This window comes from Kitasatospora sp. NPDC015121, assembly GCF_055562955.1.
In genome coordinates this window covers 1-115,343 of record NZ_JBVHEH010000001.1, presented here as the reverse complement: position 1 = coordinate 115,343, position 115,343 = coordinate 1, and the positions used below count along the sequence as shown (strand labels likewise).

At 74.8% G+C, this 115,343-nt stretch carries 92 protein-coding genes and 1 pseudogene (1 of these 93 running past the window's edge); 57 read left to right on the top strand and 36 right to left on the bottom strand.

The annotated features are described in order from the left end of the window. Window positions 1-180, bottom strand: the start of a protein-coding gene (locus ACZ3J7_RS00465) for a lysophospholipid acyltransferase family protein (protein ID WP_465615289.1). The gene continues 492 nt to the left of window position 1, outside the view; only the first 180 of its 672 coding nucleotides appear in the window; its start codon is at window positions 178-180; the stop codon falls past the left edge of the window. Window positions 181-418: 238 nt separating this feature from the next. Further along, window positions 419-2,599, bottom strand: a complete 2,181-nt coding sequence (locus tag ACZ3J7_RS00460; protein WP_465615287.1) for a bifunctional glycosyltransferase/CDP-glycerol:glycerophosphate glycerophosphotransferase — start codon at window positions 2,597-2,599, stop codon at window positions 419-421. A 727-nt stretch (window positions 2,600-3,326) separates the two neighbouring features. Here ACZ3J7_RS00460 and ACZ3J7_RS00455 point away from each other — a divergent pair. The 4 genes from ACZ3J7_RS00455 to ACZ3J7_RS00440 all read left to right on the top strand — a co-directional run bounded on the left by ACZ3J7_RS00455 (window position 3,327) and on the right by ACZ3J7_RS00440 (window position 5,428). After that, window positions 3,327-3,602 (top strand): hypothetical protein, encoded by a 276-nt coding sequence (locus ACZ3J7_RS00455; RefSeq protein ID WP_465615285.1) that lies wholly within the window; start codon window positions 3,327-3,329, stop codon window positions 3,600-3,602. Window positions 3,603-3,825: 223 nt separating this feature from the next. Continuing rightward, window positions 3,826-4,248 (top strand): secondary thiamine-phosphate synthase enzyme YjbQ, encoded by a 423-nt coding sequence (locus ACZ3J7_RS00450; protein ID WP_465615283.1) that lies wholly within the window; start codon window positions 3,826-3,828, stop codon window positions 4,246-4,248. Window positions 4,249-4,369: 121 nt separating this feature from the next. After that, a complete protein-coding gene (locus ACZ3J7_RS00445) occupies window positions 4,370-4,597 on the top strand; it encodes a hypothetical protein (protein WP_465615281.1) in 228 nt (75 codons plus the stop codon). Window positions 4,598-4,600: 3 nt separating this feature from the next. Next, a complete protein-coding gene (locus ACZ3J7_RS00440; RefSeq protein ID WP_465615280.1) occupies window positions 4,601-5,428 on the top strand; it encodes an alpha/beta fold hydrolase in 828 nt (275 codons plus the stop codon). Window positions 5,429-5,468: 40 nt separating this feature from the next. Here ACZ3J7_RS00440 and ACZ3J7_RS00435 read toward each other — a convergent pair whose 3' ends face one another. Together ACZ3J7_RS00435 and ACZ3J7_RS00430 are read right to left on the bottom strand one after the other, a co-directional pair. Beyond that, window positions 5,469-8,507 (bottom strand): AAA family ATPase, encoded by a 3,039-nt coding sequence (locus ACZ3J7_RS00435; protein ID WP_465615278.1) that lies wholly within the window; start codon window positions 8,505-8,507, stop codon window positions 5,469-5,471. 25 nt (window positions 8,508-8,532) lie between these two features. After that, window positions 8,533-9,705, bottom strand: coding sequence for an exonuclease SbcCD subunit D (locus ACZ3J7_RS00430; RefSeq protein ID WP_465615276.1), 1,173 nt, complete (start codon window positions 9,703-9,705; stop codon window positions 8,533-8,535). A gap of 237 nt (window positions 9,706-9,942) precedes the next feature. On the opposite strand from ACZ3J7_RS00430, the gene ACZ3J7_RS00425 reads away from it, so the two are divergent. Beyond that, on the top strand, window positions 9,943-10,536 hold the full coding sequence (locus tag ACZ3J7_RS00425; RefSeq protein ID WP_465615274.1) for a hypothetical protein: 594 nt from the start codon (window positions 9,943-9,945) through the stop codon (window positions 10,534-10,536). 249 nt (window positions 10,537-10,785) lie between these two features. After that, entirely contained in the window at window positions 10,786-11,583 is a 798-nt protein-coding gene (locus tag ACZ3J7_RS00420) for an SGNH/GDSL hydrolase family protein (RefSeq protein WP_465615272.1), read from the top strand. Window positions 11,584-11,687: 104 nt separating this feature from the next. Here the strand turns inward: ACZ3J7_RS00420 and ACZ3J7_RS00415 are convergent, their stop codons facing one another. Together ACZ3J7_RS00415 and ACZ3J7_RS00410 are read right to left on the bottom strand one after the other, a co-directional pair. Then, window positions 11,688-12,821, bottom strand: coding sequence for a polysaccharide deacetylase family protein (locus tag ACZ3J7_RS00415; protein ID WP_465615270.1), 1,134 nt, complete (start codon window positions 12,819-12,821; stop codon window positions 11,688-11,690). Between the two features lie 151 nt (window positions 12,822-12,972). Further along, complete coding sequence (locus tag ACZ3J7_RS00410) at window positions 12,973-14,793, bottom strand: AMP-dependent synthetase/ligase (protein ID WP_465615268.1); 1,821 nt, start codon at window positions 14,791-14,793, stop codon at window positions 12,973-12,975. Between the two features lie 384 nt (window positions 14,794-15,177). Between ACZ3J7_RS00410 and ACZ3J7_RS00405 the strand changes: the two genes are divergently transcribed. The 5 genes from ACZ3J7_RS00405 to ACZ3J7_RS00385 all read left to right on the top strand — a co-directional run bounded on the left by ACZ3J7_RS00405 (window position 15,178) and on the right by ACZ3J7_RS00385 (window position 20,742). Next, window positions 15,178-17,883, top strand: a complete 2,706-nt coding sequence (locus ACZ3J7_RS00405) for a sensor histidine kinase (RefSeq protein WP_465615266.1) — start codon at window positions 15,178-15,180, stop codon at window positions 17,881-17,883. After that, complete coding sequence (locus ACZ3J7_RS00400; RefSeq protein ID WP_014139340.1) at window positions 17,880-18,278, top strand: roadblock/LC7 domain-containing protein; 399 nt, start codon at window positions 17,880-17,882, stop codon at window positions 18,276-18,278. Before ACZ3J7_RS00405 ends, ACZ3J7_RS00400 begins: the two co-directional genes overlap by 4 nt. A gap of 34 nt (window positions 18,279-18,312) precedes the next feature. Next, window positions 18,313-18,822: a DUF742 domain-containing protein gene (locus ACZ3J7_RS00395; protein ID WP_465615263.1), complete on the top strand. Its 510-nt coding sequence runs from the start codon at window positions 18,313-18,315 to the stop codon at window positions 18,820-18,822. Further along, window positions 18,803-19,411: a GTP-binding protein gene (locus ACZ3J7_RS00390; protein ID WP_465615261.1), complete on the top strand. Its 609-nt coding sequence runs from the start codon at window positions 18,803-18,805 to the stop codon at window positions 19,409-19,411. Before ACZ3J7_RS00395 ends, ACZ3J7_RS00390 begins: the two co-directional genes overlap by 20 nt. Before the next feature lie 653 nt (window positions 19,412-20,064). Further along, entirely contained in the window at window positions 20,065-20,742 is a 678-nt protein-coding gene (locus ACZ3J7_RS00385) for a winged helix-turn-helix domain-containing protein (protein ID WP_465615259.1), read from the top strand. Between the two features lie 116 nt (window positions 20,743-20,858). Here the strand turns inward: ACZ3J7_RS00385 and ACZ3J7_RS00380 are convergent, their stop codons facing one another. Then, the gene (locus tag ACZ3J7_RS00380) at window positions 20,859-21,629 is read right to left on the bottom strand and encodes an IclR family transcriptional regulator (RefSeq protein WP_465615257.1); all 771 of its coding nucleotides are present in this window, start codon (window positions 21,627-21,629) and stop codon (window positions 20,859-20,861) included. A gap of 355 nt (window positions 21,630-21,984) precedes the next feature. Between ACZ3J7_RS00380 and ACZ3J7_RS00375 the strand changes: the two genes are divergently transcribed. The 6 genes from ACZ3J7_RS00375 to ACZ3J7_RS00350 are packed head-to-tail and all read left to right on the top strand — an operon-like array spanning window position 21,985 to window position 27,686. Continuing rightward, complete coding sequence (locus tag ACZ3J7_RS00375; RefSeq protein WP_465615255.1) at window positions 21,985-22,995, top strand: ABC transporter substrate-binding protein; 1,011 nt, start codon at window positions 21,985-21,987, stop codon at window positions 22,993-22,995. Between the two features lie 60 nt (window positions 22,996-23,055). Continuing rightward, entirely contained in the window at window positions 23,056-24,090 is a 1,035-nt protein-coding gene (locus ACZ3J7_RS00370) for an NrtA/SsuA/CpmA family ABC transporter substrate-binding protein (RefSeq protein WP_465615253.1), read from the top strand. Beyond that, window positions 24,087-24,935 (top strand): ABC transporter permease, encoded by an 849-nt coding sequence (locus tag ACZ3J7_RS00365; RefSeq protein ID WP_465615250.1) that lies wholly within the window; start codon window positions 24,087-24,089, stop codon window positions 24,933-24,935. The genes ACZ3J7_RS00370 and ACZ3J7_RS00365 overlap by 4 nt, the downstream gene beginning before the upstream one ends. Beyond that, complete coding sequence (locus ACZ3J7_RS00360) at window positions 24,932-25,675, top strand: ABC transporter ATP-binding protein (protein ID WP_465615248.1); 744 nt, start codon at window positions 24,932-24,934, stop codon at window positions 25,673-25,675. Before ACZ3J7_RS00365 ends, ACZ3J7_RS00360 begins: the two co-directional genes overlap by 4 nt. A gap of 26 nt (window positions 25,676-25,701) precedes the next feature. Then, a complete protein-coding gene (locus tag ACZ3J7_RS00355; RefSeq protein ID WP_465615246.1) occupies window positions 25,702-26,610 on the top strand; it encodes an ABC transporter substrate-binding protein in 909 nt (302 codons plus the stop codon). Window positions 26,611-26,615: 5 nt separating this feature from the next. Beyond that, a complete protein-coding gene (locus ACZ3J7_RS00350) occupies window positions 26,616-27,686 on the top strand; it encodes an LLM class flavin-dependent oxidoreductase (protein WP_465615244.1) in 1,071 nt (356 codons plus the stop codon). A gap of 76 nt (window positions 27,687-27,762) precedes the next feature. Here ACZ3J7_RS00350 and ACZ3J7_RS00345 read toward each other — a convergent pair whose 3' ends face one another. Next, window positions 27,763-28,752: an aldo/keto reductase gene (locus ACZ3J7_RS00345; protein ID WP_465615242.1), complete on the bottom strand. Its 990-nt coding sequence runs from the start codon at window positions 28,750-28,752 to the stop codon at window positions 27,763-27,765. Between the two features lie 139 nt (window positions 28,753-28,891). Between ACZ3J7_RS00345 and ACZ3J7_RS00340 the strand changes: the two genes are divergently transcribed. Further along, window positions 28,892-29,356 (top strand): group III truncated hemoglobin, encoded by a 465-nt coding sequence (locus tag ACZ3J7_RS00340; protein ID WP_465615240.1) that lies wholly within the window; start codon window positions 28,892-28,894, stop codon window positions 29,354-29,356. A 178-nt stretch (window positions 29,357-29,534) separates the two neighbouring features. Here the strand turns inward: ACZ3J7_RS00340 and ACZ3J7_RS00335 are convergent, their stop codons facing one another. Further along, window positions 29,535-29,741: a hypothetical protein gene (locus tag ACZ3J7_RS00335; protein ID WP_465615238.1), complete on the bottom strand. Its 207-nt coding sequence runs from the start codon at window positions 29,739-29,741 to the stop codon at window positions 29,535-29,537. Between the two features lie 475 nt (window positions 29,742-30,216). Then, entirely contained in the window at window positions 30,217-30,966 is a 750-nt protein-coding gene (locus ACZ3J7_RS00330) for a DUF6159 family protein (protein ID WP_465615236.1), read from the bottom strand. Between the two features lie 217 nt (window positions 30,967-31,183). Here ACZ3J7_RS00330 and ACZ3J7_RS00325 point away from each other — a divergent pair, with 217 nt between their 5' ends. From ACZ3J7_RS00325 to ACZ3J7_RS00295, 7 genes are all read left to right on the top strand, one after another. After that, window positions 31,184-31,963 (top strand): class I SAM-dependent methyltransferase, encoded by a 780-nt coding sequence (locus ACZ3J7_RS00325; RefSeq protein WP_465615234.1) that lies wholly within the window; start codon window positions 31,184-31,186, stop codon window positions 31,961-31,963. A 169-nt stretch (window positions 31,964-32,132) separates the two neighbouring features. Then, window positions 32,133-35,585, top strand: coding sequence for a BTAD domain-containing putative transcriptional regulator (locus ACZ3J7_RS00320; RefSeq protein ID WP_465615232.1), 3,453 nt, complete (start codon window positions 32,133-32,135; stop codon window positions 35,583-35,585). Between the two features lie 142 nt (window positions 35,586-35,727). Further along, window positions 35,728-37,899: an MMPL family transporter gene (locus tag ACZ3J7_RS00315; protein WP_465615230.1), complete on the top strand. Its 2,172-nt coding sequence runs from the start codon at window positions 35,728-35,730 to the stop codon at window positions 37,897-37,899. 187 nt (window positions 37,900-38,086) lie between these two features. Further along, window positions 38,087-39,769, top strand: a complete 1,683-nt coding sequence (aspT, locus tag ACZ3J7_RS00310) for an aspartate-alanine antiporter (RefSeq protein WP_465615228.1) — start codon at window positions 38,087-38,089, stop codon at window positions 39,767-39,769. Between the two features lie 6 nt (window positions 39,770-39,775). Beyond that, on the top strand, window positions 39,776-41,473 hold the full coding sequence (aspT, locus tag ACZ3J7_RS00305; protein ID WP_465615226.1) for an aspartate-alanine antiporter: 1,698 nt from the start codon (window positions 39,776-39,778) through the stop codon (window positions 41,471-41,473). 52 nt (window positions 41,474-41,525) lie between these two features. Next, window positions 41,526-43,178 carry a bifunctional aspartate transaminase/aspartate 4-decarboxylase gene (locus tag ACZ3J7_RS00300; RefSeq protein WP_465615224.1) on the top strand — a complete coding sequence of 551 codons (1,653 nt, stop codon included), beginning with the start codon at window positions 41,526-41,528 and terminating at the stop codon, window positions 43,176-43,178. Window positions 43,179-43,331: 153 nt separating this feature from the next. Continuing rightward, a complete protein-coding gene (locus tag ACZ3J7_RS00295) occupies window positions 43,332-44,195 on the top strand; it encodes a universal stress protein (RefSeq protein ID WP_465615222.1) in 864 nt (287 codons plus the stop codon). Between the two features lie 73 nt (window positions 44,196-44,268). Here the strand turns inward: ACZ3J7_RS00295 and ACZ3J7_RS00290 are convergent, their stop codons facing one another. After that, window positions 44,269-44,904, bottom strand: a complete 636-nt coding sequence (locus tag ACZ3J7_RS00290) for a TetR/AcrR family transcriptional regulator (protein ID WP_465615220.1) — start codon at window positions 44,902-44,904, stop codon at window positions 44,269-44,271. 197 nt (window positions 44,905-45,101) lie between these two features. Here ACZ3J7_RS00290 and ACZ3J7_RS00285 point away from each other — a divergent pair, with 197 nt between their 5' ends. Beyond that, window positions 45,102-45,866 (top strand): SDR family NAD(P)-dependent oxidoreductase, encoded by a 765-nt coding sequence (locus ACZ3J7_RS00285; protein ID WP_465615218.1) that lies wholly within the window; start codon window positions 45,102-45,104, stop codon window positions 45,864-45,866. A 251-nt stretch (window positions 45,867-46,117) separates the two neighbouring features. Continuing rightward, complete coding sequence (locus ACZ3J7_RS00280; RefSeq protein WP_465615216.1) at window positions 46,118-47,299, top strand: alpha/beta hydrolase; 1,182 nt, start codon at window positions 46,118-46,120, stop codon at window positions 47,297-47,299. Between the two features lie 19 nt (window positions 47,300-47,318). Here the strand turns inward: ACZ3J7_RS00280 and ACZ3J7_RS00275 are convergent, their stop codons facing one another. Beyond that, entirely contained in the window at window positions 47,319-47,645 is a 327-nt protein-coding gene (locus ACZ3J7_RS00275; RefSeq protein ID WP_014139373.1) for a MoaF-related domain-containing protein, read from the bottom strand. A 716-nt stretch (window positions 47,646-48,361) separates the two neighbouring features. Between ACZ3J7_RS00275 and ACZ3J7_RS00270 the strand changes: the two genes are divergently transcribed. Then, window positions 48,362-49,522, top strand: coding sequence for a glycoside hydrolase family 16 protein (locus ACZ3J7_RS00270; protein WP_465615214.1), 1,161 nt, complete (start codon window positions 48,362-48,364; stop codon window positions 49,520-49,522). A gap of 160 nt (window positions 49,523-49,682) precedes the next feature. Here the strand turns inward: ACZ3J7_RS00270 and ACZ3J7_RS00265 are convergent, their stop codons facing one another. Then, on the bottom strand, window positions 49,683-50,150 hold the full coding sequence (locus tag ACZ3J7_RS00265) for a hypothetical protein (protein ID WP_465615213.1): 468 nt from the start codon (window positions 50,148-50,150) through the stop codon (window positions 49,683-49,685). Between the two features lie 266 nt (window positions 50,151-50,416). Further along, complete coding sequence (locus ACZ3J7_RS00260) at window positions 50,417-50,614, bottom strand: hypothetical protein (protein WP_465615211.1); 198 nt, start codon at window positions 50,612-50,614, stop codon at window positions 50,417-50,419. Between the two features lie 252 nt (window positions 50,615-50,866). On the opposite strand from ACZ3J7_RS00260, the gene ACZ3J7_RS00255 reads away from it, so the two are divergent. Beyond that, window positions 50,867-53,269 (top strand): tetratricopeptide repeat protein, encoded by a 2,403-nt coding sequence (locus tag ACZ3J7_RS00255; RefSeq protein ID WP_465615209.1) that lies wholly within the window; start codon window positions 50,867-50,869, stop codon window positions 53,267-53,269. 17 nt (window positions 53,270-53,286) lie between these two features. Next, on the top strand, window positions 53,287-54,525 hold the full coding sequence (locus ACZ3J7_RS00250; protein ID WP_465615207.1) for an SUKH-4 family immunity protein: 1,239 nt from the start codon (window positions 53,287-53,289) through the stop codon (window positions 54,523-54,525). 12 nt (window positions 54,526-54,537) lie between these two features. On the opposite strand, the gene ACZ3J7_RS00245 is transcribed toward ACZ3J7_RS00250, so the two are convergent. After that, window positions 54,538-55,308 (bottom strand): IclR family transcriptional regulator, encoded by a 771-nt coding sequence (locus ACZ3J7_RS00245; RefSeq protein ID WP_465615205.1) that lies wholly within the window; start codon window positions 55,306-55,308, stop codon window positions 54,538-54,540. A gap of 126 nt (window positions 55,309-55,434) precedes the next feature. On the opposite strand from ACZ3J7_RS00245, the gene aceB reads away from it, so the two are divergent. The 3 genes and pseudogenes from aceB to ACZ3J7_RS00230 all read left to right on the top strand — a co-directional run. Then, window positions 55,435-57,081 carry a malate synthase A gene (gene aceB / locus ACZ3J7_RS00240; RefSeq protein ID WP_465615203.1) on the top strand — a complete coding sequence of 549 codons (1,647 nt, stop codon included), beginning with the start codon at window positions 55,435-55,437 and terminating at the stop codon, window positions 57,079-57,081. Window positions 57,082-57,165: 84 nt separating this feature from the next. Then, on the top strand, window positions 57,166-57,552 hold the full coding sequence (locus tag ACZ3J7_RS00235) for an allophanate hydrolase-related protein (RefSeq protein WP_465615201.1): 387 nt from the start codon (window positions 57,166-57,168) through the stop codon (window positions 57,550-57,552). A 228-nt stretch (window positions 57,553-57,780) separates the two neighbouring features. After that, window positions 57,781-58,107: pseudogene (locus ACZ3J7_RS00230) on the top strand (TROVE domain-containing protein); the annotation flags it as partial. Between the two features lie 59 nt (window positions 58,108-58,166). On the opposite strand, the gene ACZ3J7_RS00225 reads toward ACZ3J7_RS00230, so the two are convergent. From ACZ3J7_RS00225 to ACZ3J7_RS00190, 8 genes are all read right to left on the bottom strand, one after another. Further along, entirely contained in the window at window positions 58,167-58,592 is a 426-nt protein-coding gene (locus tag ACZ3J7_RS00225) for a hypothetical protein (RefSeq protein WP_465615199.1), read from the bottom strand. Window positions 58,593-58,763: 171 nt separating this feature from the next. Then, entirely contained in the window at window positions 58,764-60,146 is a 1,383-nt protein-coding gene (locus ACZ3J7_RS00220) for an 8-oxoguanine deaminase (RefSeq protein ID WP_465615197.1), read from the bottom strand. Next, entirely contained in the window at window positions 60,107-61,510 is a 1,404-nt protein-coding gene (locus ACZ3J7_RS00215) for a nucleobase:cation symporter-2 family protein (RefSeq protein WP_465615195.1), read from the bottom strand. Before ACZ3J7_RS00215 ends, ACZ3J7_RS00220 begins: the two co-directional genes overlap by 40 nt. 257 nt (window positions 61,511-61,767) lie before the next feature. Then, window positions 61,768-62,688, bottom strand: a complete 921-nt coding sequence (gene pucL, locus ACZ3J7_RS00210; RefSeq protein ID WP_465615193.1) for a factor-independent urate hydroxylase — start codon at window positions 62,686-62,688, stop codon at window positions 61,768-61,770. 31 nt (window positions 62,689-62,719) lie between these two features. Further along, window positions 62,720-63,067, bottom strand: coding sequence for a hydroxyisourate hydrolase (gene uraH, locus ACZ3J7_RS00205; RefSeq protein WP_465615191.1), 348 nt, complete (start codon window positions 63,065-63,067; stop codon window positions 62,720-62,722). A 29-nt stretch (window positions 63,068-63,096) separates the two neighbouring features. After that, window positions 63,097-63,639, bottom strand: coding sequence for a 2-oxo-4-hydroxy-4-carboxy-5-ureidoimidazoline decarboxylase (gene uraD, locus ACZ3J7_RS00200; protein ID WP_465615189.1), 543 nt, complete (start codon window positions 63,637-63,639; stop codon window positions 63,097-63,099). Between the two features lie 153 nt (window positions 63,640-63,792). Next, the gene (locus ACZ3J7_RS00195; RefSeq protein ID WP_465615187.1) at window positions 63,793-64,164 is read right to left on the bottom strand and encodes a helix-turn-helix domain-containing protein; all 372 of its coding nucleotides are present in this window, start codon (window positions 64,162-64,164) and stop codon (window positions 63,793-63,795) included. Beyond that, the gene (locus ACZ3J7_RS00190; RefSeq protein ID WP_465615825.1) at window positions 64,161-64,430 is read right to left on the bottom strand and encodes a thiamine-binding protein; all 270 of its coding nucleotides are present in this window, start codon (window positions 64,428-64,430) and stop codon (window positions 64,161-64,163) included. The genes ACZ3J7_RS00195 and ACZ3J7_RS00190 overlap by 4 nt, the downstream gene beginning before the upstream one ends. Before the next feature lie 178 nt (window positions 64,431-64,608). On the opposite strand from ACZ3J7_RS00190, the gene ACZ3J7_RS00185 reads away from it, so the two are divergent. From ACZ3J7_RS00185 to ACZ3J7_RS00150, 8 genes are all read left to right on the top strand, one after another. Next, window positions 64,609-65,472 carry a hydroxypyruvate isomerase family protein gene (locus ACZ3J7_RS00185; RefSeq protein ID WP_465615185.1) on the top strand — a complete coding sequence of 288 codons (864 nt, stop codon included), beginning with the start codon at window positions 64,609-64,611 and terminating at the stop codon, window positions 65,470-65,472. Window positions 65,473-65,565: 93 nt separating this feature from the next. Next, the gene (locus ACZ3J7_RS00180; protein ID WP_465615183.1) at window positions 65,566-66,453 is read left to right on the top strand and encodes a 2-hydroxy-3-oxopropionate reductase; all 888 of its coding nucleotides are present in this window, start codon (window positions 65,566-65,568) and stop codon (window positions 66,451-66,453) included. Window positions 66,454-66,793: 340 nt separating this feature from the next. Beyond that, the gene (locus tag ACZ3J7_RS00175) at window positions 66,794-67,918 is read left to right on the top strand and encodes a glycerate kinase (protein WP_465615181.1); all 1,125 of its coding nucleotides are present in this window, start codon (window positions 66,794-66,796) and stop codon (window positions 67,916-67,918) included. Window positions 67,919-68,052: 134 nt separating this feature from the next. Further along, window positions 68,053-69,408: an allantoinase AllB gene (gene allB, locus ACZ3J7_RS00170; protein WP_465615179.1), complete on the top strand. Its 1,356-nt coding sequence runs from the start codon at window positions 68,053-68,055 to the stop codon at window positions 69,406-69,408. Window positions 69,409-69,437: 29 nt separating this feature from the next. Next, a complete protein-coding gene (gene alc / locus ACZ3J7_RS00165) occupies window positions 69,438-70,586 on the top strand; it encodes an allantoicase (RefSeq protein WP_465615177.1) in 1,149 nt (382 codons plus the stop codon). 71 nt (window positions 70,587-70,657) lie between these two features. Next, window positions 70,658-72,118: a catalase gene (locus ACZ3J7_RS00160; RefSeq protein WP_465615175.1), complete on the top strand. Its 1,461-nt coding sequence runs from the start codon at window positions 70,658-70,660 to the stop codon at window positions 72,116-72,118. Between the two features lie 201 nt (window positions 72,119-72,319). Next, a complete protein-coding gene (locus ACZ3J7_RS00155; RefSeq protein ID WP_465615173.1) occupies window positions 72,320-73,108 on the top strand; it encodes an IclR family transcriptional regulator in 789 nt (262 codons plus the stop codon). 71 nt (window positions 73,109-73,179) lie between these two features. After that, entirely contained in the window at window positions 73,180-73,809 is a 630-nt protein-coding gene (locus tag ACZ3J7_RS00150; RefSeq protein ID WP_465615171.1) for a GNAT family N-acetyltransferase, read from the top strand. Window positions 73,810-74,057: 248 nt separating this feature from the next. Here ACZ3J7_RS00150 and ACZ3J7_RS00145 read toward each other — a convergent pair whose 3' ends face one another. Continuing rightward, window positions 74,058-75,074, bottom strand: coding sequence for an AraC family transcriptional regulator (locus ACZ3J7_RS00145; protein WP_465615169.1), 1,017 nt, complete (start codon window positions 75,072-75,074; stop codon window positions 74,058-74,060). A gap of 238 nt (window positions 75,075-75,312) precedes the next feature. On the opposite strand from ACZ3J7_RS00145, the gene ACZ3J7_RS00140 reads away from it, so the two are divergent. Then, window positions 75,313-76,263 carry an urea transporter gene (locus ACZ3J7_RS00140; protein ID WP_465615167.1) on the top strand — a complete coding sequence of 317 codons (951 nt, stop codon included), beginning with the start codon at window positions 75,313-75,315 and terminating at the stop codon, window positions 76,261-76,263. Window positions 76,264-76,570: 307 nt separating this feature from the next. After that, entirely contained in the window at window positions 76,571-78,730 is a 2,160-nt protein-coding gene (gene helR / locus ACZ3J7_RS00135) for an RNA polymerase recycling motor ATPase HelR (RefSeq protein WP_465615165.1), read from the top strand. 47 nt (window positions 78,731-78,777) lie between these two features. On the opposite strand, the gene ACZ3J7_RS00130 is transcribed toward helR, so the two are convergent. After that, complete coding sequence (locus ACZ3J7_RS00130; protein ID WP_465615163.1) at window positions 78,778-79,590, bottom strand: SHOCT domain-containing protein; 813 nt, start codon at window positions 79,588-79,590, stop codon at window positions 78,778-78,780. Window positions 79,591-79,684: 94 nt separating this feature from the next. On the opposite strand from ACZ3J7_RS00130, the gene ACZ3J7_RS00125 reads away from it, so the two are divergent. The 4 genes from ACZ3J7_RS00125 to ACZ3J7_RS00110 all read left to right on the top strand — a co-directional run bounded on the left by ACZ3J7_RS00125 (window position 79,685) and on the right by ACZ3J7_RS00110 (window position 84,482). Further along, on the top strand, window positions 79,685-80,647 hold the full coding sequence (locus ACZ3J7_RS00125; RefSeq protein WP_465615161.1) for an alpha/beta hydrolase fold domain-containing protein: 963 nt from the start codon (window positions 79,685-79,687) through the stop codon (window positions 80,645-80,647). 275 nt (window positions 80,648-80,922) lie between these two features. Beyond that, a complete protein-coding gene (locus ACZ3J7_RS00120; RefSeq protein ID WP_465615159.1) occupies window positions 80,923-81,429 on the top strand; it encodes a hypothetical protein in 507 nt (168 codons plus the stop codon). Between the two features lie 163 nt (window positions 81,430-81,592). After that, window positions 81,593-82,876, top strand: a complete 1,284-nt coding sequence (locus ACZ3J7_RS00115) for a lycopene cyclase family protein (RefSeq protein WP_465615157.1) — start codon at window positions 81,593-81,595, stop codon at window positions 82,874-82,876. A gap of 49 nt (window positions 82,877-82,925) precedes the next feature. Then, window positions 82,926-84,482, top strand: a complete 1,557-nt coding sequence (locus ACZ3J7_RS00110) for an FAD-dependent oxidoreductase (protein ID WP_465615155.1) — start codon at window positions 82,926-82,928, stop codon at window positions 84,480-84,482. Between the two features lie 19 nt (window positions 84,483-84,501). Here ACZ3J7_RS00110 and ACZ3J7_RS00105 read toward each other — a convergent pair whose 3' ends face one another. Genes ACZ3J7_RS00105 through ACZ3J7_RS00090 form a run of 4 tightly spaced genes read right to left on the bottom strand, consistent with a single transcriptional unit; the run spans window position 84,502 to window position 89,303 of the window. Further along, window positions 84,502-85,500, bottom strand: coding sequence for a DUF5914 domain-containing protein (locus ACZ3J7_RS00105; protein WP_465615153.1), 999 nt, complete (start codon window positions 85,498-85,500; stop codon window positions 84,502-84,504). After that, the gene (locus ACZ3J7_RS00100; RefSeq protein WP_465615151.1) at window positions 85,497-86,480 is read right to left on the bottom strand and encodes a phytoene/squalene synthase family protein; all 984 of its coding nucleotides are present in this window, start codon (window positions 86,478-86,480) and stop codon (window positions 85,497-85,499) included. The genes ACZ3J7_RS00105 and ACZ3J7_RS00100 overlap by 4 nt, the downstream gene beginning before the upstream one ends. Continuing rightward, entirely contained in the window at window positions 86,467-88,038 is a 1,572-nt protein-coding gene (gene crtI / locus ACZ3J7_RS00095; RefSeq protein ID WP_465615149.1) for a phytoene desaturase family protein, read from the bottom strand. The genes ACZ3J7_RS00100 and crtI overlap by 14 nt, the downstream gene beginning before the upstream one ends. Then, complete coding sequence (locus ACZ3J7_RS00090; RefSeq protein WP_465615147.1) at window positions 88,035-89,303, bottom strand: polyprenyl synthetase family protein; 1,269 nt, start codon at window positions 89,301-89,303, stop codon at window positions 88,035-88,037. Before ACZ3J7_RS00090 ends, crtI begins: the two co-directional genes overlap by 4 nt. A gap of 276 nt (window positions 89,304-89,579) precedes the next feature. On the opposite strand from ACZ3J7_RS00090, the gene ACZ3J7_RS00085 reads away from it, so the two are divergent. Next, window positions 89,580-89,999, top strand: coding sequence for a hypothetical protein (locus ACZ3J7_RS00085; RefSeq protein WP_465615145.1), 420 nt, complete (start codon window positions 89,580-89,582; stop codon window positions 89,997-89,999). 39 nt (window positions 90,000-90,038) lie between these two features. On the opposite strand, the gene ACZ3J7_RS00080 is transcribed toward ACZ3J7_RS00085, so the two are convergent. Then, window positions 90,039-90,581 carry a pyridoxamine 5'-phosphate oxidase family protein gene (locus tag ACZ3J7_RS00080; RefSeq protein ID WP_465615143.1) on the bottom strand — a complete coding sequence of 181 codons (543 nt, stop codon included), beginning with the start codon at window positions 90,579-90,581 and terminating at the stop codon, window positions 90,039-90,041. After that, window positions 90,578-90,880 carry a hypothetical protein gene (locus ACZ3J7_RS00075; RefSeq protein WP_465615141.1) on the bottom strand — a complete coding sequence of 101 codons (303 nt, stop codon included), beginning with the start codon at window positions 90,878-90,880 and terminating at the stop codon, window positions 90,578-90,580. Before ACZ3J7_RS00075 ends, ACZ3J7_RS00080 begins: the two co-directional genes overlap by 4 nt. Before the next feature lie 214 nt (window positions 90,881-91,094). On the opposite strand from ACZ3J7_RS00075, the gene ACZ3J7_RS00070 reads away from it, so the two are divergent. The 5 genes from ACZ3J7_RS00070 (at window position 91,095) to ACZ3J7_RS00050 (ending at window position 96,824) form a co-directional block, all read left to right on the top strand. After that, a complete protein-coding gene (locus ACZ3J7_RS00070; RefSeq protein WP_465615139.1) occupies window positions 91,095-91,988 on the top strand; it encodes a metal-dependent hydrolase in 894 nt (297 codons plus the stop codon). A gap of 236 nt (window positions 91,989-92,224) precedes the next feature. Continuing rightward, window positions 92,225-93,304 carry a PDR/VanB family oxidoreductase gene (locus tag ACZ3J7_RS00065; RefSeq protein WP_465615137.1) on the top strand — a complete coding sequence of 360 codons (1,080 nt, stop codon included), beginning with the start codon at window positions 92,225-92,227 and terminating at the stop codon, window positions 93,302-93,304. A 1-nt stretch (window position 93,305) separates the two neighbouring features. Continuing rightward, a complete protein-coding gene (locus ACZ3J7_RS00060) occupies window positions 93,306-94,142 on the top strand; it encodes a M24 family metallopeptidase (RefSeq protein WP_465615135.1) in 837 nt (278 codons plus the stop codon). Further along, a complete protein-coding gene (locus ACZ3J7_RS00055) occupies window positions 94,139-95,872 on the top strand; it encodes an SDR family oxidoreductase (RefSeq protein WP_465615133.1) in 1,734 nt (577 codons plus the stop codon). The genes ACZ3J7_RS00060 and ACZ3J7_RS00055 overlap by 4 nt, the downstream gene beginning before the upstream one ends. 328 nt (window positions 95,873-96,200) lie before the next feature. Beyond that, entirely contained in the window at window positions 96,201-96,824 is a 624-nt protein-coding gene (locus ACZ3J7_RS00050) for a LysE family translocator (protein ID WP_465615823.1), read from the top strand. Window positions 96,825-96,961: 137 nt separating this feature from the next. Here ACZ3J7_RS00050 and ACZ3J7_RS00045 read toward each other — a convergent pair whose 3' ends face one another. Continuing rightward, window positions 96,962-97,255 (bottom strand): hypothetical protein, encoded by a 294-nt coding sequence (locus ACZ3J7_RS00045; protein ID WP_465615131.1) that lies wholly within the window; start codon window positions 97,253-97,255, stop codon window positions 96,962-96,964. Between the two features lie 348 nt (window positions 97,256-97,603). Between ACZ3J7_RS00045 and ACZ3J7_RS00040 the strand changes: the two genes are divergently transcribed. Beyond that, window positions 97,604-100,312 (top strand): SdrD B-like domain-containing protein, encoded by a 2,709-nt coding sequence (locus ACZ3J7_RS00040; protein ID WP_465615129.1) that lies wholly within the window; start codon window positions 97,604-97,606, stop codon window positions 100,310-100,312. A gap of 91 nt (window positions 100,313-100,403) precedes the next feature. After that, window positions 100,404-101,228: a LolA-like protein gene (locus ACZ3J7_RS00035; protein WP_465615127.1), complete on the top strand. Its 825-nt coding sequence runs from the start codon at window positions 100,404-100,406 to the stop codon at window positions 101,226-101,228. 9 nt (window positions 101,229-101,237) lie between these two features. Here ACZ3J7_RS00035 and ACZ3J7_RS00030 read toward each other — a convergent pair whose 3' ends face one another. Further along, window positions 101,238-102,542 carry a right-handed parallel beta-helix repeat-containing protein gene (locus tag ACZ3J7_RS00030; protein WP_465615125.1) on the bottom strand — a complete coding sequence of 435 codons (1,305 nt, stop codon included), beginning with the start codon at window positions 102,540-102,542 and terminating at the stop codon, window positions 101,238-101,240. Window positions 102,543-102,603: 61 nt separating this feature from the next. Between ACZ3J7_RS00030 and ACZ3J7_RS00025 the strand changes: the two genes are divergently transcribed. Together ACZ3J7_RS00025 and ACZ3J7_RS00020 are read left to right on the top strand one after the other, a co-directional pair. Further along, entirely contained in the window at window positions 102,604-103,758 is a 1,155-nt protein-coding gene (locus tag ACZ3J7_RS00025) for a Dyp-type peroxidase (RefSeq protein WP_465615123.1), read from the top strand. 51 nt (window positions 103,759-103,809) lie between these two features. Next, window positions 103,810-104,085 carry a hypothetical protein gene (locus ACZ3J7_RS00020; protein ID WP_465615121.1) on the top strand — a complete coding sequence of 92 codons (276 nt, stop codon included), beginning with the start codon at window positions 103,810-103,812 and terminating at the stop codon, window positions 104,083-104,085. A gap of 58 nt (window positions 104,086-104,143) precedes the next feature. Here the strand turns inward: ACZ3J7_RS00020 and ACZ3J7_RS00015 are convergent, their stop codons facing one another. The 3 genes from ACZ3J7_RS00015 to ACZ3J7_RS00005 form a co-directional block, all read right to left on the bottom strand. Further along, window positions 104,144-108,250 (bottom strand): LamG-like jellyroll fold domain-containing protein, encoded by a 4,107-nt coding sequence (locus tag ACZ3J7_RS00015; RefSeq protein WP_465615119.1) that lies wholly within the window; start codon window positions 108,248-108,250, stop codon window positions 104,144-104,146. A gap of 298 nt (window positions 108,251-108,548) precedes the next feature. Further along, window positions 108,549-112,580, bottom strand: coding sequence for a hypothetical protein (locus tag ACZ3J7_RS00010; protein WP_465615117.1), 4,032 nt, complete (start codon window positions 112,578-112,580; stop codon window positions 108,549-108,551). Between the two features lie 267 nt (window positions 112,581-112,847). Continuing rightward, on the bottom strand, window positions 112,848-115,343 hold a 2,496-nt coding region (locus tag ACZ3J7_RS00005), incomplete at its 5' end, for an FG-GAP-like repeat-containing protein (protein ID WP_465615115.1).

Below are 115,343 nucleotides of genomic sequence, written 5' to 3'. Positions count from 1 at the left end.
CAGGAAGAACACCTGGCGCGGCGCGGCCAGCGGGATGACCACGCTGTCGACGAACGACAGGTGGTTGCTCGCCAGGATCACCCCGCCCTTGCGCGGCACGTTCTCCAGGCCCTCGATCGTCGGCCGGTACAGGGCCTTCGCGAGCGGCTTGAGCACGAGCTTGGTGACGAGGTCGATCACGGTGTTGGCCCTCCCTGGCCGGACAGACGATCCGGCCGGGGAGCGTCCCCGGCCGGGGGCCCGCCGCGGGGGCGGGGCGCGCGGCACGGTACGGGGCCGGACCGCTGGGTAACGGATCGCAGACTACGACATGCACCCCGCGGTCCGTCCACACCCGGCGCCGCCGTGGCGCTGCGATCCTTGTCACGCCCGCCTCGTGGACGGCCGCCTGCTCACATGGTGAGACGGCGGGGTCGGGTCAGCCGCGGACCGGGAAGATCCGGCTGACCACCCGCTCGGCGGCCCGCCCGTCGTCCCAGGGGCAGAACCGCTCCCGGAAGCGCCGCCGGGCCTCCGGCTCCGGGTCGCCCGCGAGCAGCGCCGCGACCAGCGCGTCCTGCTCGGTGGTGACCGCGCCGGGCGGCTCCTTCATCAGGTCGAAGTACACGCCGCGGACCTCCTGGTACTCCTCCCAGTCGGGGGCGTACACGGCGATCGGCCGGTCCAGCACCGCGTAGTCGAACATCATCGAGGAGTAGTCGGTGACCAGTGCGTCCGCCGCCAGGTAGAGGTCCTCGACGACTGGGTGGTCGGAGACGTCCAGCAGGGTCGCCGCGCCCGGCCCGGCGGTCAGGTCGCCCGCGCCGCCGTCGTGGAAGTAGTGGGTGCGCACCAGCACCGTCCAGCCGGAGCCGAGCCGTTCGGCCAGCGCGGGCAGGTCCAGCAGCGGCAGGTAGCCGCCGCGGGACTCCCGGTGGGTCGGCGCGTACAGCACGGTGCGCTGCCCGTCGGCGATGCCCAGCGCGCGGCGGGCGTCGACGCACTGCCCGGGGGTGGCCAGCGCCAGGCGGTCGTTGCGCGGGTAGCCGGTGTCGAGGATCTGGTAGGTGCCGGGGAAGGCGCGGGCGAAGTGCCGGCTGGTGTGCGGGTTCGGCGAGACCAGGTAGTCCCAGCGCCCGACCACCTCGCGCAGCCGCTCGAAGTCCATCCCGTCCGCCGCGAGCGGCCGGTCCACCAGGTCCATGCCCATCGCCTTCAGCGGCGTGCCGTGCTGGGTCTGCACGTGCACGCTGCCGGTGCGCTTGGTCATCGCGTGCGGGAAGTTGACGTTGTTGACGAAGTACTTGGCGGTGGCCATCGCCTTCAGGTAGGCGGGCGTGTTGACGATCACGTACGGCACCCCGGCGGGCAGCGTGGCGGCCCGCTCGGCGTTCTCCACCACCCACACCCCGCGCACCTGCGGCGCCAGCTCCTTCGCCTTGGCGTAGATCGCCGCCGGGTTGCAGGCGTACCCGCGGTGCCAGTACGCCGCGTACACCGCCAGGTTCTCGTCGATCGGCAGCCGCTTGAAGGTGTTGTACGCGGTGAGCCGGGCCCCGCCGCGGACCACCTTCTTCACGCCGGGCGCCACCGCCCTGGTGCCGCGCTTGACCGCGCCCGGCAGCCGGCCGCCGCGCCGCAGCTCGGCGTAGGCGCGCCGGGAGCCGCGGGCGGCCAGCCGGTACTGGACGCCGCGCACGCCGGGCGGGTAGTGGTAGCCGGCCGGCCGGTGCTTGGCGAAGTGGCCGGTGATCCGGGCGAAGAACTCCGCGCGCAGCTCGGGCGGGACCAGTCCCGGGGTGTCGTAGACGGTGAGCGCCTGCTTGACGGTGCGGTCGAAGACCAGGGTGCGCAGGGCGTTCGCCCGGTCGTTCCGCTCCAGGAAGGCGAAGATCGCGTCGTACTGGGCGAAGGCGTCGGCGTGCTTGGCGGAGGCGGTGGCGGTGATCGCGCCCGGGCGGCCGCGCCGGTAGTTGTAGCAGGGCCGGTCGAGGTAGAGCAGCCGGTCGGCGGCCAGCAGCAGCGGGTAGGTGACCGAGATGTCCTCGTAGTGCCCGCGGCCGAAGTGCACGTCCAGGCCGAGCAGGTAGTCGCGGCGCATCACCTTGTTCCACACCGCGAGGACGGCGTTGAACAGCGCCGGGTGCTCGGCGGCGGTGCAGCCGGAGACCAGCGGGGAGCCGGCCAGCACCTTGCGCCACGGGTTCGGCTCGCGGCCGCCGTCGGGGTAGACGTGGGTGAAGTCGGTCAGCAGCACGTCGGCCGGCAGCTCGCGGGCGGTCTCGGCGCGCAGTTCGGCCAGGACGGCGTCGATGCTGCCCTCGGGCAGCCAGTCGTCGCTGTCGACGAACCAGACGTACGTGCCGGTGGCCTCGGCCAGCCCGGCCGTGCGGGCGCCGCCCAGGCCCTGGTTCTCGGTCAGGTGCAGTACCCGCGTCCGGGGGTCGCGGGCCGCGTGCGCGTCCAGCAGGGCGCCGCAGTTGTCGGGGGAGCGGTCGTCCACCGCGATCAGCTCGACCTCGCCGGGCGCGGCGCCCTCGGCCCGGAGCGAGTCCAGGCACTGCGGCAGGAAGCGCTCCACGCCGTGAACGGGCAGGACGATGCTGAGCAGGGGTGGCACGTGCGTTCACTCCGCGAAGGGACGAGGGTGGCGGCCGGCGGGGCGCCCGGTACGGACACTCTACCGAGCCGGGCTGGGGGCTCCCTGGGAGCGGACGGGGCCCGGGGCGGGCCGGCGGGCCCGGTGCCGGGGCCGCGGCACCCCGGGCGCAGGTGGTCGGGGTGACCGGGGTGCCGCGGACGGCGGGGAAACGCGACCGCCGGTGCCGCGCCGTAGGAGCGGCGGCACCGGCAGTCCGGTTGGCGGTCCGACCGACCCTCAACGATCGACCGCCGGTCCGTCCACCACGTCGGAGTCGGGCCGCCGCAGCGTCGAGACGGCCGGACAGTGACTCACCGTGGTGTCGGAAGGGTAACGGGATGGTCGGGTGGTTCGTTCATACTCGAAATCACCCGACCGGGGATGGGTGGGTGTTCCCGGCGATCCCGTGTCGATACAGATATTGCTTGGAGGTTTCAGCCACGTCAATCCCTCGTATGTGTTCAATTTCTGAACTCGGGATGTCGTGGCCGCGACGGTCTCGCGCCGGGGTGCGCCGAGCGCGCGGTGCTTGGATGGTGCACCATCAACCGATGCGCAGTCGTGACCGAGACCGGCGGGCCCTGGTGGGGCGTCAGTTCCGTTCGCACGATACGGTGGCAGAACACCAGGACGGTTGTGTGAAGGCCGTCGTAGCCGGATAGTCTTCGCCTCACGGCCCTGGCGCCTCGTAGGGGTGGGAATACAGATGGAACAGATGCAAGTGCGACCGCGGCCCCGGGTGCCCGCGATCCAGTGCGGCGTCGGCACGACCGGCCGCCGGATCGACCGGCACCTGGCCGTCCTCGGCGCGCCCGCGCTCGCCGCGGTGGACACGGCGGAGGCCCTCGGCCTGATAAGGGAGCTGACCCCGCGCGGGCCCAGCGCCCCCGCGGCCGCCGCCTCGCCGCGCCGCAGCGCCCGGGTCTCCCTGATGGCCCCGCTGCGCCGCCTGAAGCGCAGCCTCTTCGGCAGCCGCCGCTGACCCGGCGGGCCTCCGGACGCGCGAGCGCACCCGGTGGCCCGCCGAGGTCGGCTGCCGGCACCCGACGGACCGGGAGAAGTCCGTCGGGCCTTCGTCGTACCCTCCCGCCGCCGTGGCGCACGGTGGCGGCCCGCTGGCGCGCCCTGGCGGGACCCTGGCGGTCGGGTGGCGTTCGGCCGTCACCCCTAGCGGGAGGCGCACCAAGATCGGCCAGGATGGTTCCATGTCCGACACCTTCCACACCCAGACGCTCGACATCACCACCGGCCGCGACGAAGTCGCCCTGGACGTCACCGACCGCTGCCACGCCTTCCTCCGGGAAGTCGCGGACGGCCGCGACGGACTGCTCAACGTCTTCGTCCCGCACGCCACCGCGGGCATCGCCGTGATCGAGACCGGCGCCGGCAGCGACGACGACCTGCTCGCCACCCTGCGCGAACTGCTCCCCGCCGACGACCGCTGGAACCACCGGCACGGCAGCCGCGGCCACGGCCGCGACCACGTGCTGCCCGGCCTGGTCGCCCCGCACGCCACCCTGCCCGTGATCGGCGGCCGGATCGCCCTCGGCACCTGGCAGTCCGTCGTCCTGATCGACACCAACGGCGACAACCCGCGGCGCAGCCTCCGGCTCTCCTTCCTCGGCTGACGTCCCGCAGGCGCCCCGCAGGCGTCCCGTGGCCGCCCCGTGGAACGCCCCACCGCCGGGGGCCCGTCCGACCCGTGGAAGGGCCCCGCCCGCGGGCGGGGCCCGGCGTACCCTGGACGGCATGGGAGAACAGCAGTCGACGGCGGCCGGGAACGGACCCGAACAGGTCTGCGAGGTGTCCGCCGACCCCGAGCAGGCCCTGCGCGGACTGCGGCCCGGCGGGCCGGGCGAACGGGCCGCGTGCGTGCTGTGCGGCGAGCCGACCGAGCACCCGGCCGACGCCCCCGGCAGCCCGCTGTGCCCCGTCTGCACCTGGCAGCAGGCCCAGCGCGCCGCCTGCTCCGGCTGACGGATGAGGCCCGCCGAGGCCCTCCGCGGCCGGATCGAGCGGCCGCACGCCACCCTCGCCTACACCGTCACCGGCGGGCCCGGCCCGCTGGCCGTGCACGCCCACGGGGCGCTCTCCAGCCGGGCGCACGAACGCCGGGCCGGCCTGTTCGACTGGACCGGCCTGGACCGGACCCGCCGACTGGCCCGGTACGACGCGCGCGGCCACGGGGACTCCACCGGGCGGGCCGTGCCCGACGACTACCGCTACCCCTCGCTCGCCGAGGACCTGCTCGCCCTCTGCGACCACCTCTCGCCCGACGCGCCCGTCACCGCGCTCGGCGCCTCCATGGGCGCCGCCACCGTGCTGTGGGCCGCGCTGGCCCGCCCCGAACGCTTCGACCGCCTGGTGCTGGCCGTCCCCGCCGTCGCCTGGGCCGCCCGGGCTCCGCGCCGCAGCGCCCTGCGGGCCGCCGCCACCCTGGTCGAACGGCGCGGCGCCGGCGCCCTGACCACCGCCGCCCGGCTCGCCGGCCCGCCCGCCGTCCTCGCCGAAGTCCCCCAGTACACCAGCGAGTTCGACCTCCCCGAAGCCCTCCTCCCGGCCGCCATGCGCGCCGCCGCCGACTCCGACCTCCCCGCCCCCGAAGCCCTCCGCGACCTCCCCCACCCCACCCTCCTGCTCGCCTGGGACACCGACCCCCTGCACCCCCTCGGCACCGCCCGCACCCTCGCCGCCCACCTCCCCGGCGCCCGCCTGCACGTCTCGCGCACCCTCGCCGACGTCCGGAGCTGGGGCCGCCTGGCGACCGACTTCCTGGCCGAGGGGGAGCGGCGCGCGGTCGGCGGCTGAGCGCGGGGGCGCCGCCCCGGGGCGGCGCCGGGGCCCGCCGTCAGGCGTCCTCGCGGGTGGTGTGGTGGACGGTGGAGCCGGTGCGGTGCTTGCGGACCAGGAGTTGGGCGGGGACGCGGGTGCGGAGGTCGGCGACGTGGCTGACGATGCCGACGGCGCGGTCGCGTTCGCGCAGCGAGTCGAGGACGTCCATGACCTCTTCGAGGGCGTTCTCGTCGAGGGTGCCGAAGCCCTCGTCGATGAAGAGGGTGTCCAGGGGCATCCCGCCGGCCTCGTCGGTGACGACGTCCGCGAGGCCGAGGGCGAGGGCGAGGGAGGCGAAGAAGGACTCGCCGCCGGAGAGCGTGGCGGTGTCGCGTTCGCGGCCGGTCCAGGCGTCGACGACGTGCAGGGAGAGGCCGGAGCGCTTGGTGCCGGAGACCAGGCCGTCGCTGTGGACGAGGGTGTAGCGGCCGCCGGACATCTTCAGCAGGCGCTGACTGGCGGCGGCGGCGACCTGCTCCAGGCGGGCGGCCAGCACGTAGGACTCCAGGCGCATCCGCAGCGCGTTCTCGGCGGGGGCGCCGGCCAGCAGCGCGGCCAGCCGGCTGGTGCGGGCGAACGCGTCGAGGACCGGGGCGAGTTCGGCGGCCAGCGCGGCCAGGTCGCGGCCGATCCGGGCCAGGTCGGCGACCCGGCGGCGGGCCGAGTCGTGCGCCGAGTGCGCCCGGGCCAGCACCTCGTCGGCCCGGGCGGCCGCCGCGCGGGCCGGCTCGGCGGCGGCCGGCGGGAGCTCGGCGGCGGCCCGCAGCACGGGATCGGCGAGCCGGCCCGAGGCGAGTTCCAGGTCGGCGTCGAGCTGCTTGAACTGCCGCTTCAACGCGTCGAGTTCGTACGGGGGCAGGACGGCCGCGTCGAGATCCGGCAGACCGGCGAAGCCCGCGGCGAGGGCGGCCCGGCGCAGCGCCTCGGCGGTCTCGGTGCGGCGGTCGGCGGCGTGCCCGGTGGCCCGGGCGGCGGTCAGCGCGGCGGTCGCGGCGGCGGCCAGCGCGGTGACGGCGGCGGTGCGGGCGGCGACCGAGGGGGCGTCGCCCCGGGCAGCGGCGATCCGCCCGTCCAGGGCGGCGAGTTCGGTGGTCAGGGCGTTCAGCTGGCCGGTCAGCTGGGCGGTCAACTCGCCCGCCTGGCGGAGCTGTTCGCGGCGGGCGCGGCCGTCGCGCTCCAGCTGTTCGAGCTGCTGGCCGAGCGGCAGCCAGCGCTCCGCCGCCTGCAGCACCGAGCGCCGCCGCTGCGCCAACTCATCCGCCTCGGCGGCGAGTTCGTCCACGCTGCGGCCTCCCGCAGCGGCCTCGGCAGCCGCCGCCCGCGCCGCGATGGTACCCACCCGGACGGTGGCGGCGGCGAGTTCGTCCTCGGCGCGGTGCTGGTCGGCCCGGGCGCGGCGCTCGTCCTCGGCGGTGACCTGCCCGGCCGAGGGCGCGGCGGGGGCCGGGTGCTCGGGCGAGCCGCACACCCGGCAGGGGTCGCCGGGAGTCAGGGCGGCGGCCAACTCGGCGGCCATGCCCGCGAGTCGGCGCTCCTGGAGGTCCAGGGCGCGCTGGCGGGCGTCCTGCGCGGCGCCGGTCAGGGCGCGGACCAGGTCCTCGGCCCCGGCGTGCTCGCGGAGCAGGGCCAGGTGCTGGGCCGCCGCCTGCCGGCGCCGGGTCAGCTCGCCCTGCCGGGCGTCGAGCAGGTCGAGTTCGGCGCGGGCCTCGCGGGCCGCCTCGCGTTCCCGCTGGAGCCGGCCGAGCCGCTCCTCGAAGGCCTCCAGCCAGCGCCGGGCCTCGTCGGCGAGGTCGTCCGCGTCGCCGCGCCGGCGCTCCAACCGGGCCCGCTCGGCCAGCAGTTCGCCGTGCCGGGCCTCGTCCGCGCCGGCCGCCTCCAGCCGGCCCGCCTCGGCGCGGGCCGCGCCCTCGACGGCGAGCAGGTCGTCGGCGGTGTCGAGCGGCCCGGACCAGCCGGCGGCCGCCGCGCGGGCGGCCAGTTCGGCCCGGCGGGCCTGCTCGGCCTGCCGGGCGGCGGCGTGCGCCTCCTCGGCCTGCCGGTGCGGGGCGCGCAGCAGGGCCGGGGCCTCGGCGGCGAGCGCCGCCGTCAGCCGGGCCCGGGCCGGGGCCGAACCGGCGGCGGCGTCGGTGAGCCGCAGCAGCTCCTGCCGGGCCCGGTGGTAGCGGTCCTGCCGCTCGGCCAGCGCCTGCTGCTCCGCGAGCCGGTCGCGGGCGGCGGCCCGGGCGTCCGCCGCGGCGGCCAGCCACAGCCCGGCGGACTCGGCCCGCTCGGCGGCGGCGACCCGCAGCAGCGCCCCCCAGGCCAGCACCTCGGCCGGCGCCGCGTCCGGCTCGGGGCGGTGCGCGGCGGCCTCGGACCCGGCGGCGGCCAGCGGGCCGGCGGCCTCCTCGGCGCGGGCCAGCAGGGCGTGCACCCGCTGCCGGGCGCCCTGCACCTCGCGCTCGTGGCGCAGCCGCAGCTCGGCCGTCCAGCGCTCCAAGCGCTCGAACCGGCCGGTGTCGAAGAGCCGGCCGAGGAGTTCGGCGCGCTGCCGGGAGTCGGCCCGCAGGAACCGGGCGAAGTCGCCCTGCGGCAGCAGCACCACCTGGCAGAACTGCTCGCGGTTCATGCCGAGCAGCCGGGTCAGCTCCTCGCCGACCTCCTGGTGCGACCTGCTGACCGCGACCCAGCCCGGCCCGCCCGTCCCGGCGTCCTCGGCCCACTCGCGCAGCAGGGTCTGCGCCTTGTCCGCGGTCAGGCCGGTGCCGCGCTTCTTCGGCCGCCACTGCTCCGGGCTGCGGGTCACCTCCAGCCGCCGCCCGCCCAGCGTCGCCTCCAGCACCACCTCGGTGCGCAGCCCCGGGGCGGCGTGGTCGCTGCGCACCCCGTTGCTGCGCCGGGTGCCGGGCAGCTCGCCGTACAGCGCGTAGCAGACCGCGTCCAGCACGCTGCTCTTGCCCGCGCCGGTCGCGCCGCGCAGCAGGAACAGGCCGGCCGCGGAGAGCAGGTCGAAGTCGATCCGCTCGGTGCCCGCGAACGGGCCGAAGGCGGTGACGGTGAGCCGGTGCAGCCTCATCGGGCGCCCTTCGCGGTGGTGGGGGTCATCGGGCGCTCTCCTCGGCCCGGTCGGCCGCCGTGCGGCGCACCGACTCCAGGCCCTCCAGCAGCCAGGCCCGCTCGTCCCCGGCCAGCTCCCGGCCGGGGCGGACGTGCGCGACGAAGCCCTCCACCACCTCCCGGTCGCTGCGCCCGCGTACCCGCCGGGCGTACGAGGCGCCGTCGGCGCGCTCGCCGCCCTCCGGCTCGAACAGCAGCTGCAGGGTGTGCGGGAAGCGGGCCCGCAGCCGCTCCATCGCGTCGGCCGGGCGGACCGGGTCGGTCAGGGTGGCCTGCACCCAGCGGTCCACGGCGTACTCGTACTCCTCGCGGGCCAGCAGGTCGTCGATCCGGCCCCGGAGCCGGGCCAGCCGGCGCGGCACCGGGCACGGGATCCGGCGGGCCTCCACGGCGCCCGCCGCGTCCAGCTCGACCAGCCACGTCGACTTCTCGTGGTCCGCCTCGGAGAAGGAGTACGCCAGCGGGGAGCCCGAGTAGCGCAGGTGCGGGGCCAGCGTCTGGCAGCCGTGCAGGTGGCCCAGGGCCGCGTAGTGCACGCCGTCGAACACCTCGGCGGGCACCGACTGCACGCCGCCGACCGCGATGTCCCGCTCGCTGTCGCTGGCGGCGCCCCCGGTCACGAAGGCGTGCGCCAGCACCACGGCGCGGGTCCCGGCCGGGCGGGTCGCCAGGTCGGCGCGGACCGCGTCCATCGCGGCGGCCAGCACCTGCTCGTGGCCGCCCCGCGCCACGCCCAGGCGCTCGCGCACCAGGGCCGGCTCCAGGTAGGGCAGCCCGTACACGGCCACCGGGCCGTGCTCGTCCGCCAGCAGCACCGGCTCGGCCAGCGCGCCCGGATCGGTGCGCAGGTGGATGCCGGACCGGTCGATCAGCCGGGCGGCGGTGCCCAGCCGGCGCGCCGAGTCGTGGTTGCCGGAGATGAACACGGCGGGCACGCCCAGCTCGGCCAACCGCCACAGCGCCTCGTCGAACAGCTCGACGGCCTCCAGCCCGGGCAGCGCCCGGTCGTAGACGTCGCCCGCGACCAGGACGGCCCCCACCCCCTCGGCGGTGACGGTCGCCACCAGGTGGTCCAGGAACGCCCGCTGCGCCCCGTGCAGGTTCTCCCGGTGGAAGGACCGCCCCAGGTGCCAGTCCGAGGTGTGCAGCAGCTTCACTCGGACGCTCCCCGCGGCATGTCCCGTCACTCCTCGTCGTTCCGGTGGCTCCGGCTTACGAGTATCACAGGTGCCGGACACCGCCCCGGGGGAGCCGGGTCGCCCTCCGGGCGGAGGGGGCCGGGGCCCGTAGCAGACGCGGTGACCCGGGTGGCGGTCGGGGCTGTTCATCGGTCGGGTGTTCGGGGAAGATCATCAGATGGTGCGGCGGGCGGCCGGGAGAGCGGAGGGAGCGGGATGGGCATCGAGTACAGCCCGGAGATCTCCGACCTGCTCGGGCGGGTGCGCCGGCGGCCGAACGCGGGGTGGCCGTGGCGGCCGGGGGAGCCGGTGCCGGCCGGGTTGACGGTGAAGCAGTCCTGGGGGTGGCTGTTCGCGCCGGACGGGCGGGTGCTGACGCTGGTCAACCCGCGGGACGGCGTGGTCAGCCTGCCGGGCGGCTCGCTGGAGCCGGAGGACGCCGGGGACCCGGGGCGGGCGCTGGCCCGGGAGGCGGGGGAGGAGGCGCAGGCGGTGATCGGCGGGCCGGTCTACCTCGGGTACCTGTACGACCGGGTGGGGTCGGCGAACGGCGGGCACGAGTGCGCCCGGGTGCGGATGGCGGCGGCGCTGCGCGGGGCGGGCCCGTCGGCGCCGGACCCGGCCTCGGGGCGGCACTACCGGCGGCTGCTGGTGGCGCCGGGCCTCGCGGTGGAGCTGCTCGGCTGGGGTCCGGCGGGCCTGCGGCAGGCGCGGGCGGCGGTCGCGGCGGCGGTCGCGCGCTGGGGCGTACCGGCGCGGGCGGACGAGACGATCGAGGAACTGCCGCCCGGGGGCTGCCGGTTCTGCTGAGCGCGCGCGGGGCGCGGGCCGGGGGACGTGCCGGGGGGTGGTGCGCCGGAGGCGGCTACCCGGGGGTAGGGGTGGTGGAGGGGTCGGCGGGTGGATTCCCGCAGCCCAGGTCAGGGATGGGTCTGCGCGCGTAGCGCGCGTTCGGGTCGTGTTCGGTGAGCGTTCGTCAATTTCTTTGGCATGACCGCTTCCCCACGAGGCTACCGGCTGGTATCCAATGTGTGGCCTGCGTCACTCACTGGAGGTTCGATGCCCAGAATCCGTGCCGTCGCGGTCGCGTTCACCGCGGCCGCGCTGTCCGTCACCACCCTCGCCGCCGCCACCCAGGCGAGCGCCGCCGGCGTCAACTACGCCGCGCTGGGCGACTCGTACTCGGCGGGCGTCGGCTCCGGCAGCTACACCGGCGACAGCGGCAGCTGCAGCCGCAGCACCAAGGCGTACCCGTACCTGTGGAAGGCCGCGCACGCGCCGACCTCGTTCGCGTTCGTGGCCTGTTCGGGGGCGAGGACCGGGGACGTGGCGGCCAACCAGCTGGGGGTGCTCAACTCCTCGACCACGCTGGTGTCGATCACCGTCGGCGGCAACGACGCCGGGTTCGCCTCGACCATGCAGACCTGCGTGCTGGACAGCGAGAGCGCCTGCCTGAGCGCCGTGAACACGGCCAAGAGCTACGCCACCAACACGCTGCCGGGCAAGCTGGCGGGCCTGTACGGGCAGATCCGGGCGAAGGCCCCGAACGCCAAGGTGGTCGTGCTCGGCTACCCGCACCTCTACCAGGTGCCCGGCACCTGCATCTTCGGGATCTCGAACACCAAGCGGACCGCGATCAACGGCGCCGCGGACACCCTGGACACGGTGATCGCCAAGCAGGCGGCGGACGCCGGGTTCACCTTCAAGGACGTCCGCTCGGCGTTCGCCGGGCACGAGATCTGCGGGTCCTCCACCCAGTGGCTGAACAGCACCTCGCTGCCGATCAGCGACAGCTACCACCCCAACGCGAGCGGCCAGGCCGGCGGCTACCTGCCGCTGTTCAGCGCCGCCGCGTGACCCGCCGGCGGTAGCGCGGGACGTCCGTGGGGACGGACGGGATGACCGGTGGCCGGACTCGTGCGAGGAGCCCGGCCACCGGCGTCCTTCCCGGGTACCCGCGGTCAGCGCAGGTACGCGGCGAGCGGCGCGGGCTTCAGGCCGGCCCGGTCGGCCGCGTCCAGCGCGCGCTGCAGGTCGGCGGCCAGGGTGTCGGTGAAGTGCAGGATGACGATGTCGCCGGCCTGCAGCGCCCCGCCCGGGTGGGAGGTGTTCGAGGCGCCCCAGCCGAAGTCGGCGTTGGCGGTGACCAGGTACCTCATGCCGCAGTTCGCGGCGGCCTGCCGGGTGTCGTCGTTCGCCGCGAAGTACGGCGGGCGCAGCAGCGTCGGGACGGTGCCGTAGCGGGCGGTCACGGCGTCCCGGGCGTCGCAGATCTCGGCCTGCTGCTCGGCCAGGGAGAGGCCGGTCAGGTCGCGGTGCGAGACGCTGTGGTCCTCGATCGACGAACCCGGCACGGCGGTGGCCCGGCTGAAGTACTCCGGTTCGAAGCCCTCCGGCATCGGCAGCGGGAACGCGGTCACCGGCACCTTCCGGTCGGCGATCAGCCGCAGGGCCTCCGGGGTGCGGGCCCAGCCGTCGTCGACGGTGATGAAGACGACCGGGTCGGCGGTCGGCGCGCTGCTGGTCAGCGGCACCGGCGCCGGGCTGTCGCCGGTCACCGAGACGTCGTCCACCGCGATCGGCCCCTGCCCGTACCAGCCGTGCACGTACAGCTGCACCGAGGTGGTGCCCGCCCCGGTGGTGAACGAGGTGCTCAGCCGCTGCCAGCCGTCCCCGGTGGACGCCGTCCAGGCCGGCGGGACGTCGTGGCCGGTGCCGGTGGCGCCGAGGAAGGCGTACGAGCCGCGCACCCAGGCGCTGTACGTGTAGCTGGTGTTCGGGCGCACCGCGAGGGTCTGCGCGCACCGGGCGGTGGAGTCGGCCGAGGCGGGGGTGGCCGTCAGCGCGGCGGAGCCGGTGCGGGCCGCGGCGGTGACCGCGCCCTCGCCGGGCGCGCAGTGCCAGCCGGGGATCGAACCCCAGTCGGCCAGCGGCAGGGTGGGGATCTCGAAGCCCGGGTTGGTGACCAGGTTCGGCGCGACCGGGGCGGCCGGCGCGGTCGGCACGTCCGCGCGGGCGGCCGGCGCGATGGCCGGCGAGGCCAGCGCGGCGGTGACGGCGAGGGCCGCGAGACGGCGGCGGGCGGAACTGAGCACGGGTCAACTCCAGTGTGGGGGACGGGCGGAGGAGCGACTCCCGGAGGGGCGGGGGTCGGGTGGGGGCCCTGCCGCACCAGGCCGGAGCACACAATGGACTGGACCAATCCCGGTGGTCAAGCGGAATCGCCCAACCGGCGCGGGAGATCGGTCAACCGGCGTAGAGCTCCTCGATGTCCTCCGCGTAGCGCTCCGCCACCGCCGCCCGCCGGATCTTCAACGACGGCGTCAGCAGCCCGTCCTCCATCGAGAACTCGCGCGGCAGCAGGCGGAACGCCCGGATCGACTCCGCCCGCGACACCGAGGTGTTCGCCGCCCCCACCGCCCGCTGCACCTCCTGGTGCAGCTCCGGGTCGACCAGCGCCTCCCACACGTCCATCGGCGGCCGCCCGCGGGCCCGCAGCCAGTGCGCCAGCGCCACCGCGTCCAGCGTGATCAGCGCCGCCAGGTACGGCCGGTTGTCGCCCACCACCAGGCACTGGGCGATCAGCGGGTGCGCCCGCACCCGCTCCTCCAGCACCGCGGGCGCCATGTTCTTGCCGCTGGAGGTCACGATCACCTCCTTCTTCCGGCCGGTCAGCGTCAGGTAGCCGTCCTCGTCCAGCACCCCCAGGTCACCCGTCGCCAACCAGCCCCGGCACAGCGCCTCGTCCGAGCAGCGCGGGTGGTTCAGGTAGCCCGAGAACACCCCCGGGCCCTTCACCCACACCTCGCCGTCCTCCGCGATCGCCACCGTCGACCCCGGCACCGGGCGGCCCACCGTGCCGAACTTCGGCCGCCTCGGCGGGTTCGCGGTCACCGCCGCCGCCGACTCGGTCAACCCGTAGCCCTCGTACACCGTCATGCCCGCGCCCGCGAAGAACAGCCCCAACTCCCGCCCCAGCGTCGCCCCGCCCGACATCACCGCCCGCACCCGGCCGCCCAGCACCGCCCGCACCCGCTGGTACACCATCCGCTCGTACGCCGCATGCCGCAGCCGCAGCGCCGGCGACGGGCCCGGACCCCGCCGGTGCGCCCGGCGCTCCCAGGCCGCCGCCCACTCGACCGCCACCCGCTCGGCCTGGACGAACAGCTCCAGCCGCCCGGCCTCCTCGGCCGCCTCCCGGGCCCGGCGGTGGATCTTCTCGAACACGTACGGCACCGCGTGCAGGAAGGTCGGCCCGAACGCCGCCAGGGCCGGCAGCAGGCTGTCCGAGGACAGCTTCGCGTGGTGGCCGATCCGGATCCCGCCGCGCACCGCCGCGACCTGGGTGAGCCGCCCGTACACGTGCGCCAGCGGCAGGAACAGCAGCGTGGCCGGCTGCTCGCCCCGGGTGTCGTGGAACACCTCCGCCCAGCCCTCCAGCATGCTGTCCGCCACCGACGCCAGGTTGCCGTGGGTCAGCAGGCAGCCCTTGGGACGGCCGGTGGTGCCCGAGGTGTAGACGATCGTCGCCATCGAGTCCGGCGTCACCCCCAGCCGCTGACGGTGCACCAGCGCGTCCGGCACGCCCGCGCCGTCCGCCGACAGCTGCGCCACGCAGTCCCGGTCCAGCTGCCAGATGCCGGTCAGCTCCGGCAGCGCGTCGCACACCGCGCCGACCGTCATCGCCTGGTCCTCGTCCTCCACCACGCAGGCCACCGCCGAGGTCTCCGCCAGGATCCAGCGCACCTGGTCCGGCGCCGCCGTCGGGTACACCGGCACCGGGATCGCCCCCACCGACCAGAGCGCGTAGTCGAACAGCGTCCACTCCCAGCGGGTCGACGACATCACCGCGACCCGGTCGCCGTAGCGCACCCCCCGGGTCAACAGGCCCTTCGCCAGGGCCAGCACCTCGTCCCGGAAGCGCGCCGCCGTCACCGGCACCCACGCCCCGTCCACCCACCGCGAGGAGTGCACCAGCCGCGGCTCCCGCTCCGCCCGGTCGAACACCGAGTCCGCCAACCCGCCGGTCGGCCCGCCCCCGAGCGCGGGACTGCTGAACTCTCGCACCGTCCCCCCGATCCCGCCGTCCCCCCGCCCGCGGCCCGCACAGCCGAGGCGGCACTCGCGAAGCTACCGGATCGGCGCGGCGCTGCCCAGAGTCACCGACCGACGACACCCCGCATCGGCCGCAGCGCCGCAGGTGGGGGCCGTCCCGCGGGCCGGTGGGGAAATTCGAGGACGATCCGGACAACAGCCGATCACGATGCACTTCCACCCTACGAACGGGTGGTCAGGAAGTAGTAGGCTCGCGGCTCTCGAATCCGCCCGTACCCACCCCTGTCCGCCCGCGCCCCACCCCGCGCCCGACCACCCTCCACCCCCGGCGCACCCACCCGCGCCCGCCCACCCGCGTCCGGCGGCCTTCCCGCCCGAGGACCACTAAGGACCCGTATGCGCCTGCGCCGCAGCTCGATCCGCGCGAGGATCGTCGCGCTGCTCCTGGTGCCCATCGCGGCGCTCAGCGGCCTGTGGGTGTACGCCACGCTGGTCACCACCGGCGACGTGTGGAACCAGCTCGACCTCAGCTCCACGTACACCGCCTTCGGCGACCCCGCCGACCAGTACGCCTACGACCTCCAGCAGGAACGTTCCGCCGCCGTCCTGCGGCTGGCCGCCCCCGGCAACGCCGACTACGCCGCCGCCTACACCAAGGCCCGCACCGCCACCGACCGCGACCTGCAACTGCTGCGCTACCAGGGCGGCAGCCACGACGCCGGCAAGCTCGACGCCGACCAGCGCGCCCGCTACCAGGACGTGCTCGCCGTCGCCGACCAACTCGGCGCCATCCGCAGCCAGATCGGCCAGCAGCGGCAGAGCTGGGACGGCGCCCTCAAGGACTACAGCGACCTGATCACCCCGGTGTTCGCGTTCCGCTCCTCCTTCATCGCCAAGCAGAGCGGCGCGCTGCCCCGCCGGGGCACCATCCTGGTCGAGCTCTCCCGGGCCGGCGAGTACCTCTCCCAGGAGACCGCCGCGATGCGCGCCCTGCGGGCCGGCAGCGAGGCGAGCGCCCAGGACCCGCGCAAGCAGCAGGTCGCGCTCGACGCCATGAACGCCCAGCAGGCGCTGTTCCGCATCTACGTCGCCGAACTCGACGCCCCGGACCGGCAGGCCTACAACGCGCTGCGGATGGGCCAGGACTGGAGCTGGCTCACCGCCGCCGAGAACGGCTTCGACAAGGCCGCCGACCGCGCGGTGGAAGTGCGCGGCGGCCCCGTCGACTCCTGGGGCGAGACCGCCGACAAGGTCCTCGCCGACATCGACGCGATCAACTCCCGGCTCGCCGGGGACATCGGCGACCAGGCCCGCGACAACGCCGTCAACGCGCTGGTGCGCGGCGGCACGGCCGGCCTGATCGGCCTCGCCGCCGTCGTCCTCTCCGTCGTCATCTCCTACCGCACCGGCCGCCGCCTGGTGCGCGAACTCGTCGGCCTGCGCAACGCCGCCGCCGACCTGTCCGCCACCCGGCTGCCCTCCGTGATGCTCCGGCTGCGCCGGGGCGAGGCCGTCGACGTCGTCGCCGAAGTGCCCCAACTCGAGTTCGGCACCGGCGAGATCGGCCAGGTCGGCCGGGCCTTCAACGAGGTCCAGCGGGTCGCCGTCGAGGCCGCCGTCGAACAGGCCGAACTGCGCCGCGGCGTCTCCGCCGTCTTCGTCAACCTGGCCCGCCGCTCCCAGGTGCTGCTGCACCGCCAGCTCACCCTGCTCGACACCATGGAGCGCCGCACCGAGGACCCGCGCGAGCTGGAGGACCTCTTCCGGCTCGACCACCTCACCACCCGCATGCGCCGCCACGCCGAGGGCCTGATCATCCTCTCCGGCGGCTCGCCCGGCCGCGCCTGGCGCAAGCCGGTCCGGATGGTCGACGTGGTGCGCGCCGCCGTCGGCGAGGTCGAGGACTACGCCCGGGTGCACGTGCGGCCCTTCCCCGGCACCGGCCTGCTCGGCGCCGCCGTCGCCGACGTCACCCACCTGGTCGCCGAACTCGTCGAGAACGCCACCGTGTTCTCCCCGCCCCAGACCCAGGTCACCGTCCAGGGCGAGGTCGTCGCGCACGGCTTCTGCCTGGAGATCGACGACCGCGGCCTCGGCCTGAGCGAGCAGCACCTCGCCGACATCAACCAGCGCCTCGCCGTGGAGCAGGAGTTCGACCTCGCCGACACCGACCGGCTCGGCCTGTTCGTGGTCTCCCGGCTCGCCCGCCGGCACGGCATCCGGGTGCACCTGCGGCCCAGCCCGTACGGCGGCACCTCCGCCGTCGTGCTGATCCCGCGCGAGCTGCTCGCCGAGACCGTCGAGACCGCGCCCGACGCCCCCCGGCAGAGCGGCGAGGACACCGGCACCCACCGGCGGCCCCCGGCCCCGGGCGGCACCACCGGCCGCGGCGCCCACGCCGCCCCGGCCCCCGCCGCGCTCGGCGGCCCCCGGCCGTCCACCGCCGAACCCGCCGGCACGCCCGGCGGGCTGCCCCGGCGGCGCACCGGCGGCACCGCGCAGGCCGCCGAGGCCGAGGCCGCCACCGCCGGGGGCACCGGGCGCCACCGCCGCCCGGAGGAGGACGCCGGACGGCCCGCGCTGCCCGCCGGCCCCTCGGCCGTCCCCTCCGCCGCGCCGGCCGCCGGGCCCGCGCTCACCCCCGTCGCGGGCGGACTGCTGCCCAAGCGGGTCCGGCAGGCCAACCTGGCGCCGCAACTGCGGCCCGGCGCCGAGCCGGAGGCCGCCGAGGCCGCCGGACCGGCCCGCGAGCGCGACCCCGAGGAGGCCCGCTCCGCGTTCGCCTCCTTCCAGCGCGGCTTCGCCCGGGGCCGCGGCGACCGGCTGCAGCCCGCCTCGCTCACCGTGGTGCGCTCCGAGCCCGACCCGGACGACGCCGGGCGCGCCCCCGAACGGCCCTCGCCCGTCCGGCCGCCGCTCCCCGGGCAGCCGCCCAGGCTGCGGGTCGCGCTGCCCTCCGCGCCGGTGCCGCCCGCGCTGCCCGCCGCCCCCATCCGCTCCGCGCCCACCCGTTCCGCGCCCACCCGCTCCGTCCCGCCGGCGCACCAGACGCCGACCGCACCGCCCGCACCGCCCGCACCAGCAGAAGGAACCGAATCATGACCGCAACAACACCGCCGTCCGGGGACCTCGACTGGCTCCTCAACGACCTGGTCGGCCGGGTGGCGACCCTTCGGCATGCGGTGATCCTGTCCAGCGACGGCCTGGCCACCGGCGTCTCCAGCGGCCTGGGCCGGGAGGACGCCGAACACCTCGCCGCGGTCGCCGCCGGCTTCCACAGCCTCGCCAAGGGCGCCGGACGGCACTTCCAGGTCGGCGGCGTCCGGCAGACCATGGTCGAACTGGACGAGGCCTTCCTGTTCATCACCGCCGCGGGCGACGGCAGCTGTCTGGCCGTACTCAGCGACGCCGAATCCGATGTGGGCCAAATAGCCTACGAAATGGCACTGTTGGTCAAGCGCGTCGGCGAGCACCTGGCCGCCGAACCGAGGACCTGACCACGCTGCCACTGCCCGGGAGATGACCGATCCGATGAGCGAGCCCGAGCCGACCGAGCCGACCGAGGCCCCCGCCCCGGCCGACCTGAGCGGTGCGACCGCGGCCGACGAGCCGGCCGGCCCCGAGCCGGTCGACCTGTTCGCCCCCCGCACCCCGGTGGACGACCGCTGGTTCGACGACGAGGCCGGACCGATGGTCCGGCTCTTCTCGATGACCAGGGGTCGCGCCCGCCCGGTCGACGACGGCCTGTTCGACCTGATCTCCCTGGTCACCGCCGCCGGGCCGGCCCCCGGCCCCGGCGGCGCCCGACCCGACCTCGCGCTCGACCCGGAACACCACGCGATCCTCGAACTCTGCCGCGACGAGCCGCTCAGCGTCGCCGAGTTGGGGTCCTACACCGACCTCCCGGTGAGCGTGGTCCGGGTCCTGCTCGGCGACCTCCACGACGCCGAGCTGATCAGCGTCACCCGACCCGTCCAGCTCGCCCACCAACCGGACGAGCGCCTGCTGCGAGACGTGATCAATGGCCTCCGTGCACTCTGACGCACCGTCAACTTCCAATGCCCGCAAGGATCCCTGGGGATCCAACGCGGTCAAGATCCTGATCGCCGGCGGCTTCGGCGCGGGCAAGACCACGCTGGTCGGCGCGGTCAGCGAGATCCGCCCGCTGCGCACCGAGGAGTCGCTCAGCGAGATCGGCCGACCGGTCGACGACACCGTCGGCGTGGAGGCCAAGCGCACCACCACCGTCGCGATGGACTTCGGCCGGATCGACCTCAGGCCGGGCCTCGCCCTGTACCTGTTCGGCACCCCCGGGCAGGACCGGTTCTGGTTCGTCTGGGACGAGCTCGCCCGCGGCACGCTCGGCGCGGTCGTCCTCGCCGACACCCGGCGACTCGCCGACTCCTTCCCCTCGGTCGACTACTTCGAGCAGCGCGGCATCCCGTTCATCGTCGCCGTCAACTGCTTCGAGGGCACCGAGGTGTACGCCCCCGACGACGTCCGCGCCGCGCTCGACCTGCCGGCCTCGGTGCCGGTGCTGCTGTGCGACGCGCGGCGGCGCGAGGACGGCAAGGAGCTGCTGATCCGACTGGTCGAGCACGCGGCGGACCGGGCCGGGATCCGGCTGTAGCGGTGCGCGGGAGCGGGTCGCCGTCCGGTGGGGCGGCGGCCCGTTCGTGTTCCCGGTACGCAGTTCGGCCCAGAAGTCAAGGTAGTTCTGCCACCGATATTTCTGGCGTTCCCGGAGGTCACAGCGGTGCTGTCCGCATGGCGGATGTTTTCTGTCTCGTCCTGCGGATAGGGCCCTCCGGTGGGTTGCCTTCCGGGTGTCGGGCGTGGAAGTCTCGTACCCGTGCCCGCCGCCGTCGCGGCCGGGCCGGGACACTCAGGGGGAGGAGCCGCACCATGACCGCGACGGTCCGCATCGCCGCGCTCCCCGTCCTCACCGTCCGCCGGTACCTGGACCACGGCCGGATCTACAGCACCTGCTGTCGCTGACGCGACGCCACCTCCCGCCGCCCGAACCGGGAAGCCGTGGCCCACGCGTCCCCGTCGACCGCACCCGAAGCCGTCGACCCCCTGCCGCGCTCCGGAGAACAGCCGTGCACGCTCGCACCCTTCTCGAACCCTTCTGGCCCTCACGGCGGAACCACCACTTCGACCAGACCTGTCGGCGCGCGACCCGCGCCTCCCGGCCCCGGACCTGACCCACCGTCAACTCCCGTGCGCCGGAAGCGCAGACGACGACCACCCACCGACCGTCACGCGCGAAAGAGCCCTCACATGTCGTACGCCGCCACCGTCACCGCCGCCACCACCACCTCCACCCCGCACCTGCGCGCCGTCCGGGCGCTGCCGGGCCTCGCCCCGGCCGCCCCCGAGCACCGGCGCCCCGCGCCGGCCCGCCAGGCCGCGCCGGCCGTCCCGACCGTCGCCCCGGCTCCCGAGAGCCTGCTGGCCGGTCTCCAGGACGGCGCCGCCGTGGTCGCCGCCCTCCCGCAGTCCGTCCTCCCGCAGGGCCTGCTCGCGCAGCTCGGCGCGGCCAACTCCCCGCTGGTCGGCTACCTGGTGCTGGTCCCCGCGGAGGCCCCGGCCCCCGCCGCGCCGGCCCCCGCGGCCGCCCCGGCCGCCCCGGCCGCGCCCGCCGCCGCCCGGCCGTTCACCCGCCCCGCCGACCACGGCATCTCCGTCGACCTCGACCGCCGCAACGCGTACGTCGACGGCGTGCTGCTCGACCTGACCTACCTCGAGTTCGAGCTGCTCGCCCACCTCACCGAGCACCCGCACCGCGTCCACACCCGCGACCAGCTGGTCCACACCGTCTGGGGCTACGGACACGTCGGCGACGGCCGCACCGTCGACGTGCACGTCGCCCGCCTGCGCCGCAAGCTCGGCGCGGCCTACCGCGACACCATCGTCACCGTCCGCCGGGTCGGCTACAAGTACGCGCCGACCGCGTAGGGACACCCCGCAGCACCCCGCGACGCACCGCAAGGCCGCGACGAAGGCAGTCAGTTGACGCCCCGTCGCGGCCTTGCGGTGCGTTCGCCGCGCCGCCCGGCCCGGTGCCGACCCGCCTAGCGCTGGTCCGGCGGCAGCAGGAGGACGGTCAGGGCCGCCGCGCAGGCCCGGGCGTGGGCCAGGACGCGCGGCAGGGCCTCGTCGGTGAGGTGGGCCGGGGTGGAGCGGACGGCGAGGGCGAAGCGGGCGGTGGCGGTGTGGTCGAGGACGGGGACGGCCAGGGTGCGGACGCCCGTCGCGGACTCGCCGTCGTTGCGGGCGTGGCCGCGTTCGCGGGTCAGCGCGAGTTCGGCGTCCAGCGCGGCCGGGTCGGTGAGGGTGCGGTCGGTGTAGGCGGGCAGCGGCCCGCTCAGCGGCGGCTCGGCGGGGGAGGGCCAGGCCAGCAGCACCTTGCCGAGCGCGGTGGAGTGCAGCGGGCGGCGCAGGCCGAGGCCGGTGGAGGGCCGGACGGAGCCGCCGACCAGGATGACGGCGTGCGGCCCGGAGCGGATCGCCAGGTCGGCGGTGGCGCCGGTGCGCCGGGCCAGCCGGTCGAGTTCGGGGCCGGCCAGGTGCAGGCCGCGCTGGTGGAAGGTGAGTTGGCCGAGTTCGGCGACGGCCGGGCCGAGCCGGTAGCGGGCGGTGCGCTCGTCCTGGTCGAGGAAGCCGGTGGCGACCAGGGTGCGGGCCAGCCGGTGCGCGGTGGAGACGGACAGGCCCATCCGGCGGGCGAGTTCGGAGGCGCTGAGGTCGGGTCCGTTGTCGTGGAAGCAGTGCAGCAGGCCGAGCGCCCGGTGGACCGCCTGCGCGCCGCTCGGCGGGGCGGGGAGGGTTCCAGGGCCTGACATCGCACCTCTTCGGGGTCGGGCCGCGGGCCGGGGTACGGCCCGCGAAGGGTCAACTTCCGTGGTTTTTCCAGGATATGGGAGTGATCACTGCGGCAGTGTGTCCGCAGTGTTGCGGCTGCCCGGCCTTCCGTGAACAGGTGATCCCATCATCTGGCAAGGCTTGATTCCACCCCCGGCCGGATGGAACGCTCAGTGCATCAGCCGGTTCGAGCAGGAGGGAGTCCACCGTGAAGACGCACCGGTGCCACTCCTCCTGTTGTCGCTGACCACCTCGCGAACCCCCTTCTCCCGCGCGGCCGTTCCCATGATGCGGAACGACGCCCGCGCGCCTCCTGCCGAACTCCGGAGCCCCGCCATGAGCACGCCCCCCGCCGCGCCGCCGTACCCCGACACCCTCTGGTTCACCCGCTGCCCGGTGCCGACCGCGACCGGCATCGCCGCCGACCGGGGCTGGCTGGCCGAGGAGTTCGCCGCCGAGGGCATCGCGGTGCGCTCGCTGCAGGACGTCCCGCCGGAGGTCGCCGCCGACCACCACTACACCCACGCACTGACCGGGCTCTTCCGCGAGGGCGGCAACGTCCCGGCGCTGTGGGCCCGTTCGCGCGGCGAGCGGACCAGGCTGATCGGCCTGACCTGGATCGAGGAGCGCCAGGCGGTCCTGGTCCGGGCCGGCAGCGGCATCACCTCCGCCGGACAGCTGCGCGGCCTACGGCTCGCGGTGCCCCGGCACCCGATCGCGATCGACTTCTGGCGGGCGATGGCGCTGGCCGGCCACCACGGCGCCCTGGCTTCGGCCGGACTCACCCCGGGCGACGCCCGGTTGGTCGACGTCGAGGCCGCGCCCGGCGGCGGCCAGTGGGAGGCCGAACTGGCCGCCCTGGCCGAGGGCCGGGTGGACGCCGTGTACGTCAAGGGGGCGCTCGCCGTGGAGGCCGCGCGCCGCCACGGGGCGGTACCCGCCGTGGAGTTGGACGCGCTGGCGGACCGCCGCCACCGGGTGAACAACGGCACCCCCCGCCCGATCACCGTGCACCAGCAACTGCTCGACGAACAGCCCGAGTTGGTGGCCCGCTTCCTGGCGGTGCTGCTGCGGGCCGCCGACTGGGCGGCCGACCGGCCGGCGGACGTCGCCCGGATCCTCGGCGCCGAGACCGGAGCCGGCCCGGAGGGCGTCGCGGGCGCCTACGCCGCCGGCAGCCACCGGACCCTGCACCCCGACCTCTCGGCGGAGCGCCTCGACCTGCTCGCCCAGCAGGAGGAGTTCCTGCACGCCCACGGCTTCCTCGCCGACCGGGTCGACGTCCGGGCCTGGGCCGACCCCGCCCCGCTGGCCGCCGCCCGCGCCCTGCTCGCCGCCCGCTCCTGACACCTTTCCGACGCCCCCTCCTGACAACCCCCTCCTGACGCCCCCTTGTTGGAGAACCCCATGCGCACCACCGTCCGCCGCCCGCTGCTCGCCGCCACCGCGCTGACCGCCGTCGCCGCGCTCGCCCTGACCGCCTGCGGCTCCTCCGCGAAGGACGCCGCGGCCTCCGCCGACGGCAAGGGCGGCGCCGAGGTGGTGCTGCGGGTGCCCGACCCCGGCAACTCCGGCTTCCTCGCCAAGGGCAAGAAGGACGGCTCGCTGGACAAGGCGCTGGCCGCCGCCCACGCCAAGGTGGTGTGGACCGGCAGCGCCGGCCCGTTCGCCCCGGCCGCGCAGGCCCTGAACGCCGACCAGCTGGACGTCGCCCAGGGCTCGATCACCTCGGCCGTCGCCGCGCTCGCCCAGAAGCCCGGCTTCAAGCTGTTCGCGCAGACCGAGCCGGACGCGGCCGGCGAGGGCATCCTGGTGAAGAACGGCTCGCCGATCAAGGAGGTCAAGGACCTGGTCGGGAAGAAGGTCGCCGTCTCGCAGGGCGGCACCTCCGAGTACCTGCTGCTCAAGGCACTGGAGAAGAACGGCATCCCGGCCGACAAGGTCGAGCGGGTCTACCTGCGGGCCGACCAGACCTCCGGGGTGTTCAACTCCGGCCAGGTCGACGCCTGGGCGACCTGGGGCACCTTCTCGATCCCCACCATCGCCAACGCGAACGCGCACTTCCTGGCCGACGGCAAGGCCGTCGGCAGCGACAACTACGCGGTGTGGGCCGTGCGTTCGGCCTTCGCCGAGAAGCACCCCGAGGTGGTCGGGGCGTTCTACGGCTACCTGCACGAGAACGGCGCCAAGGAGAAGGCCGACCCGGCCGCCTACCTCAACGTGTTCACCGACGCCGGCCCGACCGCCGTCACCCCCGCCGAGAAGGAGATCGCCGTCGACTTCGGCAAGCAGCGCGCCGTCGAATCGCCGATCACCGAGGCCGACGCCGCCCGGTTCGCCGTGGTCGCCAAGTTCTACGCCGACCAGGGCGTCACCAAGTCCCTGGTCGACGTCAAGCCCTACCTGATCGACGTCAACTCCCTCGCCGGGAGCGGAAAGTGACCGCCAGTACCGAACAGGCCCGGGCCGCGGGGCTGGTCGCCCCGCGGGCCCGCGCCACCGCCACCCGGCCGCGCGGCGTCTCGGCGGCCCTGCGCACCCTGGGCCCGCTCGCCCTGATCGCCGCCTGGCAGATCTCCTCCGCGACCGGCGCGCTCACCCCCGACGTGCTCGCCTCGCCCGGCCAGGTCCTGGAGGCCGTCCAGGAGCTGTGGGGCAACGGGCAGCTGTCCGACGCGCTCGCCACCTCGCTGACCCGGGCCGCCCTCGGCCTGCTGTTCGGCGCCGGCACCGGCCTGGTGCTCGGCGTGGTCACCGGCTTCTTCCGGCTCGGCGAGGAACTGCTCGACTCGGCGATCCAAGTCCTGCGCACCGTCCCCTTCCTGGCGCTGGTGCCGCTGTTCATGGTCTGGTTCGGCATCACCGAGACCGCGAAGATCGCGCTGATCGGCGTCGCCACCTCCTTCCCGATGTACGTCTCCGCGTCCGGCGGCGTCCGCAACACCGACCGCAAACTCGTCGAGGCGATGCGCAGCTTCGGCCTCTCCCGCTGGGCGATCGTCCGCGAGGTGGTGCTCCCCGGCGCGCTGCCCGCGCTGCTGTCCGGGCTGCGGCTGTCGATGACGCTCAGCGTGATCGCGCTGATCGCCGCCGAGGAGATCAACTCCACCGAGGGGATCGGCTACCTGATGGCCCAGGCACAGAACTTCTCGCGCACCGACGTGCTCGCCGTCTGCATCCTGATCTACGGCCTGCTCGGCCTCGCCGCCGACGGCGCGGTCCGGGTCCTGGAGCGCGTCCTGATGCCCTGGCGGCCCGCCGGCGGACGACCGGGGGCCGGACGATGAGCGCCACCACCGCCACGGCCACCCCCGCCGTCCACCTCCGGGGCCTGCGGCGGGTGTTCGGCACCCGCGCCGTCCTGGACGGCGTCGACCTGGACATCGCCCGCGGCGAGTTCCTCGCCCTGCTCGGCGCCTCCGGCACCGGCAAGACCACCCTGCTGCGGATCCTCGGCGCGCTCGACCGCGCCGACGAGGGCACCGTGCTCGTCCCGCCCTCGCGCACCGTGGTCTTCCAGGAACCCCGGCTGATCCCGTCCAAGCGCGTCCTCGGCAACGTCACCGTCGGCCTGCCGCGCGGCGCCGCCACCAAGGAGACCGGCCGCCGCGCCCTCGCCGAGGTCGGCCTCGCCGACCACGCCGACGCCTGGCCCGGCACCCTCTCCGGCGGCGAGGCCCAGCGCGCCGCCCTCGCCCGGGCCCTCGTCCGGGAACCCGAACTGCTCCTGCTCGACGAGCCGTTCGCCGCCCTGGACGCCCTCACCCGGCTGCGCATGCAGGACCTGGTCGGCGAACTGTGCCGCAAGCACCGGCCCGCCGTCCTGCTGGTCACCCACGACGTGGACGAGGCGATCCGGCTCGCCGACCGGGTGGCCGTACTGCGCGACGGCGCGCTCGTCCGCGACGAGACCGTCACCGTCGAACGCCCCAGGGACGCCGCCGACCCCGACTTCGCGGCGCTGCGCCGCCGCCTGCTCGCCGACCTCGGCGTGCACCAGGACACCGCACCACAGCACGTCAACTAGCCAGCCCCGCAAGAGAAGAGACCGCCATGACCATCACCGTCGGTGTGCACCGCTCCAACCCCTCGCTCTACCACCTGGCCCGACTCGACTACCTCCAGGAGGAGTTGGCCCCGCTCGGCGAGAGCGCCGAGTTCCACCACTACACGGACGGCACCAAGACCGGCCCCTACCTGGCCGACGGCACCATCGACTTCGGCGGCACCGGCTCCACCCCGCCGATCACCGCGCAGGCCGCCGGACACGACATCGTCTACACCGCCGTCTCCGCGCCCCGCCCCGACCACGGCGCGCTGCTGGTCGCCGCCGACGGCCCGGTGCGCTCGGTCGCCGACCTCAAGGGCGCCACCGTGGTGCTCGGCATCGGCTCCTGGCAGACCCACCTGCTCGCCAAGGCCCTGGACCAGCACGGACTCTCCTACCGCGACGACATCACCGCCGAGCGCCCGGCCGGCGACGAGGCCGAGCGGCTGGCCGACGGCCGGATCGCCGGCTGGATCGCCCAGGGCGCCGAACTCGCCGCCGCCCGCCGCACCGGGGCGTTCCGCGAACTGATCCGCACCGGCGACGTCATCACCGACCGCTCGGTGTTCTTCGCCCGCCGCGAACTCGCCGTCCAGCGGCCCGAGGTGGTCGCCGCCATCGTCACCGCCCTCCAGCGTGCCGACCACTGGGCCGCCGCCCACCCCGCCGAGGCCGCCGCGATCGCCGCCGAGGACCAGGGCGGCGAGGCCGCCGACTGGCAGGCCGCGCTCACCGCCCTGCCCTGGCGGCTGGAGCCCGCCACCGCCGCGTTCGTCGCCGAGCAGCAGGAGGCCGCCGACATCTTCCACCGGGTCGGCTTCATCGACCGCGCCGTCACCGTCGCCGACATCCACCTGCCCGAGCTGGAGCAGCCCGTCGCCGACGCCGTCTCCCGCGCCGCCAAGGGAGCCTGAGCAGCATGGCCACCGAAGTCCTCTGGTACCTGATCCCCCGCGAGGGCCACTACCCGTGGGAGCCCGAAGGCCGCCGCCCGGTCGACCTCGGCTACCTCCAGCACCTCGCCGCCACCGTCGAACGCCTCGGCTACACCGGTGCGCTGCTCGCCACCGACCAGTACGACGTGTGGACGCTCGGCTCCGCCCTGGCCGCCGCCACCGGCCCCGGCTTCCAGCCGCTGCTCGCCGTCCACCCCGGCCTGGTCTCGCCCACCCTGCTGGCCAAGATGGCGCTCTCCTTCGAGCACCTGCACGGCCCCGGCCGGCTCCGCTTCAACGTGGTCAACGGCTCCACCAACCAGCTGCGCGAGTACGGCCTGCACGTCGAGCACGACGACCGCTACCGGCTCTCCGCCGAGTACTGGAGCCTGGTCAAGCGCCTCACCAGCGGCGAAGTCTTCGACCACGAAGGCGAGTTCTACCAGCTGAAGAACGCCGGCGGCTCGCTCCGCGACCTCCCGCCGCTGCGCGAGGGACACATCCCGCTCTGGTTCGGCGGCTCCTCCCCGGCCGGCATCGAGGTCGCCGCCGAACACGTCGACGTCTACCTCACCTGGGGCGAGCCCCCGCACCTGCTCAAGGAGAAGCTGGAACGGGTCCGCGAACGCGCCGCCGCCCACGGCCGCACCCTGCGGCTCGGCCTGCGCCTGCACCTGATCGTCCGCGACACCGAGGAACAGGCCTGGGCCGCCGCCGACCGCCTGCTCGACGTCACCAGTCAGGACACCTACGCCCGCCAGCTCGGCGGCCGGGCCGAGGAGGACGGCGTCGGCTGGCAGCGCCAGTTCCGCCAGCACGGCGGCCGGGTCCCGGCCCACGCCCGCGAGCTGGAGACCCACCCCAACCTGTGGCCCGGCATGAGCCTGTTCCGCCCCGGCCCCGGCACCGCCGTGGTCGGCTCCACCGACCAGGTCGTCGAACGGCTGCGCGAGTACCAGGAGTTGGGCGTCGACACCTTCATCCTCTCCGGCAACCCGCTGCTGGAGGAGGCCTACCGGGTCGCCGAGACCGTCCTGCCCAAGCTGCACCCCTGAGCCCCGGCGCTCTCCGAAGCGAACGGGCGGGCGGCCGAACTCTCCCCGGCCGCCCGCCCGTTCAGCACCGCACGGGCTACCTGCTGATCCGGTCGATCTCCGCCAGCTCCTCGGCGGTCAGCGGACCGGCCGCCAGCGCGTCCAGGTTCTGGTCCAGCTGCTTCACGCTCGACGCGCCGATGATCACCGACACCACCCGCTCGTCCCGCAGCACCCAGGACAGCGCCAGCTGCGCCAGGCTCTGCCCGCGGCCCTCCGCGACCTTCGCCAGCGCCCGCAGCTGCTCCAGCTTCGCCCCGGTCAGCGACTCCTCCTTCAGGAAGTGGCCCACCGACATCCGCGACCCGGCCGGCACGTCACCCGACAGGTAGCGGTCGGTCAACAGCCCCTGCGCCAGCGGCGAGTAGGCGATCAGCGCGGTCTGCGTCTCGCCCACCGCGTCCAGCAGCCCCTGCTCCGGCTCCCGGTTCAGGATCGAGTAGCTCGCCTGGTTCAGCAGGCACGGCGTGCCCAGCTCGCGCAGGATCGCCACCGCCTCCCGGTGCTGCTCCGCCGGGTAGTTGGAGATCGCCGCGTACAGCGCCCGACCCGAGCGCACCGCCGTGTCCAGCGCCCCCATCGTCTCCTCCAGCGGGGTGGTCGGGTCCCACCGGTGCGAGTAGAAGACGTCGACGTAGTCCAGGTCCATCCGCTCCAGCGACTGGTCCAGGCTCGCCAGCAGGTACTTGCGGCTGCCGCCGTCCCCGTACGGGCCCGGCCACATGTCCCAGCCCGCCTTCGAGGCGATGAACAGCTCGTCCCGGAACGGACGGAAGTCCTGCGCGAACAGGTAACCGAAGTTGCGCTCCGCACTGCCGTACGGCGGACCGTAGTTGTTCGCCAGGTCGAAGTGCGTCACCCCCCGGTCGAAGGCCCGGCGCAGCACCGCGCGCTGCACGTCCAGCGGCTGGGTGTCGCCGAAGTTGTGCCACAGGCCGAGCGAGACGGCGGGCAGCTGCACACCGCTGCGCCCGGCGCGGCGGAAGGTCATCGAGGCGTAGCGGTCGTCCGCGGGGAGGAAGCTCATGGTCAGCATCCTGCCAGGTGAGGGCCCCCGACGGGACCAACGTCCCTGCCCGTGGACACCCGCCCCGACGTACCCTGGCCGAGCGGAGCAACGCGCCACCGACCGTGACGGCGCGTGACAGCACGAGGAGGGCGGCGCCGTGGCACAGCCGGACACCACCGGACCGGACATCACCAGCCGGGCCGACCTCGAACACGTCCTCCGGCTCTTCTACCGCGCCGCCTTCGCCGACCCGCTGATCGGCCCGCACTTCACCGAGATCGCCCGCCTCGACCTGGAGGCCCACCTCCCCCGGATCACCGACTTCTGGGAGAGCGCCCTGCTGCGCACCGCCTCCTACCGCGGCAACGCGCTCGCCCCGCACGCCGCGCTGCACGCCACCGCCCCGCTCACCGCCGCCCACTTCGGCCGCTGGGTCCAGCTCTGGCGCGCCACCCTCGACGGCCGCCACAGCGGCCCCGTCACCGAACGCGCCAAGGCCCAGGCGCAGCGCATCGCCGTCGCCATGCTGCGCCGCCTCGGCGGGCCCGACACCGGCGGCGGCAGCGGCGGCTTCGTCCCGCTCGCCGCCGTCCGCCTGGCCTCCGGCAGCGCCGCGGGCTGAGCGCCGCCCGGCGCGGTTCACGCGATCCGCGCGATTCACGCGATCAGCCGAACCTGTTTCCCGGGAATGCACGGCGGCGGGAATTCCCTCGCCCCTTCCCGGCCGAAGGCCGTCGGCGGCGGAGTCCGGTGCGGCCGCCGACGGTTCGCGCACGGGGCCGGGTGGGGGCACGGGTGGGTCACTGGCCCCAGGTCACGTCGTCCACGTGGACCGACGGCGGGGTGGTGTGCAGCGGGGGCACGGTGACGGACGCCTGCGGGCCGTCGGCCCGGACGGTGGCGCCGAGCGGGGAGGAGTGCGCCGGTGCGGCCAGGCCGACGAGGGCCGAGAGGCCGGCGACGAGCAGCGCGACGGACGTGGTTCGGGACATACGGGTGGCGTTCACGGAATTCTCTCCCCCGAGAAATGGATTCTGCTGCGGCACTTTCCGGGTTGTCCCGGCGTTTCCAGTGCGGTCGGCTTTCGTTTTCCCCGGCGTGTTCCCCGGTGTTCTCTCCCTGCCGACACCTCTACTCTGGCGCGTCCGGCGGGGGCACGGAAGTCCGACGGGGTGGACGGAAGTGGTCCTGGCACAAGCCGTCCACTCGTCCCACCCGTCATACGAGTCCCAGCAGTCACATCTGTCACATCAGGCTCACCGGCCCCAGCAGGGCACCGGGTCAGGAGGCGCGAGTGGGCGGACGGGCTCCCCGCCGGGGTCGTCACGACCCGCCGGGCGGTCGCGGCCGCCCTCGAACGTCACGACCAGGCCCCGTCGAGGACGGAGCCAGCCCGAACGGGCTGATCCCGCTCACCGGCAACGAGATCCGGCGGCTGTCCACGGCCGTGACGGCAGAAGATCCCCAGCAACCGCTGGAGCGTTAGGCGGCAGCCGAGGCGTCACGGTAGAGCACGGTGCGGAAGATCCCGGAGAGGGTGGCACCCACCAGCAGCGCGCAGATCAGCAGCAGGGCGGCGACCAGTCCGCCCGCGAGGGCGGGCCCCACGTCGTTCGACTCCACCCCGAGCATGAAGGCCACGAATCCGATGACCACCGAGAGGACCACGGGCAGCGCGATCCACAGCGAGCCGTACACCTGCCGGGAGAAGGTCTCGCGCAACATCCGCGCCGACCGGCGGGTGCCCTCCACCACCCCGAGGCCATCGATCATCATGGCCGGCAGCGCCAGGTAGGTGGCAACGGTCCATCCGGCGCTGAACAGTTCGTCCATGATCCAGCCGGCGACCGGGATCCGCTCCAACTGCCGGACGAGCAGCAGAACCGTCGTGTTGAGCAGGCTCCACACCAGCAGCCGTCGCCAGTGCCGCACGGCCCGCCGACAGCTCGCGCCGATCCGGGCGGGCTCTCCCCGCAGCACGTCATCGACCGCGCAGATCATGGCCGCACTGCAGAGGGTGAGGACGAACCCCAGCAGGAGATAGCCGACGACCAGGAGGAGCACGTCCAAGGCGGACGGCGACGGCTCCGCCCAGGCCCGAAGAAACGCCGGCACCATCACGCCACCGGATATGAGCGCCAGCGCGGCACCGCTCAGCAGGGGGAACACCAGCAGACGGCGGTTGTTCCGGAGCAGCCCGAAGGACACGCGAACAGGCTGCACGGTACTCACGACAACTTCCCCCAGGGACGGTCACGCCACGCCGACCCGCCACAGGCTACGGCAGGCGGCATGACCGCTCACCACCGAGTCGTCGCCGCCACTGGTCACGGGAGTACCGGTGCTCCGACCGGGATGACTGCCCGGGGCGTCAGTCGGGCGGTCGGAAACCGGCCACCGCAGCCCGAAATGGCACGCCCGCCCGACGGCCACGCACTAGGGTGCGCACATGTCCGAATCCTCGACCAAGGACTTCTACGACGAACTGGCCCGCGACTACCACCTGATCTTCCGGGACTGGGACGCGAGCATGGCCCATCAGGCCCAGGTACTGGACGGGCTCCTGCACGCGCGTCTGGGGCCGGGACCGCACAGGATCCTGGACTGCTCGTGCGGGATCGGGACCCAGGCGATCGGACTGGCCTCGGGACGGCACGAGGTCATCGGCAGCGACCTGAGCCCCCTCGCGGCCGCCCGAGCCGCAGCCGAGGCGGCGGCCCGTGGCGTCCGCCTGCCGACAACCGCCGCGGACATGCGCCGACTGCCCTTCAGGTCGTCGGTCTTCGACGTCGTCCTGTGCGCCGACAATTCACTCCCGCACCTGCTGTCCGCGCAGGACCTCCGGGCGGCGCTCATCGGCATGCGCCGCGTGCTCCGGGACGACGGACTGCTGGTGGTCACCCTCCGGGACTACGACGAGGCCCGCCTGGCCAAGCCCGAAGCGACACCACCCCAGGTCTCCGAGACCCCCGACGGCCCGGTGATCAACTTCCAGCTCTGGCACTGGCACGAGGACGGCGAACGCTACGACCTCGAACACTTCCAACTCACCCCGGCACAGGACACCTGGAATGTGCGAGTCCGCCGCACCACCTACTGGGCACTGACCCGCCGGCAGCTGACGGAGTCCGTCACCGAAGCCGGCTTCACCGGCCTCACCTGGCACACCCCGGCCTCCAGCGGGTACTACCAGCCCGTACTCACCGCCCGGCGCGCTTCGTCCCCGTAGGGGACCGGGCACGCACCCGGCGCACCCGGTCCGGTTCGCGGCGGCCGCCCCGGCCGGTCACCCTGGGGAGCGGATCCCGTGCGGGGAGTGAACACCCCGCGCTTGGAAGCCACTTGGAACGCAGGTCGGCGACGCCTGCCGGACGGCATCGCATAGGCTCGGCCCCACGATGGTGCGGATCACTGTGCTCGGGACGCTGACGGCGCACGTGGCGGGGGCCGCCACCCGGTTGGGAGGCCCGCGCCAGCGCGGCGTGCTCGCCCAACTCCTGGTCGCGCGCGGGACGGCCGTCCCCGCCGACCGGCTGATCGACGACCTCTGGGACGGCCGCCCGCCCGCCAAGGCCGCCACCTCCCTCCAGGCGTACGTCTCCAACCTGCGCCGCCTGCTCGAACCCGCCCGCGGCCCCCGGCAGGAGGCCCGCCTGCTGGTCAGCGAGGCCGGCGGCTACGCGCTGCGCGGCGTCCGCACCGACGCGCAGGACTTCGAGGAGCTGCTCGACGGCCCCGCCCCGGACGCCGACGACGCCGAGCGGCTGCGCCGGGCGCTCGCGCTCTGGCAGGGCCCGGCCTACCACGAGTTCGCCGACCGCCCCTGGGCCGTCCCCGAGATCACCCGGCTGGAGGAGCTGCGCACCACCGCCCGCGAATCCGCCGTCGAAGCCGACCTCGTCGCCGGCCGCACCCGCCCCGCCGCGCAGGCCGCCGCCGCCCTCGTCGACGACCACCCCCTGCGCGAAGAGGCCTGGCGCCTGCTCGCCCTCACCCTCTGGCACGCCGGCCGCCAGGCCGAGGCGCTCGCCGCGATCCGCCGCGCCCGCGACTACTTCGCCACCGAACTCGGCCTCGACCCGGGCCCCCTGCTCACCGCCGTCGAATCCGCGATCCTGCACCAGCGCACCGAAGACCTGGCCCCCGGGCCCCGGCCCGCCGGGCCTGCGGCGGAAGACGCCGGAGCGGACCGGCCCGGTGCGCCCAGCAGCCCGTCCGCCCCCGCACCCGCACCCGTCCCCGCACCCGCACCCGTCCCCGCCCCCGCGCCCGCGCCCGACGCCGCGCGGGCCCTCGCGCCGTCCGGTGCCCTCGCCGTGCGCGGCGGGGCCGGTGGCGGGCGCGCGCAGGTGTTCGTCGGGCGGGAGGGGGAGGTGGCGGCGCTGCTGGGGGCGGCCGGGCGGGCCCGGGGCGGGGTGGGGTTCGCGCTGGTGGGCGGGGAGGCCGGGGCCGGGAAGTCGACCCTGCTGGGACGGGTGCGGGAGCGCCTGGAGGCGGACGGCTGGCGGGTGGTGACCGGCCGGTGTCCGGAGAGCGCGGGCGCCCCCGCCGCCTGGGCGTGGACGGAGGTGCTGCGCGAACTCGCCTGGCACGAGCCGGCCACCGCGTCCGACCCGCTGCTCGCCCCGCTGCTCGCCGACCCGAACCCGAGCGGACGGCAGGACGCCCGCTCGGGCCGGTTCCGCCTGCACCGGGCCGTCGTCGCCAGGCTGCACGACGCGGCCCGCACCGCACCGCTCGCCGTGCTGCTGGACGACCTGCACGCCGCTGATCCGGAAACCCGGGAAATCCTGGGCGAGTTGGCCGCAGACCAACCCCTGGAGGGCCCGGGCGGCGGCCTGCTGGTGGTGGCCGCGCTGCGTCCCGGCGAGGGCGAACTCGCCGACGTCCTGGCCAGGTTGGCCCGGCGATCGCCGGTCCGGGTGCCGCTCGGCGGCCTCGCCGAGCCGGACGCGGGCCGGCTGATCGAGGCGGTGTGCGCGGCGCCGGTCCGCCCGGAGACCGTCCGGGCGCTGGCCGAACGCACCGGCGGCAACCCGTTCTACCTCGCCGAGAGTGCCCAACTCCTGGCCCTGGAAGGCGACTCCACCGCGCTGCGGCAAGTCCCGCAGGGCGTCCGGGACGTGCTGCGCCGCCGCTTCGAGCGGCTGCCCGCGCCCGCCGTCGACCTGCTGCGGCTGGCCGCCGTCGCGGGCCGGGAGAGCGACGTCGACCTGCTGCTGCGGGCCGGCGAGCAGGACGAGGAGGCCGCGACCGAGGCGGTCGAGGCGGCCGTCGCGGGCGGCCTGCTGCTCGAACCCCGGCCCGGCACCGTCCGGTTCGCCCACGTGCTGGTCCGCGACACCCTGTACGCCGACCTCGGCGGCCTGCGCCGGGCCCGCCTGCACGGCCGGATCGGACACGCCCTGCACGACCTGCGTCCCGGTGAACTCGCCGCGCTGGCCCACCACTTCACCGAGGCCGCGACCGCCGGGACGGCCGCCCTCGCGGTCGACCACTGCGTCCGCGCCGCCGAGGCCGCCGAACGGCGCTACGCCCACCCCAGCGCCGTCAACCTGTTCCGGCAGGCCGTCGACAACCTGGAGCGCGCCGCCGAACGGCCCGGCGAGGACCGGGCCGCCCGCCGGATCGAGCTGCTCGGCGCGCTGCTGCGGGCCCAGGTCCGGGCCGGGCAGGTCACCGCCGCGACCGAGACCAAGGCGCGCGCGCTCCGACTCGCCCGGGAGAGCGGCCGGGAGGACCTGCTGATCGCCGCCTGGACGGCCTGGACCGAACCCACCCCGTGGGTCACCCACCCGTACGGCGCCTTCGACCGGGAGGCCGTCGAGCAGCTCGACCGGCTGCTGCGCCGCACCGACCTGCCGCCCGCCACCCGCTGCCGGCTGCTCGACGCGCTCACCCAGGAACTCGACTGCGCGGGCTCCCCGGAGGCGATCACCGCCGGCCGGGAGGCCGTCGCGATCGCCCGCGGCGAAGGCGACCCGCGGCTGCTCTGCCTCGCCCTCGCCGCCCAGGCCCGCGCCTGCGACCACGAGTTGGCCCCCGAGGAGCGGGCCGGACTCGCCGCCGAACTCGCCGCGCTGGCCACCGAGCACGACCTGCCCGCCTACCGCTGGCACGCCGAGCACCTCGCCGCCACCGCCGCCGCCGTGCACGGCGACCTGCCCGCGCTGCGCCGCCACATGGCCGCCGCCGAGGAGATCGCGCACCGCTACGGGCTGGTCGAGTTCGTCGACGTGGTGCTGTTCCAGCGCGGCATGCTGGAACTCGCCGCCGACCGGGTCGAGGACGCCGTCGCCCTCTACGAGCGGGCCCTGACCGGCCTGCGCGAGCGCGGCTCGCTGCACGCGGGCGGCCTGGGCGCGCTGATCCGGATCGTGATCGCGCACCGGCAGGGCCGGCTCGCCGACACCCTGCCGCTGATCGAGGAGCACCGCGACCAGTACGGTCCGCTGGTCGCCGACGTCACCGCGCTCGCCCTGCTCGCCGCCGGCCACGGCCCCGAGGCGGCCCGCCGGGCCCGCGGCACGGGCGGCGCCGTCCAGGCCGACTACTTCCGCTCGCTGTTCCTGCAACTGCGCGCCGACCTGGTCATCGCCCTGGACGAACGCGCGGAGGCCGCCGAACTCCTCGACGAGATGCGCCCGTTGGCCCACCTGGTGGCGGGCGCCGCCTCCACCTCGATCGCGATCCGCCCGATCGCCCTCACCCTCGCCGAACTCGCCGTCCACCTGGGCCGCACCGCCGAGGCCGCCGAGCACTACCGCCGGGCCGCCGAGGTCGCCCACCGCTGGGAGGCCCCCGGCTGGGCCGCCGAGGCCGCCGCCGGCCTCCGGGCCCTGGAACGCTAGCCGACTCCGGAACCAGGCCCCGGAACCAGGCTCCGGAACCAGGCCCCGAAGGGCTGCCGAGAGTCCGCCAAGTGGCCTCCAAGCGGCGTCTCCCACACTGGGGTTCGACACCGCATCGACCGCTGCACGGAAGGCTCCTGCAATGTCCACACTCCTCGGCCGCCTCGGCGGGGCCGCGGCGGCCCGGCCCTGGCGCACCGTCGCGGCCTGGGCGCTGCTGATCGTCGCGGTCCTGGGCCTGGCCCAGGCGTTCGGCGGCGAACCGCACGACGACTACCGCGTTCCCGGCACCCGTTCCACCGCGGGCATGGACCTGCTGAACGCGCGCTTCCCGGACAGTTCCGGCACCAGCGCCCGGGTGGTGGTCCACGACCGGGGCGGCCGCGCGCTGCCCGCCGAGCCGCTGGAGGCGCTGCGCGGGCGGCTCGCCGCGCTGCCGCACGCGCTGTCGGTCAGCGAGCCGATACCGTCCCGGGCCGGTGACACCGCGCTGCTGACGGTCGGCTACGACGCGAAGATCACCGACTTCAAGGGCTCGGCCGGCCTGGACGCGCTGCGCGGGGCGGCCCGGGCCACCACCGACGCCGGGTACCAGGTCGAGTTCGGCGGCGAGCTGCCGGAGAACTTCAGCGCCCCGAACGGGACGGCCGAGGCGATCGGCATGGCCGCCGCCCTGGTGATCCTGGTGGTCGCGCTCGGCACGGTGACCGCGGCGGGCCTGCCGCTGCTGGTCGCACTGGCCGGCCTGGGCACCGGCATCGGGCTGATCACCCTGCTGTCGGCGCTGACCGACATCAGCGACGTCGCGCCCACCGTGGCGTCCATGGTCGGCCTCGGCGTCGGCATCGACTACGCGCTGCTGCTGGTCTCCCGGCACGTCGAGGGGCTGCGCCGGGGCCTGGACGCCCGCTCCGCCGCCGCCGAGGCGAACGCCACCGCGGGCTCCTCCGTGGTGGTGGCCGGATCGACGGTGCTGGTCTCGCTGTTCGGCCTCAAGCTGGCCGGCCTGTCGGTCTACGCCTCCTTCGGCTACGCGACCTTCGCCACCGTCGGCGCGGTCATGGCGGCCTCGCTGACCCTGGTGCCCGCGCTCGCCGCGCTGGCCGGCCCGCGCCTGCTGCGCCGCGCCGAACGCCGGGGGCCCGCCGCCGGGGCCGCCCCGGCGGTGACGGCCCCGGCCGGCGGCCCGACCCGGACCGAGCGCTGGGCCGGCATGATCGGCCGCCGCCCGGTCGCGGCCGCCGTCCTCTCGCTGGCGGTGCTGCTCGGCCTGGCCGCCCCGGTGCTCGGCATGCGGACCTGGCCGCAGGACGCCGGCAGCCAGGCGTCCGGCAACACCACCCGCAAGGCGTACGACCTGGTCGCCGACGCGTACGGCCCCGGCGCGAACGGGCCGCTGCTGCTCGCGGTCGACCTCGGCCGGCTGCCGGAGGGCGAACTGCCCGCGCTGGCGGCTAGGTTGGCGGCCGATCCGGAGGTGGCCGCGGTCCAGCCGGCCCGGGTCAACGCGGCCCGGGACGCCGCCGTGATCAGCGTCCAGCCCAAGACCGGCCCGCAGGACGAGGCCACCGCGAAGCTGCTGGAGCGGCTGCGCGACCACGAGCTCCCGGCGGGCGTCGAGGTGACCGGCCAGGTCGCGGCGTTCGCCGACATCTCCGACCGGCTCGCGCAGCGGCTGTGGGTGGTGGTCCCGTTCGTGGTCGCGCTGTCGCTGATCCTGCTGACCGTGCTGTTCCGGGCGCCGGTGATCGCGGTCAAGGCCGCCGCGATGAACCTGCTCTCGGTGGCCGCCGCGTACGGCGTGATGACGGCGGTCTTCCAGCACGACGCCGGGGCGAGGCTGCTCGGCCTGCCGCACGCGGTGCCGGTCTCCAGCTGGGTGCCGATCCTGATGTTCACCGTCCTGTTCGGCCTGTCGATGGACTACGAGGTGTTCCTGCTGGCCCGGGTCCGCGAGGACTGGCTGGCCACCGGCGACGCGCGCGGCAGCGTGGTGCGCGGCCTGTCCGCCACCGGACGGGTGATCAGCAGCGCCGCCGCGATCATGGTGGCGGTCTTCACCGGCTTCGCGATCGACCCCGACATCACCGTCAAGATGATCGGCGTCGGCATGGCCGCGGCCGTCCTGGTCGACGCCACCGTGGTCCGGATGGTCCTCGTCCCCGCCACCATGACCCTGCTCGGCCGCCTCAACTGGTGGCTGCCCCGCTGGCTCGACCGCCTGCTGCCCGAGCTGGCCGTCGAACCCGCCGCGCCCGCCGGGCCCCCGTCCCGCACCCCCGCCGAGCGGTCGGAGCCGGCGATCGGGGTCTGACCCGCGCCGCCCCCGCCCCGCGGGCCCCGCCGTACGCACGGCGGGGCCCGCGGGCGTACGGGTGGAACGGGTGGGCGAGCCGCCGGACGGGCTGGTCGCGGCGGCGCGGGAGCGGCTCGCCGAAGCAGGATGATCATGACGGCGTGTTAAATCGGACATAACGTAACAGTTCGGATCTAATACGCTTATGAGTCTCCTGCGTGAGAACGCCGTTCTCGCCCTCTTCTTCTGCCTGGGTCTGGGCTACCTGGTCGGAAAACTACGCGTCGGACCGATCCAACTGGGCGGCATCTGCGGCGTCCTGATCGTCTCCATGCTGGTCGGAGCCCAGAACGTCTCGGTCAACGCCGACGTCAAGAACGTGGCGTTCGCCCTGTTCATCTTCTCGCTCGGCTACATCGCCGGCCCGCAGTTCTTCGCCAACATGAACGCCAAGGGCCTGCGCTTCGGCGTGCTCTCCGTGATGGAGGCCGTCGTCGTCGTGCTGATGGCGCTCGGCATCGCCGAGGCCTTCGACCTGGACGTCGGCACCGCCGCCGGCATCCTGGCCGGCGCCGCCACCGAGTCCGCCGCCGTCGGCACCGCGCAGGACGCGATCGCCAAACTCCCCGGCATCACCGCCGACCAGACCACCCAGCTGCAGGCGCACGTCGCCACCGCCTACTCGGTCTGCTACCTGTTCGGCCTGATCAGCATCGTCCTGCTGACCAGCCAGCTCTTCCCGATGCTGATGCGGATCAACCTGGCCGACGCCTCCCGCAAGGTCTGGGAGAAGATGCGCGGCGAAGGCGGCGAACTGGAACCCGGCGAGGCCCCCTCGCTGCCCGCCCTGGTCGGCCGCACCTACCTGGTCTCGCAGGGCGAGGGCACCCGGATCAGCCAGCTCCAGGAACGCTCCGGACAGCTCGTCACCGTCGAGGCGGTCAGCCGCGGCGGCAAGAAGCTCACCGTCGACGACGACCCCGTGCTGCGCCGCGGCGACCAGGTGCTGGTGGTCGGCCGGCGCGCCGCCGTGCTCGACGCCGGACACGAACTCGGCCCCGAGACCAGCGGCGTCCCCGGCCTGGACAGCCCGATGGCGGTCCGCGAGATCGTGGTCACCAACAAGGCGGTCGCCGGGCACACCCTCAACGCCATCCGCGACCAGGACCACGACGCCACCGGCGGCGTCTTCCTCACCGACATCCAGCGCGTCGACCACCACCTGCCCGCCGTCGGCGAGACCGAGGTCCACCGCGGCGACACCCTCACCGTGGTCGGCGCCCGCTCCCGGGTCGAGAAGTTCGCCGCCAAGGTCGGCGCCACCGTCCGCTCGGACACCGTCGACTACGTCTACATGTCGCTCGGCATCTGCCTCGGCGTCCTGCTCGGCAAGGTCAACGTCCACTTCGGCGAGATCAACCTGACCCTCGGCACCGGCGGCGGCTGCCTGATCGCCGGCCTGGTCTTCGGCTGGTTCCGCTCGCTGCGCCCCACCTTCGGCGCCTACCCGCCGGTCGCCGCGCAGACCATGAAGGACCTCGGCCTGGCCATGTTCATCGCCGTCACCGGCATGGCCGCCGGCCCCGACGCCGGGCCGCTGCTCAAGCAGTACCCCGTCCTGCTGCCGGTCTCCGGCATCCTGATGGTGGTCGTCCCCGCCTTCCTCGGCCTGTTCATCGGACGCCGCCTCCTCAAGATCGAACCGCCGATCCTGGTCGGCGCGATCGCCGGGCAGCAGTGCTCCACCCCCGCGATCACCGCCGTCGGCAACGTCGCGCAGAGCAGCGTCCCGATGCTCGGCTACACCATCACCTACACCATCTCCAACTTCCTGCTGCCGCTGACCGGACCGCTACTGGTCGGCCTGGTCGGCCTGAACGGAGGGTGACACCGGATGGACTGGATCACCGACCACGTCTTCAAGCCCTATCCCGAACTGCTGATCTTCCTGACCATCGCGATCGGCTTCCTCGTCGGCCGCCTGCACTGGAAGGCCATCGGCCTGGGCGCCGTCACCGGCTGCCTGATCGCCGGCCTGTTCACCGGCTGGGTGACCGAGGTCGAGGTCAACGGCACCGTCAAGTCGGTGTTCTTCATCATGTTCCTGTTCGCCCTCGGCTACAAGGTCGGCCCGCAGTTCTTCCGCGGCCTCAAGAAGGACGGGCTGCCGCAGGTCGCGGTCACCGCCGCGGTCTGCGTCAGCGGCCTGGCCATCTGCTGGGGCTTCGCCGAAATGCTCGGCTACGGACCGGGGCTGGGCGCCGGACTGCTCGGCGGCGCGCTCACCCAGTCCGCCGTCATCGGCGTCGCCCAGGACGCCATCGCCGGCCTGCCCGGCCTCAGCGCCGACCAGATCACCGCCCAGCAGAACCTCGTCCCGATCGGGTACGCCGTCACCTACCCGCTCGGCACCATCCTGTGCGCGATCCTGCTGGCCAACATCGCCCCCCGCTTCCTGCACAGCGACCTCGCCGCCGACTCCCGCGAGCTCGCCGCCGAACTCGACGCCCCCGCCGACGACCCCGACCTCGCCGAGGGCTACTACGAGGTCGTGCTGCGCGCCTACACCGCCGTCAACGGCCCGATCGGCTCCACCATCGAGCAGTTCGAACAGCGCGAGCAGGCCGCCGGCCGCCGGATCTACCTCACCCGGGTCCGCCGCGACGGGACGATCCTCGACCACGACCAGCAGACCGTCATCGAACGCGGCGACGTGCTCGCCGTCAGCGCGCTCCGCCACGACCTGGTCGAACTCGACCCGGTCAGCGCCATCGGCCCGGAGAGCGACGACGTCGAACTGCTCGGCTACCAGACCGAGCACCTGCACGTCGTCGCCTCCGAGAAGGCCCAGCTCGGCAAGACCATCGCCGACCTGCGGCGCGAGCCGTTCATGGTCGGCGTGTTCGTCGACAAGGTCTACCGCTCCGGCGCCGAGTTCCCCTACCGGCTCACCACCCAGGTCGAACGCGGCGACACCCTGCTGCTCTCCGGCCCGCAGCGGCTGGTCGAACCGGCCGCCAGGGCGATCGGCAAACCCGTGCCGACCAGCTTCGCCACCGACATGACCTGGGTCGGCCTCGGCATCTTCCTCGGCGGCTGCATCGGCATCCCCGCGCTCACCCTGGGCGGCGTGCCGATCAGCCTCTCCACCTCCGGCGGCGCGCTCATCATGGGCCTGGTCTTCGGCTGGATCCGCGGCAAGTACCCCACCTACGGCAACGTGCCGCCCGGCGCCCAGTGGTTCATGGACACCCTCGGCCTGTGCGCGTTCGTCGCCATCGTCGGCATCAACGCCGGACCGAGCTTCACCAGCGGCCTCTCCCAAGCCGGTTGGGGCCTCCTGCTGTGGGGCGCCGTCGCCACCGTCGCCCCGCTGGTGGTCGGCCTGCTGATCGGCCACTTCGTGTTCAGGATGCGCCCGCCGATCCTGATGGGCGTGGTCGCCGGCGCGCAGACCACCACCGCCGCGATCGGCGCGATCAACGAAGCCTCCCGCAGCCAGATCCCCACCCTCGGCTACACCATCCCGTACGCCGCGGGCAACGTCCTGCTGACCATCTGGGGCGCCATCATCGTCGCCCTGCTCGGATGACCTCCCGCCGTCCCCCGTCTTCCCCGTCGTCCCCGTCGAAGGAACACGCACCATGAGCAAGCCGTCGATCAGCCGCGAGGAGATCCAGCGCCTCTCCCGGCTCAGCCCGTTCGAACTCAAGGGCGAGTTCATCAGGCTCGCCGAGCAGTACCAGGCCGACCAGCCCGGGCAGAAGGGCAAGACCACCGCCCACATGCTCAACGCCGGCCGCGGCAACCCCAACTGGGTGTGCACCGGCCCGCGCGAGGCGATGCTCGCCCTCGGCCACTTCGCGCTCGGCGAGTCCCGCCGGGTCTGGACCGCCGACAACCTCGGCGGCATGCCCGAGCAGGACGGCATCGCCGGACGCTACGACCACTTCGCCCGCTCCCACCCCGAACTGCCCGGCATCGACCTGCTCTCCGCCTGCGTCAGCCTCGCCGTCGACCGCTTCGACCTCGACCGTGACGCCTTCCTGCACGAACTCGCGGACGCCGCGATCGGCGACAACTACCCCGTCCCCGACCGGATGCTGCCCGGCGCCGAACAGGTCGTCATCGGCTACCTGCACGACGAACTGATGGACCGCCGGCCCCCCGAGGGCGACCTCGACCTGTTCGCCACCGAAGGCGGCACCGCCGCCATGTGCTACATCTTCGACTCCCTGATGAAGAACGGGATCCTGCACAAGGGCGACAAGATCGCCCTGATGGTGCCGGTCTTCACCCCCTACATCGAGATCCCCGAACTCGACACCTACGAGTTCGACGTCGTCACGGTCGAAGCCTCCTCCTTCGCCGAGGCCGGCGTCCGCGAATGGCGCTACCCCACCGAGGAGGTCGCCAAGCTCGCCGACCCCGCCGTCAAACTCGTCTGCCTGGTCAACCCCAGCAACCCGCCCTCGCTCGCGCTCTCCCAGCGGGTCACCGACCAGATCAAGTCCATCGTCGCCACCGACAACCCGGGCCTGATCATCGTCACCGACGACGTCTACGGCACCTTCGTCGACCACTTCCGCAGCATCGCCGCCGAGCTGCCCCGCAACACCCTGCTCGTCTACTCCTACTCCAAGCACTACGGCTGCACCGGCCACCGCCTCGGCGTCATCGGCCTCCAGCGCGACAACGTCATCGACGACGCCCTCGCCGCCCTCCCGCAGGCCGACAAGGACCGCCTCGCCAAGCGCTACGGCAGCCTCAGCCTCGACCCCGGCAGCATCCGCTTCATCGACCGCCTGGTCGCCGACTCCCGCCAGGTCGCCCTCAACCACACCGCCGGACTCTCCCTCCCGCAGCAGGCCCAGCTCACCCTGTTCTCGCTCTTCGCGCTGCTCCCCGAGGGCAAGGCCTACAAGGCCAAGGTGCAGGCCATCGTCCAGCAGCGCCTCGGCCTGCTGCTCGAAGGCTCCGGCATGAAGATCTCCGAGGACCCGCAGCGGGCCGGCTACTACATCGAACTCGACCTGCTCGCCGAGGCCGAACGCACCTCCGGGCCCGGGTTCGCCGCCTTCCTGCAGAAGAACTACGAACCCACCGAACCGCTCTTCCGCCTCGCCGAACAGACCGGCGTCGTCCTGCTCAACGGCGGCGGCTTCGACGGCCCGCAGTGGTCGGTCCGGGTCTCGCTCGCCAACCTCGACGACCTCGACTACCTCAAGATCGGCCACCACCTGAAGGCCATCCTCGACGACTACCGCACCGAGTGGCGCGCCGCCGGCGGCAACTGACCGCCGCCCCCCCGCCTGTCGGTGCCCGTCCGGGAACGCCCCGGGCGGGCACCGGCGCGTCCGGGCGGGGGCCGCCCCTGGTTGTCCGGGCCGGGATGGGCGGCGCATGCTGGAGGGGAGCGGCCGGGGCGACCCGGGGCCGAGGAGTGTGCCATGGAGATCAGGGCGGCCAACGGAGTGGTGGCGGGGGTCGACGGGTCGGAGCCCGCCGCCGAGGCGGCGGAGTGGGCCGCCCGGGAGGCGGAGTGGCGGGGGACGGGGCTGCACCTGGTGCACGCCGTCAACACCGGGACGGTGACGCTCTCGCCGCGCACCGGGGCCGGCGTCACCGACCTGATCCTGCGGGAGGCCGCGGAGCTGCTGGAGGGCGTCCAGTCGAGACTCGCGGCCGCCCACCCGGGACTGCGGATCACCGGCGACGTCGTCCCGCGCGACGCCGGGGAGGCCGTGCTGACCGCCGCCGAACACGCCTCGCTCGCCGTCCTCGGGACGCGCGGCCACGGCGGGTTCGCCTCGCTGCTGCTCGGCTCGGTCAGCCTGCGGGTCGCCGCGCACGCCGACTGCCCGGTGGTGGTGGTCCGCGCCGCCGGTCACCCGGACGGGCCGGTGCTGGTCGCCGTCCACGACGAACGGGACGCCGCCGCGCTGCGGTTCGGCTGCGCGACCGCCGCCCGCCGGGGCCTGCCGGTGCGGGCCGTGCACACCTGGTCGCCGGTGGTGGCCGACGTCGGGCGGATGGCGCCGATGGTCGACGAACTCGGCGAGGAGTCCCGGCTGCACGAGCAGCTGCTGCGCCGCACCTGCGACCCGGTGCGCGAGGACTACCCGGACGTCGAGGTGGAGAGCCACCAGCTGACCGGGGGCACCGCCGCGACCCTGGTCGAGGAGTCCCGCACCGCCGCCCTGCTGGTGGCCTCCCGGCACGAGCCCGCGCCGCGCTTCGGCCTGCGGCTGTCGACGCCCGTGCACGCCGTCCTGCACCACGCGCACTGCCCGGTGGCCGTCGTCCCGGTGTGACCGTCGGGCCGGGCTGTCGGGCAGGACCGTCAGGCAGGGCAGGGCCGTCGGGCAGGGCCGTCGGGCAGGACCGTCAGGCAGAGCCGTCGGGCAGCGGGAGCAGCAGGGGGCCGACCAGGCGGCGGAAGGCGGTGTCGGCGAGGTCGGCCGCGGCGGTCGGGGGCGTGTCGGCGGCCGCCCAGGACTCGACGGCGACCCGCATCGCGGTGTTCGCGGCGGCGGCCAGCAGGCGGGCGTCCGGGCCCTCGGCGGCCAGCCCGGTGAGCCCGGCCAGGACGGGGCGCAGCGCCGCCTCGGCGTCGTGGTGGACCCGGTGCCACACGTCGCGCAGCGCCGGGTCGTCCGGCATCGCGCGGAGCAGGCCGCGGGTCCAGGCCAGCGACTCGGCGGCGCGGCCCGGGGCGGGGGTGAGGGAGGCGCGGGCGGAGTCCAGCAGGGCGGTGAGCGGCGGGGTGCCGGGGGCGGTGGCGGCGAGCAGCGCGACCCACTGGCGGGAGCCCTCGGCGAGCAGCGGGGCGACCGCGTCCTCCTTGGTGCGGAAGTAGCGGTAGAAGGTGCGCAGCGAGACGCCGGAGGTGCGGGCGATGTCCTCGGCGGTGGTGCCCTCGGCGCCGTGCTCGGCGAACAGGCGGGCCGCGGCGAGCGCGATCTCCTGCTGGGTGGCGGCCTTGCGGCGCTCGGTGAGCGAGGGCGGGGCGTGTTCGGACATGGCGGTTCCCCCGGTGCGTGCGTGCGGGCCCGCGGGTGGGTGTGCGGGCCCGCGGGTGCGGTTCGGCGGCCTCCAGCGTAGCCGGGGAGCGTCACGGAATGCGGAAGTGGCACAACGTGCCATCCAGGCGTACCGTGCACATCGAGGGGCGGGGCCGACCGCCCGGCCCCCGTCCGCACCACAGGGAGACCCCCGTCATGAAGCGTTTCGAAGGCCGCCGCGTCCTGATCACCGGCGCCGGCTCCGGCATCGGCCGGGCCACCGTCCACCGGATCCTGGCCGAGGGCGGCACCGTGGTCGCCGTCGACGTGTCCGAGGCCGGCCTCGCCGCGACCCGGGAGCAGGCCGAGGCCGACGGCACCGCCGGGCGGCTGAGCACCGCGGTCGTCGACATCTCCGACGAGGCGTCCGTCCGGGCCGGCGTCGGCGGCGCGATCACCGGCCTCGGCGGCCTGGACGTGCTGGTCAACGCGGCCGGCATCCTGCGCTCGGCGCACACCGAGCGGACCACGCTGGAGTTCTGGAACCGGATGCTGGCGGTCAACCTGACCGGCACCTTCCTGGTCACCCGCGAGGCGCTGCCCGCGCTGCTCGCCACCGGCCGCGGCGTGGTGGTCAACTTCTCCTCCACCTCCGCCTCCTTCGCCCACCCCTACATGGCCGCGTACGCCGCGACCAAGGGCGGCATCCAGTCCTTCACGCACGCCATCGCCGCCGAGTACGCCAAGCAGGGCCTGCGCGCGGTCAGCGTCGCGCCCGGCTCGATCGCCTCCGGCATGACCGCCGACCCCGGCCTGCCCGCGGACGCCGACATGTCGTGGTTCGGCAAGCTGCAGCCCGCCCTCGGCCAGGGCTTCGCGGGCCCCGAGACGGTCGCCGGCGTGATCGCCATGCTGGCCTCCGACGACGGCGCGTTCGTCACCGGCACCGAGATCCGGATCGACGGCGGCACCCACGCCTGATCCGCCGCCCGGCCCCGGTCCCTGATCCGCCGCCCGGCCCCGGTCCCTGACCCGCCGCCCGGTCCCCTCCCCGCTTCCGGGAACCGAGGGGCCGGGTCGGGGCGTCACCCCGGCGGCGGGCATACTGCTTGCCGCACGTGCCCGCGGCACGTCGCGAGCCCCGTCCCGGCCGCCGACCGTCGACCGTCGACCGCGCGGGGGAGGGCGGGGCCGGGAGCGGAAGACGACGGAAGGCACGGGGACCACGGGGCATGGGGCTCACCAGCACGACACTGCTGCTGTTCACGATCGAGGTCGCGCTGGTCGTCCTCGGCGCGACCGTCTGGTGGTGGCCCGCCCTCGCCGGGAAGCACTGGCGGGCGATGCTCGGACGGATCGGCGCGCTGCTCGGCAGCCAGCTCGCGCTGCTCGCCGTGCTCGGTCTGCTCGCGAACAACTACTTCTCGTTCTACAGCAGTTGGAACGACCTGCTGGGCACCGGACCGGACGCCCCGGTCTCCGTCCAGGCCGCCGTCGCGCCCGCCCCCGCCGCTTCCGCCCCGTCCGCCTCGCCCGCCTCCTCGGCCGAGGCCGACCCGCCGGACCTGCCGGTGCTGCCCGCCGAGGAGACCGGCAGCGAGCCCGTCAACACCAGCGGGCGCGACCCGCAGCAGGTCGGCGCGATCCGCGCCGTCCGGATCCCCGGCGCCCGCACCGGACTCAGCACCGACGGGTACGTCTACCTGCCGCCGCAGTACTTCCAACCCGGCAACGAGCAGCGGAAGTTCCCCGCGGTGATCGCGATGACCGGCTTCCCCGGCGACGCCAAGGCACTGATCACCCGCTTCAACTACCCCGGCGTCGCCCTGGACGAGATCCGGGCCGGCCGGATGCGGCCCACCGTCCTGGTGCTGATGCGGCCCTCGCCCGCGATGCCCACCGACCCCGAGTGCGAGGACGTCCCCGGCGGCCCGCAGTCCGAGACGTACTTCGCCAAGGACGTCCCGCGCGCGATCGGCGCCACCTACCGGGTCGCCACCGGCCCCGGCGCCTGGGGCGTGATGGGCAACTCCACCGGCGGCTACTGCGCCGCGAAACTCGCCATGCGCCACCCCGACGTGTTCGCGGGCGGCGTCTCCATCTCCGGGTACCTCAAGGCCGCCGAGGACGTCACCACCGGCGACCTGTTCAAGGGCAGCCAGCGCCGCCGCGACGAGGCCGACCTGCTGTGGCGGCTGCGCAACCTGCCGATGCCCGCCACCGGGATCATGCTCAGCGGCGCGGAGAAGGGCGACGGCGACTTCCGCGCCGAGGCCGACGCGTTCACCGCCGCCGCGAAGCCGCCGCTGACCACCGGCGTCGCGTCCGTCCCCGAGGGCGGCCACAACTACACGACGTGGATCAAGCTGCTGCCGTCCGGGTTCCAGTTCCTGTCGGCGCGGCTGAGGGCCTGAGCGCCCTCCGGGGCGGGACTCAGGCCGGGGTGAGGGTGCCGGTGTGCAGCTCGCCGACCCGGCCGGTCTCGCCCTCCCACGTCCAGAACACCTTCACCGTCAGGGCGTTGAGGTCCATCACGTGGCTGACGGTGATGCCGCTGCGCTCCGTCCAGGAGACGAACCAGACGTTCGGGGCGACGGCCGCGACGTGCAGCGGGACGTCCTCGTACTGGCCGGCCGACTCGCCGAGGCCCTCCCAGCGCAGCCGGGTGCCGTCCGCGGAGTAGGAGTTGCGGAAGGAGGCGCCGTTGTCGACCTCGAAGAGGTAGGTGCGGCCGGCGAAGCCCGGCAGGGGGGCGTTCATGGGGTGGTCCTCGGTCCTCGGTACGGGCGGGCGGTCGGTGTGGTGGTGCGGGCGCGGCCGGGACGGCCGCACCCGCCCAACCTATCGGACCGGGGGGTCGCTCAGGGGGTGGGTCGGCGGACGAAGTCCGCTGTGCCGCACCGCCGCCGGCGGTGCCCCGGCGGTCGGCCGCACCGCGCCGCCCGACCGCCCCGACCACCCGGAACCCGGTCGGGCGTCCGCCGTGACCGGCCGGGCCCCGGCCCGGCCGGGGTGACGGAGCGTGGTGTGAGAGTGCTCTCAGCAGGGCCTCGACTATTGGAGACAAAGCGACAATCCGCCTAGCCTGCGAGTGCGTCCCGAACCGGGCGCACCCGCCGCCGGGACGCCGAATCCCGCCCGCCCGACGGCGTTCCCACAGCACACCACGGGCGGGAGCGGGGGACCCACGACAGTACGCCGCGCCTGCCCCAGCCCCCCGCCCCTGCCCGGCGGCGGGCACCGGCGCGGCTCGGGGTGAAGCCGCGCGCAGGTACGCGTCCCACGCGTACGCGCAGTCCGACGCGTACGCGTCCGGTGTCCGGCGTCCGGTCTCCTCACGTCCGGCGTCCGGCACCCGACGGGTACGTGCGGGAGCGGCCGGGTGCGCGCGGGGACCGGTGCGGGGAGACCGTCCGGGAGCCGCGGCGTCCGAACCCGACAGCTCACCTCGCAGGCGTCGCGGAGGACCACACCCCATGCGACCCACCACCCTTGCCACCACCTCCCGCCCGCTCCGCCTCGGCGTGCTGGCGGGCGCCGCCGCACTGGTCGGCGTACCGATCGCCGCCGCCCCGGCGCAGGCCCTCACCACCCTCGGCACCGCCACCACCGTCGTCCAGGACCGGCTCGCCCCCACCGGGATGACCGCCGGCGGCGCGAGCACCGCCTCGGTCACCCTGCACGCCAACCGCTGCTTCACCGCGAAGACCGTCGGCGTCGGCATCCGCGACGCGGCCGGGACCAACCTGGACTTCCCCGGCAGCGCGAGCAACGTCCGGATCTGCTCGGGCGGCACCACCGTCACCACCGGCGCGCGCACCCTCCCGGCCGGCACCTACACCCAGTTCGGCTTCTGGCAGGACACCGCGGGCGGCTGGCACAACCTGCCCAGCCGCACCCTGACCGTCGCGGACACCGCCCCCACCGCCCCCGACACCCCCGCGGGCCCCGCCCAGGGCAAGGCGCTGACCTGGGGGGAGGAGTTCTCCGGGTCGATCGCCTGGGGCAGCAAGTGGACCGGCGACCGCAGCAGCGCCTACCGCTACGGCGACCACAACCCCGACGACAACAAGCTGGACTGGCTCACCCCGTCCGCCGTCACCGTCTCCGGCGGCGTCGCCACCTTCACCGCCACGCCCTCCGCGCACACCCTGGAGAACGGGAAGCAGGCCTGGGACACCGGGCTGCTCACCACCGAGTACAGCAAGGACGGCTTCCAGGTCCGCACCGGCGACTACGTCGAGGCCCGGGTGAAGCTCCCGGCCGGCGACGGCGCCTGGCCCGCGCTGTGGACCTGGAAGGACGGCAACAACGAGATCGACAGCTTCGAGTACCACCCCGACAACCCGAACCTGCTGGAACTCTCCAACCGGATCCGCCCCGCCCTGAAGTACCACACCGACGCCACCGCGATCGCCCCCGACCGCTGGGTCACCATCGGCACCTACTACGGCGCCGACTCGGTCGACTGGTACGTCAACGGCGCCAAGGTCTACTCGGACGGGACGGGCGTCGGCGCGAACTGGTCCGCCTACCCCATCCTCAACCTGTCGCTCAGCGCCGGGCAGTACCACCCGGCGGCGAGCGGGGGCGCGGCGATCGCGTTCAGCGCGGACTACCTGCGGGTGTACCGGTGACGAGACACCGATGACGTGTCATGCGTGAGGTGGCACCGGTGTCGTGTCATGCGTGAGGCGGCATCGGTGACGTGACATCGGTGTTCGCGCACGGATGTCGTGACATCAAATGTCGCGTCATCGATGACGTTTCATCGATGACGCGACATTTGATGTCCGGTCACGAAACGGTGAGCGTGAACGGCGTCAGGTTGTTCGTCGGGTTGTGGTCGTCCGCGCTCACCACCCGCACCTGCCCCACGGTCTTCAGGCCGTGGGGCAGCGAGGCGTCCGCCCGCACCGGCACCAGCGCCGTCGCGGAGCGCAGCGGGGGGAGGCCGGCGGGGAAGGTGCAGCTGACGGTCCGTCCGGAGGCCGTGCAGGAGGACGGGAAGTAGGGGCCGGTCGGGGTGAAGCCCGGGGGGAGGTCGATCACCACGGTGAAGGGTGAAGCGGCCGTCTGCGGGCCGCCGTTGGCGACGAAGCCGTGCACCGTGGTGGTGCCGCCCGGGGCCACCGGGTCGGGGTCGAGGCGGACCACGCGCAGGTCCGAGTCGGAAGGGGCGGCGGCTGCGCCCGGTGCCGCCAGGGTGCCGAGGGCGCCCAGGGCGAGGGCGGGGGCGGCGAGCAGGGAGAGGAGACGGTGCACGGGTGTCCTCCGTCGGAACGTGATGGGTCGGGGACTCAGCGTAGTCACGGCGCCCCGACGGTCGCGTCGGACCACGCCGCTGCCGTGCGGCGCGTGACCCCTCCGCCTCCGCTGCTGGCCGTCGGGCTGCCGGAGCTGTTGCGGCTGCTGCTGGTGGCGCCCTGGTGGTGCCCTGGTCGTGCCTTGGTGGCGGGACTGCCGGGAGTTCACCCGGGCGGAGGGCGACCCGCCTCGCCGAGGGCACCTGCCCGGAGCGGAGGGCCGGTTCAGCCGGCGGTGAAGTGGGCGCGGACCAGCTCGATCAGCCAGTCCACCAGCGACCGGGTCGCTCCGGCGGCGGCGCCGCGCGCCACCTGGTCGGTGAGCGGGCGGTCGGTGCGGGCTGCGCGGGCGGGGCGCTTCGTGGTGCGGTCGGCGCCATCGGCGCGGTCGGTGCGGGTGGTGGGGCGGTGTGCGCGGGACATGGGTCCTCCCCTGACGGGTCGCGGTGGTGGTGGGTTCGGCCGGCCGGCGTGGGCACCACGATCCTTGGGCGGAGCGGTGGTCGGCGGATCCGCGGACGGACCCGGACGAACGCGGAAGCGGCCCGGGTCACCGCAGGTGAACGCTAGGGTGGGAGGCCGGTCGGCGGACACCGGCGGACACCGGCGGACAGCGGCGGACGGTGGCGGACGGTGGCGGACGTCGGCGGACGTTCGGGTGGTGGAGGAGGTCCGGTGGGGCGGGGACGCGGGCAGGGCGCGGCGGCGCAGGCGGAGATCGGCGAGTTCGCCCGGGAGCTGGCGGAGTTGCGGGCCGACGCCGGGAGCCCCACCGGCACGCAGCTGTGCCGCGCGGCCGGGGGAGGACTGAGCACCAGCGGCGTCAGCGAACTGCTGGGCGGGAAGCGGGGCGCCTACGGGATCCCGCGCTGGGAGACCGTCCGGGCGTTCGTCGAGGGTTGCCGCAAGCACGCCGGGACGGTGGGCGCCGTGCTGGGCGGCGAGCGCGGAGAGGTCGCGTACTGGCGGGGACGGCACGGCGAACTGGTCAAGGCCTTGGACCGGCTGGAGCAGGACGGGTCGGTGCTCTCCTCGTTCGACCCACTGCCCGCCGTCCCGCGCGGGTTCACCGGACGCGACGCCGACCTCGACGGGCTGCTGGCCCTCCTCGACCCGGCCGCGGGTGCGGAGCAGGCCGTGCTGGTGGCGTCCGTGCACGGGATGGGCGGCATGGGCAAGACGACGCTGGGCCTGGCCGTCGGCCACGAGGCGGTGCGGCGCGGGCTGTTCACCGGCGTGCTCTTCCTCGACCTGCACGGCTACGACGACAGCGTCCTCGACGCCGGCCAGGCGCTGGACGCCGTGCTGCGCGCCCTGGGCACCGCGCCCGAGCAGATCCCGCCCGGCACCGACCGGCGCGCCGCCCTCTACCGCGCCCGGCTCGACGCCCGCGGCAGGGCGGGCGAGCGCGTCCTCGTGCTGGCCGACAACGCCTCCGCCGTCGAGCAGGTCGCGCACCTGGTGCCCCCGCCCGGGCCGCACCGGCTGCTGGTCACCTCCCGCGACGACTTCGCCGCCGCGCTGGACGCCCACCTGGTCGACCTCGACGTCCTCACACCGGAGCGGGCCGTCGAACTCCTGGACGCCGTCCTGCGGTTGGTCCTGCCGAAGGACGCCCGGATCGCCCAGGACCCCGAAGGCGCGGCCCGGATCGCGGCGCTGTGCGGCTACCTGCCGCTGGCGTTGCGGATCGCGGTCGGGCAACTGGTCGGCGACCGGGGACTGAGGCCGACCCGACTCGCCGACGAGCTGGAGGACGTGAAGGACCGGCTGGACCTGCTGGAGGACGGCTCGCGGGCGGTGCGCGGCGTGCTGGAGCGCTCGTACCGGCGGCTCGCGCCCACCCACGCCGAGGTGTTCCGGCTGCTGGCGGTCAACCCCGGCCCGGACCTGGCGCTGGAGGCCGCCGCGGCCGCGACCGGCATCGCCAAGCTCAAGGACGTCCGGCTGCGCCTGGTCGCGCTCTCCCGGGCCAGCCTGATCCGACAGGACCCGGAGACCGGCCGGTGGCGGATGCACGACCTGGTGCGCGCCTACGCCGACGAGCTGGCGCGCGCGGAAGCCGGGAGCACGACCGTGGCGCTTCGGCGGTTGCTCCAGCACTACAAGCGGGTGGTCGAGGCCGAGAAGGAGTGGCTGTTCGAAGAGACCCGGCAGGGCCTCGGGCGCTCGGCCAGTGGCCTGGCCGCCCTGGACGCCGAGCGACCCAACCTCGTCGCCGCCGTTCAGGTCGCCTACGAGACGGGGCACCACGGCATCGTCGCGGACCTGGCGTTCCACCTCTCGAACTACCTCCGCGCGCGCCGACGCCTGGAGGAGGACCTGGCCGTGGCGGAGATCTTCCTGGCCTCGGCGCGGGATTCCGGTGATCCGAAGCGGGAGGCCGCGAGCCTGCTCCAGCTGGGGGGCGCGCTGAACAACTCCGAGCGGTTCGAGGAGTCCGAGCGGGTCTTCCGATCCGCGTTGGTGTTGACCCGGGAGCTCGGGATGCGGCAGCTCGAAGCGGCCGTCTGGAATTTCCTGGGGTACGCGCTGATGCGATTGGGGCGGCTGGAGGAGGCGGAGGAGGTCCACCGCACCGCCATCGCCATGTGCGCGGAGGAGGAGGTGCGGGCGACCGCGGAGAGCTGGGCCGGCCTGGGCCTCGTGTTGCAGGAGTCCGGGCGACTCGAAGAGGCCGAGCAGGCCCACCGCATCGCACTGCTGGAGGACCAGAAGTTCGGCAGGCCGCGGAGCGAAGCCGTCGCGTGGAACAACCTCGGTGTCACGCTGAGGAGTTCGGGAAAGTTCGAGCAGGCCGTGGAGGCCGGGCGGCGGTCCACCGCCCTGTTCCGCGCGCTGGACTACCAGTACAACCTCGGCTGGGCCGCCGACGAGCTCGCCGACACCCTGCTCGCCGCCGGTCGCCCCGCCGCCGAGGTCCGGGCAGTCCGGGAGGAGGCGGCCGCCGCGTACCGCAGGACCGGGGACGAGGCGAAGGCCCTCGCCGCCCTGGCCAAGCCGGACGGGCCGGACGAGCCGGACGGGTCCGACGGGTCTGACGGGTCCGACGGGTCCGAGGGGCCGGGCGTCGCGTGACGGGTAGCGTGGGCCGCATGGGAACCGAGGTGTGGACGGCTGAACTGCCGGGGGAGGCGCGGGCGTTCCTCGACGGGGCCGGGGTGGTGTGGGAGCGGTCCAACGACGGGGCGGTGCGGCGGTTCGGGCGGTACGTGGGGGAGCTGGCCGACGCGATGGAGGAGAACCTGGAGGAGGGGCTGCGGGTGCTGACCGGCCTGGGGGCGCACTACCGGGGGCCGGTGTACGAGGCGTTGCAGGCCGAGTACCGGGAGGCGGCGCAGGGGCGGATGGCCCGGATGGTGGACGCGGCGCGGACGTGCGCGGCGCGGCTCGGGGCGGCGGCGGACGTGATCGCGACCATGCAGAACGAGGTGGTCGAGGAGATGGTGGCGCTGGCGGCGGACGGAGGCCGGCCGGTGGCGGAGCGGGCCGACCGGGCCGAGCGGCAGATCGACCACCTGCAGGGGGAGTTGGAGCACTACGCGCTGGACCAGATCGGCGAGGTCGCGGGGGACCGGCTGGAGGCGATCGTCGAGGAGGCGTCGAGCGGGCCCGGCCGGTCGCGTTCCGCCGAGCTGTTCGCGGCGCTGGACCGGGGGGAGGACGTCGGCCCGGAGCACGCGTTCGACCCGGTGGAGGTGGAGCGCTGCGCGGTGGCGCTGGAGCGGCAGCAGGAGCGGCTGCTGCTGGCGGCCGAGCGCTTCCGGTTCTGCCTGTCGGACATCGACTTCGGGGCGCCGGCCGGACCCGACGACGCGCTGCTGCACGGCTTCCTGCTCGACCGGGCGACGGCCGAGGCGGTGTTCGGCGAGGGCGGGACGGTCACCCTGGACGAGCGGTCGGCGGCCGCGGTCGCGCACCGGCCGAGCCGGGTGTTCCTGCGGGAGGTCGGGCTGCCGCGGCACGCCGCGTTCCTGGAGCCGCACCCCGGACTCGCGCGGGGTGCGGGGGAGCGGGGGGCGGACCGGCTGGTGCTCGGCCGGTCCGGCGGGGGCGGCTTCCACCTGGACACCGGCACCGGCCGGGTCCACCACGTCCCGGACGGCGGGGCCCCGCAGGTGGTCGCGACCCGGATCGACGCGTTCGTCCTCGCGCTGCACGTCCTGGAGGCGGAGCGCCCGTTCCACGAGCCGGGCTTCCGGCACGACGACCACCTCGACCCGGCGGGGGTCGGGCGGCGCTTCACGGCGCTGCTGCGGCGGGTCGACCCGGAGGCGGTCGCCGACCCGGACGGGTACTGGCACCGGCTCCTGCGGCACCTGAGCGAGGGCTGAGGCGGGGGCGGGTCAGAGGACTTCGCCGAGGCGGGCGGCGATGGACTGCATGCGCGGGACGAGGCCGGCCGCGCCCGACTGGGCTTCGAGGGCCTGGACGCGGGCCTCGGGGCCGGAGACGGAGAGCGCGGTGGGGGTGGGGGCGCCGGGGACGGCGACGGCGATGCAGCGGACGCCGATCTCCTGCTCCTGGTCGTCGACCACGTAGCCGAGGTCGCGGGCGGTGGCGAGCTGGGCGAGCAGCGCGCCGGGCTCGGTGACGGTGTGCGGGGTGTGGGCCTGGAGCGGGCCGGGTCCGAGCAGGGCGCGGGCCTCGTCCTCGGGGAGCTGGGCGAGCAGCGCCTTGCCGACGCCGGTGCAGTGGGGCTGGACGCGGCGGCCGACCTCGGTGAACATGCGCATCGAGCGGCGGGACTGCACCTGCCCGACGTAGACCACCTCGCCGCCCTCCAGGACGGCCAGGTTGGCGGTCTCGCCGGTGGCCTCCATGAGTTCGGCCAGGTACGGGCGGGCCCAGGAGCCGAGCAGGCGGCCGGCGGTCTCGCCGAGGCGGATCAGGCGCGGGCCGAGGGTGTAGCGGCGGGCGGTGTCCTGCCGGACGTACCCCTGGGCGACCAGGGTGCGGACCAGGCGGTGGATGGTCGGCATCGGCAGGCCGGAGGTGGCGGACAGTTCGCTGAGGGTGGCGATGCCGCCGGAGTCGGCGAGCGCTTCGAGGAGCTGGAAGGCGCGCTCGACGGACTGCACCGATCCGGTGGTGCGTTCGGGGGAGGTGCTGGCCACGAGCGTTCCCTTCCATGTCCGGGGAGGAGTAGAGTCCACGCGATCATCAACAAACCGTTGAAATTCTGTATCGCGGAAACTAGTCTCCACTGTACAGAACGGAACAGCCCGAGGAGAGTCCTGCCCATGGCCGCCGCAGATCAGGGTCCGTCCCCCGCCGTCCCCGGTGTCACGGTCGTCGGTCCGCCGGTGCCGCGTGCCGAGGAGGTGCTGACCGCGGCGGCGCTCGAGTTCGTCGCCGACCTGCACCGCAGGTTCGACGGCCGCCGCCGGGAGCTGCTGGCCGCCCGTCGCGAGCGCCGCGCCGAGATCGCCCGCACCGGGACGCTGGACTTCCTGCCGCACACCGCCGACGTCCGCTCCGGCGACTGGAGGGTCGCCCCCGCCCCGCGCGCGCTCACCGACCGCCGGGTCGAGATCACCGGCCCCACCGACCGCAAGATGGTCGTCAACGCGCTCAACTCCGGTGCGAAGGTCTGGCTCGCCGACTTCGAGGACGCCACCGCCCCCACCTGGGAGAACGTCATCTCCGGCCAGGTCAACCTGATCGACGCCTTCGAGGGCCGGATCGACTTCACCAGCGCGCAGGGCAAGGCCTACACCCTCAAGCCCGCCGCCGAACTCGCCACCGTCGTGGTCCGCCCGCGCGGCTGGCACCTCGACGAGCGGCACCTCACCGTCGACGGCGCCCCGGTGGCCGGCGCGTTCGTCGACTTCGGCCTGTACTTCTTCCACAACGCCGCCCGGCTGCTCGCCAAGGGCGAGCAGGACCCCAACTCCGGCCCGTACTTCTACCTCCCCAAGACCGAGAGCCACCTGGAGGCCCGGCTCTGGAACGAGGTCTTCACCCACGCCCAGGCCGCCCTCGGCGTCCCGCACGGCACGATCCGCGCCACCGTGCTGATCGAGACCATCACCGCCGCCTTCGAGATGGACGAGATCCTCTACGAACTGCGCGACCACGCCGCCGGGTTGAACGCCGGCCGGTGGGACTACCTGTTCTCCATCGTGAAGAACTTCCGGGACGCCGGCGCGCGGTACGTCCTGCCCGACCGCAACACCGTCACCATGGCCTCCCCGTTCATGGCCGCCTACACCCGCCTGCTCGTGCGGACCTGCCACAGGCGCGGTGCGCACGCCATCGGCGGCATGGCCGCGTTCATCCCCTCCCGCAAGGACCCCGAGGTCAACGCCGCCGCGCTGGTCAAGGTCCGGGCCGACAAGGAGCGGGAGGCCGCCGGCGGCTTCGACGGCTCCTGGGTCGCCCACCCCGACCTGGTGCCGGTCGCCCGCGCCTGCTTCGACGCCGTGCTCGGCGAGCGCCCCCACCAGAAGGACGCCCCCGGCTCGCCCGAGCCGGTCACCCCCGCCGACCTCCTCGACGTGGCCGGCGCCGGCGGCAGCTGCACGCGCGCCGGACTGCACAACGCCGTCCAGGTCGGCCTCCGCTACATCGAGGCCTGGCTGCGCGGACTCGGCGCCGTCGGCATCTTCCACATGATGGAGGACGCCGCCACCGCCGAGATCTCCCGCTCGCAGATCTGGCAGTGGATCCACAACGGCGTCCTGCTCGCCGACACCGGCGAGAAGGCCACCGCCGAACTCGTCCGCCGCCTGGTCGCCGAGGAACTGACCGCCCTGCAGGGCGAACTGGGCGAGCAGGGGTACGCCGCCGGACGCTGGACGGAAGCCGCCGCGCTGTTCGAGCAGGTCGCCCTCGCCGAGGACTTCCCCGACTTCCTCACCCTCCCCGCGCTCGCCCTCATCGACTGAGCGCACCTTCCCCCGCACCCCGCCCCGCACCGCAGGCACCCTCACGTCGGCCGCGGTGCGGGGCGGCCCGACGAAAGGAGCACCATGGCACGCGTCTTCTTCAACGGCCAGGCGATGACCGGCGGCCCGTTCCACGCCAAGGTCCACGGCCACCTGGTCGGCCCGGCCCGCACCGCCCCCGGCTACCGCTTCTTCTCCATCCGCGACGAGTGCCCCGCGCTGCTCGCCGACCCGACCGTCGACACCGCCGTCGAGGGCGAGCTGTACGACCTCCCGCTGGAGCACCTGCGGGACGCCGTCCTCCCCGGCGAGCCCCTCGAACTGGAGCTGGGAGTCATCGAGTTGGCCGACGGCACCGCTTCGCTGTCGATGGTGCTGGCCCGCGGCCAGCTCGAACGCGGCGTGCACCGCGAGATCACCGAACACGGCGGCTGGCGCGCCTACCTGGCCACCCTGGGCCGCGAGGCCTGAGCGGCACCGGACGCCCGCGGCGCGGGAGAAAAGCAGGTGCGGACGGGGGGCACCCCCGGGCTAGGGTGGTGCACGTCCGGGTGCGCAGGCGGGGGTTGCTTCCGGAATCGGCGGTTGCAGGTTCGCATCCTGGTCGTCCCTGCCCGCGCGGGCGGTAGCTCAACGGGACAGACCACCGAACTGTTCGCCTCCGCCGCAGCGGGCCGCCAGGGCCCCACCGGCTCGACCTTGCCCGGCACCGACACCGCGGCGGCCGTCCGCGACCACTACCGCGGCCACGACCGGGTGGTGATCGTCACCGACGAACAGACCCGCGGCGGCCCCGCCCGCGACCCGCTGGAACCCGTCCCCGCCCACGTCCCCTGCTACACCTGGAACCTGGCCGGCTACCGCCCCGGCCACGCCCCCTCCGGCACCGGCCACCGCCACACCTTCGGCGGCCTGACCGACGCCGCGTTCCGGCTCATCCCGCTGCTGGAAGCCGGGCGGAACGCGGGATGGCCGTGGGAGCGGGACCAGGAGAGCTCCAAGAAGCACCCGAAAGTGCGGCCCTAGCGGCGGAGTCGGTCGCCTCCGGCGGGGGAGGTCCCGGCCGGGCCGGAGGGTCGGGGTTGTCAGTCGCCGGAGAAGCCGAACACGCCCCAGTGGGTCGGTTCGCCGTCGGTGTAGAGCAGCACGTACCGGCCGTTCCCGCGCAGGTCCGCCTCCAGCCGCAGCGCGTCGCCCTCCATCGCCCGCAGGTACTGCGCGACGGTCGGCCGCTCCGTCCCGAAGTGGTGCGACAGGCGTGCGGCGGGCAGCGGTTGGACGAACCCGTCCCGCGCGGGCTCGGCGGCCAGCGCGCTGCGGGGGACGTCCAGGATCGAGTGGGTGCCCTCCGTCCCCATGAACTCCCCGTCCTCCCACAGCTCCTCCAGCGACTCGTACTCGCCGGCCCCGTTCCACCGCGCCCCGGCGAACACCTCCCGGTGCAGGGCGTCGAGCGTGCCCTGCGGGGTGCCCCGGTAGGGGGTCAGGTACTCCCAGCCGCTCGCGCCCATGTCCGTTCTCCTCGCACTCGGCTGACGTCGCGTCAGGTCGGATGACCGGAGGGTACACGGCGGAGCGGACGGGCGTGGGTCGGCCCCGGACCCTTCGCCGTGGGTCCGGGGCCGGGGGCCGGGGGCTCGCCGTCGTCCCTGGCGGCGGGCCCCCGGGGCTCTGGGCGGGCGTCAGCCGCGGGCGGCGAGGTCGCGGGCGGCGCGGGCGGCGGCGAGGGCGACGCGGTCCTCGTCGACGGTGGTGAGGCGGCCGTGCTCGACCACCGCGTTGCCGTTCACGAAGAGGGCGGCCAGCGGGGGGAGCGCGCCCAGGACGAGGGCGGCGACCGGGTCGGCGATCGAGGAGTGCAGGACGCCGTCGACCTTCCACAGGGCGAGGTCGGCGAGCTTGCCGGCCTCGATCGAGCCGATCTCGGCCTGCCGGCCCAGGACGCGGGCGCCGCCCATGGTGCCCAGGCGCAGCGCCTGGCGGACGGTCAGCGCGTCGGGGCGGCCGTGCAGGCGGTTGATCAGCAGGGCGTTGCGCAGTTCGGTGCCCAGTTCGCCGGACTCGTTGGAGGCGGTGCCGTCCACGCCGAGGCCGACCGGGACGCCGGCCCTCAGCATGTCGGGGACGCGGGCGATGCCGGCCGCCAGGCGGGCGTTGGAGGACGGGCAGTGCGCGACGCCGGTGCCGGTCTCGGCGAACTTCGCGATGTCGGAGTCGTTCATGTGGACGCAGTGCGCCATCCACACGTCCTCGCCGAGCCAGCCCGTCGACTCGAAGTAGTCGGTGGGGCCCATCCCGAACAGCTGCTTGCAGAACTCCTCCTCCTCGGCGGTCTCCGAGCCGTGGGTGTGCAGCCGCACGCCCTTGCGGCGGGCCAACTCGGCCGACTGCCGCATCAGTTCGGTCGAGACCGAGAACGGGGAGCAGGGCGCGATGGCGACCTGCAGCATCGAGCCGAACGAGGCGTCGTGCCACTTGTCGACGGCGCTCTCGGACGCCGCGAGGATCTCGTCGGTCCCCTCGACCGCGTGGTCCGGCGGCAGGCCGCCGTCCTTCTCGCCGCGGTCCATCGAGCCGCGCAGCGCGGTGAACCGCAGGCCGAGCTCCTGGACGCCGGCCACCGAGGCGCCGAGCACGTCGCCGCCGCCGCGCGGGAACACGTAGTGGTGGTCGGAGGCGGTGGTGCAGCCCGACTTGAGCAGCGCCGCGGCGGAGCCCTGGGTGGCGGCGTGCACCAGGTCCTCGTCGATCCGCGCCCAGGTGGGGTACAGCGCCACCAGCCAGTCGAACAGGATGTCGTCCTGGGCCAGGCCGCGGGTGATCCACTGGTAGAAGTGGTGGTGCGTGTTGACCAGCCCGGGGGTGAGCAGGTGCCCCTCGCCGTTGATCCGTCGCGCCACGTTCTCCAGCCAGGCGGGCGCGGGACCGTCGCCGACCGACTCGATGGTGTTGCCGAGCAGCACCACGTGGCCGCGGGCGTACTCGGTGTCGTGGGCGTCGACGGTGGCGATCGCGACGTTCTCGATCACGATCCGCCGGTCGGCGGCTGGGGGCTGGACTGCCATGGGGGTACTCCTTGGAGGGAACGGCCGGCGGAGCCGACGTGGTGGAACAGCAGGTTGAGCAGCACCGCGGCCAGGCAGCCGGCCGAGATGCCGGAGTGCATCAGGGTGCGGACGGCCTCCGGGAACCCGTCGTAGAAGGTCGGTGCGGCGATCGGGATGATTCCTACCCCGAGCGCGACCGACACCAGGATGGTGTGCGAGGTGGACTCCATCCCGGCCTCCGCGAGGGTGCGGATGCCGGACGCCGCGACCGTGCCGAACAGGACGATCCCCGCGCCGCCCAGCACCGGCTGCGGCACCAGCGACACCAGCGCGCCGAGCACCGGGAACAGGCCCAGCAGGACCAGGATGCCGCCGCCGGTCGCGACCACGAAGCGGCTGCGCACCTTGGTGAGCGCCACCAGGCCGATGTTCTGGGCGAACGCGCTGCACGCGAAGCCGTTGAACACCGGGCTGACCGCGGTGGCCAGGCCGTCCGCGCGCAGCCCCGCCGCCAGGGTCGACTCGTCGGCCTCGCGGTCGACGATCCGGCCCAGCGCCAGCATGTCCGCGGTGGACTCGGTCATCGAGACCACCATGACGATGCACATCGACGCGATGGCCGCGGCGTCGAACCGCGGCCCGCCGAAGTGGAACGGCGAGGGCAGCGCGAACACCTGCGCGTCGCCGATCCCCGAGAAGTCGGCCAGGCCGAGCGGGAAGGCGGCCAGGGTGCCCAGCGCCAGCCCGATCAGCAGGGACATCTGCTGCCAGAAGCCCCGCAGCAGCCGGTTGCCCAGCACTACGGCGGCCAGTGTGAACGCGGCCAGGCCGACCGCCTTCGCCGAGCCGTAGCCGGGCGCGCCCGGTGATCCGCCGCGCGCCCAGTTCACCGCGACCGGCAGCAGGGACACCCCGATGAGGGTGATCACGGTGCCCTGCACGACCGGCGGGAAGAACCGGACCAGCCGGCAGAAGTACGGTGCCGCGAGGAGGCACAGGACCCCCGCGACGATCACCGCCCCGAAGACCACCGGGAGGGCGTCCCGCGGGCCGTGCTCCTTGGCTATCGCCAGCATCGGCGCGACGCCGGCGAACGAGACGCCGTTGACGAACGGGAGCCGGGCCCCGATCCGCCAGACGCCGAGGGTCTGCAGGAGGGTGGCCAGCCCGGCGGTGAACAGGCTGGCCGAGATCAGCAGGGCGAGTTCGCCGGGGGTCAGCCCGACGCCCGCGCCCACGATCAGGGGTGGAGCGACCACGCCGGCGTACATCGCGGCGACGTGCTGCAGCCCGGTGCCGAACAGCTTCGGCGGGGAGAGCACCTCGTCGACCGGGTGGGTGGGGGTGGAACCGTCGTCAGTGGGGGTGGTGCGGAGTGCCATGGAAGTAGCCCCTTTGCTGCCCCAGGCTCTCGGCGCAACCCGGGCGCTGGAGAGTGGTGTGGATCGGCCGGAGGGCGGGACGACGGTGGAGAGTCCCCCCGGACTGCTCTCCGGCCCCCGGGACTGCCGCCGTGAGGGCGGGCACGGTCTCCGAACGGTGTGGGGGAGGGAGAGTCGAGCGCGGTGCGGTCGGCGAAGTTCGGCGGTGCGGGTGCGGGTGCGGGTGCGGGGCCGGCGGTGCGGGAGCCGGCGGTGCGTCAGGCGACCGGGATGACCGGGGTGACGCCCTCGCGGTGCACGGTGCCCTCGATCAGGCCGTACATCCGGTCGGCGGCGAAGTAGACCTCGTTGTCGTTCTTCAGTCCGAACGGCTCCAGGTCGACCAGGAAGTGGTGCTTGTTCGGCAGCTCCAGGCGGACCTCGTCCACCTCGGCGCGGTTGTTCAGCACCCGGGTGCCCATCGCGTGCAGGGTCTGCTGCAGCGAGTAGGAGTAGGTCTCGGCGAAGGCCTCCAGCAGGTGGCGGCGCACCTGCTGGTACGAGCGGTTCCAGTTCGGCTCCGGCTCGCCGTCGCGGCCGTGGAAGCCGAACGCCCAGCGGGCGGTCACCTGGGTGGCCAGGATGCGGTCGTACGCCTCCTGGAGGGTGGTGTACCTGTCCTTGATGTAGCCCCAGAACTCGGAGTTGGTGGTGTTCATCACCACCAGGTCCTTGAGGCCGGAGACGACCCGGAACCGGTCCCCGTCGTACACCACCTCGGTGGTGCGCACCTCCTGGCCCTTGCGGACGAAGGAGTGGCCGACCTCCTCGGAGCCGATGAACCGGGAGGACGAGTCGGGGGTCCTGATCCGCTCCCAGCCGTACTCCTCGATCCGGATCCGGGCGGAGTGCACCACGCCGCGCTCGGTGGAGTCGACGAAGTGCCGGGCCAGCAGGACGCCGAAGCCCTCGGCGGAGTCGATGCCGTGCTCCTTGGCGAAGGCGTACACGGTGTTCTTGGTGGTGTCGGTGGGCAGGCAGTTGGCGTTCGAGCCGGTGAGGTGGACGTCCTCGAACTCGCCGCGCAGCGAGACCGAGACGTTCAGGTCCTTGATCTCGTGGCGGGTCGAGTCGCGGTAGACCCGGACGATGCGGTTCTCCGCCTTGCCGTACTGGTTCTGACCGAGCACGTGGGCCATGGGGTGGCTCCTAGGGGTCCAGACGGTCTACCTAGCTTCCGCGGTAGACCGAGTAGCCGAACGGGTTGAGCAGCAACGGCACGTGGTAGTGGTGCTGCGCGGGCGCGACCGTGAAGACGATCGAGACCTCGGGGAAGAACGGCTGCCCGGCCGACCCCGCGTAGTACGCCGCGGTGTCGAAGAGCAGCCGGACGACCGAGCCCGCCTCCGCGGCCGGCAGGTCCTGGACCCGGCCGTCGGAGTCCGTGGCGGAGGTGCCGAGCACCTTCCAACCACCCTCGGTGTGCAGTGCCAGCTCGACCGGAACGCCCTCGGCCGGGCGGCCGAGGCTGGTGTCGAGCACATGCGTGGAGATGCCGGTCACGAGTGGGAACCTCACTGAATGGCAGGAAGTGACTGTCCGTCAGTTCACGGGGTGGCGTCAAGCAGTCGGTCGATGCGAATGTCGTTGATCTTCCGCAGCTCGCCCCGGACGGTCTCCGCCTCGGTGGCGGCGTCGTTCGGGTACCGCTCGCGCAGCGCGGCGAGCATGCCGGCCGCGGTGCGGCCGGTCGCGCAGATCAGGAACACGTGGCCGAACTTGGCCTCGTAGGCGGCGTTGGCCGTGCGCAACTCGTCCAGTACGGACGGGTCGACGCCCCGGACGCCGGCCTGTTCGCGCTCGGAGGCGGCGTCCCCCGCCTTGGGGGTGCCGATCCGGGCGTGGCCGGCCATCGCGTCGCGCAGGTCGGCCCCGGTGAGCTCCGCCGTCGCCTTAGCGTTGGCGGCGAGCAGCTCCTCGCGGTCGTGCCAGGGGCGGGACGCCGCGACGGCGTCGGCCCAGGCGGGGCTGGAGCAGACCTCCAGCAGGACCTCCCGCAGCGCGGCCGGGTCGGCGGCCGACAGGTCGGCCAGGGCGCGGGGCGCGGGTGACGCGGGCGGCGCGGGGAGGGCGGGGGGTGGCTTGGTCACGGAGGGACCTCCTGAGGGTTGGTGCCACCCGCACAAGCTAGATCGGCCGCAACAGGCCGTCAACACTTTGTTGAACTGTTTGTGGTGACAGCGCACGGCGCCGGGTACGCGACCCGGCGCCGTGTGCGATCCGCCAAGAGCGGCCGCGGCGGGTCAGGCCTTCTCCTGCCGGTTCAGGTAGTTGTACACCGTGAACCGGCTGACCCCGAGCGCCGACGCGACCGTCTCCACGCCGTGGCGGACGGTGAACGCGCCGCGTTCCTCCAGCAGGGCGACCACCCGCTGCTTCTCGGCGCGGTCCAGCTCGGCCAGCGGCCGGCCGTCGAACTGCCGGGTCATCTCCGCCAGCAGCCGGTCCAGCGCGCTGCTCAGGTGCGGCAGGCGCACCGCGACGGCCGGCGCGCCGTCCCACTCCAGCACGACGTCCTCCGCGCGGGCCTCGGCCGGCTCGATCGCGGTCGCGCCGACCGCGGCCAGCAGGGGCTCCAGGGCGGCGGTGAGCGGGTGGTTCAGGGCCTCGCTCACTGCTTATCCCCTCCTTCGGGTCCTTCGGTCCCGGGCTCCCCGTCCAGCACGCTGACCTGGACCGAGATCCGGCTCGCCCCCGCCGCCAGGGTCTCCCGCAGCAGGCGGGTGACGGCGGCCAGGGCCTGCTCGGCGTCGCCCTCGGCGCTGGTGCCGAACGGCCCGACCGAGACGGCGAGCCCGGCCTCGTCCACCGCGCGGCGCGCGGCCTTGGCGTGCTCGGGGAACCCGTCCAGTTCGAACGGCTCTGTCGTGAACTCCACCATCAATCGCACCCGCCCAGCTTATCGACCCGGCGGTCCTGGGTGATCGGACAGGGCGGCCGGGGCGGGCGGCGGCGGCTTCAGCTGCTTCAACAAATTGTTGCGGCGTCCTTGACAGTCCGGCCGGGCGACGGAGAAGCTTCCGTCAAGCAGAATCCAGCTTCCGGATCGTGGAAGTTGCATGGCGAGAGAGCGAGAGGTGAACGACGTGACCGCTGCCGCCCAGCACCGCTTCACGGTCAACCTGTCCATCCTGTTCGGCGAACTGCCCCTGCTGGAGCGGCCCGCGGCCGCCGCGGCGGCCGGCTTCGACGCGGCCGAACTCTGGTGGCCCTTCGGCACCGAGCACGCCCCCGGCGACGACGAGACCGACGCGCTGGTCGAGGCGTTCGAGACCGCCGGGGTCCGGCTGACCGGCCTGAACTTCCTGGACGACCTGGCCCGCGGCGCCCGCGGCACGCTGTCCGTCCCCGCCGAGAGCGAGCGCTTCCGGGAGAACATCCCGGTCGCCGTCTCCCTCGCCGAACGCCTCGGCACCGGCGCGCTGAACGCCCTCTACGGCAACCGCGTCCCCGGCGCCGACCCGGCCGAGCAGGACGCCCTCGCCCTGGAGAACCTCACCCTGGCCGCCCGGGCCGCGCACTCCGTCGGCGCCGTCCTGCTGGTCGAGACCCTCAACGCGGCCGAGTCCCCGGACTACCCGCTGGTGACCGCCGCCGCCGCGGTCGACGTCGTCGACAAGGTCAACGCCGCCACCGGCCTCGGCAACGCCAGGTTCCTCTGCGACCTCTACCACCTCGCCCGCAACGGCGAGGACCCGGCCGCCGTGATCGACGCGTACGCCGACCGGATCGGCCACGTGCAGATCGCCGACACCCCCGGCCGCAACGAACCCGGCACCGGCGACCTCGACTTCGAGGACCTGTTCGCCCGCCTCACCGCCGCCGGCTACCGGGGCCTGGTCGGCCTCGAGTACCGCCCGGCCGGCGGCGTCAGCGCCGAGAGCTTCGACTGGCTGCCGCGCGAGCTGCGCGCCGCGCGCTGAACGCCGGGCCCGCCGCACGCCGAGCGCCGAGCGCCGGGCCCGCTGAGCCAGCCCTCCCCGTACCGAGACCCTCACACCTAAGGACCGCACGCGATGAGCCGCAAGATCGCCTTCATCGGCCTCGGCATCATGGGCAAGCCCATGGCCGTCAACCTGGTCGGGGCCGGCCACCACGTCACCGGCTACAACCTCACCCAGGAGCCCATCGACGCCCTGGTCGCGGCCGGCGGCCACGGCGCCGGCTCGATCGCCGAGGCCGTCGCCGACGCCGAGGTCGTCATCACGATGGTCCCCGCCGACCCGCAGGTCGAGCAGGCGATCCTCGGCGAGGACGGCGTCCTCGCGCACGCCAGGCCCGGCGCGCTGGTCATCGACATGTCCAGCATCACCCCGCAGACCTCGATCAAGGTCGACGCGGCCGCGCGGGCCGCCGGCCTCCGCGCCCTGGACGCCCCCGTCTCCGGCGGCGAGGCCGGCGCGGTCGAGGCGGTGCTCTCCATCATGGTCGGCGGCGCGGACGCCGACTTCGCCGAGGCCAAGCCGCTGTTCGACGCGCTCGGCACCACCGTCGTGCACGTCGGCCCGGCCGGCGCCGGCCAGACCGTCAAGGCCGCGAACCAGCTGATCGTCGCGGTCAACATCCAGGTCCTCGCCGAGGCCGTGGTCTTCCTGGAGAACGCCGGCGTCGACCTCGCCGCCGCGCTCGACGTGCTCGGCGGCGGACTGGCCGGCTCCACCGTGCTGAACCGCAAGAAGGGCAACATGCTGGCCCGCGAGTTCGCGCCCGGCTTCCGGATCGACCTGCACCACAAGGACATGGGCATCGTCACCGACGCCGCCCGCGCGGTCGGCGCCGCGCTGCCGCTCGGCGCGGTCGCCGCCCAGCTGGTCGCCTCCGCCCGCGCCAACGGCGACGGCTCGCTCGACCACTCCGCGCTGCTGCGCGGGGTCGAGCGGCTCTCCGGCCGCGAGGTCAAGTAGGCCGTCGGGCCACGGGCTCCCCCTGGCGGCGCGCACCGGTCCGGTCGTGCCCGCGCCACCAGGGGGTCCAGGTCCCTCCCCGCCGAGGGGGAGCCTCCCGCGCGTCGGAAGCGGGGCGGGAGGCCGGCGGGGAGGGGACTCCAGGGGTCGCGGCTCCAGGGGCCGCGACCCCAGGGACCGGAGGCGTCGCGCCGTTTCGGCTTCCCGTTCTCGAAGGCGCGCAGCAGCATGGACCTTCCGGTGGGGTCCGGCGTCCCGCGGCACGGACCCGCCGTTCCCCGGCCCCCGAACGGGCCAGTACGCGCAACCAGGCATTCCTCCGGCAAGAAAGGCCCGTACCGTGCGAGGTCATGTGGTCGTCGCCCCCGACAAGTTCAAGGGATCGCTGGAGGGCGCCGAGGTCGCGGCGCGGCTCGCGGCGGGGATCCGGCGGGCGGTGCCCGGGCTGGAGGTGCGGGAGCTGCCGGTGGCCGACGGCGGGGAGGGGACGCTGGCGGCGGCGCTCGCGGCCGGGTTCTCCCGGACGGAGGTGAAGGTTGCCGGCCCGACCGGGCTGCCGGTGGTCGCGGGGCTGGCGCTGCGGGGCGACACGGCGGTGGTCGAGCTGGCGCAGGCCTCGGGCCTGGCCCGGCTGCCGGGGGGCCGGACGGCGCCGCTCGCGGCGGGCTCGTACGGGGTGGGCCAGTTGGTGGCGAAGGCGGTCTCGCTCGGGGCGACCCGGGTGGTGCTGGGCCTGGGCGGCAGTGCCTGCACCGACGGCGGGGCGGGCCTGGTGCAGGCGCTCGGCGTCGGGCTGTACGACGCGGACGGGGCGCCGCTGCCGCCCGGCGGGGCCGCGCTGCGCCGGCTGGCCCGGGTGGAGCCCGGGGCGCTGGCGGAGCGGCTGCGCGGGGTGGAGGTGGTGGTCGCGTGCGACGTGGACAACCCGCTGCTCGGCCCGCGCGGCGCGGCCGCCGTGTACGGCCCGCAGAAGGGCGCGGACGCCGCGGACCTGCTGGTGCTGGAGGAGGGGCTGACCCGCTGGGCGGACGCGGTCGCCGGGCTGACGGGCCGTGACGTCCGCGGCGCGGCGGGCGCGGGTGCGGCCGGCGGGGTGGGCTTCGCGGCGCTGGCGCTGCTGGGGGCGACGATGCGTCCGGGCATCGAGCTGCTGCTGGAGCTGCTGGGCTTCGAGCGGGCGGTGCGCGGCGCCCGCCTGGTGGTGACCGGCGAGGGCTGCCTGGACGCGCAGACCCTGCACGGCAAGGCCCCGGCGGGCGTGGCCGCGGCGGCGGCCCGGGCCGGGGTGCCGGTGGCGGCGGTGGCGGGCCGGCTGGAGCTGGCCGAGCGGGAGTGGCGGGCGGCGGGTTTCGTCCGGGCGCTGGCGCTGGCCGACCTGGCGGCCGACCCGGCCGATTCGATGGCCCGGGCGGGTGAGTTGGCGGAGCTGGCGGGGGAGCGGTTGGCGGCCGCGCTGCTGGCCTGAGACCCGCGCCGGCGGCCCTGACGCCCCGCCGAATCCTCGTACGTTCACACATTGACGTTTTGTTGAAGGCGAGCCTAGGCTCCCAGCACTCCTTCGACCCACCCCCGCTCCCCACGACGCTCGGAGGTCCCCTCATGCCCATCGGCGACAGCGCGGTGATCCGCTCCCGGCGAGTGGTCCTGCCGGACGGCGAACGCCCCGCCGACGTGCTGGTGCGGGACGGGAGGATCGAGCGGGTCGCCGCCCACGGCACGCTGTCCGGCGGCGACCGGCGGCTCACCGACCTCGGCGACACCGCACTGCTGCCCGGCCTGGTCGACACCCACGTGCACGTCAACGAGCCCGGCCGCACCGACTGGGAGGGCTTCGCCTCGGCGACCAGGGCCGCCGCGGCCGGCGGCGTCACCACGGTCGTCGACATGCCGCTCAACTCGATCCCGCCGACCACCACGGTCGAGGGCCTCGACGCCAAGCGGAAGACCGCCGACGGGCAGGCCTGGGTCGACCTGGGCTTCTGGGGCGGCGCCGTCCCCGGCAACACCGGCGACCTCGAACCGCTGCACCGCGCGGGCGTGTTCGGCTTCAAGTCGTTCCTGGCGCCGTCCGGGGTGGACGAGTTCCCGCACCTGGCCACCCCGGCCGACCTGGAGTCCGCGCTCGCCGAGCAGGCCCGGATCGGCGCCCTGGCGATCATCCACGCCGAGGACCCGGCCGTGCTGGACGCCGCCCCCCAGGTGCCCGGCAGCCACTACCGCGACTTCCTGGCCTCCCGCCCGGACGACGCCGAGGCCGCCGCCGTCGCCGCGCTGCTGGCCGCCGCCCGCCGCACCGGCGCCCGGGTGCACGTCCTGCACGTCTCCTCCGCCGCCGTGCTGCCGCTGCTCCGGCAGGCCAGGGCGGACGGCGTCGACGTCACCGCCGAGACCTGCCCGCACTACCTGACGCTGGCCGCCGAGGAGGTCCCCGACGGGGACACCGCCTTCAAGTGCTGCCCGCCGATCCGCGACGAGTCCAACCGCGACCTGCTCTGGCAGGCCCTCGCGGCCGGCGAGTTCGCCGCCGTGGTCTCCGACCACTCGCCCTCCACCCCCGACCTGAAACTGCTCCGGCGGGACGGCGGCAGCGGCGACTTCGCCGCCGCCTGGGGCGGCATCGCCTCGCTCCAGCTCGGCCTGCCCGCCGTCTGGACCGAGGCCCGCCGCCGCGGCCACACCCTCGCCGACGTGGTCCGCTGGATGTCCGCCGGACCCGCCGCCCTGGTCGGCCTGACCGGCACCAAGGGCGCCATCGCGCCCGGGTACGACGCCGACCTGGTCGCCTTCGACCCCGACGGCGAACTCGCCGTCCGCGCCGAACGCCTCCACCACAAGAACCCGGTCACCCCCTACGCGGGCCGCACCCTCACCGGGCTGGTCCACCGCACCTGGCTGCGCGGCCGCCCCGTCGACCCCGACGGCGCCCCGCACGGCCGGCAGCTCGTCCGACCCTGACACCGCACGCCTGACAGAAGGAGCACCAGTTGCGTACTGACCTGACCTCGAACGCGCCGTTCACCGAGCTGGTCGACCTGGCCTCCCGGCTGCTCGGCGCGGGCGTGGTCGCCACCAATGAGGACACCTTCGCGGACGCCGAGAACCTGCTGGTCGCCAAGCCCGCCGAGTTCCGCCCGCACACCTTCGGCCACAAGGGCCAGATCATGGACGGCTGGGAGTCCCGCCGCCGCCGGGGTGCCGGCCCCGAGCAGCCGCACCCCACCGACGAGGACCACGACTGGGCCGTCGTCCGGCTCGGCGTCGCGGGCCGGATCCGCGGCGTGGTCGTCGACACCGCGCACTTCACCGGCAACTACCCCGAGACCGCGTCCGTCCAGGCCGCGTCCGTGCCCGGCCACCCCTCGCCCGAGGAGCTGGCCGCCGCCGACTGGACCGACCTCGTCCCGCGCACCGCGCTCCAGGGCGACACCGCGCACCGGTTCCCGGTCGACGACCCCACCCGCTACACCCACGTCCGCCTGAACATCTGGCCGGACGGCGGCGTCGCCCGCCTGCGGGTGCACGGCGAGGTGCTGCCCGACCCGCGCGACCTGGCCGGCCTCACCTTCGACCTCGCCGCCCAGGAGTACGGCGGCGTCGCCGAGGCCGCCTCCGACCGCTACTTCTCCTCCCCGCACAACCTGAACGCTCCCGGCCGCGCCACCGTCATGGGCGACGGCTGGGAGACCCGGCGTCGGCGCGACAAGGCCAACGACTGGGTGCAGGTGGCCCTGGCCGGGGGCGGCGAGGTGCTGGCGGCGGAGGTGGACACCTCCTGCTTCGTCGCCAACGCCCCCGGCTGGGCCGAACTCGTCGGCAGCGACAGCGGGACCGAGACCGTCCTGCTGCCGCGCACCCGCCTGCAGCCCGACACCCGCCACCGCTTCCGGCTCCCGGCGGGCACCCCCGTCACCCACGTGCGGATCAACGTCTACCCCGACGGCGGCCTCGCCCGCCTGCGCCTCACCGGCCGCCTCACCGCCGCCGGCCAGGACGCCCTCGCGCTGCGCTGGTTCAACGCGCTCCCGCCCTCCGAGGCCCGCCGCGCCCTCGCGGACGCCGGCCTCCCGACCGACCCCGCCGAGGCCCGCCCGCTCACCGACGCGACGGCCATCCGCCCGCTCTACGCGAGCTGAGCCCGCGGGCCGCCGGAAGAACGCCGCCCGGGCCCGAACCCTCCTCCCACCTGCTCGAATAAGGATCACCCATGCCCAGAACCCTCACCACCGAGTCCGGCGCGCCCGTCGCCGACAACCAGAACAGCGCCTCGGCCGGCGAGTACGGCCCGCTGCTGCTGCAGGACCAGCACCTGCTGGAGAAGCTGGCCCGGTTCAACCGGGAGCGGATCCCGGAGCGGGTGGTGCACGCCCGCGGCTCGGGCGCGTACGGGTACTTCGAGGTGACCGACGAGGTCGCGCAGTACACCAGGGCGGCGTTCCTCTCGGCGGTCGGCAAGCGCACCGAGCTGTTCCTGCGCTTCTCGACCGTCGCCGGGGCGCTGGGCTCGACCGACGCGGTGCGCGACCCGCGCGGCTTCGCGGTGAAGTTCTACACCGAGCAGGGCAACTACGACCTGGTCGGCAACAACACCCCGGTGTTCTTCATCAAGGACCCGCTGAAGTTCCCCGACTTCATCCACTCGCAGAAGCGCGACCCGTACACCGGGACCCAGGAAGCCGACAACGTCTGGGACTTCTGGGCGCACTCACCGGCCTCGACCCACCAGATCACCTGGCTGTTCGGCGACCGCGGCATCCCGGCCTCGTACCGGCACATGAACGGCTACGGCTCGCACACCTACCAGTGGGTCAACGCCGAGGGCCGCGCCCACTGGGTGAAGTACCACTTCAAGACCAACCAGGGCATCCGCTCGCTGGACGCCGGCCAGGCCGCCGAGGCCGCCGGCGGCGACGCCGACAGCCACCAGCGCGACCTGCACCAGGCGATCGAGCGCGGGGTGTTCCCGTCCTGGACGCTGTACGTGCAGCTGATGCCGGTCGAGGACGCCGCCGACTACCGGTTCAACCCGTTCGACCTGACCAAGGTGTGGCCGCACGCCGACTACCCGCTGGTCAAGGTCGGCCGGCTGGTGCTCAACCGCAACCCGGAGAACGTGTTCGCCGAGGTCGAGCAGGCCGCGTTCTCGCCGAACAACTTCGTGCCCGGCATCGGCCCGTCGCCCGACAGGATGCTGCAGGGCCGCCTGTTCGCGTACGCCGACGCCCAGCGCTACCGGCTCGGCGTCAACCACACCCAGCTGCCGGTCAACGCCCCGCGCGCCACCGGGGCGGCCAACTACGGGCAGGACGGCCTCGCCGCGCTCAACCCGAACGGCCGGAACAAGAACTACGAGCCCAACTCGTACGGCGGCCCGGTCCAGACCGACGAGGCCCCGCACGCCCCGCAGCCGGTCTCCGGCCACACCGGCACCTACCCCACGCCCGCGCACGGCAAGGACGACGACTACTACCAGGCCGGCGAGCTGTACCGGCTGATGACGGACGGCGAGAAGTCCCGGCTGATCGCCAACCTGGCCGGCTCGCTGGCCCGGGTCGGCCGGGACGACGTGGTCGAGCGCAACCTCGCGCACTTCCACGCCGCCGACCCGGAGTACGGCGCCCGCCTCGCCGCGGCCGTCGCGGAACTCCGCGCGGCGGACGAGGACTGACGGGACGTCCGAGCGGTCCCCGGCGGGTGTGGCGCGCCGGGGGCCGCCCGGAACCGTCACACCGTCAACTCCCGTCCCGGCGCGGCATATGCCTGTCAAGGGGACGGTGGCCGGATCGAGCGAATATCCGGTGCCGGGACGGTGCGCGGCGGGTGCGGCCCGTAGGCTGGACGCAGTCGGTACCGGCTGGGGGAGGCGACGATGTCGGTGGTGCGCGGGGGGCGGCCCGACGACCTGCTCGGATCGGGCGGCGGCGGGTCCGGGCCGTTCGGGGCGCTGCGGCGGGCCCTGCGGCTGCTGGAGGCGGTCGACCGCCGACCGGACGGCGCGACGTCGGCCGAACTGGCCCGCGAACTGAGCCTGCCCGAGGCCCACGTGCGGCTGCTGGCCGAGGAGCTGGAGACCGAGGGGTACCTGGCCCGGCTGGACGGCGGCTGGGTGCTCGGCGGCGCGTTCACCCTGCTCGGCACCCAGTACCGGGAGCCGATGGTCCGGGCCCGGCTGCACCACCGGCTGGCCGAGCTGCGCGACGAACTCGGCGCCGCCGTCTACTTCAGCCGCTACCACGACGGCGAACTCTCGGTCGAGGCCGTGTGCGCCGACGAGCACGCCCCCGCCGTGCACGAGTGGGCCGACTTCCGGGCCACCGCGCACGCCTCCGCGATCGGCAAGTGCCTGCTCGCCCAACTCGACCACGACGCCCGGCTCGACCACCTGGCCCGGCACCCCGCCGCCCGGCTCACCGCGCGCACCATCACCGAGACCGACCGCCTGCTGCACCGGCTCGACCGGCAGCCCGCCACCGTCCCGGTCCTCGACCTCCAGGAGTACTCGATGGACACCGTCTGCGCGGCCGTCCCGATCGTGGCCGGCGGCACCGTCGGCTGCCTGGCCACCTCGCTGCCCCTCGACCAGGCCCACCGGCTGCGCGAGGCCGCCGAACTGCTCTCGCTCCGGGCGACACCGCTGATGCTGGCGATGGCGGTCTGACCGGCCGTCAGCCACCCGCCCGAGCCGCCGTCCGCTTGTCGAACGAGGCCTTCGACAGCAGGATGCGGAGGATGACCGCCCACCCCCACCACCCCCGCGTCCGGCCCTACCGCCCCGCCGACCGGCCCGCCCTGTTCGACATCTGCGTGCGCACCGCCGAGAACGGCGGCGACTCCCGGCAGACCTACCCCGACCACCAGCTGCTGCCGAACATCTTCGCCGCCCCCTACGCCGCGCTCGAACCCGACCTGGCCTTCGTCCTGGACGACGGCACCGGCCGCGCCGTCGGGTACGTGCTCGCCACGGCCGACACCCCCGCGTTCGTCCGCCGCTTCCGCGACGAGTGGCTGCCCACCCTCGCCGACCGCTACCCCCCGCCCGCCGGCGAGCCCGCCACCCCCGGCGAGGTCATGCTGCACCTGATGCACACCCCCGAGCGGATGGTGCTCCCCGAACTCGCCGACTACCCCGCCCACCTGCACATCGACCTGCTCCCCAGCCACCAGCGCGCGGGCCACGGACGGCAGTTGATGACCACCCTGCTCGCCGCGCTGGCCGCCAAGGGCGTCCCGCGCGTCCACCTCGGCATGGTCACCGCCAACACCGCCGCCCGCTCCTTCTACGACCGCCTCGGCTTCCACGTCATCCCCGTCCCCGACCCCGGCCCGCTCACCTACCTGGGCCGCCGCACCTCCCCCTGAACCCCGCCGCCGAGCAGCGCGCCCGGACGCCCGGGCGGCAGCGGCACGGCGGAGAGGCCCGCCGCCCGGACCGGGGGCGGCCCGGACGGCGGGCCCGTCCCGTTCGACGTGTCCCCTCGTCCGCCGCCCGGATCCCCGGGGCGGCGGCACGTCGACCGCGGTGGCGTGGGGTGCCTCCGCGCGGACCACGGTAGTCAGCCGGGGCCGGCCGGCGTTGGCGGTGCGTCCACAGCGGGTTGGCGCTGCGTCTACCGCCGGTCGCCGTACCGGGCCCGGTGGCGGTGGTCGCGCGGGGAGAGGCCGTACGCGGCGCGGAAGGCCCGGCTGAAGTCGTCGGGGCGCGGGATGCCGCAGCGGGCGGCCAGGACGTGGATGGGGGTGTCGTGCAGCGCGGGGTCGGCGAGGTCGCGGTGGGCCTGTTCGAGGCGGCGGCGGCGGATCCAGGCGGCGACGGTTTCGCCGTCGTTCTCCTCGCCGAAGATCCGGTGCAGGTAGCTGACCGATATGTGGTGCGCCTCGGCGATCGACGCGGGCGTCAGCGCGGGATCGTGCAGGTTGCGCCGGACGAACGCCCGGACGTTCTCGACCAGGGCGCGCCGCCGGGCGGCCGGCGGGAGCTCGGCCGTCGCCTCGGCCTCCTCGGCCAGCCAGGCCGACACCAGGTCGACGGCGACCGGCCCGAGCCGCTCCGCGCCGCCCGGCCCGAGGTGCGCGGCCTGCCGGTCCAGACTGAGCAGGAAGTCCGGGATCAGCGCGGCCAGCCCCGACGTCGGCCGGTAGCCGCGCCCGAACAGCTGCCGCAGCCGGCGCGCCGGCAGCGGCAGCAGCGTCACCGGGAAGTCGATGCCGACGGCGTTGATCCGCGGCTGCGGCTCCCCCTCGGTCCGGCAGCCGAACGCCCGCAGGTCGTACGGGCGGGAGCTGTCGAGCAGGCTGATGTGGCCGGCCGGGAAGTGCAGCACCGGCTCGTGCGGACGGGACAGCGTCAGCGCCCCGGAGACCACCAGCGTCAGGTGGAAGACGGACGGGTCGGAGCGGCGCACCCGGGCGTCGGTGCGCCGGAAGCGGGACGACGGGAAGGACGAGCCGAGGAAGGTCACCGGGCCGAGCTCCAGCCGGCGCAGGTCGGCGTCGAACCGGTCGGTGTAGGGGGTGCTGGCCTCGCAGTCCCTGGTCAGCGCGATCATCTCGCGCCAGCACTCGAAGCGCTGCTCGGATTCCTCCGGGTCCCGCACCGGATGTCCCTGTTCCGTCGTCGCGGTCATCTCCGCCCACCTCTGTCGTTCCCGCCCTCGGCCCCCCGATGGCGGGGCAAGCATTACAGGTCCCCACGAACGGACCTGACGGAGGGTGACCTCCCGCGCGCTCCCCGCTGCGGACCCCGTCGGGGCGGGCCGGCCGGGCGGGCGCCCGGACCGGGACCGCAGCGTCCGCCGGCCGCCCCCGGTGCGCGGCGGAGCGGCTCCCGCGCCCCCGCGGACCACGGAGGAACCAGGAGGAGAAGTGACCCACCGTACCGATCGGGCCCCGGGGCGCGTCCCGGACCGCGAACCGCTCGCCTACCTGACGGCCGCGCTGCGCGGCGTCGGCCAGGTCGACCTGCAACCCCGGCTGCTCACCGGCGCGTTCCTGCTGGCCGGACTCTGGGCGGCCGGCTGGCGGGTCGGCCTGTTCGCCACCCTCGGCACGCTGCTCTCCACCGCCGCCGCGTACGCGTTCGGCGTCGACCGCGACTCGACCGCCCGGGGCCTGCAGGGCTACTCCGGCTGCCTCACCGGCATCGCCCTGGTCGGCTCGCTCGGCCACCACCCCGCCACCTACCTCCTCACCGCCGTCGGCTGCGTGCTGTGCACCGTGCTGACCGCCGCGCTCACCACCCTGCTACGCCCGTACGGGCTGACTCCGCTGACCGCGCCGTTCTGCGTCGTCGCCGGGGCGACCCTGCTCGCCGCCCCTGCCGCCCCCGCCGCCCCCGCCGCCCCTGCCGCCCCCGTCGGCGACACCGCCGCCACCCCCGCCGACCTGTGGCACGGCTTCTTCGGCAACGTCTCGCAGGCCTTCCTGGTGGACCGCTGGTACGTCGGCCTGGTCATGCTGGCCGGCCTGGCCTGCGCGGGCGCCCGGGTGGTGCTCGCCGCCGCGCTCGGCTCGGCCGCCGGGACGGTCACGGCCTGGGCGCTCGGCGCGCCCGGCCCGCAGATCGCCGCCGGTCTGCACGGCTACAACGCCGTCCTGGTCGGCATCGCGCTCGGCGCGGTCCTCCTCCCGGGCACCCCCTGGAACGCGGGCTACGCACTGTTCGGCGCGGTGCTGTCCACCGGGCTGGGCGCCGCGCTCGGCACGCTCTGCGCGCCCTTCGGCGGCCGCGTCCTCACCTGGCCGTTCGTCCTCACCACCTGGGCCCTGCTGGCCGCCGTCCCGCACCTGCCCCGGCTGCGGGCGGCCGGGGCGTGAACGGCGCCGCCGGGCGCCGCCGCCGGAAGGGCCGCTGGACAGCGGGCGGCGGGACGGCGCAGGATGCGGGCGGAAGGGCCCCGAAAGGCGTGAAAGGCCCCGGGAACGCGAAAGGCAGGGAGCTCGCGCTCTCCTGCCGTTATCAAACTTATACCGCAAGGGGGGCCTTGCCGCAAGGGCCCCCCGATGCCGCACAATCGCTGGTCTGAACCGGGGAACCCGCGCGAAACGGCACAGACGGGGCAGACCGCGAGCAGCACGCGGACGGAGCGCGGCCCACCCGGCAGCGGATCGGAGTCACCACACCATGAACCAGCCGACGACCGGCGCCTTCGACCTGCCCGAGCGGCTCGCCGCCAAGGCGGACCCGGCCCTGATCGCCGCCGACGACCGGCACTTCGCCGAGATCGCCGACACCCTGCGACGGGACGTCGCGGAGCTGACCGCGCGCCTGGAGGAGGTGCGGCGCAGCCCCGGCGGGGCCGGGCAGGCCGCGATGGACCGGGACAACGAGGTACACCAGCTCTCCGCCCGGCTGCGCACCCTGAACCGCTTCGGCCACGACCTGTGCCTGGGCCGGATCGTCCGCGCCGACGACCCCGAGCCGGTCTACGTCGGCCGCCTCGGCCTCGCCGACGCCGACGGCCGCCGCCTGCTGGTCGACTGGCGCTCGCCCGCCGCCGAGCCGTTCTTCGCCGCCACCCACGCCAACCCGATGGGCCTGGCCAGCCGCCGCCGCTACCGCTGGCAGCGCGGCCGGGTCGGCGACTACTGGGACGAGGTGTTCACCGCCGACGGCCTTGAGGGGCACGCCGCGCTGGACGACCAGTCCGCGTTCATCGCCAGCCTCGGCAGCTCCCGCTCCGAGCGGATGCGCGACGTGCTGGCCACCATCCAGGCCGACCAGGACGCCATCATCCGGGCCGGTTCGCGCGGCGCCCTGGTGGTCGACGGCGGCCCCGGCACCGGCAAGACCGTGGTCGCCCTGCACCGCACCGCCCACCTGCTGTACTCCGACCCGCGCCTGGGCCACCGCAAGGGCCGCGTCCTGTTCGTCGGCCCGCACCAGCCGTACCTGGCGTACGTCTCCGACGTGCTGCCCAGCCTCGGCGAGGAGGGCGTGCAGACCTGCACCCTGCGCGACCTGCTGCCCGAGGGCGCCGCGGTCGGACCCGAGCCCGACCCCGAGGTGGCCCGGCTGAAGGCCGCCGCCGGGATGGTGCACGCGATCGAGAAGGCCGTCGCCGTCTACGAGGAGCCGCCCGCCGAGGGCCGCAAGCTCTCCACCGAGTGGTACGAGCTGTGGATCGACCCGGAGGACTGGTCCGAGGCGTTCGCCGCCCCCGGCCCCGGCGTGCCGCACAACGAGGCCCGGCAGCAGATCCTCGACGAGCTGATCACCATCCTGCTGGACAAGAACGCCGACTCCTTCGACGACGAGGACGGCATCTCGCCCGAGGTGCTCCGCCGTGAACTGCGCCGCGACCCCGAACTGCTCGGCGCGCTGCGCCGGGCCTGGCCGATCCTGGAGCCCACCGACCTGGTCGGCGACCTGTGGACCGTCCCCGCCTACCTGCGGCTGTGCGCGCCCTGGCTGGACCGCGAGGAGGTCCGCCGCCTGCAGCGCGCCGACCCCGCCGCCTGGACGCTCGCCGACCTGCCGCTGCTGGACGCCGCCCGCCGCCGCCTCGGCGACACCGACGCCGACCGCCGCCAGCGCGCCCACCGGGCCCGGATCGCCACCGAACGCGAACTGATGGACGGCGTCGTCGACCACCTGCTGAACGCCGACGACGACGGCGAGGGCGCCGTCGCCATGCTGCGCGGCGCCGACCTGCGCGACGCGCTGATCGACCACAGCGAGGCCGAACCCGTCGACCCCGACCTGCTGGCCGGCCCGTTCGCGCACATCGTGGTCGACGAGGCGCAGGAACTCACCGACGCCGAGTGGCAGATGCTGATCGCCCGCTGCCCGTCCCGCTCCTTCACCATCGTCGGCGACCGCGCCCAGGCCCGGCACGGCTTCACCGAGTCGTGGACCGAACGCCTGGAGCGGGCCGGCCTGGACCGGGTCACGCTCACCTCGCTGACCGTCAACTACCGCACGCCCGAAGAGGTGATGGCCGAGGCCGAGCCGGTGATCCGGGCCGCGCTGCCGGACGCCAACGTCCCCACCTCGATCCGCCGCAGCGGCCTGCCCGTCCACCACGGCACCCGGGCCGAACGCGACGCGCTGCTGGACGCCTGGCTGGCCGAGCACCCCGAGGGCACCGCCTGCGTGATCGGCGACCCCACCCACCTCGGCGGGGGCCGGGTCCGCTCGCTCAGCCCCGAACTGGTCAAGGGCCTGGAGTTCGACCTGGTGGTGCTGGTCGACCCGGAGTCCTTCGGCGACGGCATCGAGGGCGCCGTCGACCGGTACGTGGCGATGACCCGCGCCACCGGGCAGTTGGCGATCCTGCGCTAGTCACCGGGCCGCGGCTCCCCGGCGGTCTCCGGCGGTCCCCGGCGGCCTCAGTCGGTGAGCAGGCGCCGCTTGGCCAGGGCGAACTCCTCGGCGCTCAGCGCCCCGCGCCGGTGCAGGTCGTACAGCCGCTCGATCCGGGCCGGCAGGTCGGTGCCGTCCCGCGGGGTGTCCGGCCCGTCCAGCTCCAGCCGGACGTCGGTCGGATCGGCGGCCAGGAAGCGCACGGTGGCGCCGTCGCCCGCGCGCGGGCGGGAGTGCGCCGGGAAGGACGTCCGCAGCTCCTTGGTGTGCACGGCGTCCCCGAACGGGTAGCGCAGCGTCAGGGTCGCCCAGTACCGGCCGTCGTGGTCCGGGGCGTCGGAGATCCGGGCGACCTCCACCAGGGCGGCCCGGACGGTCTCGCCCTCCTCCCGGATCCGCCGCTCCAGCAGCGCCCGCTCCCGCCCGTCGTTCAGCGACCACAGCCGCCACTTGCGCGCGTGCGCGACCGCGGGCACCGCCCCCGCCGCCGCGACCGCCGCCACGGCCGCCGCGATCCAGCCGCCCCACCCGCCCGCCGCCGAGCCGCCCGCCCCCAGCGCCACCGCCACCAGCACGCTCGGGCCCGCGCCGAACACCGGGAACGCGCCGGTCCCGGCGCCGCCCCGGGCCAGCGCCTGGCCGCTCAGGTACATCAGGAAGGCCAGGAACAGCACCAGCCCCGCGTACACGTACCCGTCGGGCCCCGGAACGCCCGCGTGCAGCCGGGCCGCCCCCCAGCCGCCCGCCGCCACCAGCGCCGCGAAGAACCCGATGGCGAACCAGCGCATGCCCGAGAGGCCCGGCCAGCGCGGTTCGTCCGGGACCACCGTGTCGTCCATGGCCGGGATGGTAGCGGCCCCCGGTGAACGGCCCGGACCAGGGCGGCCCCCCGGCCGGGGCGGGCTCCGCGGATCCTCGCGGATACTCGACGGCATGGAGACCGAGCCGGACGCCGCGCCGTACCTGGACCCCGAACCGGCCGCCGCGCTCGCCGCCCGCGGCGGCGTGCCCGCCCCGCTGACGCCCGACGCCCTGGCGGCCTGGCAGCGGCGGGACGCCGAACGGCGGCCGCGCCCGACCGTGCGCCAACTCGCCGACGGCGGACGGTTCGAGGCCGCCGAGCACGACGCCGACGGCGTCCCGCTGGTCACCGCCCGCCCGGCCGGGACGGACCGCCCGCTGCCGGCGCTGCTCCACCTGCACGGCGGCGGCCTGATCGGCGGCAACGCCCACGCCGTACTGCCGCGCCTGCTGCGGGAGTTGGCCGAACCGCTCGGACTGGCCGTGCTCTCCGTCGACTACCCGCTCGCCCCCGCCGCCCGCTACCCCGTCCCGCTGCACGCCTGCCGCACCGCGCTGCGCTGGGCCGTCCGGCACGCCGGGCCGCTGCGGATCGACCCCGACCGGATCGTCCTCTCCGGCAAGAGCGCCGGCGGCGGACTGGCCGCCGCCCTCGCCCTGCTGCTCCGCGACCGGGGCGGCCCGGCGCCCTGCGGCCAACTCCTGCTCAGCCCGATGCTCGACGACCGCGGCACCACCCGCTCCAGCCGCCAGGCCGCCGGCCACGACACCTGGGACGCCGCCTCCAACGCCACCGCCTGGCAGGCCGCCCTCGGCCCCCTGTACCGCACCCCCGACCTGCCCCCGTACGCCGCCCCCGCCCGCGCCCGCGACCTCACCGGCCTGCCCCCCGCCTACCTGGAGGTCGGCTCCGCCGAGACCTTCCGCGACGAGACCACCGCCTACGCCCACGCGCTCTGGCAGGCCGGCGGCCACGCCGAACTCCACGTCTGGCCCGGCGCCCCCCACGGCTTCGACACCCTCGCCCCGACCGCCGCCGTCACCCGCACGGCGACCGCGGCCCGCCGGGACTGGCTGCGGCGCCTGCTCGGCTAGGCCCTCTCTTTCGGATCTTGCCGGGCGCCCGACGCCGGGCATCCCGCCTGGAAGCACCGGCCCAACACCCAAGTACGTCCAGTACGAGGGCGTCGGGCCGGCACTCCCAGCCGGGCGCCCAACGCCGCGCGCTGATCCGACAAGATCCGAAAGAGAGGGCCTAGGCCCGTCGCCAGGCCCGCCCGCGTCCTCCCGCGCGCCCGCGCGCGCGTCCGCCGGCCCGGTGCCGCGTGCCGGTCCCACGAGGTGCGCCCGGGAGGGCCTACGGTCGACGGATGGACGCGCCTGCGCAGCGGAAACCGCCACCCCCGCCGGGGCCGGAACGGCGCCGCCCCCGCCGTTGGCGGGACGTCTCGCCCACCCGCCGCGGCCTGGTGCTGGCCTGGTGGGGCTTCACCCTCACCTTCGGCCTCCTGCGGCTGCTGACCTGGCTCATCCACATCGACGCCGCGGGCGTGGGGAACGTCTCGGCGGGCGGCGTCCACCTCCACCACTACGTGTGGGGCATCCTCGTCCTGATGGTCGTCGGGGCCCTCGGCCTGGTCGAACGCTCGCCGCGCTGGCGCACCTGGATGGGCCTGGCCTACGGCATCGGCACCGCGCTGATCATCGACGAGACCGCCAACCTGATCAACCTGAGCGACGTCTACTGGGACCGCTCCGGCGGGACCAGCATCGCCGTCGCGCTGATCGTCATCGGCGTCACCGGCAGCGTCCTGGCCTTCACCCACCGGGACGCGCCGGGCCCCGGCGAGGGCGAACCCGACCCGGAGGAGGAGTGACGGCGGGCGGGGCGGCGGCTCCGGACGCATGGCGCGGCCGGCCCCGGGCAGGCGGACCGGGGCGCGAACACCACCGCGCCACCACGCGGGCCGGCGACCGGGCCGGGCGACGGGGAGCCGTCCGCCCGCCCGTCCCCGCCCGGAGCCGGAAGGCGGAGGCGAGTTGACGGGCACCGCGCACGACGAGCCCCTCGCGCTGGTGATCATCGGCGGGGGAGCGGCCGGGCTCAGCCTGGCCGACCGCCTGGTCCGGCACGACCCGGAGGGGGCCGACGGCGGCCCCCGGTTCGACGTGACCGTCGTCGAGGCGCCGGAGGGGCCGCTGCGCCCGGCCCCCCGGACCTGGTGCTTCTGGGACGACGGCCCCGGGGCGTACGAGGAGGCCGTCACCGCCCAGTGGTCCCGGCTGCGGATCACCGGCCCGGACGGCGACGCCGTCGAAGCGGAGCCCGCCCCCCTGCGCTACCGGATGCTGCGCTCGACCGCCTTCGAGGAACTGGTCCACCGCCGCCTCGCGGCCCACCCCCGGGCCCGGGTCCTGCGCGCCGCGGTCCGCTCCGTGCACCCGCGGCCGGACGGGCGCCCCGGCGCCCGCGTGCACGCCGACGACCCGGCCGGCCGGCCGCTCGTCCTCGACGCCCGGTACGTCTTCGACTCCAGGCCGCCCGCCGGGCCCCCGCCGGCCCGGACCGCCCTGCTGCAGCACTTCCGCGGCTGGTTCGTGCGCACCGACCGGCCGCGCTTCGACCCCGGCGCGGCGCACCTGATGGACTTCCGCGTCCCGCAGCCCGCCCACGGCCTCGGCTTCGGGTACGTCCTGCCGCTGGCCCCCGACCGCGCGCTGGTGGAGTACACCGAGTTCTCCCGGCGCCCGCTGACCCTCCCCGCGTACGAGCGGGCCCTGCGCGCCTACACCGGGGAGGTGCTGGGCCTGGGCCGGTTCACGGTCGAGGACGTCGAGCAGGGCGCCATCCTGATGACGGACGGCCGCTTCCCCCGCCGGGACGGCCCCGCGCACGTGCGCATCGGCACGGCCGGCGGTGCCACCCGCCCCGCCACCGGCTACGCCTTCGCCGCCGTCCAGCGGCAGAGCCGCGCCATCGTCGAGGCCCTCGGCCGACCGGCCGCGTCGCGCCGGCCCGCACCGGCGCCCGCCCCCCACCGCCGGCGGGCCCTGGCGATGGACGCCGTCCTGCTGCGGGCCCTGGACGCCGGCCGGGTCGACGGACCCCGCTTCTTCACCGACCTGTTCCGCCGCACCCCCGCCGAACAGGTGCTGCGCTTCCTGGACGGCGCGAGCACCCCCTTCGAGGAACTGCGCATCGGCCTGCGCTGCCCCGTCGGCCCCATGCTGCGCTCGGCCGCCGAACTGCCGCTGCTGCCCCGCCGGACCACGCCCGGCACCCGCCCCGCGCCCGCCCCGCCCACCCGTGAGGACCGCCGTTGACCACGCCCCCGCCCCGCCCCGCCCACGCCGCGCACCGCGGGAGCGGCGCATGAGCCGCACCCCGCCCGCCACCCGGCACGGGCGCGACCGCCGGGCCGAGGTGCTGCCCGCCGCCCCGGGCCGCGCCCGCTTCGGCGGGGCCGAGCCGCCCCGGGTGGCCGTCGTGGGGGGCGGCATCGCCGGCCTGGCCGCCGCGACGGCCCTCGCCGAGCGCGGCGTCGACGTCGTCCTCCACGAGCGGGAACCCGTGCTGGGCGGGCGGGTCGCCGGGTGGACCACCCGGCTCGCCGACGGATCGACCGCGACGATGAGCCGCGGCTTCCACGCCTTCTTCCGCCAGTACTACAACCTGCGCGGCCTGCTGCGGCGCACCGACCCCGGCCTCACCAGGCTGGTCGGCCTGCCCGACTACCCGCTGCGCCAGCGCTCCGGCACGACCGACAGCTTCGCCCGGGTACCGCGCACCCCGCCGTTCAGCGCGGCCGGCTTCGTCGCCCTCAGCCCCACCTTCGGCCCGCGCGACCTCGCCCGCCTGGACGCCCGGGCCGCCCTCCCGCTGCTGGACGTCCGCCTCCCCGAGGTCTTCGAGCGCCACGACACCACCAGCGCGCACGACCTGCTCCAGCGGATCAACTTCCCCGAGGCCGCCCGCCACCTCGCCTTCGAGGTGTTCTCCCGCAGCTTCTTCACCGACCCGCGCGACCTGTCCGCCGCCGAACTCCTGCTGATGTTCCACATCTACTTCCTCGGCTCCTCCGAGGGGCTGCTCTTCGACGTCCCCACCGAGCCCTACCCGCAGGCCCTGTGGGACCCGCTGGCCGGCTACCTGACCGCCCTCGGCGCCGACCTGCGCACCGACTCCGCCGTCGACGCCGTCCGCCCGCTGCCCGGCGGGGACGTCGAGGTCACCACCCGGGACCGGGGCGCCGAACGCCACCAGGCCGTGGTCCTCGCCCTGGACCCGGCGGGGCTGCGGGGCCTCGTCGCGGACTCCCCGCACCTGGGCGACCCCGCCTGGCGCGCCGACATCGCCGCGCTGCGCACCGCACCGCCCTTCCTGGTGTCCCGGCTCTGGCTGGACCGCCCCGTCGCCCCCGACCGGCCGGGCTTCCTCGGCACCAGCGGCTACGACGGGCTGGACAACGTCAGCGTGCTGGAGCGCTGGGAGGGCGAGGCGGCCCGCTGGTCCGCCCGCACCGGCGGCTCCGTGGTCGAACTGCACGCCTACGCCGTGGCCGAGGACGCCGAGCCGAAGGAGGTCCAGGAGCGGATGGCGGCCCGGCTGCGCGAGGTCTACCCGGAGACCCGCGACGCCCGCGCGGTGGACGTCCGCCACGAGTGGCGCCGGGACTGCCCGGTGTTCCCGGTCGGCGGCTGGCCGCGCCGCCCCGGCGTCGCCACCCCGCACCCCGCCGTCGTCCTGGCCGGCGACCTCGTCCGCACCGACCTGCCGGTCGCCCTGATGGAACGCGCCGCGACCACCGGCTTCCAGGCCGCCAACGCCCTGCTGGCCCGCTGGGGCGTCGCGGGCCAGACGCTGTGGACGGTGCCCCGGGCCGGCCGCTCCCGCCTGCTGCGCGCCCTGGCCCGCCGGGCGGCCCGCTGACCGCCCGGCCGCTTCCCCGTCAGCCGGGGAAGCGGCCGGTGCTGCGCAGCGCCCAGCGGCGCTCCGCGTAGGCCAGGTCGTCGCGCCACAGCCGGCCCGCGGCGTGGCGCACCAGCGGCCGCAGGGCCGGGGCGAGCGCCCGGGCCGCGGCGAAACCGCGCCGCCCGGAGCGGGCGACGACCGCCTCCACCACCGCCGTGCGCGGCGCGGGGGAGCCCGGGCCGGTCAGCGGGGTGGCGTGGGTCTCCACCACCGAGCCCTCGCCCTCGCCCTCGACGATGCGCATGACGACGGTGCGCGGCCCGGGCGCGGTGAAGACCGCGCGCACCGGCACCACCAGCCGCCCGGCCACCCGGAAGGACACGTCCACCTCGAACCGGTCCTCCCCGGTGCCGTCCGGCACCTCCCGCACCGTCAGGTCGGTGAACGAGTAGGGGTGGAACCAGGAGCCGTGCCACGGATCCAGCCGGTTGGCCACCACGTCCTCGGGCTCGCAGCGCCCCGACCCCGTGTACACCGAGGTGACCGCCTCCCGCGGGTCGGGCCGCTCCACCGCCACCGGCCGCTCGGTGGGCTCCTCGCCCCCCGCGGCGTCCAGCCGCACCCAGGCCAGGACGCCGTCCTCGTGCACCGGGTAGGGCGCCCAGCCGGCGGCCGGGCCGCCGTCCAGGGCCAGCCCGTGCCAGCGGCAGACCAGCGTGCCGCACACCACCCGGCCGTCCTTCAGCGGCGCGCCCAGGTGCGGGCAGACGCCCGGACCGGCCCGCAGCGCGCCCGTGGCGTCCCGCCACAGCACCACCTCCGCGCCGCCCACCGAACGGCCGCTCGGCCGGCCGCCGGCGGCGACCCGCCCGGCGGCGCCGACGACGAACCAGTTCCCGGTCGGCCGGGCCGTCGCCCGCGCCAGCGCGGCGGCGATCAGCGCGGGCCTTGCCTCCCGCCACGACGGCTCCTGTCCCGCCCAGTCGGTGCCCCGGCGCAGCCGCAGCGGGGGCCGCCAGCGGGGCGCGGCGCTCACCGTCCCGCCCGTCGGCGCGGAGGTCCGGACGGCGGACCGCTCCGGGCGGGCGCGCGCACCCTGGCCGCCACGACGCGGGTCAGCCCCGCCGCCGCGACGGCCGCCTTCCGGTGCAGCGGCACCACCGAGCGCCGGTGCAGCACCGCGTAGCCCCCCTCGGCGATCGCGTCCAGGATGCCGCCGTACAGCAGGAAGGCCGTCCGGATGCACGGCCGCGTCCGGGGGTCCAGCAGCGCGATGCCCGGCTCGGCGTCCCGGTAGGCGGCGCGGGTCAGCGCGGCGGCGGCGACCAGCGCGGCCCGGACGCGGGCGTCGTGGCGGCCGGTGCGGCGGCTCCACTCCAGCAGGGGCCGGTCCACCCCGTGGGCCGCGAGCAGGTCGGCCGGCAGGTACACCCGGCCGCGGTCCAGGTCCTCGCCCACGTCGCGCAGGAAGTTGGTCAACTGGAACGCCACCCCGAGGGCGGCCGCGTACGGCTCGGCCTCGGCGCGGTCCGTCACCGTGCCCAGGACGGGCAGCATCTGCAGGCCGATCACCGCCGCCGAGCCGTGCATGTAGCCGTACAGGTCCTGGTAGGTCGGGTAGTCGGTGACGGTGAGGTCGGCGCGCATCGAGGCCATGAAGTCGGCGAACAGCGCCGGGTCGATGGCGTACCGCGCCGCGGTGTCCGCGACCGCCCGCACCACCGGCTCCCGCGCGTCCCCGCGCCGCAGGCCCTGGTCCAGGTCGCGTTCCAGCGCCGCCAGCAGGCGGTCGCGCTCGGCGGGCGTCTCGCGCCGGTCCAGCCCGTCGACGACGTCGTCCGCCCAGCGGGCGAACCCGTACAGCGCGTGGACCGCGCACCGGCGCTCCGGCGGCAGCAGCCGGGTCGCCAGGAAGTAGGTGCGGCCGTGCCGGGCGTTGAGCGCGCGGCAGGCGGTGTACGCCGCCCGCAGCTCGGGGGCGGTGATCCCCGCGGCGTCCAGTTCACGGGCCGTCATGCGATGCTCCTGCGGTCGGTGGGGTGAGCGGGACCGCTCCGGGCGCCGAGGGCGCGCGGCGGCGCCCCGGGGCCGGCCGGTCGGCCCCGGTGATCCGGGCGGCGGCGAGCTTCCCGCTGATCAGGACGGTCGGGACGCCGACCCCGGGGGTGGTGCCGCAGCCCGCCAGCACCACGTTCTCCAGGCCCCGCACCAGGTTGCGCGGCCGGAACGGGCCGGTCTGCGCGAAGGTGTGGGCCGCGGAGAACGGCGTGCCGGCCGCGTGCCCCTGGGCGGTCCAGTCGGCTGGGGTCACCAGGCACTCCTCCTCCACGGCCGCGCCGATCCCGGTCAGCCCGCGCCGTTCGAGCGTGTCGAGCAGGTGGTCGCGGTAGCCGGGCGCCAGCTCCCCCCAGGCCGCGGCGTCCGGGCCGATGGCGGTGTTGGGCACCGGCGCCAGCACGTAGTGGGTGTGCCGGCCGGCCGGGGCCGACGACGGGTCCGTGGCGGTCGGGTGGGTGACCAGCAGCGAAGGGTCCGTCATCAGGCTCCCGGTGCGGGTCAGTTCGTCGAACGTCCGCTCCCAGGCGCGGCCGAAGGACAGGGTGTGGTGGGCCAGCTCCGGCCAGGTCCGGTCGGTGCCCAGGTGCAGCACCACCGCCGACGGCGAGAAGCGCAGCGGCACCGCCCGCCGGGGCGCCCGCCCCAGCAGCCGGTACGTCACCGGCAGGTCGGGGGTGAGCACGACCGCGTCGCAGGCGACGCGCCCGCGGTCCGTGACGACGGCCGTGACCCGGCCCCCGCTGCGCTCCAGACGGGTCACGGTGCTCCCGTAGTGGAACGCGGCCCCCGCCGCCTCGGCGACGGCGGCCATCGCCCGGGGCAGCGCGTGCATGCCGCCGCGCGGGAACCACACCCCGGCGACCGTGTCCATGTAGGCGATGACCGCGTAGGCGGCCAGCGCCCGGGCCGGCGCCACGCCCGCGTACAGGGACTGGAACGAGAAGACCCGCTGCAGCCGCTCGTCGCGCAGGTGGCGGGCGATCCGCGGCGCGAGCCGGCCGAACCCGCCCAGTGCGGCCAGCCGCGCCAGGTCGGGGGTGAGCAGCTGCCACGGCGAGTCGAAGTTGGCGTCGACGAAGCGCCGCATCTGCGCCCGGTAGAGCCGGACGAGCCAGTGGCGCAGCTCCCGGTAGCCCGCGGCCTCGCGCGCCCCGGCGAAGCGCTCCACCTCGGCCTCCATCGCCTGCGCGTCGGTGTGCACGTCCAGCGTGCTGCCGTCGGCGAACCGGGCCCGGTAGGCGGGGTGCAGCGGCAGCAGGTCCACGTGGGCCCGCAGCGAGGTGCCGACCGCCGCGAACGCCTCGTCGGCGAGGTCGGGCATGGTCAGCACGGTCGGCCCGGTGTCGAAGAGGTACCCGCCGCGCCGGACCCGTCCGGCCCGTCCGCCGGGTCCCTCGTCCCGCTCGACGACCGTCACCCGCCGTCCCGCGCCGAGCAGGTGGCAGGCGGCGGACAGTCCGGCCAGGCCCGCCCCGACGACGACCACGTGGTCGGTGGGCGGTGCGGCGCGCCTCATCGCGTCCACCCCCCGTCGCCCGCGCCGACCGGCGGGAGACCGGCGGCCGCCCGGAGCAGCTCGGCCAGCCGTCCGGCCCCCGGGCCCGTCGGGCGGGCCCGCTCCAGGTGCTCCGCGCTGCGCGCGGAGAGCCGTTCGACGCGGGCCTGCACGGCGGCCCGCGCCCCGGTCCGGACCAGCGCCTCCCTGACCTCGGACAGCGCCGCGTCGTCCAGGCCCGGGTCACCCAGGCAGCGTTCCAGCACGTCGGAGGAGACCCGGTCGCGGCGGGCCGCCGCCCGGGCGCGCGCCACCGCGAACAGGTAGGTGGGCTTGCCGGCCCGGGCGTCCTCACCGCCGGGCTTGCCGGTCCGCGCGGGGTCGCCGAAGACCCCGTCGAGGTCGTCCTTGAGCTGGAAGGCGATGCCCGCGCAGCGGCCCGAGCGGCGCAGCTCCGCCACCTGCCCGGGGTCGGCCCCGGCCAGCACGGCGCCCAGGTGCACGGGCCGCTCGACCGAGTACATCCCGCTCTTGAGCCGGGCGATCCGGATCGCCCGGCCGGGCGAGCGGGACCGGGTGAGCTGTCCGTGCACGTCCGCGTACTGGCCGGCGACCAGCTCCGTCCGCAGGTCCGACCAGACCTCCCGGAGCCGTTCCCGCGTCCGCGCCGGCAGGTCCGCCCGGGCGGCGGAGGCGAGGTCGTCCGCCCAGGCGAGGGCCAGGTCCCCGGCGAGGACGCCCGCGGCCGAGCCGAAGCGCGCGGCGCCCGGCTCGTCCACGTCGGGCGCGTACCGGGCGGCCACGTCCAGGTGCAGGGACCGGCGTCCGCGGCGGGTCGCGGACCCGTCCATCACGTCGTCCTGGACGAGCGCGCAGGTCTGGAGCAGCTCCAGCGCGGCCGCCGTGGCCAGGGCGACGCCGACCGGCCCGTCCCCCCGTCCGCAGGCGCGCATCGTCCACCACAGGAACTGCCCCCGCGTGCGCTTGCCCCCACCCCGGGTGAACTCCGCCACCCGGAGGGCGACGTCGGCCGCGAAGGTCCCGTCGGCCGCGGCGGCCCGGGCCACCCGGTGCTCCAGGTACCCGTCGAGCACCCGGCCGATCGCGCCCGGCACGTCGGCGTCGACGCACCCGGCCGTCGCCGGGGTCCGCGCGGTCGCCGGCTCCTCCGTCGGGCCGGGGGAGTCGCGCCCTCCGGCCGGGGAGCGGAGCAGCTCGAACGGGGCGCCCCGCCCGGGCGGGGCGACCGGGGCCGCCGCTGACGCCGGCAGTGGTACGGAGAACATCGGGCTCGCTTTCCCGTCGGGTTCCGGCGCACGTCCCGGTGCGGGCGCCCCGGGGGGCGCCCGCACCGGCGGTGCGGGGGCTCTTTCCGTCTGTCCCCGTTCCGGGGGTGCAGTCGTCCGCCGCCCACGATTCACCCCCCGGCGCGCCCGCGCCCCGCCGACACACCGGGCGGCCTCCCGCACGGCCGCGTGTGACCCGCGCTCCGGTGGGCAGACGCGGCCGCACCGGACGAGCGACCCGGACCCGCGGCGCGCGGGAGGGAGGCGGGCAGTGAGATGGCCGACGGCACGGAGGAGAGGGGCCCGGAGCCCCGGCGGCACGAGCGGCCGCCGGGCACGGACGACGCGACGGTCGAGGCGCTCGGGCTGCTGTCCGAGGCGCTGGAGACCACCCAGCGGGCCCGCGGGCGGCTGTACGACTTCCACCAGCTCACCGGGGGCGCGGACAAGACGGTGGGCGAGGCGGTGCGCCGGCTGCGGGAGGCCGGGCACGACGAGCAGGCCGACCTGGTCGAGCGCGAGGTCCGCGGGGCGGACGTCCTGCCGGGCATGTGGACGTTCCAGGTCGTCGAGGCCTACGACGACGGGTACCACCGGCGCTTCACCGAGGTCGAGCGGCAGGTCCGCGAGGCCCTGGGCGACGGCCGCGCCCACATCGCCGAGGCCGAGATGAAGCAGCGGCGCGAGACCACCTGACGGCCCCGGACGGCGGTCCGGCACCCCGCCGGGGCGGGCCTACCCGGGCAGGCGGGTGTCGGTCCAGCCGGTGTCGGTCCAGCCGTCCGGCGTGCGGGTGTGGCGGCGGCGGAGGTGGTGGCGGTCGGGGGAGGCCTGCCAGAACTCGGCCTGGACGGGGTGCAGGGCGTAGCAGTGCTGGGCGGGGGAGGGGGTGGCGCAGGCCGGGGAGGGGCGGACCGGGCCGCGCAGGCGGACCTGGCGGCCGTGGAGCGGCCAGTAGGCGGTCAGGGCGGCGGCCGGGCGGGCGGCCAGCTGGGCGGCCTTGGGGGAGTCCGGGTCGGTCCAGAAGTGCCAGCTGGCGGACGGGAGTTCGACGTCCCGCAGGACGAGCACCCGGGCGTCCGGGCGGCCCTCGGCGTCGACCGTGGCGAGGGTCAGCACCTGGGCGTCCGGGGTGCCGGCGGCGAGGGCGTCCAGCAGCCAGGCGGTGAACAGCTCGGCGGGGCCGGTGGGCGCGTGGTCCGGCGGCGGGTAGGCGGGGGCGGCCAGCACTGGGTGGGCGACCAGCGCCCGGACGAGGGGGGAGGCGGCGTCGGTCACGGGCCCTCCTGGGCGGGGGCGGCCACCACGGTGGTGCCGCCGGGCCCGAGGGCCAGGCCGGGCGGCAGCAGCACCAGCAGCCGGCTGTCGGCGGGGGCGCCGGTGCGGGTGCACGGGGTGTCGATCCGCAGCCGAGCCTCGTCGAGGGGGTGGTGGGCGCGGAGCAGCCGGACGTGCTCCCGCAGGGCCGCCGGGTCGGCGAACCAGCCGACCGGGTGCCACCGCCAGCCCGCGTGCGCGTCGGCGCGACGGCGGTGCTCCTCGTCCTGTGCGCGCTTGCGCTTCCGTTGCCCCGGCACGGGACCCAGACTGGCGGTTCGCGGCGGCCGGGGCAAGCGGGTTCGCCGGCGGCGGGACGACCCGGGCGGGCGGCTTATTAGACTCGATGTTGATAAGAGTCGCCGAACCCCTTGTCGGGCCCGCTACCCACGAGTAGTTTGCCGGTGTGCCCGCCCGGACGACCCGGGCCGCCCGGGCCGCTCCCCCGTCCGCCGCGCGTCAGGAGGCACCCCCATGCCCCGCCCCACCCCGCCCGTCACCGTGCACGACAACCTGGTGCTCGAACCGCGCGACGTGCACTTCGACTGGTCCGGACTCCCGCTGCACTGGATCCCCGACGAGCCGATGGCCACCCACACCATCAACGTCCTGCACCTGCTGCTGCCCGAGGGCGAACGCTGGTTCGTCAAGGTGTTCAAGGACGCGCTGCCGCTGATCCGCGACGAGCAGCTGCGCGAGGAGGTGCTCGGCTTCATCGGGCAGGAGGCGATCCACGCCGAAGCCCACCAGGAGGTCCTCGACCACCTGCTCGGCCAGGGCCTCGACCCCCGCCCCTACGTCCGGCAGATCAGCTGGCTGTTCCACCGCGTCCTCGGCGACAAGCCCGGACTCACCGCCCGCCAGCGCCGCGAGAACGTCATCGAACGGGTCGCCTTCGTCGCCGCGATCGAGCACTTCACCGCCTTCCTCGGCGACTGGGCGCTCAACTCGCCCGGCCTCGACCGCGCCCAGGCCGACCCCACCATGCTCGACCTGCTGCGCTGGCACGGCGCCGAGGAGGTCGAGCACCGCAGCGTCGCCTACGACCTGATGCGCCACCTCGACCCCGGCTACCTGCGCCGGGTCCGCGGCATGCTGGTCTCCGGCCCCCTCCTGCTCCACCTGTGGGTCCGCGGCACCCGCTTCCTGCTCGCCGCCGACCCCACCCTCGACGGACGCCCCGCCCCCACCTGGCGCGAAGCCCGGCACGCCGCCCGCCGGGGCCTGCTGCCCGAACCCGGACGCTTCCTGCGCTCCGCCGCCCGCTACTTCGGCCCCCGCTACCACCCCACCCGCGAGGGCAGCTCCTCGCAGGCACTCGCCTACCTCGCGAAGTCGCCCGCGGCCCGGGCCGCCGCCACCCGCTGAGCCGAGCAGGACGCGGAACCGGGGCGCGGGGAACCGCGCCAGCGGACACGGCACTTCGGGAGGACCCGGATCCCCCGGGGGCCCGCGTCCTGGCCGCGGTCCCCGCGGAGCACGTCACCCCCCGCCGCTCGGCCCGCCCGCCGCCCCCGTCCCCGGAGCCCGCGCACGTCCCGTCCCCCCGCGCAGTTCCCCGCGCCCCCCGGCGGGGCGCGAACGCCACTTGGAGCCGTCACACCATGGATCTCGAAACGCCGCCCCCCGACCTGTACGGACGCCCGAGGACGGACCGGTTCTTCGCCCGGCTGACCGCGTTCGGGGACTGGTACAGCCCCGCGCTGGGACGGCCCGGGCTGCGGCGCAGCCCGCGGCGGGGCGAGGCGCGGGGCGTGCCGCCGCTGCACCTGGTGGTGCTGTCGCACCGGGCGGTCGCCGAGGACGTGGTGGAACTGCGGCTGGGCGACCCGTCCGGCGGGCCGCTGCCGGCCTGGCAGCCGGGCGCGCGGGTGCGGGTGACGCTGCCGTCCGGGCGGGAGCGCCACTACTCGCTGTGCGGCGACCCGGCCGACCGGCACGCCTACCGGATCGCGGTGCGCCGGATCGCCGACGGCGGCGGCGGATCGGTCGAGGTGCACGACGCCCTGCACGTCGGCGTCCGGCTGCGGGTGCTGCGGCCGCGCAACGGCTTCGCGTTCTGCGGCGAGGAGAAGGTGCTGTTCCTGGCCGGCGGGATCGGCGTCACCCCGCTGCTCCCGATGGCCCGGGCCGCCCGGCTCGCGGGCCTCGACTGGCGGCTGGTGCACACCGGCCGGAGCGCCGCCGCGCTCCCGTACACCGCCGAGCTGACCGCGCTCGACCCGGAGCGGGTGACCGTCCGCACCGACGACGCGCACGGCGTCCCCGACGCCGCCGAACTGCTCGCGCACGCGCCCCGGGGCGCCGCCGTCTACGTGTGCGGGCCCGCGCCGATGCTGCTCGCCGTCCAGCGCGCGCTGCCCGCCTCGCCCGCCGCCGCCCTGCACTTCGAACGCTTCGGGGCCGCGCCGATCCGCGACGGCCGACCGTTCGACATCCGGATCGGTGACACGACACGGACCGTCCCGGCGGACCGCTCCGCGCTCGACGTCGCCCGCGAACTCCGCCCCGACCTGCCGTACTCCTGCCGGCAGGGCTTCTGCGGCACCTGCGTCCTCAAGGTCTCCGCCGGAACACCCGAACACCGCGACCGCCGCCTGACCGGGGAACAGCGGGCCGCGGGCCTGCTCCTGCCGTGCGTCTCCCGGGCCGCCACCGGCGAGACCCTCGTCCTGGAGGTGTGAGATGCCCGCGTTCCCGTACGACGAACACGACCTGGCCAGGTTCCGGGAGGTCCAGCAACTGGCCTACCACTGCGCCGAACAGGTCGCCGCCTGGATCGAACCCGGCGTCACCGAACGCCAGACCACCGCCGAACTGCGCCGCTGCCTGGTCCGGGCCGGCGTGCAGGACTTCTTCCACGTCCCGTTCGCCTGGTTCGGCGACCGCACCGCCTTCCGGCACTTCCACACCCCGCTGCAGTTCTTCGCCGGCTCCCGCGTCCTCACCGAGGGCATGCCGTACGTGCTGGACTGCGCGCCCGTCGTCGACGGCTACACCGCCGACATCGGCTACGGCGGCAAGGTCGGCGAGAACCCCGTCTGGGACCTGCTCGCCAAGGACCTCCGGGCCTACCGCGAACTCATCCTGCGCGAGGTCAAGGCCCGCAAGCCGCTCGCCGAGGTGTACGCCGCCGTCGACGCCCAACTCGCCCTCCACGGCTACGACAACCGCCACCAGGTCTACCCGGGCCGGGTCATCGGCCACCAGGTGACCCGGAACACCGCCCGCGGCCCGGCCGGCGTCCACCTGTTCGGCTTCGGAGTGCGTACGCTGCAGACCCTCGGACGCGAACTCGTGAAGGAACGCCTGGAAGGCCGCTCCCCGCTCTGGGCGGGCGGCCGGACCTCCCGCCACGCCCCCACGCCCGGCCTGTGGGCGGTCGAACCGCACATCGGCTTCCGCGAGGTGGGCATCAAGTTCGAGGAACTCCTCGTCGTCACCGACGACGACGCGTACTGGCTCGACGACGACCTGCCGCACGTGCGGCGCTGGGCAGCACTCCAGGAGGCAACCGCATGACCGGCCGCAGCAACGCGCCCCGCCGCCGCACCGTCGACTCCGGCGGCCTCCCGCTCGCCGTGTACGAGCAGGGCGACCCCGCCGACCCGACGGTGGTCCTGGTGCACGGCTACCCCGACGACCACTCGGTCTGGGACGACGTCGCCGCCGACCTGGCCGCCGACCACCACGTGGTGCGCTACGACACCCGCGGCTCCGGCGCCTCCGGCGTGCCCGCCGCCCGCGAGGACTACCGGCTGGAACTGCTCGGCCAGGACCTGTACGCCGTCGCCGACGCCGTCAGCCCCGACCGGCCCGTGCACGTCGTCGCGCACGACTGGGGCAGCGTCCAGGCCTGGGAGGCCGTCACCGCGCCCGGCTCCTACCGGCGGATCGCCTCCTACACCACGATGTCCGGCCCCTGCCTGGACCACATGGGCCACTGGATCCGGCACCGGCTGCGCCGCCCCACCCCCCGCCACCTCTCCCAACTGCTGCGCCAGGGCGCCCACTCCTGGTACATCGCGCTGTTCCAGCTCCCCGTCCTCGCCCCCGCCGCCTGGAGGCTCGGCCTGGCCCGGCTCTGGCCGCGCGTGCTGCGCGACCTGGAGGCCGTCCGCCCCCGGCCCGGCCACCCGCAGGCCACCCTCGCGAAGGACGCCGTGCACGGCATCGAGCTGTACCGGGCCAACATGCGCCCCCGGGTCCGCGCCCCGCGCGAGCGGCACACCGAGGTGCCGGTGCAGCTGATCACCCTGCGACGCGACCACTACGTCTCCGACTTCCTCTCCGAGGGCCTGGAACGCTGGGTCCCCCGGCTCACCCGGCGCACCCTGGACGCCACCCACTGGTCCGCGCTGCTGGAGAAGGGCCCGACGGTCGCCGCGATGGTCCGCGAGTTCACCGCCCGCGACCACGGCGCGCTCCGCCAGGAACCCTCCGCGACCGGCGAACTCGTCGTCGTCACCGGCGGCGGCAGCGGCATCGGCCGGGCCACCGCGCTCGCCTTCGCCGACGCCGGCGCCCGCGTCGTGGTCTGCGACCGCGATCTGCCCGCCGCCCGGCGCACCGCCGAACTCTGCGAACTCTCCGGCGTCAAGGCCGCCGCCTACCAGGTCGACGTCAGCGACGGCGCCGCCGTCGACGCCTTCGCCCAGCAGGTCGCCACCGACCACGGCGTCCCCGACGTGGTCGTCAACAACGCCGGCATCGGCCACTCCGGCACCTTCCTGCAGACCACCGACGACGAGTGGCGCCGCGTCCTGGACGTCAACCTGTGGGGCGTCATCCACGGCTGCCGCGCCTTCGGGCGGCTCATGGTCGACCGCGGCACCGGCGGCCACCTGGTCAACCTCGCCTCCGCCGCCGCCTACCTGCCCGCCAAGCGGCTCGCCGCGTACGCCACCTCCAAGTCCGCCGTCTTCATGCTCTCCGACTGCCTGCGCGCCGAACTCGCCCCGCACCGGATCGGCGTCTCCACCATCTGCCCCGGCATCGTCCACACCAACATCACCCGCACCACCACCTTCTCCGGCCTCGACGAGGACGCGCTCGCCGCCAAGCAGGCCAAGGTCTCCCGGCTGTACGCCCGCCGTGGCTTCCCCCCGGAGAAGGTCGCCGCCGAGATCGTCCGCGCGGTCCGCACCGGCAAGGCCGTCGTCCCCGTCACCATCGAGGCCAAGGCCGCCCGCCTGCTCGGCCGGCTCAGCCCCGCGCTGCTGCGCAAGGCGGCCCGGATCAACGCCGGCTGAGCCGCCCCGCCGGGGCGCGGAAGCCGTGGCGGCTCAGCCGGGAATCCGAAGGCGGGGAGCCGACGCCGGAGCGCGGAAAACCGGCTGCGGCCGCGGCCCCCCGCCTCCCCGCCGCCGAACTGCCCCGCTACGCCGACTACCGCGGCCCGCACATCACCGCCCTCGCCGCCGCGATCGCCCGCGCCGGCGTGCTCGACCCCGCCGCGATCGGCGCGGCGGCCCGCGCCGGCCACCACGACCCCCAGGAGCTGAAGCGGGTCTGGCACTGCCTCGCCCGCTACGGCCGCCCCGCCCTCCCGTAGACTGGCGGTCCGTGGACTTCTCGACGATGACCGGCCCGCTCGCCTCCTTCGCCCTGGTCGTGGGCCTGCTCACGCTCACCCCCGGGCTCGACACCGCGCTGATCCTGCGCACCGCCGCGCTCGACCGCCGCCGCCGGGCCTGGGGCGTGGTCCTCGGCATCCAGGTCGGCACCCTCACCTGGGGCACCGCCTCCGCCGCCGGACTCACCGTCCTGCTCACCGCCTCCCGCCTCGCCTACGAGACGCTGCGCTGGGCGGGCGTCTGCTACCTGCTCTGGACGGGCCTGCGGATGCTCCGCGCCCGCCACACCGCGGCGGCGGAGCCGGACGCACCGGCCGGGGCGGACGGCGGCGGCTGGTGGGCCGGTTGGCGGCGCGGCCTGCTCACCAACCTGCTCAACCCCAAGGTCGGCGTCTTCTACGTCGCCGTGCTGCCCCCGTTCATCCCGGCCGGCGCCCCGCACCTCGCCGCCGGCGTGCTGCTCACCTGCGTGCACGTGGCCGAGGGCCTGCTCTGGTCCGCCGTCCTGATCGCCTTCGCCCGCACCCTGCGCGCCCGGCTGCGCCGCCCGTCCGTCCGCCGCCTGCTCGACCGGGCCACCGGCGTCGCGGTGCTCGGCTTCGGCGCGAAGCTCGCCCTCGGCGACTGACCCGCAGACCGGACGCGGCCGCGGCCCGCCACCCGGCCGGCGAACGGCCGGGCCACGGCGGGGTCCCGCGTCGGTGCGGGGCGTGTCCGTCCCGCGCGACGAGGTCCCCCCGGGAGGGCTGGACCAGGAGGGCTGGGTCAGCTGTGCAACTCCTCGATCCCCTCCCGTAGTTCGTCCGCCGTCATGCACGGCGTCAACGTCACCCTGGCGCCCAACCGCAGCCAGAGCGGCTCCATGGCGGCCACCAGCGACGACTCCCGTTCCAGGTCCACCACCAGGGTGAACCCGCGGTGGCCGTTCAGGGGGTAGAAGTACGCGGCCTCGGGCCGCAGCCTCCCCAGCAGCTCGCCCATCAACTCCGGCATCTTCCCGCCGGTGACCAGCTCGTTCGACTTCTCGGTGTCGATCTCCGCGACGATCAGGGTTCGCATCGCACGCCTCCGGACCTTTCAGGGCTCCCGCGAACCGTTCCATTCTCCCGCCCCCGCCCGCCCCGGTCGCGGTGGAACGGTCCGGCCGGGTGCGCGCGGCGCCGGGTGGCGCCGCGCGGGGGCGGCGGGGAGCTGACGGACCGTCAGGCGGTCGCAGGGCGGGGGCGCACGAGGCGCACGTGAAAGTGACCGGTGTGCTTCCTGATGGATCGTCAATTTCCTTGTAACGCCACCCGGATGGTCGTATTCCGCTTAACATTCGGCCAAAAGAGGTGTGTTCTGAGCCGTTCGGATGACCGTCCGGCCGCGGTTCGGCGCGCCTGCCGGAGCTATCCACGAGAGCAGGGCATGACCCAGACAGAGCAACAGACCAGGGCGCCCGTACCGGGCGTCCGGCGGCGGCGGGCCGAGCGGACCGCCGCCGTGGTGGCGGCCCTCGCGGCGGCCACCGCCGTCGCCGCCCCGTCGGCCTCGCCGGCGACGGCGGACGGCTCGGTGACGGTGCGGGTGATCCGGGCCGTCGACGAGAGCGGCACCTGGACGCCGGTGCTGGAGCCGGGCATCGGCGGGGTGACCGTCACCCTGACCGGGGAGGACGGCGCCGTCCGCACCGGCGTCACGGCCGCCGACGGCACCGTGACGCTGACACCGGCCAAGTCGACCCCCAGCGGCAGGTACCGGGTCGAGGTGGTCAACCCGAAGCCGGGCGTGCTCCACCCGGCGTTCGCCGCCCGCGAGGGCCTGACCGGGGCGCCGAACCGGCTCAGCAGCAACGAGGAGTTCGTCGACCTCTCGGCCGGCAAGCAGGCCGCCCTCACCACCGGCCTGTGGAACCCCGCCGACTACTGCCAGCGCAACGCCCCGCTGGCGACCGCCTGCCAGCCGCCGACCGGCGCCCCGGCGGCCCAGCGCACCCTGCTGACCTTCCCGTACGAGTCGCGCGGCGTGAACAAGGACGTCACCGACGTCGGCACCAGCGGCCAGACCGGGAACGTCTTCGGCCTCGCCTGGAACCGCGAGGACCGGAGGCTGTTCAGCTCGGCGCAGGCCAAGCGGGCCACCGCGTACGGCCCCGGCGGGCCGGGGGCGATCTACGTCACCGACCCGGTGAAGAAGACCACCGCCCTGTTCGCGACCGTCCCGAACGCCGGGACGACCGCGCACGCGGCCGACGGCGACGACCTGGCGTTCCTGCCCGCCGTCGGCAAGGAGAGCCTCGGCGGGCTGAAGCTCACCGAGGACGGCCGCGACCTGTACGTGGTCAACCTGCACGACCGCAAGCTGTACCGGTACGACGCCACCGCGCCGGCCGCGTCCGCGCCCAAGGCCGTGTACGCCATCCCGGCGGCCGGCTGCCCGTCGCCCGACGACTGGCGCCCGTACGGCCTCGGCATGCAGGACGGCACCGGCTACGTCGGCGGCGTCTGCTCCGGCCAGTCCACCGGGAGGATCACCGACCTGCGGGCCGTGGTGCTGCCCTTCGACCCGGCCACCGGCGTGTTCCGCGCGGCCGTGCTGGACCAGCCGCTCGACCACCGGGGCGTCCCGACCACCCCCTGCGCGGGCTACTTCTGGTACCCGTGGCAGGACACCGAGCCCCAGGTGGGCGGCGCGGACTGCGGCGTCAACCCGGAGCCCGAGCTCGGCGAGGTCGGCTTCGAGACCGACGGCTCGATGCTGCTGGCCTTCCGCGACCGGTACGCCGACCAGGCCGCCGCCGCCCCGCCGGAGGGGCAGCCGCTGCCGAACGGCTTCGTCTACGTGCTCGCCTCGGCCGACTTCAACAAGGCCTGCCGCAGCGGTGACACGTACGTGCTGGACGTCAACCTCGGCTGCGGCCAGACCGTCCGCAACAAGGGCTTCTTCGACCAGAGCCGCCCGTACCCGAACGGCCACCCGTACCCGGCGTTCGCCGGCCTGGCGCTGTCCAAGGTCGAGAACTCCATCGCCACCTCCGGCTACGACGTGTCCAACAACATCGTCACCGCCGGCACCATGTTCACCCTGCGCGGCGGCGGCCCCGACCCGGGCCTCGGCAACGAACTGTCCGACGGCCGCTCGCGCTTCGGCAAGGGCGCCGCGATGGCCGACCTGGAAGTGCTCTGCGACCGCGCCCCGCTGCAGATCGGCAACCGGGTCTGGTACGACCCCGAGCGCTCCGGACGGCAGCTGCCGCAGCAGAAGCCCGTCCCCGGCGCCACCGTGCACCTCTACGACGCGGACGGGAAGCTGGTCGGCACCACCAAGACCACCGCCCGCGGCGAGTACTACTTCGACGACGGCAACGTCACCGGCGGGCTGAAGCCGAAGACCGCCTACACCATCCGGCTCGACAACCCCGCCGACTACACCGCGACCGGCCCGCTGTACCACTGGGTCCCGACCGGGGACAACGTCGGCGACAACCGCCTGACCGACTCCGACGGCACCGTCCCCGAGGGCGGCGGCTACGTCGAACGGGCGCTCACCACCGGCGGACCCGGCCAGAACGACCACAGCTTCGACTTCGGCTTCCAGAAGCAGCAGGGCGCGCTGCGCCTGGTCAAGCACGACCAGGACGGCAAGCCGCTGCCCGGCGCGGTCTTCCAGCTGTGGCGCGAGTCCAACGACACCGCCGGCCTGCAGGCCGACGGCGACAAGGCCGACACCGAGGTCGGCGACCCGTGCACCACCGGCGAGGACGGCACCTGCACCAGCCGGGTCGACCTCGGCAGCTACTACTGGCAGGAGGTCAGCCCGCCCAAGGGCTACCGGGCCCCCGAACAGCCGGTCCTCGGACCGGTCGTGCTGGACGACGCGCACCTCGACGCGGGCATCACCACCACCGCCGTCAACACCGTCGTCCCGCCGGAGCCGACCCCCACGCCCACCCCGACGCCCACCCCCACCCCGACCCCGGCGGCCCCCGCGCCGCCGCAGTCCCGCCCCACCCCGGGCGGCAGCCTCGCCAGCACCGGCATGGACGGCACCGTGCCGTACGCGCTGGCCGGCGGCGCGCTGCTGCTGGTGCTCGGCACCGGACTGCTGGTCGCGGTGCGCCGGCGCCGGGCGAGCTGATCGTCCGACCACCCGATCGGCGGCAGGACCGGGGCCCCGGGTTCGCACCCGGGGCCCCGGCCCGTCCACCCCAGGAACAGCAGAGGAATCCGTGGCAACGAAGAACGCGGTGACGAAGAACGCGGCGAAGCGGGCCCCGGCGGCACCGGGGAGCAGCGGCCGCCGTCGCCGGCACGCGCTGATCGCCGCGCTGGCCGCCGTCCTGGTCGCCGCCGGCGGGGTGACGGCCTGGCGGCTCACCACCGGCACGGACGAGGCCCGGCCGCTCAGCACCGAGGAGGCCTCCCGGCTCGCCCTGTCCCGGTTCACCCTCTACGGCACCAGCCCCGCCGAGGTCGAACTGACCGTCCGGGAGGGCGACGGCACGGTGGTCGAGGTGCACGGCGTCATCGACTACCGCACCCGGCACGCCGCCGGGACCTACAAGGTCACCGGAGCACAGGGCGCCCTCGACGAGGGCCTGCTGATCTGGGACGCCGGCGGCCTCGGCCTCGCCGATCCCCCCGCCGGGACGAACGCCGCCACCCCCGCCTGGGAACAGGCCGAGCACGTCCCGCGCACCGGCTGGACCTCCCGCCCGTACGGCACCGACCCGCTCGACGCCGGACTCGACCTGGCCGTCCAGCTCGGCGCCGACCGGCCCGACAACCCGCTGCTGCTCGCCCAGGCCGGCCCCCGCCTGCTCGGCCGCGACCGGATCGACGGCCGCGAGCACGACCGCATCTCCGGCCCCCGCCCGCGCGAGGCGGCCACCCCGGGGGACACCTCGCCGCTCACCTACTGGATCGACGGCGAGGGCGGCCTGCGCCGCGTCACCATGCGGATGCCCGGCATCGGCACCCCCACCACCCTGGACTTCCACGGGCGGCGGACCGGGGCGAAACTCCCCGAAGCGCCCTGGGCGACGGCCGGCTGACCCCCGGTGTCACCGGTCCGCGGGCAGCGGGTACGCGTCCGGGTCGACCACGCCCGGCAGGTCGACGGCGGGCACCGCCGGGGCGTGCGGGTCCGGCAGCGCGGGCTGCGCGGGCGGCACCGGCACGGCGTCGAACGCCGTCCCGGGCGGGGCCTGCACGCCCGCCGCCCGGCCCGCCGGGACCCGGCCGCCGCCGGCCGCGTCACAGGCCGCCAGCCCCTCCAGCCCGTCCGGGCTCTGCGTCGAGGGCCCGTTGCCGCTGAAGCAGTTGCCCGGACCGGCCGCCGCGCTGACCAGGTCCACCCCGTTGCCGGTGACCCGGTTCGAGGTGACCCGGTTGCCGGACGCCGGGTGCCCCGGCGGGTCGGTCACCACCACGCCCGCCGCCCGGTTGCCGCGCACCAGGTTCCGCTCGACCCGGTTGCCCGTCCCGCCGCCGATCCCGATCCCGATCCCGAAGCCGCCGTCCGCCTGCTCCGGCGAGTCCGCCGCGTTGTTGTCCGCCACCACGTTGCCCGCGATCACCGCGGCGTGCTGCGGCGCCAACGACTCCAGGTCGTTCGAGTTCACCGTCACCCCGACCCGGTTGCCCACCACCCGGTTGCCCACCACGGTCAGGTTCTCCGAGGCGTTGGTGATCTCGATCCCGACCGCGTTGCGCTCCACCGTGTTGCCCCGCACCAGGGTGTCGCACGGCCTGCACTGCCCGACGTAGATCCCCGAGTCGGCCTGCCCGGACGCGTACGACTCCTCGATGACCCCGCCGCGCGCGTCGAACGCGTAGATCCCGTACAGCGCGTTCCCGTACGCCGTCACCCGGGTCGCCCGGAACCCCCGCACCGGCGGGAACCGGGTGGTGTCCAGCGGGTCGTACGCCGAACCGCCCGCGCCGTGCCGCTGCAGCTTCTCGTCGGTGACGCCGGTGAACAGCACCCCGTTCGCCAGGTAGCCGTGCACGGTCAGGTTCTCCACCACGCTGCCCGCGCCGGTCGCGGTGATCCCGTTGACCAGCTTCAGCCCGCCGTCGAACACCACGGCGTTGCGGTCCGTCCCGCGCAGCACCACCCGCGGCCTGGTGATCCGCACGCTCTCCCGGTACGTCCCCGGGCCGACCAGCACCAGGTCGCCCGGGTTCGCGGTGTCCACCGCCCGCTGCACGGTCGGGAAGTCCTCCGGCACCCGCAGCACCGTCCCCGGCGGATGGCGGTCGGCTGACCGGGAACCACCGGCGTCCGGGGAACAACCGGCCGCCGCCGGCAGCAGCACCAGCGCCGCGGCGACCCACAGCCGACCGAGACCGACCTGACCCGACATCAAACGAGAAGAAGAGAGGCGGAGTTGCATGAAACGTGTTCTATCGTCTGCAATGACGGCCATGCACACCGAACCGGGGAACCCGCAGCACCGCACCGCACCGGACCCGCCCCGGATCGACCGCCGCGCCCTGCTCACCGCCGGCGCCGCACTCGCCGCCGCCACCGGCGCGGGCGCCGCCACCCTCCTCACCCGGGACGACCGGCCCGCGGCCGCCGCCGCACCGCCACCCCCCGTCCCCTTCCACGGCGCCCGGCAGTCCGGCGTCCTGCACCGCCAACTCCCCGCCACCCGGCTGCTCGCCCTCGACCTGCCCGCCGACACCGACCGCGCCGCGCTGCGCACCCTGCTCGCCGCCGCGAGCGACGTCCTCGCCCGGGCGGCGAACGGCAGCCTCGCCGACCCGCGGCTCACCGGCACCCCGCCCACCACCTCGCTCGCCGCGATCGGCCCCGCCCTCGCCGGCCGCCTCCGCCTGCCCGCCCCCGAGACCCTCACCGAACTCCCCGCCCTCCCCGGCGACCGCCTCGACCCCGCCCGCAGCGGCGGCGACCTCCTGCTCCAGGTCAGCACCGAACAGCCCTGGACCACCGGCATCCTCACCGAGCACCTGCTCACGGCCGCCGGCACCGCCGGCGCCACCCTGCGCTGGCACCAGAGCGGCTTCCTGCCCCCCGCCCCCGACGGGCAGACCCCGCGCAACCTCTTCGGCTTCAAGGACGGCACCGCCAACCCCGACCCCGCCGACCCCGACCTCTGGCACCAGGACGGCACCGTCCTCGTCTACCGCCGCATCCGGATGGACACCGCCGCCTTCGCCGCCCTCCCCGCCGACGGCCGCGAACGCGCCATGGGCCGCCGCACCGACACCGGCGCCCCCCTCACCGGCACCGCCGAACACGACGACCCCGACATCTACGCCAAGCACCCCGACGGCTCCTACGTCATCCCCGCCACCTCCCACGTCCGCCTCAGCAGCCCCCGCCTCGACGGCGGCACCCGCATGCTCCGCCGGGGCTGGTCCTACGACGACACCCCCACCGACCGGGGCCTCCTCTTCCTCGCCTTCCTCCGCGACCCCGCCCTCTTCACCCGCGTCCAGACCCGCCTCGCCGAACGCGACGCCCTCACGCCGTTCCTGGCGCACACCGGTTCGGCGGTGGCGTGGGTGCTGCCGGGGGCACGGGAGGGCGGAGCACTGGGGGAGGGGCTGTAGGGCGGGGACCGTCCGGGGCGGGTTGTCGGTCGCGGGTGTCAGCCTGGGGGCATGGACGAACGCGACAGCGAGCAGTTGCTGCGGGGGCGGGTCTACGGGGCCGACCACGACGACCCCGGGCCGCGCCCGGGGCGGGCGTACCGGGAGCTGGTCGGCGGGCCGTTGGACGGGCTGCTGCTGGACGTCACCGGCTGGGCCGCCGACACCCTCGCCGCCGGTGCCGACCTGCCCACCCACCTGGGCCGGTACGGCGGGGCGGGCACCTCCCGCTACGAGCCGCGCGAGGCGGACCCGCGCCGCTGGGACTGGGCCGGCGACAGCCGGTAGCGCGGAACGGCCGGTCCGCCCCGGCGGGGCGGACCGGCCGTCCGGGGGCCGTCCGGGGTCAGATCATCCAGACCTGGTCGGCGTAGACCGGGGTGCAGTCGTATTGGTAGACGTACGCGTTGTACTCGGGCGTGCGCCAGGAGACGAACGCGCAGCGGTTGGTGTAGACGTTGCGGATCTGGTAACCGCCGGTCGACACCGGGTCCAGGTACCAGACCTGGTCGGAGTACTGGGGGTCGCACGCGATCTCGCCGACCGAGGCGCCGTTCTCCGGGTTGAAGTGCGAGACGAACAGGCACCGGTTGCTGTAGACGTTGCGGATCTGGTAGCCGCCGGTCGCGACGGGCTCGATCTTCCACAGCTGGTCGGCGTAGGTGTTGTCGCAGTCGGCCTGCTGGGCCCCGGCACCGTCGCCCGAGACGCGCCAGGAGACGTAGAGGCAGCGTCCGCTGAGGTTGTTCCTGATCGAGACGCCCGGGGAGAGGACGTACCCGGGGGTGCCCGACAGGGCCGCGGCCTGGGCGGCCGTCAGGGCGCTGCCGCCCCAGCTCTGGACGCCGGAGACGGCGCCCTTGAAGCCGCTGCCGGACTCGCGGGAGTCGCCGACCCGGAAGGTGCCGGTGAAGCCGGTGACCGGGGCGTGCGCCTTGGTGCCGGCCGAGACGCCGTTGATGTACAGCGTCATGGTCTGCGAGGGCGCGTCGTAGACGGCGGTCAGGTGCGTCCAGACGTCGGACTGGACGACGCCGGAGCCCGGCGCCGGACGCGCGCAGTCGGTGGCGGCCGAGGCGGTGTCGGCGGTGGCCATGCAGAACGCCCACTGGTGGGTGGAACCGTCCGCGAAGACCTTCAGACCGGGGGTCTGGCCGCCGTCCTGGGAGAGGACGGTGCCGCTCGCGCCGTTCGCGGGCTTGGCCCAGACCGACAGGGAGAAGCTGCCGTTGAGCGCGACCGCGGCCGAACCGGTCAGGTGGCCCGTCGCGCTGCCGTCCAGGCGCACGTCGGGGCTGAAGAAGTCCCGGGTGCCGACGGTGGCGCCGGCGGCACCGGTCAGGTGGGCGGTGGCGACGGTGTCCGGCGCGGTGCCCACCTGGCTGCCCTCGGCCCCTGCGACGGCCAGCGGCCAGGAGTGGGTCGGGGCGAGCAGGTTCTGGCCGGTCTGGGCGGTCAGCGCGGTGCCGTTGGACAGGTACGAGGTGACCTGCCCGTTGGCGGCGACGGCCCACAGGTCGACGGTGCCGTCCCGGTTGACGTCGGCGGCCTGCAGGACGGGCTTGGCGGTGGTGTCCCAGCCGCTGGCGGCGATCTTCACCGGGGTGTTGGGCAGGGTGGTGGTGCCGGTGAACACGGCGGTGGTGATGTTCTGCAGGACGGTGGGGCTGTAGTACCAGAGTTCGCCGGTGGTGGTGTTGCGGGCGTACAGCGCCGGCAGGTTGTCGACCAGGGCGGTGGTGACGGTCCAGTTGGTCCAGTCGCCGGTGCCGGTGGGGTTGGTGGCGGCCAGCGGCACGCTGGCGTCCGCGTTGTCGAAGCCGCCGGGGATGCCGGTCGACGCGGAGAGGGTGAGCTTCCCGTTGAGCAGGAGCAGCAGGCCGGGCCGGGTGCCGGTCATCGCGTTGGCCGCCTGGTAGAGCGCGCCGGCGTTGACGGCCTGGGTGGCCTTGTTGCCGCTGGTGAAGGTCTGGGCGCCGATGTTGACCTGGGAGCCGGAGTTGGGCGAGAGGGCGGAGCCGTCGCCGTTGCCGTAGAGGATGCTGCCGGCGCCGGTGGCCGGGTTGTAGGACAGCACGTCGTTGAAGCCGGTGCCGTCGCGGAAGTGGCCGGTGGCGGCCTGGGTGCCGTTCCAGTCGGCGGCCGAGCCGGACGTGTTGACGCCGGTGCCCTTGATGCCGATGTTGTCCGCCGCGGTGTTGACCGTGCTGGTGCTCGCACCGGCGGCCAGCCACAGACCGGCGGGCAGGTTCGCCTTGCCACCGACCACCACGAGGTCCGTCCGGCCCTGACCGGTCAGGTCACCGTCCAGCGCGGTCGCGGGCGCGTCCGCGTTGAACGGCAGGAGCGCGGTGTCGCCGACGTTGCCGCCGGGCGAGACCGCGGTGACGGTGAGCATGTTCACCCGACGGGTCGGCTTGATCGTCACCGTGGCGGAGCCGGAGGAAGCCGCGACCGTCTTCGGCGCGCCGCCGTTCAGCTGGTACAGGAAGCTGGCGGGGGAGGCGGCCGAGGAGTTGGCGGTGAAGGTGAAGCCGGCGTCCGTCCCGACCTTGTACGAGGTCGCGCTCTGGGTGATGCCGGGCTGGCCGGGGGCGCTGAGGTCGACCGAGAACTTGCACGGCCCGGCCGCCGAGCTCCAGGCGCTGCCGTCGGACGCCCGGACGGACCAGGAGAAGGTGGTGATCTGACCCGCGGTCGCCGCGTTCGCCAGGGTGGCGCGCGGGACCAGCAGCGCGGCCGAGGTCCCGGAGGTGGCGCTCGGGGTCCCGGAGGTGACGACGGCGCCGGTGCTGTCCTTGACCAGGGTGAACTCGGCGTTGAGGCTGCCGCCGTCCGGGTCGTTGACGTTGGCGTAGAGCGTGATGTCGCCGTTGCCGACCACGGTGGGCGTGTACGCCCCGCAGGCCGTACCCGGCGAGGTCAGCAGGCTGCTCGGGGTGGTCGGGGCGTGGTTGTAGTCGGTGCTCATCGACATGGACGAGGGCTGGAACTTCTTCCAGCCGTACTTGTCCGACTCGTCAGAGGCGCGCAGGCCCAGGGTGAGGCTGGACTGGCCGTTGTTGACGGCGCTCTGGACGGCACCGAGGGCGTTGAAGCCGAGGCCGGCGGTGGGGCAGTTGCTGCTGTAGCCGTGGGCCTCGTTCTTGGTGTCCAGCCAGCTGTTCCAACCGGGCTGGTTGTTCCAGGTGGTGCCGGAGCCGATGCCGCCCGTCGACCAGAGTTCGACGTTGCGGCCGCTGCACGAGGGCGCGTAGGTCTCGGTGGCGTAGAACGTCGACTTGGTGATCTGCGCGCCCTGCAACTGCGAGGGGACGCTCAGTTGGGCGAAGGCGCGGCCGACGTAGAGCGGGGACTCCCAGCCGTTGTAGCCCACGCGCAGGCCGGTGGCGTCGCTGGTGCGCCAGTAGCTGGTGGTGGTGAAGGCGGAGCTGACGTACGTCCAGTTCTGCAGGCCGCCGCCGGCGGAGTAGGTGGGGTCGATGTAGAGCGGCCAGACGGTGTCCTTGCCGGACAGCAGTGCCTCGTCCGGGGTCAGGGTGATGGCGCCGTCGCGGTACTCGCTCTTCAGCTTCCCGGCCCGGGCGTGGGCGCCGGGGTCGAGGTGCGAGGACTTGGCGGGGGAGCCGGACTTGGCGTCCAGGGCCAGGCCGGTGCGGGCGTCGGGGACGGTCGCTGCAGTGGGGTCGGTCGCGGAGTCCCAGACGCCGTTGCCGGGCGCGGGGGCGGAGAAGAGCGTCTTGCCGCTCTTGTCCTTGGCGGTGATGTTGCCGCCCTGGTCGGTGGCCAGGTCCACGCCCTTGGCCTTCGTCTTGAAGGCGAGCTTCTTCAGGGCGGGGTTGGCGGCGGCCTTGGCGTTCTTGACGACGAAGACCTCGGAGAAGCCGCCGAGGGTGTCGGCGGTGACCTTCAGGTCGAGGCCGTCCTGCAGCGCGTAGGTGGCGGTGGCGCCGTCCAGGGTGGGCGCGGGGAGTTTGGTGGCGAGGCCGGCGGGGAGTTCCAGGGCGAGGGAGGCGGGGCCGGACTTCATGGTGGCCAGCGGGCCGGTGCCGCCGCCGGAGAGGGCCAGGTCGGTGGCGGCCAGCGCCGGGCCGATGCTGCCGTCCTTGTGCTTGACGAGGGTGGCGTCGAGGTTCTTCCAGGCGCCGTCCTGGTAGCGGCGCACCGGGGTGACGTGCTGGGTCAGGGTGAAGGTGCCGTCGGGGTTGGCGGTCAGCTCGTCGGTCGCGGTGGTCGCCGCGTCCGCCTTCACCGCCTTACCCGTCTTGCGGGCCTGCGCGGACGCCTGGTCGGAGGTCAGCGGCTCGGCCTTGCCACTGACCGGCTTGGCCGGTGCGGCGGGTTCCGCTTGCGCGGTGGTGGTGAAGGCAGTGAGTGTCGCGGCCGCCAGAGTGACGGCCACCGCGCCGGCCAGCAGCCGTCCGGGCGGGGAGACCGGTATGGGTCTAGACATGGTGAACAGTCCCTATTCGTCGAAAAAGGCCAGCTCAGCGGCCAGTTCGTGGTCGAGCGGAAGCAGCCTGCCACGAGGCCCGGACAGGCGCTCACCGTTTTCGCGCACTCGCCTGACGGAAAGTGAGATTGCTACTTGTTTGACCGATTTGGAATCGGCCGCATCGGTAAAAGTTCGGCAAAGCGCAGATCAGGTTCAAGGGAATGCGGCAGGGACCGGTCGGCCGCCGTTCGCCGGGGCGAGAAGACGTGGGCCCCACCGCCTGCGGCGGTGGGGCCCACGCGTGGGTGCGGCGGCGTCAGTTGTAGGTGCCGGAGGCCCAGATGGCGGTGCCGTCGGGCTGGTAGATCACCAGGTTGCCGGTCGGCAGCAGCAGCATGCTGTCACCCGGCGAGACGATACCCGCTGACCACAGGCCGGTGCCCGGAGTGTGCGTCGGCTGCGGGTAGATGCCGAAGTTGCCGTCCTCCTGCAGGGTCAGCACGGCGTTCGGGTGGCCGGTCGAGCCCTGGCTCCACGTCGTGCCGTTCGCCTTGGTGATGGTCAGCAGGCCCGCGTTGAACGTCATGGTGGCGCGGGCGGTGCTCCAGTTGGAGCCGCTGGGGTAGTTGGTGTCGTCGCTGGAGAACGACACGAAGCCCGGGGTGCCGGAGAGCAGGGCGACCTGAGTGGGCGTGAGCGTGGTCCCCTTCCAGAGCTGCACCTTCGAGACCGCGCCCTTGAGGAAGGTGCTGTGGCCGCTGTTGTACATGTAGTCGCCGACCCGGAAGCTGCCGTTGAAGCCGGTGACCGGGGTGTGGGTGCCCCAGTTGACCTCGGCCCCGTTCACGTACAGCGCCATCGCCTGGGTGGACGCCTTGTAGGTGACGGTCAGGTGGGTCCACACCCCGAGTTGCACCAGCCCGAAGTTGGCGTCCGGGTGGTGGACGCAGTCGTAGGTCCAGGCACTGCTGTCCGCCTTCGACATGCAGTAGTACCACTGCTTGGTGTACGCGTCCGCGTAGACGATGAACCCCGCGGACTGGTTTCCGTCCTGGGACATCACGATGCCGCCGTAGTCCTCCGGCTTGACCCACGCCGAAGCGGTGAAGTCCGCGGAGAGGGTGAGCGAGTTGCTCGTGCTCAGGACGCCGGACGAGGTGCCGTCCAGGTGCACGTCCGGGTTGAACAGGTCCTTGCGGCTCCAGGTCGCGCCCGTGCCGCCGGCCATGGCGGGGCCGCCGCCGTTCTCGGCGCTCGACACCACCCGGCTGCCCTCGGTCCCACCCTCGTTCAGGGCCCAGGAGCGGGTCGGGGTGAGCAGGTTCTGGCCGGTCTGGGCGGTCAGCGCGGTGCCGTTGGACAGGTAGGCGACCGCCTGGCCGGCGGAGTCGACGGCCCACAGGTCGACGGTGCCGTCCCGGTTGATGTCGGCGGCCTGCAGGACGGGCTTGGCGGTGGTGTCCCAGCCGTTGGCGGCGATCTTCACCGGGGTGTTGGGCAGGGTGGTGGTGCCGGTCAACGCGGCGGTGGTGATGTTCTGCAGGACGGTGGGGCTGTAGTACCAGAGCTCGCCGGTGCTGGCCTTCCGGGCGTACAGCGCGGGCGCGTTGTCGGCCAGGGCGGTGTGGATGGTCCAGCCGGCCCAGTCACCGGTGCCGGTGGGGTTGGTGGTGGTCAGCGGGCGGCTGTCGTCCGCGTTGTCGAAGCCGCCGGGGACGCCGGTCGACGCGGAGAGGGTGAGCTTCCCGTTGAGCAGGAGCAGCAGGCCGGGCCGGGTGCCGGGCATCTGGAGGGCGTTCTGGTAGAGCGCGCCCGCGTTGGCGGCCTGGGCGGCCTTGGCGGTGCTGGTGCTGTCGGTGAAGGTCTGGGCGCCGATGTTGACCTGGGAGCCGGAGTTGGGGGAGAGGGCGGAGCCGTCGCCGTTGCCGTAGAGGATGCTGCCGGCGCCGGTGGTCGGGTTGTAGGACAGGACGTCGTTGAAGCCGGTGCCGGTGCGGAAGTGGCCGGTGACGGCCTGGGTGCCGTTCCAGTCGGCGGCCGAGCCGGGCGCGTTGGCGCCGGTGCCCTGGACACCGATGTTGTTGGCCGCCGCGTTGACGGACTTGCTGGACACACCGGTGGACAGCCACAGGCCGGAGGGCAGGCCGGCTTGGCCGCCGACGACGGTGAGGTCGGCGCGGCCGGTGCCGGTGAGGTCGTTCTCGGCGGCGGTCGCGGGCGCGGCCGCGTTGAAGATCAGGGTTGCGGTGTCACCGACGTTGCCGCCCGCCGACACCGAGGTCACCGTCAGGGTGTTGACGGCCCGGGTCGGCTTGATCGAGGCGCTCGCCGTGCCGGAGGCCACCGCCACCGAGGCGGGGGCCGCCCCGTTCAGCTGGTAGAGGAAGCTGGACGGGGCCGAACCGCTGCTGTTCGCCGTGAAGGTGAAGTTCGCCGCCGTCCCGACGGTGTAGGACGGGTTGGCGGACTGGGTGATCGTCGGCGCGCCCGGGCTGGTGGGATCGAAGATGAACAGGCAGGCGCCCGAGGTCGGGCCGCTGACACTGCCGTCATTGGCCGAGACGTTCCAGGCGAACATCGTCGCCGTGCCGTTGGACGCGTTCACCAGGTCGGCCCGCGGGATCACGAAGCCGCTGGTGGTGCCCGACCATGCGGCGACCGTCTTGGACTCGATGATCGAGCTGCCGTAGTAGGTCACCACGGTGAAGGTGGTGTTGAGGCTGCCGCCGTCCGCGTCGTCGACGTTGGCGTAGAGCGTCACGTCGCCGTTGCCGACCGTCGTGGGCGGGTTGGCGGTGCAGGAGGTCGCCGGAGACGTGCTCAGGTTGGTCGGGGTGGTCGGGGCGTGGTTGTACTCGGTGGTCATCGACATGGACGAGGGCTGGAACTTCTTCCAGGCGTACTTGTCGGACTCGTCGGAGGCGCGCAGACCGAGGGTCACGTTCGACTGGCCGTTGTTGACGGCGCTCTGGATGGCGCCGAGGGCGTTGAAGCCGAGGCCGGCGGTCGGGCAGCTGCTGCTGTAGCCGTGGGCCTCGTTCTTGGTGTCGAGCTTGCTGATCCAGCCCGGCTGGTTGTTCCAGGTGGTGCCGGAGCCGATGGCGCCCGTCCACCACAGTTCGACGTTGCGGCTGCTGCAGGAGGGGGCGTAGGTCTCGGTGGCGTAGAACGTCGACTTGGTGATCTGGGCGCCCTGCAACTGCGAGGGGACGCTCAGTTGCGCGAAGGCGCGGCCGACGTAGAGCGGGGAGTCCCAGCCGTTGTAGCCCACCCGCAGACCGGTGGCGTCGCTGGTGCGCCAGTAGCTCGTGCCGGTGAAGGCGGAGCTGACGTACGTCCAGTTCTGGAGGCCGCCGCCGGCGGCGTAGGTGGGGTCGATGTAGAGCGGCCAGACGGTGTCCTTGCCGGACAGCAGTGCCTCGTCCGGGGTGAGGGTGATGGCGCCGTCGCGGTACTCGCTCTTGAGCTGCCCGGTGCGGGCGTGGGCGCCGGCCTCGGTGGGTGAGGAGGATGCCGGCGTACCGGCCTTCGCGTCGAGCTTGATACCGGTGCGGGCGTCGGGGACGGTCGCGGCGGCCGGGTCGGTGGTGGAGTCCCAGACGCCGTTGCCGGGCGCGGGGGCGGAGAAGAGCGTCTTGCCGCTCTTGTCCTTGGCGGTGATGTTGCCGCCCTGGTCGGTGGCCAGGTCGACGCCCTTGGCGGTGGTCTTGAAGGCGAGCTTCTTCAGGGCCGGGTTGGCGGCGGCCTTGGCGTTCTTGACGACGAAGACCTCGGAGAACCCGCCGAGGGTGTCGGCGGTGACCTTCAGGTCGAGGCCGTCCTGCAGCGCGTAGGTCGCGGTGGCGCCGTCCAGCGTCGGGGCGGGGAGTTTGGTGGCGAGGCCGGCCGGGAGTTCCAGGGCGAGGGAGGCGGGGCCGGACTTCATGGTGGCCAGCGGGCCGGTGCCGCCGCCGGAGAGGGCCAGGTCGGTGGCGGCCAGCGCGGGGCCGATGCTGCCGTCCTTGTGCTTGACCAGGGTGGCGTCGAGGTTCTTCCAGGCGCCGTCCTGGTAGCGGCGCACCGGGGTGACGTGCTGGGTCAGGGTGAAGGTGCCGTCCGGGTTCGCGGTCAGCTCGTCGGTCGCGGTGGTCGCCGCGTCCGCCTTCACCGCCTTGCCGGTCTTGCGGGCCTGCGCGGACGCCTGGTCCGACGTCAGCGGCTCGGCCTTGCCCGCGGCGGCCTTGGCCGGTGCGGCGGGTTCCGCTTGCGCGGTGGCGGTGAAGACAGTGAGTGTCGCGGCCGCCAGAGTGACGGCCACCGCGCCGGCCAGCAGCCGTCCCGGTGGAGCGACCGGTATCGGTCGAGTCATGATGAACAATCCCTAATCGTCGAAAAAGGCCAGCTCAAAGGCCAGTTCGTGGTCGAGCGGAAGCAGCCTGCCATGCGGGAGAGCCCGACGGGAACGATTTCGGAATACGGAGCTGACGATATGTTTGTTTGGTGACGAGGTATCCGGTTTGGTGTCCGGATACTGGAGGCACCACCCCCCCGTGATGGGCCGATCACGACGAACCGGGCCCCGCTCGGAGAGTGAGCGGGGCCCGGTTCGCGGTCACCTGGGTGGCCGGTGGGTGGGTCAGACGGTGCCGAGGACCTGGCCCCAGTCGGTCCAGCCCGGGGTGGCGAAGTCGTCGCCGCCGTTGGAGAGCCACGCGTTGGTGGCGCCGTTGACGACCAGGTAGTCGCTGCGGCCGTCCCCGTCCAGGTCGGTGAAGTCGACCTGGCTCTGGGTGGTGCTGTGGCCAAGGCTGACGGTGGTGCGGAGGACCCAGCCGCCGCCGGTGTCGCCACCGTGGTTGATGTAGGAGGTGATGCTCCCGTCGTTGTTGACGATGGTGTAGTCGGCCTTGCCGTCGCCGTCCAGGTCGGCCCAGCGGATGCGGCTGCGGTCGCTGGTGACGCCGGAGGCGACCTGGCCGGCCTCGGCCCAGCCGCCGTGGCCGTCGCCGCCCCGGTTCAGCCAGACGCCGACCGCTCCGCTGGCCTGGATGACGATGTAGTCGGTCTTGCCGTCGCCGTCGAAGTCGGCGAAGCGGACCTGGTCGGTGTTGCTGATGGCACCGAGGGCGACCTGCCCGTAGTTGGTCCAGCCGCCGCGGCCGTCACCGCCGTTGTTCAGCCAGATGCTGACCGCCGAGCCGTTGAAGACGATGTAGTCGGCCTTGTGGTCGCCGTCGAAGTCGGCGAACCGGACCTTGGTGCGGTCGCTGGTGACGCCGTAGGCGACCTGGCCGAGGTCGGTCCAGCCGCCGTGGCCGTCGGTGCCGTTGTTCAGCTTGACGTTGATGGCGCCCGTGTCGGAGATGGTGATCGCGTCGGCACGGCCGTCACCGTTGAAGTCGGCGTAGCGGAGCTTGCCGGTGCCGCCGGACTCGTTGGTGGCGGCGCTGTTGTTCGCACCGCGGCTGAAGGTCCCGGAGTCCCAGAGCGGCGCTCCGTCGGCCCGGTAGAGGACGAGGTTCCCGTCCGGCTGGAGGAACATGCTGGCGCCGCCGTTGTTGTACGTCCCCGAGGCCCACAGCGGCGTGCCGGTGTGCGAGGCCTGCGGGTAGATCACCAGGTTGCCGTCGGACTGCAGGGTCAGGACCGAGGCGGAGGTGCCACCGCCGCCGAGGGTCCAGGTGCCGTAGCCGGGGTTGTTGATCGTCAGCGTGCCGTTGCGGAACGACATGGTGGCGCGGCCGGCCGTCCAGGTGGTGCCGCTGGGGTAGTTGGTGTCGTCGCTGGGGAACAGCACGTAGCCGGGGTTGCCGGAGAGCCGCGCCATCTGGTCGGGGCTCAGCGTGGTGCCGGCCCAGGTGCGGACGTCCGAGACGGAGCCCGGGAAGTACACCTGGTGGGTGCCGGTGTTCAGGTAGTCGCCGACCCGGAAGCTGCCGTCGGTCCCGGCGACCGGGGCGTGGGTGCCGGCCGCCACGTTGATGCCGTTGACGTAGAGCGCCATCTCCTGGGTGGTGGCGTTGTACGTCGCCCCGAGGTGCGTCCAGACGCCGATCTGGATGGTGCTGCTGCGCACGCAGTCGTAGGACCAGCCGCTGTCGACGGTGGCGATGCAGAACCGCCACTGCTTCGTGCCCGGGCCGTCGCCGAACAGCATGAACCGGGAGGTGTTGACGCCGTCCTGGGAGAGCACGACGCCGCCGTAGTCCTCCGGCTTGACCCACGTCGACAGGCTGAAGTTCGCCGCGGCGTTGACCGCCGGGGCCGAGCTGCTGAGCACGCCGGACTTGTTCCAGGCCAGGTGGACGTTCGGGTTGAAGATGCCCTGGTTGTTCCAGGTCGCGCCGGCGGCGCTGCCGGTCAGCGGCAGGGAACCGGACCGGTCGGCGACCGTGGCCACCCGGCTGCCCTCGGCGCCGCCCTCGTTGAGGGGCCAGGCGTGGGTCGGGGTGAGCAGGTTCTGGCCGGTCTGGGCGGTCAGCGCGGTGCCGTTGGACAGGTACGAGGTGGCCTGGCCGTTGGCGGCGACGGCCCACAGGTCGACGGTGCCGTCCCGGTTGACGTCGGCGGCCTGCAGGACGGGCTTGGCGTTGGTGTCCCAGCCGCTGGCGGCGACCTTGACCGGCGTGTTCGGCTGGTCGTTGGTGCCCACGAGCTGGGCGGCGGTGAGGTTGGTCAGGACGGTGGGGCTGTAGTACCAGAGCTCACCGGTGGTGGTGTTGCGGGCGTACAGCGCCGGCAGGTTGTTGACCAGGGCGGTGTGGATGGTCCAGCCGGCCCAGGTGCCGCTGCCGGTGGGGTTGGTGGTGGTCAGCGGGATGCTGGCGTCCGCGGACTCGAAGGCGCCGGGGACGCCGTTCGAGGCGGACAGGGTGAGCTGGCCGTCGAGGAGCAGCAGCAGGCCGGGTCGGGTGCCGGGCATCTGGAGGGCGTTCTGGTAGAGCGCGCCCGCGTTGGCGGTCTGGGTGGCCTTGTTGCCGGTGGTGCCGTTGGTGAAGGCCTGGGTGCTGACGTTGACCTGGGAGCCGGAGTTGGGCGAGAGGGCGGAGCCGTCGCCGTTGCCGTAGAGGATGCTGCCGGCGCCGGTGGTCGGGTTGTAGGACAGGACGTCGTTGAAGCCGGTGCCGGTGCG

Coding starts and splice junctions, on each gene's coding strand:
- ACZ3J7_RS00455 (WP_465615285.1), top strand. CDS start 3,327: ATGGAACAGATGCAAGTGCGACCGCGGCCCCGGGTGCCCGCGATCCAG.
- ACZ3J7_RS00450 (WP_465615283.1), top strand. CDS start 3,826: ATGTCCGACACCTTCCACACCCAGACGCTCGACATCACCACCGGCCGC.
- ACZ3J7_RS00445 (WP_465615281.1), top strand. CDS start 4,370: ATGGGAGAACAGCAGTCGACGGCGGCCGGGAACGGACCCGAACAGGTC.
- ACZ3J7_RS00440 (WP_465615280.1), top strand. CDS start 4,601: ATGAGGCCCGCCGAGGCCCTCCGCGGCCGGATCGAGCGGCCGCACGCC.
- ACZ3J7_RS00435 (WP_465615278.1), bottom strand. CDS start 8,507: ATGAGGCTGCACCGGCTCACCGTCACCGCCTTCGGCCCGTTCGCGGGC.
- ACZ3J7_RS00425 (WP_465615274.1), top strand. CDS start 9,943: ATGGGCATCGAGTACAGCCCGGAGATCTCCGACCTGCTCGGGCGGGTG.
- ACZ3J7_RS00420 (WP_465615272.1), top strand. CDS start 10,786: ATGCCCAGAATCCGTGCCGTCGCGGTCGCGTTCACCGCGGCCGCGCTG.
- ACZ3J7_RS00405 (WP_465615266.1), top strand. CDS start 15,178: ATGCGCCTGCGCCGCAGCTCGATCCGCGCGAGGATCGTCGCGCTGCTC.
- ACZ3J7_RS00400 (WP_014139340.1), top strand. CDS start 17,880: ATGACCGCAACAACACCGCCGTCCGGGGACCTCGACTGGCTCCTCAAC.
- ACZ3J7_RS00395 (WP_465615263.1), top strand. CDS start 18,313: ATGAGCGAGCCCGAGCCGACCGAGCCGACCGAGGCCCCCGCCCCGGCC.
- ACZ3J7_RS00390 (WP_465615261.1), top strand. CDS start 18,803: ATGGCCTCCGTGCACTCTGACGCACCGTCAACTTCCAATGCCCGCAAG.
- ACZ3J7_RS00385 (WP_465615259.1), top strand. CDS start 20,065: ATGTCGTACGCCGCCACCGTCACCGCCGCCACCACCACCTCCACCCCG.
- ACZ3J7_RS00380 (WP_465615257.1), bottom strand. CDS start 21,629: ATGTCAGGCCCTGGAACCCTCCCCGCCCCGCCGAGCGGCGCGCAGGCG.
- ACZ3J7_RS00375 (WP_465615255.1), top strand. CDS start 21,985: ATGAGCACGCCCCCCGCCGCGCCGCCGTACCCCGACACCCTCTGGTTC.
- ACZ3J7_RS00370 (WP_465615253.1), top strand. CDS start 23,056: ATGCGCACCACCGTCCGCCGCCCGCTGCTCGCCGCCACCGCGCTGACC.
- ACZ3J7_RS00360 (WP_465615248.1), top strand. CDS start 24,932: ATGAGCGCCACCACCGCCACGGCCACCCCCGCCGTCCACCTCCGGGGC.
- ACZ3J7_RS00355 (WP_465615246.1), top strand. CDS start 25,702: ATGACCATCACCGTCGGTGTGCACCGCTCCAACCCCTCGCTCTACCAC.
- ACZ3J7_RS00350 (WP_465615244.1), top strand. CDS start 26,616: ATGGCCACCGAAGTCCTCTGGTACCTGATCCCCCGCGAGGGCCACTAC.
- ACZ3J7_RS00345 (WP_465615242.1), bottom strand. CDS start 28,752: ATGAGCTTCCTCCCCGCGGACGACCGCTACGCCTCGATGACCTTCCGC.
- ACZ3J7_RS00325 (WP_465615234.1), top strand. CDS start 31,184: ATGTCCGAATCCTCGACCAAGGACTTCTACGACGAACTGGCCCGCGAC.
- ACZ3J7_RS00320 (WP_465615232.1), top strand. CDS start 32,133: ATGGTGCGGATCACTGTGCTCGGGACGCTGACGGCGCACGTGGCGGGG.
- ACZ3J7_RS00315 (WP_465615230.1), top strand. CDS start 35,728: ATGTCCACACTCCTCGGCCGCCTCGGCGGGGCCGCGGCGGCCCGGCCC.
- aspT (WP_465615228.1), top strand. CDS start 38,087: ATGAGTCTCCTGCGTGAGAACGCCGTTCTCGCCCTCTTCTTCTGCCTG.
- aspT (WP_465615226.1), top strand. CDS start 39,776: ATGGACTGGATCACCGACCACGTCTTCAAGCCCTATCCCGAACTGCTG.
- ACZ3J7_RS00300 (WP_465615224.1), top strand. CDS start 41,526: ATGAGCAAGCCGTCGATCAGCCGCGAGGAGATCCAGCGCCTCTCCCGG.
- ACZ3J7_RS00295 (WP_465615222.1), top strand. CDS start 43,332: ATGGAGATCAGGGCGGCCAACGGAGTGGTGGCGGGGGTCGACGGGTCG.
- ACZ3J7_RS00290 (WP_465615220.1), bottom strand. CDS start 44,904: ATGTCCGAACACGCCCCGCCCTCGCTCACCGAGCGCCGCAAGGCCGCC.
- ACZ3J7_RS00285 (WP_465615218.1), top strand. CDS start 45,102: ATGAAGCGTTTCGAAGGCCGCCGCGTCCTGATCACCGGCGCCGGCTCC.
- ACZ3J7_RS00280 (WP_465615216.1), top strand. CDS start 46,118: ATGGGGCTCACCAGCACGACACTGCTGCTGTTCACGATCGAGGTCGCG.
- ACZ3J7_RS00275 (WP_014139373.1), bottom strand. CDS start 47,645: ATGAACGCCCCCCTGCCGGGCTTCGCCGGCCGCACCTACCTCTTCGAG.
- ACZ3J7_RS00270 (WP_465615214.1), top strand. CDS start 48,362: ATGCGACCCACCACCCTTGCCACCACCTCCCGCCCGCTCCGCCTCGGC.
- ACZ3J7_RS00260 (WP_465615211.1), bottom strand. CDS start 50,614: ATGTCCCGCGCACACCGCCCCACCACCCGCACCGACCGCGCCGATGGC.
- ACZ3J7_RS00250 (WP_465615207.1), top strand. CDS start 53,287: ATGGGAACCGAGGTGTGGACGGCTGAACTGCCGGGGGAGGCGCGGGCG.
- aceB (WP_465615203.1), top strand. CDS start 55,435: ATGGCCGCCGCAGATCAGGGTCCGTCCCCCGCCGTCCCCGGTGTCACG.
- ACZ3J7_RS00235 (WP_465615201.1), top strand. CDS start 57,166: ATGGCACGCGTCTTCTTCAACGGCCAGGCGATGACCGGCGGCCCGTTC.
- ACZ3J7_RS00225 (WP_465615199.1), bottom strand. CDS start 58,592: ATGGGCGCGAGCGGCTGGGAGTACCTGACCCCCTACCGGGGCACCCCG.
- ACZ3J7_RS00220 (WP_465615197.1), bottom strand. CDS start 60,146: ATGGCAGTCCAGCCCCCAGCCGCCGACCGGCGGATCGTGATCGAGAAC.
- ACZ3J7_RS00215 (WP_465615195.1), bottom strand. CDS start 61,510: ATGGCACTCCGCACCACCCCCACTGACGACGGTTCCACCCCCACCCAC.
- pucL (WP_465615193.1), bottom strand. CDS start 62,688: ATGGCCCACGTGCTCGGTCAGAACCAGTACGGCAAGGCGGAGAACCGC.
- ACZ3J7_RS00190 (WP_465615825.1), bottom strand. CDS start 64,430: ATGGTGGAGTTCACGACAGAGCCGTTCGAACTGGACGGGTTCCCCGAG.
- ACZ3J7_RS00185 (WP_465615185.1), top strand. CDS start 64,609: ATGGCGAGAGAGCGAGAGGTGAACGACGTGACCGCTGCCGCCCAGCAC.
- ACZ3J7_RS00180 (WP_465615183.1), top strand. CDS start 65,566: ATGAGCCGCAAGATCGCCTTCATCGGCCTCGGCATCATGGGCAAGCCC.
- allB (WP_465615179.1), top strand. CDS start 68,053: ATGCCCATCGGCGACAGCGCGGTGATCCGCTCCCGGCGAGTGGTCCTG.
- ACZ3J7_RS00160 (WP_465615175.1), top strand. CDS start 70,658: ATGCCCAGAACCCTCACCACCGAGTCCGGCGCGCCCGTCGCCGACAAC.
- ACZ3J7_RS00155 (WP_465615173.1), top strand. CDS start 72,320: ATGTCGGTGGTGCGCGGGGGGCGGCCCGACGACCTGCTCGGATCGGGC.
- ACZ3J7_RS00150 (WP_465615171.1), top strand. CDS start 73,180: ATGACCGCCCACCCCCACCACCCCCGCGTCCGGCCCTACCGCCCCGCC.
- ACZ3J7_RS00145 (WP_465615169.1), bottom strand. CDS start 75,074: ATGACCGCGACGACGGAACAGGGACATCCGGTGCGGGACCCGGAGGAA.
- helR (WP_465615165.1), top strand. CDS start 76,571: ATGAACCAGCCGACGACCGGCGCCTTCGACCTGCCCGAGCGGCTCGCC.
- ACZ3J7_RS00130 (WP_465615163.1), bottom strand. CDS start 79,590: ATGGACGACACGGTGGTCCCGGACGAACCGCGCTGGCCGGGCCTCTCG.
- ACZ3J7_RS00125 (WP_465615161.1), top strand. CDS start 79,685: ATGGAGACCGAGCCGGACGCCGCGCCGTACCTGGACCCCGAACCGGCC.
- ACZ3J7_RS00120 (WP_465615159.1), top strand. CDS start 80,923: ATGGACGCGCCTGCGCAGCGGAAACCGCCACCCCCGCCGGGGCCGGAA.
- ACZ3J7_RS00110 (WP_465615155.1), top strand. CDS start 82,926: ATGAGCCGCACCCCGCCCGCCACCCGGCACGGGCGCGACCGCCGGGCC.
- ACZ3J7_RS00100 (WP_465615151.1), bottom strand. CDS start 86,480: ATGACGGCCCGTGAACTGGACGCCGCGGGGATCACCGCCCCCGAGCTG.
- crtI (WP_465615149.1), bottom strand. CDS start 88,038: ATGAGGCGCGCCGCACCGCCCACCGACCACGTGGTCGTCGTCGGGGCG.
- ACZ3J7_RS00090 (WP_465615147.1), bottom strand. CDS start 89,303: ATGTTCTCCGTACCACTGCCGGCGTCAGCGGCGGCCCCGGTCGCCCCG.
- ACZ3J7_RS00085 (WP_465615145.1), top strand. CDS start 89,580: ATGGCCGACGGCACGGAGGAGAGGGGCCCGGAGCCCCGGCGGCACGAG.
- ACZ3J7_RS00070 (WP_465615139.1), top strand. CDS start 91,095: ATGCCCCGCCCCACCCCGCCCGTCACCGTGCACGACAACCTGGTGCTC.
- ACZ3J7_RS00065 (WP_465615137.1), top strand. CDS start 92,225: ATGGATCTCGAAACGCCGCCCCCCGACCTGTACGGACGCCCGAGGACG.
- ACZ3J7_RS00060 (WP_465615135.1), top strand. CDS start 93,306: ATGCCCGCGTTCCCGTACGACGAACACGACCTGGCCAGGTTCCGGGAG.
- ACZ3J7_RS00055 (WP_465615133.1), top strand. CDS start 94,139: ATGACCGGCCGCAGCAACGCGCCCCGCCGCCGCACCGTCGACTCCGGC.
- ACZ3J7_RS00050 (WP_465615823.1), top strand. CDS start 96,201: ATGACCGGCCCGCTCGCCTCCTTCGCCCTGGTCGTGGGCCTGCTCACG.
- ACZ3J7_RS00045 (WP_465615131.1), bottom strand. CDS start 97,255: ATGCGAACCCTGATCGTCGCGGAGATCGACACCGAGAAGTCGAACGAG.
- ACZ3J7_RS00040 (WP_465615129.1), top strand. CDS start 97,604: ATGACCCAGACAGAGCAACAGACCAGGGCGCCCGTACCGGGCGTCCGG.
- ACZ3J7_RS00030 (WP_465615125.1), bottom strand. CDS start 102,542: ATGTCGGGTCAGGTCGGTCTCGGTCGGCTGTGGGTCGCCGCGGCGCTG.
- ACZ3J7_RS00025 (WP_465615123.1), top strand. CDS start 102,604: ATGCACACCGAACCGGGGAACCCGCAGCACCGCACCGCACCGGACCCG.
- ACZ3J7_RS00020 (WP_465615121.1), top strand. CDS start 103,810: ATGGACGAACGCGACAGCGAGCAGTTGCTGCGGGGGCGGGTCTACGGG.
- ACZ3J7_RS00015 (WP_465615119.1), bottom strand. CDS start 108,250: ATGTCTAGACCCATACCGGTCTCCCCGCCCGGACGGCTGCTGGCCGGC.
- ACZ3J7_RS00010 (WP_465615117.1), bottom strand. CDS start 112,580: ATGACTCGACCGATACCGGTCGCTCCACCGGGACGGCTGCTGGCCGGC.